The organism is Allobosea sp. UC22_33 (assembly GCF_042700715.1).
Taxonomy (GTDB): Bacteria; Pseudomonadota; Alphaproteobacteria; order Rhizobiales; family Beijerinckiaceae; genus Allobosea.
The window spans coordinates 1800965-1914511 of record NZ_CP170556.1 but is presented as its reverse complement, the minus strand read 5'-3'; the positions used below and the strand labels follow the sequence as shown (position 1 = coordinate 1914511).

The 113547-nt window shown below is 66.4% G+C and carries 107 protein-coding genes, 3 tRNA genes and 1 pseudogene (2 of these 111 only partly in view); 59 read left to right on the top strand and 52 right to left on the bottom strand.

What is annotated here, in order from left to right:
* The 6 genes from nuoE to ACFJGT_RS09060 all read right to left on the bottom strand — a co-directional run.
* Positions 1-1220, bottom strand: partial view of an NADH-quinone oxidoreductase subunit NuoE gene (nuoE, locus tag ACFJGT_RS09085; RefSeq protein ID WP_377848076.1) — the 5' portion only. 28 nt of this gene lie to the left of the window's left edge; 1220 of the gene's 1248 nt are visible here — the first part of the coding sequence; it begins with the start codon at positions 1218-1220; its stop codon lies beyond the left edge, outside the window.
* Positions 1220-2410, bottom strand: a complete 1191-nt coding sequence (locus ACFJGT_RS09080) for an NADH-quinone oxidoreductase subunit D (protein WP_199092713.1) — start codon at positions 2408-2410, stop codon at positions 1220-1222. The genes nuoE and ACFJGT_RS09080 overlap by 1 nt, the downstream gene beginning before the upstream one ends.
* Positions 2407-2850, bottom strand: a complete 444-nt coding sequence (locus ACFJGT_RS09075) for a GFA family protein (protein ID WP_377848072.1) — start codon at positions 2848-2850, stop codon at positions 2407-2409. Before ACFJGT_RS09075 ends, ACFJGT_RS09080 begins: the two co-directional genes overlap by 4 nt.
* Positions 2850-3455, bottom strand: a complete 606-nt coding sequence (locus ACFJGT_RS09070; protein WP_377848070.1) for an NADH-quinone oxidoreductase subunit C — start codon at positions 3453-3455, stop codon at positions 2850-2852. Before ACFJGT_RS09070 ends, ACFJGT_RS09075 begins: the two co-directional genes overlap by 1 nt.
* A gap of 41 nt (positions 3456-3496) precedes the next feature.
* Positions 3497-4081 (bottom strand): NADH-quinone oxidoreductase subunit B family protein, encoded by a 585-nt coding sequence (locus ACFJGT_RS09065; RefSeq protein ID WP_173046135.1) that lies wholly within the window; start codon positions 4079-4081, stop codon positions 3497-3499.
* A 66-nt stretch (positions 4082-4147) separates the two neighbouring features.
* Complete coding sequence (locus ACFJGT_RS09060; protein WP_210339989.1) at positions 4148-4528, bottom strand: NADH-quinone oxidoreductase subunit A; 381 nt, start codon at positions 4526-4528, stop codon at positions 4148-4150.
* A gap of 341 nt (positions 4529-4869) precedes the next feature.
* On the opposite strand from ACFJGT_RS09060, the gene ACFJGT_RS09055 reads away from it, so the two are divergent.
* The 9 genes from ACFJGT_RS09055 (at position 4870) to ACFJGT_RS09015 (ending at position 12757) form a co-directional block, all read left to right on the top strand.
* A complete protein-coding gene (locus tag ACFJGT_RS09055) occupies positions 4870-5562 on the top strand; it encodes a YcbK family protein (RefSeq protein WP_377848066.1) in 693 nt (230 codons plus the stop codon).
* A 320-nt stretch (positions 5563-5882) separates the two neighbouring features.
* Complete coding sequence (locus tag ACFJGT_RS09050) at positions 5883-6473, top strand: TetR/AcrR family transcriptional regulator (RefSeq protein ID WP_377848063.1); 591 nt, start codon at positions 5883-5885, stop codon at positions 6471-6473.
* Positions 6470-7234 carry an ABC transporter ATP-binding protein gene (locus ACFJGT_RS09045; RefSeq protein WP_377848061.1) on the top strand — a complete coding sequence of 255 codons (765 nt, stop codon included), beginning with the start codon at positions 6470-6472 and terminating at the stop codon, positions 7232-7234. The genes ACFJGT_RS09050 and ACFJGT_RS09045 overlap by 4 nt, the downstream gene beginning before the upstream one ends.
* Positions 7231-7953, top strand: coding sequence for an ABC transporter ATP-binding protein (locus tag ACFJGT_RS09040; RefSeq protein WP_377848059.1), 723 nt, complete (start codon positions 7231-7233; stop codon positions 7951-7953). The genes ACFJGT_RS09045 and ACFJGT_RS09040 overlap by 4 nt, the downstream gene beginning before the upstream one ends.
* Before the next feature lie 47 nt (positions 7954-8000).
* Positions 8001-9206 (top strand): ABC transporter substrate-binding protein, encoded by a 1206-nt coding sequence (locus tag ACFJGT_RS09035; RefSeq protein WP_377848057.1) that lies wholly within the window; start codon positions 8001-8003, stop codon positions 9204-9206.
* Positions 9203-10066 (top strand): branched-chain amino acid ABC transporter permease, encoded by an 864-nt coding sequence (locus ACFJGT_RS09030; RefSeq protein ID WP_377848055.1) that lies wholly within the window; start codon positions 9203-9205, stop codon positions 10064-10066. Before ACFJGT_RS09035 ends, ACFJGT_RS09030 begins: the two co-directional genes overlap by 4 nt.
* Positions 10066-10977: a branched-chain amino acid ABC transporter permease gene (locus ACFJGT_RS09025; RefSeq protein ID WP_377848054.1), complete on the top strand. Its 912-nt coding sequence runs from the start codon at positions 10066-10068 to the stop codon at positions 10975-10977. Before ACFJGT_RS09030 ends, ACFJGT_RS09025 begins: the two co-directional genes overlap by 1 nt.
* Before the next feature lie 15 nt (positions 10978-10992).
* Positions 10993-11481, top strand: coding sequence for a GAF domain-containing protein (locus ACFJGT_RS09020; RefSeq protein ID WP_377848052.1), 489 nt, complete (start codon positions 10993-10995; stop codon positions 11479-11481).
* 40 nt (positions 11482-11521) lie between these two features.
* Positions 11522-12757 carry an amidohydrolase family protein gene (locus ACFJGT_RS09015; protein WP_377848050.1) on the top strand — a complete coding sequence of 412 codons (1236 nt, stop codon included), beginning with the start codon at positions 11522-11524 and terminating at the stop codon, positions 12755-12757.
* Between the two features lie 34 nt (positions 12758-12791).
* On the opposite strand, the gene ACFJGT_RS09010 is transcribed toward ACFJGT_RS09015, so the two are convergent.
* Positions 12792-13700 carry a LysR substrate-binding domain-containing protein gene (locus ACFJGT_RS09010; protein WP_377848048.1) on the bottom strand — a complete coding sequence of 303 codons (909 nt, stop codon included), beginning with the start codon at positions 13698-13700 and terminating at the stop codon, positions 12792-12794.
* A 124-nt stretch (positions 13701-13824) separates the two neighbouring features.
* Between ACFJGT_RS09010 and ACFJGT_RS09005 the strand changes: the two genes are divergently transcribed.
* From ACFJGT_RS09005 to ACFJGT_RS08955, 11 genes are all read left to right on the top strand, one after another.
* Entirely contained in the window at positions 13825-14919 is a 1095-nt protein-coding gene (locus ACFJGT_RS09005; RefSeq protein WP_377848046.1) for an ABC transporter ATP-binding protein, read from the top strand.
* Positions 14916-15770, top strand: a complete 855-nt coding sequence (locus ACFJGT_RS09000) for an ABC transporter permease (protein WP_377848044.1) — start codon at positions 14916-14918, stop codon at positions 15768-15770. The genes ACFJGT_RS09005 and ACFJGT_RS09000 overlap by 4 nt, the downstream gene beginning before the upstream one ends.
* Before the next feature lie 2 nt (positions 15771-15772).
* On the top strand, positions 15773-16576 hold the full coding sequence (locus ACFJGT_RS08995) for an ABC transporter permease (RefSeq protein WP_377848042.1): 804 nt from the start codon (positions 15773-15775) through the stop codon (positions 16574-16576).
* Positions 16577-16595: 19 nt separating this feature from the next.
* Complete coding sequence (locus ACFJGT_RS08990) at positions 16596-17714, top strand: ABC transporter substrate-binding protein (protein WP_377848039.1); 1119 nt, start codon at positions 16596-16598, stop codon at positions 17712-17714.
* Between the two features lie 67 nt (positions 17715-17781).
* Positions 17782-18711: an arginase family protein gene (locus tag ACFJGT_RS08985; RefSeq protein WP_377848037.1), complete on the top strand. Its 930-nt coding sequence runs from the start codon at positions 17782-17784 to the stop codon at positions 18709-18711.
* Between the two features lie 110 nt (positions 18712-18821).
* Entirely contained in the window at positions 18822-19472 is a 651-nt protein-coding gene (locus ACFJGT_RS08980) for a hypothetical protein (RefSeq protein WP_377848034.1), read from the top strand.
* An 8-nt stretch (positions 19473-19480) separates the two neighbouring features.
* Complete coding sequence (locus ACFJGT_RS08975; protein WP_377848031.1) at positions 19481-20707, top strand: DUF4350 domain-containing protein; 1227 nt, start codon at positions 19481-19483, stop codon at positions 20705-20707.
* Entirely contained in the window at positions 20676-21632 is a 957-nt protein-coding gene (locus tag ACFJGT_RS08970) for an AAA family ATPase (protein ID WP_377848029.1), read from the top strand. The genes ACFJGT_RS08975 and ACFJGT_RS08970 overlap by 32 nt, the downstream gene beginning before the upstream one ends.
* Complete coding sequence (locus ACFJGT_RS08965; protein WP_377848027.1) at positions 21629-22942, top strand: DUF58 domain-containing protein; 1314 nt, start codon at positions 21629-21631, stop codon at positions 22940-22942. The genes ACFJGT_RS08970 and ACFJGT_RS08965 overlap by 4 nt, the downstream gene beginning before the upstream one ends.
* Before the next feature lie 20 nt (positions 22943-22962).
* Entirely contained in the window at positions 22963-23994 is a 1032-nt protein-coding gene (locus tag ACFJGT_RS08960; protein ID WP_377848956.1) for a stage II sporulation protein M, read from the top strand.
* Positions 23978-24883 carry an RDD family protein gene (locus tag ACFJGT_RS08955; protein ID WP_377848024.1) on the top strand — a complete coding sequence of 302 codons (906 nt, stop codon included), beginning with the start codon at positions 23978-23980 and terminating at the stop codon, positions 24881-24883. The genes ACFJGT_RS08960 and ACFJGT_RS08955 overlap by 17 nt, the downstream gene beginning before the upstream one ends.
* A gap of 24 nt (positions 24884-24907) precedes the next feature.
* Here ACFJGT_RS08955 and ACFJGT_RS08950 read toward each other — a convergent pair whose 3' ends face one another.
* Positions 24908-25660, bottom strand: a complete 753-nt coding sequence (locus ACFJGT_RS08950) for a hypothetical protein (protein WP_377848021.1) — start codon at positions 25658-25660, stop codon at positions 24908-24910.
* A 141-nt stretch (positions 25661-25801) separates the two neighbouring features.
* On the opposite strand from ACFJGT_RS08950, the gene ACFJGT_RS08945 reads away from it, so the two are divergent.
* The 6 genes from ACFJGT_RS08945 to ACFJGT_RS08920 all read left to right on the top strand — a co-directional run bounded on the left by ACFJGT_RS08945 (position 25802) and on the right by ACFJGT_RS08920 (position 34984).
* Positions 25802-27178: an ABC transporter substrate-binding protein gene (locus ACFJGT_RS08945; RefSeq protein ID WP_377848019.1), complete on the top strand. Its 1377-nt coding sequence runs from the start codon at positions 25802-25804 to the stop codon at positions 27176-27178.
* Positions 27175-29115 (top strand): ATP-binding protein, encoded by a 1941-nt coding sequence (locus tag ACFJGT_RS08940; protein ID WP_377848017.1) that lies wholly within the window; start codon positions 27175-27177, stop codon positions 29113-29115. Before ACFJGT_RS08945 ends, ACFJGT_RS08940 begins: the two co-directional genes overlap by 4 nt.
* Positions 29112-30467 (top strand): sigma-54-dependent transcriptional regulator, encoded by a 1356-nt coding sequence (locus tag ACFJGT_RS08935; RefSeq protein WP_377848014.1) that lies wholly within the window; start codon positions 29112-29114, stop codon positions 30465-30467. Before ACFJGT_RS08940 ends, ACFJGT_RS08935 begins: the two co-directional genes overlap by 4 nt.
* 193 nt (positions 30468-30660) lie before the next feature.
* The gene (locus ACFJGT_RS08930; protein WP_377848012.1) at positions 30661-31998 is read left to right on the top strand and encodes an ABC transporter substrate-binding protein; all 1338 of its coding nucleotides are present in this window, start codon (positions 30661-30663) and stop codon (positions 31996-31998) included.
* Positions 31999-32162: 164 nt separating this feature from the next.
* Entirely contained in the window at positions 32163-33884 is a 1722-nt protein-coding gene (locus ACFJGT_RS08925; protein WP_377848010.1) for an ABC transporter permease, read from the top strand.
* 2 nt (positions 33885-33886) lie between these two features.
* Complete coding sequence (locus tag ACFJGT_RS08920; protein ID WP_377848007.1) at positions 33887-34984, top strand: ABC transporter ATP-binding protein; 1098 nt, start codon at positions 33887-33889, stop codon at positions 34982-34984.
* A 221-nt stretch (positions 34985-35205) separates the two neighbouring features.
* Here ACFJGT_RS08920 and ACFJGT_RS08915 read toward each other — a convergent pair whose 3' ends face one another.
* Genes ACFJGT_RS08915 through ACFJGT_RS08900 form a run of 4 tightly spaced genes read right to left on the bottom strand, consistent with a single transcriptional unit; the run spans position 35206 to position 40745 of the window.
* Entirely contained in the window at positions 35206-36810 is a 1605-nt protein-coding gene (locus ACFJGT_RS08915; protein ID WP_377848005.1) for a hydantoinase B/oxoprolinase family protein, read from the bottom strand.
* A complete protein-coding gene (locus tag ACFJGT_RS08910; RefSeq protein ID WP_377848002.1) occupies positions 36810-38861 on the bottom strand; it encodes a hydantoinase/oxoprolinase family protein in 2052 nt (683 codons plus the stop codon). Before ACFJGT_RS08910 ends, ACFJGT_RS08915 begins: the two co-directional genes overlap by 1 nt.
* 15 nt (positions 38862-38876) lie before the next feature.
* The gene (locus ACFJGT_RS08905) at positions 38877-39713 is read right to left on the bottom strand and encodes a PfkB family carbohydrate kinase (RefSeq protein WP_377847999.1); all 837 of its coding nucleotides are present in this window, start codon (positions 39711-39713) and stop codon (positions 38877-38879) included.
* Between the two features lie 18 nt (positions 39714-39731).
* Positions 39732-40745, bottom strand: coding sequence for an SIS domain-containing protein (locus ACFJGT_RS08900; protein WP_377847997.1), 1014 nt, complete (start codon positions 40743-40745; stop codon positions 39732-39734).
* Positions 40746-40831: 86 nt separating this feature from the next.
* Between ACFJGT_RS08900 and ACFJGT_RS08895 the strand changes: the two genes are divergently transcribed.
* Together ACFJGT_RS08895 and ACFJGT_RS08890 are read left to right on the top strand one after the other, a co-directional pair.
* Complete coding sequence (locus ACFJGT_RS08895) at positions 40832-41707, top strand: GntR family transcriptional regulator (RefSeq protein ID WP_377847995.1); 876 nt, start codon at positions 40832-40834, stop codon at positions 41705-41707.
* Between the two features lie 55 nt (positions 41708-41762).
* The gene (locus ACFJGT_RS08890; RefSeq protein WP_377847992.1) at positions 41763-43088 is read left to right on the top strand and encodes an NAD(P)/FAD-dependent oxidoreductase; all 1326 of its coding nucleotides are present in this window, start codon (positions 41763-41765) and stop codon (positions 43086-43088) included.
* A 49-nt stretch (positions 43089-43137) separates the two neighbouring features.
* Here ACFJGT_RS08890 and ACFJGT_RS08885 read toward each other — a convergent pair whose 3' ends face one another.
* Positions 43138-44664: an ABC transporter substrate-binding protein gene (locus ACFJGT_RS08885; protein ID WP_377847990.1), complete on the bottom strand. Its 1527-nt coding sequence runs from the start codon at positions 44662-44664 to the stop codon at positions 43138-43140.
* Between the two features lie 400 nt (positions 44665-45064).
* On the opposite strand from ACFJGT_RS08885, the gene ACFJGT_RS08880 reads away from it, so the two are divergent.
* The 11 genes from ACFJGT_RS08880 to ACFJGT_RS08830 all read left to right on the top strand — a co-directional run bounded on the left by ACFJGT_RS08880 (position 45065) and on the right by ACFJGT_RS08830 (position 55441).
* Positions 45065-45937: a transporter substrate-binding domain-containing protein gene (locus ACFJGT_RS08880; RefSeq protein ID WP_377847988.1), complete on the top strand. Its 873-nt coding sequence runs from the start codon at positions 45065-45067 to the stop codon at positions 45935-45937.
* A 73-nt stretch (positions 45938-46010) separates the two neighbouring features.
* Positions 46011-46679 (top strand): amino acid ABC transporter permease, encoded by a 669-nt coding sequence (locus tag ACFJGT_RS08875; protein WP_377847985.1) that lies wholly within the window; start codon positions 46011-46013, stop codon positions 46677-46679.
* A gap of 9 nt (positions 46680-46688) precedes the next feature.
* Positions 46689-47318 (top strand): amino acid ABC transporter permease, encoded by a 630-nt coding sequence (locus tag ACFJGT_RS08870; RefSeq protein ID WP_377847982.1) that lies wholly within the window; start codon positions 46689-46691, stop codon positions 47316-47318.
* A 12-nt stretch (positions 47319-47330) separates the two neighbouring features.
* Positions 47331-48143 (top strand): amino acid ABC transporter ATP-binding protein, encoded by an 813-nt coding sequence (locus tag ACFJGT_RS08865; RefSeq protein WP_377847979.1) that lies wholly within the window; start codon positions 47331-47333, stop codon positions 48141-48143.
* Between the two features lie 7 nt (positions 48144-48150).
* Positions 48151-48639 (top strand): RidA family protein, encoded by a 489-nt coding sequence (locus tag ACFJGT_RS08860; protein WP_377847977.1) that lies wholly within the window; start codon positions 48151-48153, stop codon positions 48637-48639.
* Between the two features lie 39 nt (positions 48640-48678).
* Positions 48679-49878, top strand: coding sequence for an aminotransferase class V-fold PLP-dependent enzyme (locus ACFJGT_RS08855; RefSeq protein WP_377847975.1), 1200 nt, complete (start codon positions 48679-48681; stop codon positions 49876-49878).
* An 82-nt stretch (positions 49879-49960) separates the two neighbouring features.
* Positions 49961-51484, top strand: coding sequence for an ABC transporter substrate-binding protein (locus tag ACFJGT_RS08850; protein WP_377847973.1), 1524 nt, complete (start codon positions 49961-49963; stop codon positions 51482-51484).
* A 62-nt stretch (positions 51485-51546) separates the two neighbouring features.
* The gene (locus ACFJGT_RS08845; protein WP_377847970.1) at positions 51547-52488 is read left to right on the top strand and encodes an ABC transporter permease; all 942 of its coding nucleotides are present in this window, start codon (positions 51547-51549) and stop codon (positions 52486-52488) included.
* A complete protein-coding gene (locus ACFJGT_RS08840; protein ID WP_377847968.1) occupies positions 52488-53360 on the top strand; it encodes an ABC transporter permease in 873 nt (290 codons plus the stop codon). The genes ACFJGT_RS08845 and ACFJGT_RS08840 overlap by 1 nt, the downstream gene beginning before the upstream one ends.
* A 1-nt stretch (position 53361) precedes the next feature.
* Complete coding sequence (locus ACFJGT_RS08835; protein ID WP_377847966.1) at positions 53362-54567, top strand: amidohydrolase/deacetylase family metallohydrolase; 1206 nt, start codon at positions 53362-53364, stop codon at positions 54565-54567.
* A gap of 31 nt (positions 54568-54598) precedes the next feature.
* The gene (locus ACFJGT_RS08830; RefSeq protein WP_377847963.1) at positions 54599-55441 is read left to right on the top strand and encodes an IclR family transcriptional regulator; all 843 of its coding nucleotides are present in this window, start codon (positions 54599-54601) and stop codon (positions 55439-55441) included.
* A gap of 73 nt (positions 55442-55514) precedes the next feature.
* Here the strand turns inward: ACFJGT_RS08830 and ACFJGT_RS08825 are convergent, their stop codons facing one another.
* Both ACFJGT_RS08825 and ACFJGT_RS08820 read right to left on the bottom strand, forming a co-directional pair.
* Positions 55515-56822 (bottom strand): amidase family protein, encoded by a 1308-nt coding sequence (locus ACFJGT_RS08825; protein WP_377847960.1) that lies wholly within the window; start codon positions 56820-56822, stop codon positions 55515-55517.
* Between the two features lie 42 nt (positions 56823-56864).
* A complete protein-coding gene (locus ACFJGT_RS08820) occupies positions 56865-57275 on the bottom strand; it encodes a LysR substrate-binding domain-containing protein (protein ID WP_377848955.1) in 411 nt (136 codons plus the stop codon).
* A 318-nt stretch (positions 57276-57593) separates the two neighbouring features.
* Here ACFJGT_RS08820 and ACFJGT_RS08815 point away from each other — a divergent pair, with 318 nt between their 5' ends.
* The 4 genes from ACFJGT_RS08815 to purU all read left to right on the top strand — a co-directional run bounded on the left by ACFJGT_RS08815 (position 57594) and on the right by purU (position 63397).
* On the top strand, positions 57594-59057 hold the full coding sequence (locus tag ACFJGT_RS08815; RefSeq protein WP_377847957.1) for an NAD-dependent succinate-semialdehyde dehydrogenase: 1464 nt from the start codon (positions 57594-57596) through the stop codon (positions 59055-59057).
* Positions 59058-59213: 156 nt separating this feature from the next.
* Positions 59214-59984: a DeoR/GlpR family DNA-binding transcription regulator gene (locus ACFJGT_RS08810; RefSeq protein ID WP_377847954.1), complete on the top strand. Its 771-nt coding sequence runs from the start codon at positions 59214-59216 to the stop codon at positions 59982-59984.
* Between the two features lie 74 nt (positions 59985-60058).
* Positions 60059-62476, top strand: coding sequence for an FAD-dependent oxidoreductase (locus ACFJGT_RS08805; RefSeq protein WP_377847952.1), 2418 nt, complete (start codon positions 60059-60061; stop codon positions 62474-62476).
* Between the two features lie 51 nt (positions 62477-62527).
* A complete protein-coding gene (purU, locus tag ACFJGT_RS08800; protein WP_377848954.1) occupies positions 62528-63397 on the top strand; it encodes a formyltetrahydrofolate deformylase in 870 nt (289 codons plus the stop codon).
* A 1-nt stretch (position 63398) separates the two neighbouring features.
* On the opposite strand, the gene ACFJGT_RS08795 is transcribed toward purU, so the two are convergent.
* Positions 63399-64412, bottom strand: a complete 1014-nt coding sequence (locus ACFJGT_RS08795; protein WP_377847949.1) for a 2-hydroxyacid dehydrogenase — start codon at positions 64410-64412, stop codon at positions 63399-63401.
* A gap of 6 nt (positions 64413-64418) precedes the next feature.
* Positions 64419-65780, bottom strand: a complete 1362-nt coding sequence (locus ACFJGT_RS08790) for an aspartate aminotransferase family protein (RefSeq protein WP_377847946.1) — start codon at positions 65778-65780, stop codon at positions 64419-64421.
* A gap of 140 nt (positions 65781-65920) precedes the next feature.
* Here ACFJGT_RS08790 and ACFJGT_RS08785 point away from each other — a divergent pair, with 140 nt between their 5' ends.
* On the top strand, positions 65921-66790 hold the full coding sequence (locus ACFJGT_RS08785) for a LysR substrate-binding domain-containing protein (RefSeq protein ID WP_377847944.1): 870 nt from the start codon (positions 65921-65923) through the stop codon (positions 66788-66790).
* A 10-nt stretch (positions 66791-66800) separates the two neighbouring features.
* Here the strand turns inward: ACFJGT_RS08785 and ACFJGT_RS08780 are convergent, their stop codons facing one another.
* From ACFJGT_RS08780 to ACFJGT_RS08750, 7 genes are all read right to left on the bottom strand, one after another.
* A complete protein-coding gene (locus ACFJGT_RS08780) occupies positions 66801-67532 on the bottom strand; it encodes a metallophosphoesterase family protein (RefSeq protein ID WP_377847941.1) in 732 nt (243 codons plus the stop codon).
* A 10-nt stretch (positions 67533-67542) separates the two neighbouring features.
* On the bottom strand, positions 67543-69258 hold the full coding sequence (locus ACFJGT_RS08775) for a putative 2-aminoethylphosphonate ABC transporter permease subunit (protein ID WP_377847939.1): 1716 nt from the start codon (positions 69256-69258) through the stop codon (positions 67543-67545).
* The gene (locus ACFJGT_RS08770; protein WP_377847936.1) at positions 69255-70373 is read right to left on the bottom strand and encodes a putative 2-aminoethylphosphonate ABC transporter ATP-binding protein; all 1119 of its coding nucleotides are present in this window, start codon (positions 70371-70373) and stop codon (positions 69255-69257) included. Before ACFJGT_RS08770 ends, ACFJGT_RS08775 begins: the two co-directional genes overlap by 4 nt.
* 120 nt (positions 70374-70493) lie before the next feature.
* Positions 70494-71513 carry a putative 2-aminoethylphosphonate ABC transporter substrate-binding protein gene (locus ACFJGT_RS08765; protein WP_377847933.1) on the bottom strand — a complete coding sequence of 340 codons (1020 nt, stop codon included), beginning with the start codon at positions 71511-71513 and terminating at the stop codon, positions 70494-70496.
* Positions 71514-71621: 108 nt separating this feature from the next.
* Positions 71622-73073 carry a phosphonoacetaldehyde dehydrogenase gene (gene phnY / locus ACFJGT_RS08760; protein WP_377847931.1) on the bottom strand — a complete coding sequence of 484 codons (1452 nt, stop codon included), beginning with the start codon at positions 73071-73073 and terminating at the stop codon, positions 71622-71624.
* A gap of 1 nt (position 73074) precedes the next feature.
* Complete coding sequence (gene phnA / locus ACFJGT_RS08755) at positions 73075-74322, bottom strand: phosphonoacetate hydrolase (RefSeq protein ID WP_377848953.1); 1248 nt, start codon at positions 74320-74322, stop codon at positions 73075-73077.
* A gap of 17 nt (positions 74323-74339) precedes the next feature.
* Entirely contained in the window at positions 74340-75485 is a 1146-nt protein-coding gene (locus ACFJGT_RS08750) for a 2-aminoethylphosphonate--pyruvate transaminase (protein WP_377847928.1), read from the bottom strand.
* 107 nt (positions 75486-75592) lie between these two features.
* Between ACFJGT_RS08750 and ACFJGT_RS08745 the strand changes: the two genes are divergently transcribed.
* Positions 75593-76471 (top strand): LysR substrate-binding domain-containing protein, encoded by an 879-nt coding sequence (locus ACFJGT_RS08745; RefSeq protein ID WP_377847925.1) that lies wholly within the window; start codon positions 75593-75595, stop codon positions 76469-76471.
* Positions 76472-76626: 155 nt separating this feature from the next.
* Positions 76627-77580 (top strand): ring-cleaving dioxygenase, encoded by a 954-nt coding sequence (locus ACFJGT_RS08740; protein WP_377847922.1) that lies wholly within the window; start codon positions 76627-76629, stop codon positions 77578-77580.
* An 82-nt stretch (positions 77581-77662) separates the two neighbouring features.
* Here the strand turns inward: ACFJGT_RS08740 and ACFJGT_RS08735 are convergent, their stop codons facing one another.
* A complete protein-coding gene (locus ACFJGT_RS08735) occupies positions 77663-78760 on the bottom strand; it encodes a transglutaminase-like domain-containing protein (protein WP_377847919.1) in 1098 nt (365 codons plus the stop codon).
* Positions 78757-79467 carry a TlpA disulfide reductase family protein gene (locus ACFJGT_RS08730; RefSeq protein ID WP_377847917.1) on the bottom strand — a complete coding sequence of 237 codons (711 nt, stop codon included), beginning with the start codon at positions 79465-79467 and terminating at the stop codon, positions 78757-78759. The genes ACFJGT_RS08735 and ACFJGT_RS08730 overlap by 4 nt, the downstream gene beginning before the upstream one ends.
* 103 nt (positions 79468-79570) lie before the next feature.
* Between ACFJGT_RS08730 and ACFJGT_RS08725 the strand changes: the two genes are divergently transcribed.
* The gene (locus ACFJGT_RS08725) at positions 79571-81121 is read left to right on the top strand and encodes a VOC family protein (protein ID WP_377847915.1); all 1551 of its coding nucleotides are present in this window, start codon (positions 79571-79573) and stop codon (positions 81119-81121) included.
* An 11-nt stretch (positions 81122-81132) separates the two neighbouring features.
* Here ACFJGT_RS08725 and ACFJGT_RS08720 read toward each other — a convergent pair whose 3' ends face one another.
* Entirely contained in the window at positions 81133-81687 is a 555-nt protein-coding gene (locus ACFJGT_RS08720; RefSeq protein ID WP_377847913.1) for an NADPH-dependent FMN reductase, read from the bottom strand.
* A gap of 160 nt (positions 81688-81847) precedes the next feature.
* Between ACFJGT_RS08720 and nhaA the strand changes: the two genes are divergently transcribed.
* Positions 81848-83686, top strand: a complete 1839-nt coding sequence (gene nhaA / locus ACFJGT_RS08715; protein WP_377847910.1) for a Na+/H+ antiporter NhaA — start codon at positions 81848-81850, stop codon at positions 83684-83686.
* A 158-nt stretch (positions 83687-83844) separates the two neighbouring features.
* Here the strand turns inward: nhaA and ACFJGT_RS08710 are convergent, their stop codons facing one another.
* The 5 genes from ACFJGT_RS08710 to ACFJGT_RS08690 form a co-directional block, all read right to left on the bottom strand.
* Positions 83845-84798, bottom strand: coding sequence for an ABC transporter permease (locus tag ACFJGT_RS08710; RefSeq protein ID WP_377847908.1), 954 nt, complete (start codon positions 84796-84798; stop codon positions 83845-83847).
* Positions 84795-85748: an ABC transporter permease gene (locus ACFJGT_RS08705; protein ID WP_377847905.1), complete on the bottom strand. Its 954-nt coding sequence runs from the start codon at positions 85746-85748 to the stop codon at positions 84795-84797. Before ACFJGT_RS08705 ends, ACFJGT_RS08710 begins: the two co-directional genes overlap by 4 nt.
* Before the next feature lie 106 nt (positions 85749-85854).
* Complete coding sequence (locus tag ACFJGT_RS08700; RefSeq protein WP_377847903.1) at positions 85855-87528, bottom strand: peptide ABC transporter substrate-binding protein; 1674 nt, start codon at positions 87526-87528, stop codon at positions 85855-85857.
* Between the two features lie 257 nt (positions 87529-87785).
* The gene (locus tag ACFJGT_RS08695; RefSeq protein ID WP_377847901.1) at positions 87786-88853 is read right to left on the bottom strand and encodes an alpha/beta hydrolase family esterase; all 1068 of its coding nucleotides are present in this window, start codon (positions 88851-88853) and stop codon (positions 87786-87788) included.
* Positions 88854-88906: 53 nt separating this feature from the next.
* Complete coding sequence (locus tag ACFJGT_RS08690) at positions 88907-89299, bottom strand: CopG family transcriptional regulator (RefSeq protein WP_377847898.1); 393 nt, start codon at positions 89297-89299, stop codon at positions 88907-88909.
* A gap of 213 nt (positions 89300-89512) precedes the next feature.
* On the opposite strand from ACFJGT_RS08690, the gene ACFJGT_RS08685 reads away from it, so the two are divergent.
* Positions 89513-90451 carry a sensor histidine kinase gene (locus tag ACFJGT_RS08685; protein ID WP_377847896.1) on the top strand — a complete coding sequence of 313 codons (939 nt, stop codon included), beginning with the start codon at positions 89513-89515 and terminating at the stop codon, positions 90449-90451.
* Here the strand turns inward: ACFJGT_RS08685 and ACFJGT_RS08680 are convergent, their stop codons facing one another.
* Complete coding sequence (locus tag ACFJGT_RS08680) at positions 90452-90943, bottom strand: response regulator (protein ID WP_377847892.1); 492 nt, start codon at positions 90941-90943, stop codon at positions 90452-90454.
* A 585-nt stretch (positions 90944-91528) separates the two neighbouring features.
* Between ACFJGT_RS08680 and ACFJGT_RS08675 the strand changes: the two genes are divergently transcribed.
* The 4 genes from ACFJGT_RS08675 to ACFJGT_RS08660 all read left to right on the top strand — a co-directional run bounded on the left by ACFJGT_RS08675 (position 91529) and on the right by ACFJGT_RS08660 (position 93155).
* Positions 91529-91654 carry a hypothetical protein gene (locus ACFJGT_RS08675; RefSeq protein WP_377847889.1) on the top strand — a complete coding sequence of 42 codons (126 nt, stop codon included), beginning with the start codon at positions 91529-91531 and terminating at the stop codon, positions 91652-91654.
* Positions 91651-91950, top strand: coding sequence for a hypothetical protein (locus ACFJGT_RS08670; RefSeq protein WP_377847886.1), 300 nt, complete (start codon positions 91651-91653; stop codon positions 91948-91950). Before ACFJGT_RS08675 ends, ACFJGT_RS08670 begins: the two co-directional genes overlap by 4 nt.
* Positions 91947-92216 carry a DUF1488 family protein gene (locus ACFJGT_RS08665; protein WP_377847883.1) on the top strand — a complete coding sequence of 90 codons (270 nt, stop codon included), beginning with the start codon at positions 91947-91949 and terminating at the stop codon, positions 92214-92216. Before ACFJGT_RS08670 ends, ACFJGT_RS08665 begins: the two co-directional genes overlap by 4 nt.
* Positions 92217-92885: 669 nt before the next feature.
* Positions 92886-93155, top strand: a complete 270-nt coding sequence (locus ACFJGT_RS08660) for a hypothetical protein (protein ID WP_377847880.1) — start codon at positions 92886-92888, stop codon at positions 93153-93155.
* A gap of 104 nt (positions 93156-93259) precedes the next feature.
* Here ACFJGT_RS08660 and ACFJGT_RS08655 read toward each other — a convergent pair whose 3' ends face one another.
* The 3 genes from ACFJGT_RS08655 to ACFJGT_RS08645 form a co-directional block, all read right to left on the bottom strand.
* Positions 93260-94093: a transglutaminase family protein gene (locus tag ACFJGT_RS08655; RefSeq protein ID WP_377847877.1), complete on the bottom strand. Its 834-nt coding sequence runs from the start codon at positions 94091-94093 to the stop codon at positions 93260-93262.
* Between the two features lie 64 nt (positions 94094-94157).
* Positions 94158-94397, bottom strand: a complete 240-nt coding sequence (locus ACFJGT_RS08650) for a hypothetical protein (protein WP_377847875.1) — start codon at positions 94395-94397, stop codon at positions 94158-94160.
* Positions 94398-94599: 202 nt separating this feature from the next.
* Positions 94600-94809 (bottom strand): cold-shock protein, encoded by a 210-nt coding sequence (locus ACFJGT_RS08645; protein WP_047576572.1) that lies wholly within the window; start codon positions 94807-94809, stop codon positions 94600-94602.
* A 514-nt stretch (positions 94810-95323) separates the two neighbouring features.
* Here ACFJGT_RS08645 and ACFJGT_RS08640 point away from each other — a divergent pair.
* Positions 95324-95545, top strand: a complete 222-nt coding sequence (locus ACFJGT_RS08640) for a hypothetical protein (protein ID WP_377847872.1) — start codon at positions 95324-95326, stop codon at positions 95543-95545.
* A 132-nt stretch (positions 95546-95677) separates the two neighbouring features.
* Here the strand turns inward: ACFJGT_RS08640 and ACFJGT_RS08635 are convergent, their stop codons facing one another.
* Positions 95678-96340 (bottom strand): hemolysin III family protein, encoded by a 663-nt coding sequence (locus ACFJGT_RS08635; protein WP_377847871.1) that lies wholly within the window; start codon positions 96338-96340, stop codon positions 95678-95680.
* Between the two features lie 298 nt (positions 96341-96638).
* On the opposite strand from ACFJGT_RS08635, the gene blh reads away from it, so the two are divergent.
* Both blh and bigR read left to right on the top strand, forming a co-directional pair.
* Positions 96639-97934 carry a bifunctional sulfur transferase/dioxygenase Blh gene (gene blh, locus ACFJGT_RS08630; RefSeq protein WP_377848952.1) on the top strand — a complete coding sequence of 432 codons (1296 nt, stop codon included), beginning with the start codon at positions 96639-96641 and terminating at the stop codon, positions 97932-97934.
* A 59-nt stretch (positions 97935-97993) separates the two neighbouring features.
* A pseudogene (gene bigR, locus ACFJGT_RS08625) lies at positions 97994-98288 on the top strand (sulfite-sensing transcriptional repressor BigR).
* Between the two features lie 325 nt (positions 98289-98613).
* On the opposite strand, the gene ACFJGT_RS08620 reads toward bigR, so the two are convergent.
* From ACFJGT_RS08620 to ACFJGT_RS08590, 7 genes are all read right to left on the bottom strand, one after another.
* Positions 98614-99990, bottom strand: coding sequence for a glycoside hydrolase family 130 protein (locus ACFJGT_RS08620; protein WP_377847869.1), 1377 nt, complete (start codon positions 99988-99990; stop codon positions 98614-98616).
* Between the two features lie 37 nt (positions 99991-100027).
* Entirely contained in the window at positions 100028-102295 is a 2268-nt protein-coding gene (locus tag ACFJGT_RS08615; protein ID WP_377847867.1) for a glycosyltransferase family 4 protein, read from the bottom strand.
* A complete protein-coding gene (locus ACFJGT_RS08610; RefSeq protein WP_377847865.1) occupies positions 102292-103251 on the bottom strand; it encodes a class I mannose-6-phosphate isomerase in 960 nt (319 codons plus the stop codon). The genes ACFJGT_RS08615 and ACFJGT_RS08610 overlap by 4 nt, the downstream gene beginning before the upstream one ends.
* Before the next feature lie 304 nt (positions 103252-103555).
* On the bottom strand, positions 103556-103816 hold the full coding sequence (locus ACFJGT_RS08605) for a hypothetical protein (RefSeq protein WP_377847863.1): 261 nt from the start codon (positions 103814-103816) through the stop codon (positions 103556-103558).
* 1 nt (position 103817) lies between these two features.
* The gene (locus ACFJGT_RS08600) at positions 103818-103955 is read right to left on the bottom strand and encodes a hypothetical protein (RefSeq protein WP_377847861.1); all 138 of its coding nucleotides are present in this window, start codon (positions 103953-103955) and stop codon (positions 103818-103820) included.
* A 122-nt stretch (positions 103956-104077) separates the two neighbouring features.
* On the bottom strand, positions 104078-104431 hold the full coding sequence (locus tag ACFJGT_RS08595; RefSeq protein ID WP_377847859.1) for a hypothetical protein: 354 nt from the start codon (positions 104429-104431) through the stop codon (positions 104078-104080).
* Between the two features lie 122 nt (positions 104432-104553).
* Positions 104554-104838 (bottom strand): hypothetical protein, encoded by a 285-nt coding sequence (locus ACFJGT_RS08590; protein ID WP_377847857.1) that lies wholly within the window; start codon positions 104836-104838, stop codon positions 104554-104556.
* A 109-nt stretch (positions 104839-104947) separates the two neighbouring features.
* Here ACFJGT_RS08590 and ACFJGT_RS08585 point away from each other — a divergent pair, with 109 nt between their 5' ends.
* Complete coding sequence (locus ACFJGT_RS08585) at positions 104948-105247, top strand: hypothetical protein (protein ID WP_377847855.1); 300 nt, start codon at positions 104948-104950, stop codon at positions 105245-105247.
* 39 nt (positions 105248-105286) lie between these two features.
* Here ACFJGT_RS08585 and ACFJGT_RS08580 read toward each other — a convergent pair.
* A tRNA-Asp gene (locus ACFJGT_RS08580) sits at positions 105287-105363 on the bottom strand.
* 116 nt (positions 105364-105479) lie between these two features.
* Positions 105480-105932: a hypothetical protein gene (locus ACFJGT_RS08575; RefSeq protein WP_377847853.1), complete on the bottom strand. Its 453-nt coding sequence runs from the start codon at positions 105930-105932 to the stop codon at positions 105480-105482.
* Positions 105933-106063: 131 nt separating this feature from the next.
* On the opposite strand from ACFJGT_RS08575, the gene ACFJGT_RS08570 reads away from it, so the two are divergent.
* Positions 106064-106139 (top strand) — tRNA-Val (locus ACFJGT_RS08570).
* A 35-nt stretch (positions 106140-106174) separates the two neighbouring features.
* Here the strand turns inward: ACFJGT_RS08570 and ACFJGT_RS08565 are convergent.
* The 6 genes from ACFJGT_RS08565 to ACFJGT_RS08540 all read right to left on the bottom strand — a co-directional run bounded on the left by ACFJGT_RS08565 (position 106175) and on the right by ACFJGT_RS08540 (position 113331).
* On the bottom strand, positions 106175-106387 hold the full coding sequence (locus ACFJGT_RS08565) for a hypothetical protein (protein ID WP_377847851.1): 213 nt from the start codon (positions 106385-106387) through the stop codon (positions 106175-106177).
* A gap of 137 nt (positions 106388-106524) precedes the next feature.
* Positions 106525-108951, bottom strand: a complete 2427-nt coding sequence (gene lon / locus ACFJGT_RS08560; RefSeq protein WP_377847849.1) for an endopeptidase La — start codon at positions 108949-108951, stop codon at positions 106525-106527.
* Positions 108952-109297: 346 nt separating this feature from the next.
* Positions 109298-110569 (bottom strand): ATP-dependent Clp protease ATP-binding subunit ClpX, encoded by a 1272-nt coding sequence (clpX, locus tag ACFJGT_RS08555; protein WP_377847846.1) that lies wholly within the window; start codon positions 110567-110569, stop codon positions 109298-109300.
* 267 nt (positions 110570-110836) lie between these two features.
* A complete protein-coding gene (locus ACFJGT_RS08550; RefSeq protein ID WP_199092830.1) occupies positions 110837-111460 on the bottom strand; it encodes an ATP-dependent Clp protease proteolytic subunit in 624 nt (207 codons plus the stop codon).
* 162 nt (positions 111461-111622) lie between these two features.
* Positions 111623-113053: a trigger factor gene (gene tig / locus ACFJGT_RS08545; RefSeq protein ID WP_377847843.1), complete on the bottom strand. Its 1431-nt coding sequence runs from the start codon at positions 113051-113053 to the stop codon at positions 111623-111625.
* Between the two features lie 192 nt (positions 113054-113245).
* Positions 113246-113331: transfer RNA gene (locus ACFJGT_RS08540), tRNA-Leu, on the bottom strand.
* 188 nt (positions 113332-113519) lie between these two features.
* Between ACFJGT_RS08540 and ACFJGT_RS08535 the strand changes: the two genes are divergently transcribed.
* Positions 113520-113547: the start of a multicopper oxidase family protein gene (locus ACFJGT_RS08535; RefSeq protein WP_377847841.1), read on the top strand. Its footprint extends 1556 nt past the window's final position; 28 of the gene's 1584 nt are visible here — the first part of the coding sequence; it begins with the start codon at positions 113520-113522; the stop codon falls past the right edge of the window.

Below are 113547 nucleotides of genomic sequence, written 5' to 3'. Positions count from 1 at the left end.
GACTCCGGGCGCCAACCCGTCGCGAGCTTCTTCGACTGAGCAATCCAGTCGTCACGCAGCGCCCGGCCCTTGAAGCCGGTCAGCCGTGCATCGACCCAGGCAAGCTCCGCCGGTGTCCATTGGGCGATCTGATCGTAATGCCAGACCCCCATCTCGTTGAGCATCCTGGCCAGCTTCGGCCCGACGCCCCAGATCAGTTCGAGATCGTCGCCCTTGCCGCCGCGCGCGGCAGTGAGCAATTCGGGCTTGCTCTCGGCAGCGGCCGCCGGTGCCGGCGCTGTCGGCGTCCCGGCAGGCTTGTTGTCCGCTGCCGCGGGCTTGGCAGCTTCGGCGACATCCTTGTTCTCGACCTTGCCCTTGGCAGCCGGCGTGTCGTTCGCGGCGCTGGAGGGCTGGGCCGGCGACGAGGGCTGCGGGCGTGCGGCAGCGGCCGTCTCGGTCGCAGGCTTCTCGGCAACGGCGGCAGGCGTCGCTTCGGCCTTTTTGGCCTCGGCTTCGGCGGCCTTCTTGGCTTCCGCCTCTGCGGCTGCCTTGGCGACGGCGGCTTCGGCCGCGGCCTTGCGCTGCTCGGCGATGCGCTTCTGCCAGTCGCCGGCGCCGATCATCGAGCCGTCATAGAGGGCCTTGTCGGCCAGAGTCTGCGGGCCGCCTTCCGGCTCGGAGCCGGTGCGGCCGTTCTGCGGGCCGGGCTTGACGGCGCGGCCATTGCGGAGATCGTCGAGGAGCTGGCGGAAATTCGCCGGCGTCAGGTCCTCGTAATAATCGACATTGATCTGCGCCATCGGGGCATTGCAGCAGGCGCCCAGGCACTCGACTTCGAGCCAGGACAGCTTGCCGTCCGCCGTCACGGTCGATTGCGGGCCGATGACGTCCTCGCAGACCTTCTTCAGCGCTTCCGCGCCGCGCAGCGCGCAGGGCGTCGTGCCGCAGAGCTGGACGAAGAACTCGCCAACCGGCTGCAGGTTGAACATGGTGTAGAAGGTCGCGACCTCCAGCACGCGCATCGGCGCCATGCCGAGGCGCCGGGCGACGGTCTCGATCACGGCGCGCGAGACCCAGCCCTCCTGCTCCTGCGCCTTCCACAGCAGCGGAATGACGGCAGAAGCCTGGCGGCCTTCCGGATACTTGGCGATCTGCTGGTCGATCCAGTTCTCGTTCGCCGCGGTGAAGGCGAAGGAGGCTGGCTGGACGGGATCAGGTGCGAGACGACGGACGGACATTAGCGGTCCACCTCACCAAAGACGATATCGAGGGAGCCGAGGATCGCGGAGACGTCGGCGAGCATGTGCTTGCGGCACATGAAATCCATGGCCTGGAGATGGGCGAAGCCCGGGGCCTTGATCTTGCAGCGATAGGGCTTGTTGGTGCCGTCGGAGACCAGATAGACGCCGAACTCGCCCTTCGGCGCCTCGACGGCGGCATAGACCTCGCCAGCCGGCACCTTGTAGCCCTCGGTATAGAGCTTGAAATGGTGGATCAGCGCTTCCATCGAGCGCTTCATTTCGCCGCGCTTGGGCGGCACCATCTTGCCGTCGAGCGAGGAGACCGGGCCGCCGCCATCGGGCGCCAGCAGCTTGTCGCAGCACTGCTTCATGATGCGGACCGACTGGCGCATCTCTTCCATGCGGATGTGGTAGCGGTCGAAGCAGTCGCCGTTCTTGCCGACGGGTATGTCGAATTCCATCTCCTCGTAGCACTCGTAGGGCTGCGACTTGCGCAGATCCCAGGGCGCGCCGGAGCCGCGCACCATCACGCCCGAGAAGCCCCATTTCCAGCAGGTCTCGAGATCGACGACGCCGATATCGACGTTGCGCTGCTTGAAGATGCGGTTGTCGCTGAGCAGGCCTTCGAGGTCGTCGCAGACCTTGAGGAAGGGATCGCACCACTCGGCGATGTCGTGGATCAACGAGACCGGGATGTCCTGATGCACGCCGCCCGGACGGACATAGGCCGCGTGCATGCGCGCGCCGCAAGCCCGCTCGTAGAAGATCATCAGCTTCTCGCGCTCCTCGAAGCCCCAGAGCGGAGGCGTGAGGGCGCCGACGTCCATCGCCTGCGTGGTGACGTTGAGCAGATGCGAGAGGATGCGGCCGATCTCGGAATAGAGCACGCGGATGAGCTGGCCGCGGCGCGGCACGGTCACGCCGACGAGGCGCTCGACCGCGAGCGCATAGGCGTGCTCCTGGTTCATCGGCGCGACATAGTCGAGCCGGTCGAAATAGGGCACGGCCTGGAGATAGGTCTTGGCCTCGATCAACTTCTCGGTGCCGCGGTGCAGCAGGCCGATATGCGGATCGACGCGCTCGACGATCTCGCCGTCGAGCTCCAGCACAAGGCGCAGCACGCCGTGCGCGGCCGGGTGCTGCGGGCCGAAATTGATCGAGAAGTTGCGGATATTGTGCTCGGTCATGCCGTGCCGCCCTGCTTTGCCGCGACGCGGGCCAGGAACTCGTCCCCGGTCAGCCGTGGCCGATCGCCGGCGAACGCATAGAGCGCCGGCTTTTCATCGATGAATATCTCCGCGACGAAATCGAAGGACGATTGGTCGTCGAAGGCCTGGAAGGCGACCGCGACATGGCCGTCCGCACCTTCGCGCAGGCGCCAGAACAGGCTCGACCCGCAGGTCTTGCAGAAGACCCGCTCACCCCAGTCGGACGACGGATAGACACTGAGCGCCTGCTCGTCCGCCACCGACACGCCGGAGCACGGCACCGCCATGAAGACGCCGCCGCTCCATTTCCGGCACATGCCGCAATGGCAGACATCCATCTCCTGCTTCTCGGGCGTCGCGGTGAAGCGCACCGCGCCGCAGAGACAGCCGCCGGACAGGGTTTGGTGGCCGGACGCCATCACGCCCCCTTCGCCTTCTCGTCGCCCGGCAGCACATAGTCCGTGCCTTCCCAGGGCGAGAGGAAATCGAAGTTGCGGAATTCCTGGTTGAGCTTCACCGGCTCGTAGACGACGCGCTTCTGCTCGTCGTCGTAGCGAACCTCGACGAAGCCGGTCAGCGGGAAGTCCTTGCGCAGCGGATAACCCTCGAAGCCGTAATCGGTGAGGATGCGGCGCAGGTCCGGGTGGCCGGAGAACAGGATGCCGTAGAAGTCGTAGGCCTCGCGCTCGAACCAGTTCGCGGCCGGGAAGACCTCGATGACGGAGGGAACGGGCGTCGCCTCGTCGGTCTGGACCTTCACGCGAATGCGGCGGTTATGGTGCGGCGCCAGCAGATGGTAGACGACGTCGAAGCGCTTCTCGCGGCCGGGGTAGTCGGCGCCGGCGAGGTCGGTGAAGTTCACGAAGCGGAAGCGCGGGTCGCTGTAAAGCGTGCGCAGGACCTCGACGATCGAGGCCGCCTCGGCATGAACAGTGAGCTCCTCGAAGGCGACGACCGCCTCCGTCACCGCGCCGGGCAGCGCGGCCTTGATCTCTTCGCCGAGTTGTACGAGCGCTTCGCTCATCGTCTCACCTTCATCGCCTGCAGCATCGACCGACGGAGCGCTCAGCGCTCGATCGTGCCGGTGCGGCGGATCTTCTTCTGCAGCAGAAGGACGCCGTAAAGCAGCGCCTCGGCCGTCGGCGGGCAGCCCGGGACATAGATGTCGATCGGGACGATGCGGTCGCAGCCGCGCACCACCGAGTAGCTGTAGTGGTAGTAGCCGCCGCCATTGGCGCAGGAGCCCATCGAGATGACGTAGCGCGGCTCCGGCATCTGGTCGTAGACCTTGCGCAGAGCGGGAGCCATCTTGTTGGTCAGCGTGCCCGCGACGATCATCACGTCCGACTGGCGCGGTGAGGCGCGCGGCGCGAAGCCGAAGCGCTCGACATCGTAGCGCGGCATCGAGAGCTGCATCATCTCGACGGCGCAGCAGGCCAGGCCGAAGGTCATCCACATCAGCGAGCCGGTGCGGGCCCAGTTGATCAGGTCGTCCGTCGCGGTGACGAGGAAGCCCTTGTCGGCGAGCTCGTTGTTGATCTCGACGAAGAACGGATCACGCGCCCCCAGCGGCTTGCCGTCGGGACCGAGCAAACCCCTCGGCGCCTGCGCGACGAGCGGATCACCACGATCGATCGCTGTGACTGCCATAAGCTAATCCTCGTGAACTTTCAGACCGTTAGGTAGCAACCGGAAAACCGTTTCCCTACCCGACGCTCAGTCCCACTCCAGCGCGCCCTTGCGCCACTCGTAGATGAAACCCACGGTGAGCACGCCGAGAAAGATCATCATCGACCAGAAACCATACCAGCCGAGCCCGCCGAAGGCGACGGCCCAGGGGAACAGGAACGCGACCTCGAGATCGAAGATGATGAAGAGAATCGCGACCAGATAGAACCGGACGTCGAACTTCATGCGCGCATCGTCGAAGGCGTTGAAGCCGCACTCATAGGCCGAGAGCTTTTCCGCATCCGGCTTGGAATAGGCGATCGCGAAAGGCGCGATCAGCAGGGCCAGGCCGATCACCGCCGAGACGCCGATGAACAGCACCAGCGGCAGGTAGTCGCTCAGGATGGAAGGCACCGAGGCAGCTTGCATGGTCGAACTCATTTCAGGCGGCCGTGGCGCGGCTCGCTGTCCCAGTCGCTTAGACCCTCGATTAGAATGAAGCAAGACTCCGCCGCGCCGCACAATCGCCGTATCCGGGTTGAACCCAGCGCAGATTAGGGCAAAATCTGGCCATGTCCCGCCCTCGCCCTGCAGAGCAGCGGCGAAAATCCGACAAAATCGCCTGCTTTCGGCATGCGGCAGCGGCAATCATCCGTTCACCCTGCCGAATCGTTGCCGGCTGCGCGAGTGCTTCTTCCCGAAAGGCCTTCGATGTTTCGTGATCCCCGCCTCGCCCGTCAGCCCTTTTTCTGCGGACGCCCGACGGCGTGATGAGCCGGGCCGGCCTCCCGCGTGCGCTGACCATGTCGGCGCTCACCCTGCTGCTTTCGACAGCCGCGGTCTGCGCGCAGGAGGGCGAGCCGATGCGCGCCCCGCTGCCGCCGCAGCGCCCGTTCGATCTCGACCTGGAAGGCACGCCGAAGCTGCCACCGATCATCGTGCCGCCGCCGACGCCGCGGGCGTCTGCGCCCGATACGCCCGCGCCTGCCTCTTCCCAGGAGACGCCGCCCGCGACGCCGGCGCCGGAAACCCCGCCCGCCGCGGCCACCCCACCCCAGCCCGGCGAGCCGGATGACGACGAGGGCGTCGAGTGGCCGAAGCTGACGCCCGGCCAGAAGGCCGGCGCCGAGCCGGATTTCGATCCGAACGAGAAGGCGGAACGGCCGGGCATCTCGACCGACCCCGGCACCTCGATCGCCTGCCTGCCGCAGGAGCTGAAGCAGATTCTCGGCAAGATCGCCGACAGATATGGGGCGGTGAAGGTGACCTCGACCTGGCGGCCGCCCTGGCGCGCCCGGCGCGGCTCCTATCACAAGGGCTGCCAGGCGATGGATTTCCGCGTCCCCGGCGTCAGGCCGCGGCTGGTGCTGGAATGGGTGCGCGCCCTGCCCGAGGTTGGCGGCAACCATGTCTACTGGAACGGACTGATCCATATCGATACCGGGCCGCGGCGGCCCTGGTAGGCCTGGCTGGTACCGGGCCTTCGTCCCAGAGGTCATCGCCCTGTCGTGGAGCCACGACGTCATCCCGGGCTTGACCCGGGATCGATGCCGGAGCGCTCGCCGTCAGGGTTCAGGCATGGATCCCGGGTCAAGCCCGGGATGACTCGCGCCCTTCATGTCGCTTGCTTTCAAAGCTTCCTTCAAAGATTCAAAAACAGGCTTGACTGTTTGTAAGTTGCGCCGCACCGTTTCCCTATCGTCAGGGGAGCGAGCCACGTATGAGAGTTACCGGCAAACGGCGATCGCAGAAGGAACGCAGCGCGGAGACATCCGCGCGGCTGATGAACGCGACGATCGACCTGCTGCACGACCAGGGGCTCGCCCGCACCACCACCCCGGAAATCGCCCGGATGGCCGGGGTCTCCCGCGGGGCGCTGACCCATCATTTCGCCGGCCGCGAGGCGATCATCACCGCCTCGGTCGCCGACCTGCTCGGCAAGTCGACGCGCGACCTGCACCGCTTCGCCGAGGATTTCGTGGAACGCGGCGGCTCCAGCGACGAGATCGTCGACTACATCTGGCGGATGATGGACGATCGGCTGTTCTATGTGACGATGGAATACCTGCCGGAGGCCCGTCACAACCCGGCTTTCCGGGCCGATCTCATCCCGCTGGTCAAGGAATTCCACGCCGGGCTCGACGCGATCTGGACCGCGCTCGCGGCCCGCGCCGGCACCGATCCCGACCATACCCGCATCGTGATGAACGCGACGATGTGCCTGTTCCGGGGCATGATCAGCCAGACCGTGCTGCGCCCCAACGACCCCGCCTATTACGAAGGTATGCAGCGGTTCTGGAAGCAGCAGGTGCGGCAGCATTTCCCGATGAAACCGGCCGCCGCCCCCGGCGCGCGCAAGACGGCGACGGCATGACGGCAGCACTGACCATCCAGGGCCTGAAGCTCGGCTTCTACGGCGTGCAGGTGCTGCGCGGCGTCGATTTCGCGGTGCCGAAGGGCTCCTTCACGGGATTGATCGGGCCGAACGGCGCCGGCAAATCGACCCTGTTCAACGCGGTCTCCGGGCTCTACCGGCCGCAGGCCGGCTCGGTCCGGCTCGGCGCGACCGAGACGGCCGGGATGCCGCCGGAGAAGCTGGTCGCGGCGGGACTCGTCCGCTCCTTCCAGCTCGCGCGCGGCTTTCCCAAGCTCAGCGTCTTCCAGCATTTGATGCTCTATGGCGCCGACCAGCCGGGCGAGGGACTGCTCGCCGGGCTGATCGGCACGAGCGGGGCGAAACGGCGCGAGGCGGAATTGTCCGAGCGCGCCTTCGGCATCGCCCGCCGATTGAAGCTCGACCATGTGCTCGACAACCCTGTCACCGCGCTCTCCGGGGGCCAGAAGAAGCTGGTCGAGATCGGCCGGGCGCTGATGGCGGAGCCCAAGATCCTGCTGCTCGACGAGCCGATGGCCGGCGTCAATCCGAGCCTGACCGAGCAGATCGCCGAGCATCTCGTCGCGCTCAACCGCGATGGGCTGACGATCTGCCTGATCGAGCACGACATGGGGCTGATCAGGAAGCTCTGCGCGCCGGTCATCGTCATGGCCGAGGGCAAGACGCTGACACAGGGCACGTTCGACGAGGTCGCCGCCGACACCCGCGTGCAGGAAGCCTATCTCGGGAGGCGGCATTGAGCGCGGCACAGGGCGAACTCCTCGCCGTCGACGGCGTCGTCGCCGGCTATGGCGCGGCCGAGCAGATCCTGAAGGGCACTTCGCTCACAGTCGCGCCCGGCGAGATCGTCTCGATCATCGGCCCGAACGGCGCCGGCAAGTCGACGCTGCTCAAGACCATCGCCGGGCTGGTCCAGGCGCGCGACGGCACGATCAAGCTCAAGGGCGGCGACGTCACCCGCGAGAACGCGCTCGGCCGGGCCAAGGCCGGCATCGGCTTCGTACCGCAGGAGCGCAACGTCTTCGGCGCGATGACGGTCGCCGAGAATCTGGAGATCAGCGGCTTCCAGGAGCCGGGGAAGGTCGGGGAGCGTAGCGAAGAGATGTATGCGCGCTATCCGATGCTGGCGGAGAAGCGCAAGGCGCTGGCGCGCACGCTCTCGGGCGGCCAACGCCAGATCCTTGCCATGGCGATGGGGCTGATGAACGCCCCTGCCCTGCTCCTGCTCGACGAGCCGACGGCGGGGCTTTCGCCCAAGGCCGCCGACGAGTTGTTCGACGCGATCGTCGCGCTCAACAAGGGCGGCCTGCCGATCCTGATGGTCGAGCAGCACGCGCTCGAAGCGCTGCAGATCTCGACGCGCGGCTATGTGTTGGTCTCCGGCCGCAACAGCCGGGAGGGCGCGGGCCCCGCGCTTGCCACCGATCCCGAAATCCGCCGCCTCTTCCTCGGCGGCTAAGACGACACCGAAACGACAGCAAACCAACAAGACAACAGGGGAATAGCATGACCGAGTTCACGACCGACCGCCGCACCCTTCTGGCAGGCGTCGCTGCGCTTGCCGGCCTCTCCGCCCTGCCCGGCCGGGCGCTTGCCCAGGGCGCGCCGATCAGGATCGGCACGCTGACGCCGCTGACCGGCGCCGGCGGCCCCTATGGCCCGGTCATGGTCAAGGCGGTGAAGGCCGTCGTCGACGAGGTCAATGCCGCCGGCGGCGTGCTCGGCCGCAAGGTCGAGCTGATCTCGGAAGACGACCAGACCAACCCGGAAGCCGGCGTGCGCGCCGCCCGCAAGCTGATCGATGTCGACAAGGTCTCCGCCATCCTCGGCACCTGGGCTTCCTCGGTCACGACCGCCGTCGCGCCGCTGTGCTGGGAATCGAAGACTTTCCTCGCCACCGTCTCGGGTGCCGATTCGATCACCCAGCTGCCGCATCAGGGCTACCTGATCCGCACACAGCCGAACACGACGCTGCAGGGCCGCAAGTTCGGCGAGTTCTGCGTCGCCGAGAAGGCCAAGCGCGTCTTCTTCCTCTCGCCGCAGACGCCCTTCGCCAAGAGCCAGTTCGACAACATCACCGAGGCCGTGAAGAAGGCCGGCGGCGAGACCGGCTCGCTGATCTATGACGACAAGAAGCCGGCCTATCGCAGCGAGATCGACGAGGTGCTGCGCTTCAAGCCCGACGCGATCATCTTCGGCGGCTACACGCCGGACACCGCCGTCATGCTCAAGGACGCCTATCGCGCCGGCTATGGCGGGCTGAAGGTCGCCTTCGGCTATGCGGTCAACCAGAAGCTGGTCGAGAGCGTGCCGGCCGAGGTGGTCGACAAGACCTTCACCCTCGCGCCCTCGCCGGCCGAAGGCTCCAAGGCCTATGCGCGACTGGTCAAGATGATCGGCGGCGCCTCGCCCGATCCGTACACCACCCAGATCTACGACCAGATCAATCTCGTCCTGATGGCCATCGCGCTGGCCGGCGATGCATCGGGCACCGCGATCAAGGACGCCGTGCGCAAGGTCAGCCAGGGGCCCGGCGGCGCGAAGGTCGACAACGCCGTCGACGGGCTCAAGGCGATCGCTGCCAAGCAGGCGGTCGATTATGACGGCGCCAGCGGCCCCTGCGACTTCACCGAGACCGGCGACATCGCCGATTGCCAGTTCCGCTACGAGCAGGTGCAGGGCGGCAAGCTGACGCTGGTGAAGATCGCGTGAGCCAGTTGTCGCAGGCGCTCATCAACGGGGTGATGACCGGGACGCTGATCGCCGTCCCGGCCATCGGCTTCTCCGCCATCTTCGCGGTGCTGCGCTATCCGAACTTCGCGATCGCGGCCTATGCCACCATCGGCGCGTTCGCCGCCTGGTGGGCGAATGTCGCGATGGGGCTACCGATACCGGCCGCGCTCCTCGTCGCCTTCACGGTGACGGGCCTCATTGGCGTCGTCGCCGAGGAGACCTCGCTGAAGCGCCTGCGCAACAACGGCGCGCTGATCGTGGCCATCGCTTCGATCGCGCTCAATCTGGTGCTGGAAAACATCGTCCGCTTCATCTTCGGCAACGAGATGCGCGGCTACGACCTGCCGATCGCGCGCGACATGCGCTTCGGCGACCTGCGCATCGGCCCGCAGCAGCTCCAAAGTCTGCTGCTCGCCGTCTTGATCATGGCGGCGATGTTTCTGTTCCTGCGCTATACCCGCTTCGGCAAGGCGATGCGCGCCGTCGCCGACAATCCCGACCTCGCCCGGCTCAAGGGCATCGATCCCGCCAAGATCGCGATCGTCACGCTCTTTTTGGGCGCGGGGCTGACCGGCGTCGGCGGCGTGCTGATCGGATTGGACACCTCGATCGATCCGCTGACCGGCTACCGCGTGCTGCTCTCGGTCTTCGCCGCCGCCGTGCTCGGCGGGCTCGGCTCGATTCCCGGCGCGGTCGCCGGCGCGCTGATGCTGGGGATCGCCGAGGAGCTGGCATTGCTCGTCGTGCCCGCGACCTACCGCACCGGCGTCGGCTTCGTCGCGATCCTCTTGATGCTCACCTTCCGCCCACGCGGCCTCCTCGGGGAAAGGGCCGCCTGATGCTGTCCTATCTGATCTTCACCCTGACGCTCTGCGCCATCTACGGCCTGCTCGCGCTGAGCCTGAACCTGATCTGGGGCAGCGCCGGCCTCGTCAATCTCGGCCTGGCCGGCTTCTTCGCGGTCGGCGCCTATGCCTCGGCGCTGGCCACGGGGGCCGGCGCGCCCGTGCTGATCGGCTGGGGCGCGGCGCTTCTTGTCGGCGCGGCGGTCGGCCTCGTCGTCACCTTCGCGACCTTGCGCCTGCGCGACGACTATCTCGCCATCGTCACACTCGGCTTTGCGGAGGTCATCCGCCTCGTCGCGCTCAACGAGCGCTGGCTGACCAACGGCTCGGACGGCATTTCCGGCATCAAGGCGCCGCTCAAGGCCGAGCTCGGCACGCAGAATTTCGCCTATTTCTATCTCGGCCTCGCCACGCTGGTGCTTGTGATCGTCTGGGCGCTGCTGCGTCGGCTCGACGCCTCGCCCTATGGCCGCGCCTTGAAGGCGATCCGCGAGGACCAGCAGCTCGCCAGCTTCGCCGGTAAGCCGGTGCTGCGCTTCAAGCTGCAGGCCTTCGCGCTTTCGGCTGCGATCGCCGCGCTGGCGGGCGCGCTCTACGCCCATTTCCAGTCCTACATATCGCCGGACCATTTCCAGCCGCTGATCACGATCTACATCTTCCTCGCCGTCACGGCCGGCGGCGTTGGGCGGCCGAGCGGAGCCGTGCTCGGCGCCTATCTCGTCGTGATCTTCCTGGAGGCGACCCGCTTCGTCACCGAATGGGTGCCGGGCCTCCAGCCGGTCCAGCTCGCCGCGCTACGCGAAATGCTGATCGGCGTCGCCCTCATCCTCGTCCTGCATCTCAAGCCGCAGGGCATCCTGCCCGAGCGCATCCCGAAGGCGCCGGTTCCTCCGGCCGCTGCCTAAACCGAAGGCCTGCCCATGTCCGACGATCTCGCCACCCTCTCCGCCCTCATCAGGGAGCCCGGCCAGCCCGACACGGTGTTCAAGGCCTTCGAGGACATCACCCGCCGCCTCGTCGGCCATGAGCTGTTCACGTTGCTCTATGTCGACGGGCAGGAGGTCGCGCGCATCTATTCCAACCGGCCGGACGAGTATCCGATCTCCGGCCGCAAGACGATGGGCCCGACGCCCTGGGGCAAGCATGTGCTGGACGGCCGTCAGCCCTATCTCGGCAAGGACAAGGCCGGCATCCGCTGGGCCTTCTTCGACCATGAACTGATCGAGAGCATGGGGCTCGGCTCGGTCATCAACATCCCCGCGATCTATGACGGCAAGGTCGTCGGCACGATCAACCTGCTCGCGCCTGAGCACCACTATCGCGAAGAGCATGTCGCGCCGGTCGAGCGGCTGGCGCCGCTGCTGGTGCCCGCCTTCCTCGCTGCGCGCGCCGCCAACAAGGCCGCCTGATCCCGTTTCCCCGACGCATCCTGACCGAAGGAACATGCCCGTGGCTTCCACCCTCTTCACCAATGCCCGCATCGTCGACGGCTCGGCGCCGGAGGCCGGCGCACCCGTCAGCGTCCTCGTCGAAGGCGGCACCATCCGCGAGGTCGGCAAATCCGTGACCTCGGCCAAGGCCAAAGTCATTGATCTCAAGGGCAAGACCTTGATGCCCGGCCTGATCGACGCCCATGTCCATGTCGTCGCCGGCGTCGCCGATCTCGGCGCGAATTCCCGCCTGCCGGATTCGCTGGTCACCGCCCGCTCCTTCGGGATCATGCGGGCCATGCTGATGCGCGGCTTCACCACGGTGCGCGATGTCGGCGGCGCCGATTTCGGCCTGAAGCAGGCCACCGAGGAAGGCGATTTCCCGACGCCGCGCCTCGTTATCTCCGGCAAGGCGCTGAGCCAGACCGGCGGCCATGCCGATTTCCGCGGCCGCTATGACGACCGCCCGAGCGTGATCGAGCGCCATCGCCTGGGCGCACTCGGCCGCATCTGCGACGGCGTCGACCAGGTCCGCCGCGCCGCGCGCGAGGAGCTGAAGGGCGGGGCCGACTTCATCAAGATCATGGCCAATGGCGGCTGCGCCTCGCCGACCGACCCGATCCATTTCCTCGGCTTCTCGGTGAGCGAGCTGGAGGCCGTGGTCGAGGAAGCCCGGATGGCCGGCACCTATGTCTCGGCCCATGTCTATACCGACGATGCCATCCGCCGCTGCGTCGAGGCCGGCGTGCACTCGCTGGAGCATTGCAACCTGATCCAGGCCGAGACGGCGAAGCTCGCCGCCTCCAAGGGCGCGGTCGCGGTGCCGACGCTGGTTACCTATGACAAGCTGGTCTCGGACGGGCCGAAGCTCGGCTTCCCGCCGGATTCGGTCGCCAAGGTCGATGTCGTCCGCTCGGCCGGCATGGAATCGCTCGCCATCATGAAGAAGGCCGGCCTGACCATGGCCTATGGCAGCGACCTGCTCGGCGAGATGCACAAGTACCAGTCGGAAGAGTTCGTGATCCGTGGCCGCGCCCTGCCGGCGCATGAGGTCATCGCCTCCGCGACCCATGTCGCGGCGAAGCTCCTGAAGATGGAAGGCCTGATCGGCACGGTCTCGGCCGGCGCCCATGCCGACCTGATCGTCGTCGACGGCGACCCGCTGAAGGATCTCTCGTTGCTGACCCGCCAGGGCAAGCATATCCCTGTCATCATGAAGGGCGGCGCCTTCATGAAGCGCGCCAGCCTGAACTGACATTTCGGAGCCGGCGGGGACATCCTCGCCGGCTTCAATCCTTGTAGGGGCTGTGCTCGCGGATCAGCGCGGCATTGTGCTCGCGGAAGGCCTCCACGAATTCGCGGGCGATGCGCGAGAGCGGCCGCGGCGCCGGCTGGAACATCGCGTAGCGATAGGACAGGCGCGGCGTGAAGGGCCGCGCCACCAGCCCGACCTTCCGGAAATGCAGGCTGGTGACGACGTCGACGATCGTCACGCCGACGCCCTCCATCACCAGGGCGCAGGCCGTGCCGAAGAACTCGACATGCACGGCCATCCGCAGCCGCGCCGAATGCTCGGCGAAGGCGCGTTCGATCGCCTCATGCAGGAAGTGATCCGCATAGAGCGAGATGAAGGGCGCGTCGTCGAGATGGGCCGGCGTGATGACCGACTCGGCCGCCAGCGGATGGTCGGCCGGCAGCATGCAGACGCAGGGCACCTCGATCGTCTCGATGACCGAGGCCGGGCTTTCGATCGGATGCTCGGCGAAGCCGATATCGAAGGCCTCGATCCGGCCGAGATCGCGCACCGTCGGCGATGAGCGGGTGATGAAGCGCACCGTTCCATCCGGCCAGCGCTTCAGGAGCCGGGCGATGATCGGCGGCAAGGCATAGGTGGCGAGACCGGGCTGGCTCGCCAGCGAGAGCGTTCCGGAGCGCAAGCCCTTGAGGTCGCGCGCGACCTGCCGGGTGCGCTCGAGCACGCCGAGCGTGCGCCGCGCCTCCTCATAGAACAGCGTCGCCTCGGGCGTGACCTGCAGCCTGCCCTTCTTGCGCTCGAACAGGGAGACGCCGAGCTCGTCCTCCAGCCGCGTGATCAGGTTGCTGATCGCCGGCTGCGACTTCGCCAGCAGGGTCGCCGCAGCGCTCATCGAGCCGGTCTCGATGACGGCACGAAAGGCCTCCAGATGCCGCGTATCCAAGCTCTGTTCCGCTCAAAAGATATAACCCAGATTTATACCTTTTAGCTCATTTCGTTTTTGACGTAAGCGGCGAAAACGGGACCATGGACCCAAGCCTGAACGGCATGGGAACGGGACCGCATCGGTGAAGAACTCGCTTGTCCTCGACAAGGTCGAAAAGCGTTATGGCGATTTCGTCGCGCTCGAACCGACCGATCTGACGATCAAGGCCGGCGAGTTCATCACGCTGCTCGGCCCCTCCGGCTCGGGCAAGACGACGATCCTGATGAGCATCGCCGGCTTCGTCGCGCCCAGCAGCGGGCGCATGCTGCTTGACGGCCGCGATGTGACCGGGCTGCCGCCCGAGCGGCGCAATTTCGGCGTGGTCTTCCAGGGCTATGCGCTGTTCCCGCATCTCACCGTCTACGACAATGTCGCCTTCCCCCTGAGGGCGCGCGGCATCACCGGCGACGCCGCCCGGCCGAAGATCATGGCCGCGCTGGAAATGGCGAAGCTGCAGGCCTTCGCCCATCGCTATCCCCGCCAGCTATCGGGCGGACAGCAGCAGCGCGTCGCGCTTGCCCGTTCGCTCGTTTTTTCGCCGGAGCTGCTCCTGCTCGACGAGCCGCTGAGCGCGCTCGACAAGGCGCTGCGCAAGGAATTCCAGACCGAGTTCCGCTCGATCCACCGCGAGGTCGGCTCGACCTTCATCTATGTCACGCATGATCAGGAGGAGGCGCTGACGATGTCGGACCGCATCGTCATCCTCGATCGCGGCCGCATCCTCCAGATCGCCCCGCCGGCCGAGCTCTACGAGCGCCCGGCCACCGAGTTCGTCGCGGGCTTCCTCGGCAAGAGCAATTTCCTGCGCGGCAAGGTCGCCTCGGCCAGCGGCGGGCAGGTCGAGATCCATATGCCCGGCTTTGCCGCGACGGCGGCCGGGAACGGCATCGCAACGCGCACCGGCGACGCTGCCGTCGCGGCGCTCCGGCCGGAGAAGGTCAGGCTGGCCGCGCCAACGGCTGGCACCGAGGCTGCGCCTTGCGCGGTGCGCGGCAGGGTCGGCGACATCACCTATCTCGGCTCCTCCGTCGAGGTCGAGGTCCGGCTGGCTGATGGCGAGACGCTGCTGGCGACTGTTCCGGCCGGGCAGCGCGGCTTCGCGGAGGGCGAGGAAATCGTCGCCTCCTGGGCGCCTGATGCAGCCATCCTGGTGCGCGGCAACGAGGCCTCGCCGTGAGCGCGACGGCAGCCACCGGCACCGGCGGAAACGAGCGGCTCTACTGGCTGATGCTGCTGGCGCCTTGCCTCTTCCTGGCGCTGTTCTACCTCGTGCCGGTGCTCAACGTGCTGGTGCTGAGCTTCACCGTGCCCAAGCCCGGCCTCGCCAACTATGCCGAGCTCGCCCAAAACGGCGCCGTGCAGCGCGTGCTCTGGACGACCGTGCGCATCGGCGCGATCACCACGGTGCTGGCGCTGGGGATCGGCTATGTCGTCGCCTATGCCCTGCTGCAATGCGGGCCGCGCGAGCGCCAGATCCTGCTCGGAATCGTCGTCGCGAGCTTCTGGATCAGCGCCCTGATCCGCGCCTTCGCCTGGGTCGCGCTGCTGCAATCGAAGGGGGTGGTCAATTCGGTCCTGATCTCGACCGGGCTGATCGAGAGCCCGCTCAGCCTCGTGCGCAACGAACTCGGCGTGATCATCGGCATGACCCACTACATGCTGCCCTATGCGATCCTGCCGCTCTACACGAGCCTGCGCGGCATCGACGACCGGCTGGTGCCGGCGGCGCGCGCGCTCGGCGCGACGCCGGGGCAGGCCTTCCGCTGGGTCTTCCTGCCGCTGAGCCTGCCCGGCCTGATCGGCGCGGGCGTGATCGTGATGATCTTCTCGCTCGGCTTCTACATCACCCCGGCCATCCTCGGCGGCGGGCGCACGATCATGGTGGCCGAGTTCATCAGCGTGCAGATTTCCGAGACGCTGCGCTGGGGGCTGGCGGCGATGCTGGCGACCGTGCTGCTGAGCGCCGTGCTGCTCCTCGTGATGTGGCTCAGCCGCTTCATGGATGTCGAACAGGCGCTGAGGAAATAGCCATGGCAGCGCTCAGCGTCCCCTCGAACTCAAACGGGCTTTCGCTCAACCGGATCGTCGCATGGCTCGCGGCCTCGTTCCTGCTGCTGCCGATCCTCGTCATCATCCCGATCTCGCTGACGCCGGAGCGCTATCTCTCGCTGCCGACGACCTCGATCTCGTTTCGCCATTACAACAGCCTCGTGACCGACGGGCGCTGGACCAAGAGCATCGTCGACAGCCTCGTCGTCGGCATCGGCGCCACTGTGCTCGCGACCGTGCTCGGCGTCGCCTTCGCGGTCGGTGGCTGGCGACTGGGAACCCCGCTTGCCCGGCGCATGCGCCTGCTGCTGCTGGCGCCGATCATCGTGCCGCCGATCGTGCATGCGGTCGCCTTCTACCGGGCATGGGCGACGCTCGGCCTGCTCGACACCTATCTCGGGCTGATCCTGATCCACGCGATGAAGGGGCTTCCCTTCGTCGTGCTCACCGTCGCGGGTACGCTCGCCAATGTCGATCCGCGACTGGAGCAGGCGGCGCGCAGCCTCGGCGCCAATCCGCGGCAGGCGATGGGCTGGGTCGTGCTGCCGCAGATCAAGGCCGGCATCGTCGCCGGGGCCGCCTTCGCCTTCATCACCTCCTGGGACGAGACCATCGTCGCGCTCTTCGTCACCAGCCGGGCGGTCACCACCCTGCCGCGCCGGATCTGGGAGGGGCTCGCCGACAATATCGACCCGGCCATCGCCGCGCTCGGCACGGTGATGATCGTCCTGACCTTCGCTGCCGTCGCGATCTCGACACTGCGCGGCGGCGCCGCAAAAGCCTGACAACAAAGGGGAGACCAGCATGACCAGAGAGCATCAGGAGTTCCGTGACGACTGCCTCGCGATCCTGCGTGTGCAGACCGAGGGCAAGCGCGTGCATCGCCGTCGCTTCCTGCAGGCGCTGGCGATGCTGGGTGCGATCCCGGCCGGCCTGCGGCTGACGCCGGCCCATGCCCAGACCGGCGAGATCGTCGTCGTCAACTGGGGCGGCGATGCCGTGCCGGCCTATGACGCGATCTGGGTCCAGCCCTTCAACGCCGCCAATCCCGGCGCCAAGGCGCTGATCAACGGCTCGGGGCCGAGCTCCGGCAAGATCAAGGCGATGGTCGAGAGCGGCGCCGTGACCTGGGACGTCTGCGACCGCACGGTCCCGGCCTCGATCGAGCTCGGCCGCCAGAGCCTGCTGGAGAAGGTCGACTGGTCGATCGTGTCCCAGGACAAGGTGCGCGCCGCGCATCGCTCGGACTGGGGCGTCGGCGCCTATCTCTATTCCTTCGTGCTGACCTACGACGCCAAGGCCCTGAAGGGACCGGCGCCGAAGAACTGGAAGGATTTCTGGAACGTCAAGGAATTCCCGGGCAAGCGCACGCTGCGCAACAATATCGAGGGCATGCTGGAGGCGGCGCTGCTCGCCGACGGCGTCAGCCGCGACAAGATCTACCCGATCGATGTCGACCGGGCGCTCGCCAAGATCAAGGAGATCAAGCAGCACACGATCTTCTGGACCACCGGCGCGGAGAGCCAGCAGCTCTTCCGCAACCAGGAGGTCGTGATGGGCAATCTCTGGCACACGCGCTCGATGCTGCTCGCCAAGGAGGTCGGTGACCACATCAAGTTCACCTTCGAGGACGGCATCCTGTTCCCCGGCGCCTGGATCGTGCCGAAGGGCAACCCGGCCAAGGCCGGTGCCTGGAAGTTCATCGCGTCGGCGCAGGACCCGAAGAGCCAGGTCGAATTGTTCAAGCGCGTCGGCAACGGCCCGGTCAATCCAGCCGCCGCCGCGATGGTGCCGGCCGAGATGAAGGCGCTGGACTGCGGCTCGCCGGAGAATTTCGCGCGACAGGTCGCCGTCGACAACGAGTGGTACGCGCAGCACTACGCCACGATCCTCGCCCGCTACATGGACGCGATCGCGTCCTGAGCCCACCCCTGACGGGCGGCACTGCGCCGCCCGCCCCTGCCTCTCCGACCAAGACACAGGACTATCGATGACAACGGCGCCGTTTTCGCTCGCCCAGACCTTCATGGGCGTCCCGCACCGCACCGAGATCGGCGACGCCAAGGCGGTGGTCCTCGGCCTGCCCTTCGATTGCGGCACGCATCCGCAGCGTGTCGGCTCGCGGCTCGGGCCGTCCTCGATCCGCGAGCAGTCGCTGCTGCTGCGCGCCTTCGACTTCGTCAACGGCATCAACCCGCTGGAGGCGCTCGGCGTCGTCGATGTCGGCGATGCCAAGGTCAGCCCCGGCGATCTCGAAGCCTCCTATGTCGCGATCGAAGCCGCGGTCGGCGCCATCGCCGAGACGCGGGCCGTTGCGGTGACGCTCGGCGGCGACGGGGCGATCGCGCTGCCGGAAATGCGGGCGCTGCACCGGGTCTATCCCGATCTCGTCACCGTCCATATCGACGCCCATACCGACGCCTATCCGATCGAGGGCTACAATACCGCGACCGCCTTCGGCCGCGCCGCCGAGGAAGGACTGGTCGACGCGACCCGCTCCTACCAGGTCGGCATGCGCGGCACGACGATGCTGCCCGGCGTCGGCGAATACGGGCGCAGTCTCGGCTACAACGTGATCCCGCTCGCCGAATTGCTGGAGCGCGGCATCGCCAAGGTCTTCGCCGAGATTCGCGCCCATATCGGCGACCGGCCGGTCTATCTCTCCTACGACATGGATTTCTTCGACCCCTCGGTCGCGCCGGGCGTCTGCACGCCGACCTGGGGCGGGGCGACATCGCGCGAGGGCCTAGCGGTGCTGGAAGCCTGCGCCGGGCTCAATCTCGTCGGCGTCAACATCAACACGGTCAGCCCGCCGCATGACGTCGGCGGCATGTCGGCGTTGCTCGCGGCCCAGGTGACGCTGAACGCGCTCAACCTGATCGCGCGGCAGCATCAGTCGAAGGCCGCCGGCGCGGCATAAGGCGCCAGCGGCCCCGTTCGGGGCCGGCATGCCGCCCGCGCATTCTCCGGCTATGGCGCAGTCGATTTCTTCGCCATAGTGGCCTTCGGCCGCCTACGGATTCGAAGGTTGTGAAGCGACTGCCTGTCCTACTCGTTGCATTCTCCGCCGCCCTCGACGGCGTGGCGCAGGCTGCGACGGATGCGGGCGAGATCGTCAGGCAGGCCATTCGTCGCCACGACATCCAGACGCAGATGCCCACGCCTGAACCGAAGGCGGCAAGCTGGCTCGACTGGCTGAAATTCGACATCTCGGCCGATACCGGGCGCATCCTGCTCTGGGGCGCCGTCATTCTCGGCGTGGCCGTGACGATCTGGTCGCTGCGCGACAGCCTGCCGGCCTTCAGTCGCTCGCGCCGGATCAAGGCGGCGGATGTCCCTGCCGGCTTTTCCGACGCTTCCGCCCGGATGGAGGAAGCGCAGGTCGAGGCGGACGACCTCGCCAGCCGCGGACACTATGGCGAGGCCATGCATGTGCTGCTGCTCAAGAGCCTCGCCGAGATCCGCTTGCGGCTGGGCACCAGCTTCGCGGTCTCGCTGACCAGCCGCGAGATCCTGCGCAAGGTCTCCCTGCCGCAGGCGGGGACCGGCGCGCTCGGCGCCATCGTGCAATCGGTCGAGCAGACCTATTTCGGTGGGCGGCCGGCCGCGCGGGAAGACTATCTCGGCTGCCGGCAGGAGTTCGAGACGCTCAGGCGCTCGCTGGCGACGGGCGCGGCCTGATGGGCGGAATGACCTTCCAGCCGCGTGTCGTTGCAGCGCTCGCCGCGGCGCTCTGCGCGCTCTTTGCGGCATCGCTGCTGCTGACAGGAATGGGGGGACGCGAGGCGGCCGGGCTCGCCTTCGGCGCCAACAGCTATTCCAGCTCCGCCGTCGGCCATCTCGCCTTTCACGACCTGCTGCGTGGCCTCGACTACCGGACGCTGCGTGCCGAGGACCGGCCATTGGAGGCCGTCAGCGAGAACGGCGTTCTGATCCTGGCGGAACCGACGGGAAGCCTGGCGAGCGACGAGAACCGCAACAAGCTCTCGACCGCAGGCCGAATCCTGCTCGTCCTGCCGAAATGGACCGTGAAACCAGGGGAGCGGCGCAAGGACTGGATCGGCCAGGCGGAACTCGCCCCAGTGCTGCGCGTCCAGTCGGCGCTGGGCGCGGCGGTCAGCGGCGGCGATATCATCCGCACCAAGCCGCCGACCTCCTACCAGAAGACGATCGCAGCGCCAGACCCGACCGTGCAGGGCGAGCTGCAGCTGATCAAGGGCTCCAATCTCACGCCGCTGATCTCGACGCCGGACGGCATCCTGCTCGGCGAGTTGCGGCAGGGCAATCGCCGCACGCTCGTGCTGGCCGATCCCGACCCGATCGAGAACCACGGCCTCGGCAAGGGTGCGAACGCCGCCTTCGTACGCGACGTGGTCGCAGCGCTGGCAGACGGCAGGAACCGCACGCTGGTCTTCGACGAGACCATCCACGGCTTCAAAAGATCTCCGCCGAACCTGCTGAAATTCCTCAACGATTTCCCGCTCAACCTCGTGCTCATCCAGATCCTGGCTGCGGTCGCGCTGCTGCTCTGGGCGGCGATGGGGCGCTTTGGCGCGCCGCTGCCGGCACCGCGCCGGCTCGATGCCGGCCGGCATGCGCTGATCGGCAATGCCGCGGCGCTCATCGACTATGCAGGCCACCATGCTGCGATCCTGCAGCGCTATATCGCGATGACGCTCCAGGACGCAGGCCGGGCGTTGCGCGCTCCCGCCGGGCTCGAGGGGGCGGCGCTCACCGCATGGCTCGCGAAAGCTTCCGAAGCTCGCGGCATCGATCCGAAACCCCTCTCGGGGCTGGGCGACAGCCCCGCCGCCGACTCCCGCAATCTTGCCTCGCTGCTCGCCGCGGCGCAGGCCCTCCATCACTGGCGCAAGGACCTGCCGCATGGAACTCCGCGACGTCTCGACGATCACTGAAGGTCTCCGGGGCGAGATCCGCAAGGCCGTCGTCGGCCAGGACGAGGTCGTCGACCTGATGCTCGTCAGCCTGCTCTGCGGCGGGCATGTGCTGCTGGAAGGCGTGCCCGGCACGGCCAAGACGCTGCTGGCGCAATCCTTCGCGGCCGGGCTGTCGCTGCGCTTCGGGCGCATCCAGTTCACGCCGGACATGATGCCGGGCGATCTGCTCGGCACCAATCTCTTCGATTTCCGCACCAGCAGCTTCAACCTGACGCGCGGGCCGATCTTCACCGACATCCTGCTCGCCGACGAGATCAACCGCACGCCGCCGAAGACGCAGGCCGCGCTGCTGCAGGCGATGAACGAGCGCAACGTCACCATCGACGGCACGACCCATCCGCTGGGTGAGGCCTTCATGGTGGTGGCGACGCAGAACCCGATCGAGCAGCAGGGCACCTATCCGCTGCCCGAGGCGCAGCTCGACCGCTTCCTGTTCAAGATCAACCTCGCCTATCCCAGCCGCGAGGAGGAATTCGCCATCGTCGCGCGCCATGGGCATCGCGCCGCCATGCCGAAGCTCGCGGAATTCGGCCTCGCTTCCGTGGTGTCGGAGCAGGATCTGCTGGCGGCGCGCGCGCTGGTCGGCGGGATCGCTCTCGGCGAGCCGCTGGTCGGCTATATCGTCGACCTGATCCGCGCGACGCGCAGCCACTCCGCGATCGAGACCGGCGCCTCGCCGCGCGCCGCGACGATGCTGGCCTCGGCCAGCCGGGCGCGTGCGGCGACGCAAGGGCGCGACTTCGTCATCCCCGACGACGTCAAGGGCATCGCCCTGCCCCTGCTGCGCCACCGGATCGTGCTCGCGCCCAATGCCGAGATCGACGGGCTCCTCGCCGAAACGGTGATCCTCGAATTGATCGATCAGGTTGCCGTGCCGCGATGATCAGGCCGACCCCGCGCGCCGTCCTGCTCTTCGGGGCGACCGTGCCGGTCGCCATCGGCCTGCTGATCCATGACCAGACACTCTGGCCGATCGCGCTAGATCTCGGCCTGTTCGTGCTGGCCCTGATCGGGCTCGATGCCCTGCTCTGTGCCCGGCCGTCGCGGCTTTCGCTCACGGTCGATGCGCCACCGCGGTTATATGTCGGCAGCGAAGGGCACCTGACCGTGAGCGCCGCCATCGAAGGCGCCTCACGCGCGGTATCGATCCAGGTCCTGCCGGAGCAGAGCGGTGACGCCGCGCCGCCCGAGCCTGCCCGGCTCGATGTCCCGCCGGGAGCCGTGGGCTCGGTCACGCTGCCGATCCGGCCGCTGCGGCGCGGGCAGATCACGATCGAAGCGCTCTGGCTGCGCTGGCGCGGTCCGCTCGGCCTCGCCGGACGGAGCCAGCGACGGCCGCAGGCCCTGGCGATCGACGTCGTGCCGGATATCCGCGGCATCGCCTCGGCCGCCGTGCAGTTCTTCAGCCGCGATGCGGTCGAGGGCATCAAGGTCCAGCGCCAGAAGGGCGAGGGCACCGAATTCGAGTCGTTGCGCGACCATGTCCAGGGGCTCGACAACCGCTTCATCGACTGGAAGCACTCGGCCAAGCATCTCAAGCTGCTGTCGAAGGAATTCCGGATCGAGCGCAACCACCAGATCGTGCTCGCCTTCGACACCGGCTACCTGATGGCCGAGCCGATCGACGGCCTGCCGCGGCTCGACCATGCGATCCATGCCGGGCTGCTGCTGGGCTGGGTCGCGCTGCGCAGCGGCGACCATGTCGGCTCCTTCGGCTTCGATGCGCGCATCCGGCAATATGTCCCACCCTCGCCCGGCCGAAGCGCCTTCGCCCGGCTCCAGAACGCGTCGAGCCAGCTCGGCTACCGGGCCGAGGAGACCAATTTCACGCTCGGCCTCGCGGAGTTGAATGCACGATTGAAACGCCGGGCGCTGGTCGTGCTGTTCACCGAGTTCATCGACACGACGACGGCGGCGCTTCTGCTGGAAAGCCTGCAACGCATGGCCAATCGCCATGCCGTGATCTTCGTCACGCTGCGCGATCCGTTGCTGGCCGATATCGTCGATGCCGAGCCCGCAAGCTTCCGCCCGGTCGCCGAGGCGGTCGTCGCGCGCGACCTGCAGCGCGAGCGCGCCGTCGTGCTGGAGCGGCTGGCCCGGATGGGCGTGCATTGCCTGGAGATCCCACCGCGCGGCCTCGCCGTCGGCCTCGTCAACCGCTACCTCACGATCAAGCAGAGGGGGCTGCTATAGAACCGAACAGCTCCTTGGCCGTGCCCCCGGCCCCGGTCGCGACCGTCACGCTGCGCAGCGCCGAGTTCCGCCGCAACCGCGAGACTGCCTGGCGCGTGCTGGACGATCTCGTCTCGCGCGTCGAGAAGAAGGGCCTGTCGCGCCTCTCCGCCGGGGAGTTGCAGGACCTGCCCCTGCTCTACCGCACGGCCGCATCGTCGCTGTCCGTCGCCCGCTCGATCGCGCTCGACCGCAACCTCATCCTCTATCTCGAGGGCTTGGTGCTGCGCGCCTTCTTCGTCGTCTACGGCCCGCGCATCGGCGTTCTCGAAGCCCTCAGCGGCTTCCTGAAGCGCGGTTTTCCCGCCGCCGTCCGCGGGGCGGGCTGGCATATCCTGCTGGCGAGCCTCGCCATCGCCGCCGGCATCGCCATCGGCTACCTGATGGTGCTGCCGGACGAGGCCTGGTTCCGCATGCTCGTTCCCGAGGCCATGGCCGGCGGGCGGGGGCCGGCGAGCACGGCCGAGCAGCTGCGCCGGACCGAGATCTTCGCGCCATGGCCGGGCTTCGTCGATTCCTTCGTGGTCTTCGCCAATTTCCTGTTCCGCCACAACGCGACGATCGGGATCATGACCTTCGGGCTCGGCGTGTTCGGCGGCGTGCCGACGCTCCTGCTGCTCGGCTATCAGGGCGTCGTGCTCGGCGCCTTCCTGGCGCTGCACTACAATCGCGGCCTGCTCATCGATTTCATCGGCTGGATCTCGATCCATGGCGTGACCGAGATCGGCGCGCTGATCCTGTGCGGGGCGGGCGGGCTCGTGATCGCCGAGAAGATCCTGTTCCCCGGCCGCTACAGCCGCCTCGACAGCCTCGCCATGGCCGGCAAGGCAGCGGCCGGGCTCGCGGGCGGGGCCGTGCTGATGCTCTTCGTCGCCGGGATCATCGAGGGGGGCCTGCGCCAGCTCATCGCCTCGACGCCCTGGCGCTTCGCGATCGGCGGTGCCACCGGCGCTCTGTGGATGGCCTATTTCCTCTTGGCCGGGAAGCGCGGACGCCATGGCCCAGCGACTTGACCGCATCAACCGTCTGCTCGACGGCATCACCCGCAACCGGCGCGAGATCACCACGCCGGAAGGCGTGACGCTGGAGGTCGACATCGCCAACCATGGCGAGCGGCTCGTCGCCTTCCTGATCGATTTCCTGTTCTGGATGCTGGCGACCGTCCTGCTCTTCCTCGTGCTCGGCCTGACCCTGCTGCACGGGGTCACCGGCTCGGTGACGGTCACGGTCGTGCTGTTCCTGTCCTTCCTGCTCCGGAACCTCTACTTCATCCATTTCGAGCTGCAGAGCCAGGGTGCGACGCCCGGCAAGCGCATCGTCAATCTCAAGGTGATCGACCGCAGCGGCGGCCCGCTCCTGCCCGGCGCGATCGTCGCCCGCAACCTGACGCGCGAAGTCGAGATCTTCCTGCCGCTCGGGCTGTTCTTCGCCGTGCCCAAGATCGGCGCCGGCGCCGAGTTCTGGACGGCGGCGAGCTATTTCGGCTGGGCGGTGGCGCTCTCGGCCCTGCCCTTCTTCAACCGCGACCATCTGCGCGCCGGCGACCTGATCGCTGGGACCATGGTGATCTCGGTGCCGCGCCGGGCGCTGCTGGCCGAACTGGCGGAGGCGCAGAGCCGCTTCGTCTTCAGCCGCAAGCAGCTCGACGCCTATGGCGCCTTCGAATTGCAGGTTCTGGAGGAGTTGCTGCGCCGCCCGCCCTCACCCGACACGCATACGATGCAGCGGCAGGTCTGCGACAAGATCCGCCGCAAGATCGGCTGGGAGGAGGAGGTGCCGCCGGCCGAGACGCTCGATTTCCTCAAGGCCTTCTACACGGCCGAGCGGGCGCATCTCGAACGCGAGCAGCAGTTCGGGCGCTATCGCGCCGACAAGAACGAGCCTGCCGCCACCGGCCCGTGAAGGACCGGCGCGGCCGTGTCTCGATCAGTCGAAGACGTTCGCCAGCGTGTCGAGGTCGATGCCTTCCTTGGCCATGCGCAGGTCGTGATAGATCACGGCCGATTGCACGGCGGCGAAGGCGGTCGACACCACCTGCCAGCCGAAGGCCAGGATCTGCCCGATCAGGCCATTGCCTCCGATGAGGGTGAACGCGAACGCGCCCACCGCCGAGACGACGATGACGAGCAGGAAGAGTCCGAAGATCTGCCAGCGATAGCCCTTGGTCAGCGCGACGCTGCGGCTCATGCTCGCGGTCACGCCCAGCTTCTCGATGACGCAGGCGGGGATGGCGACATAGAGCATGCAGCCGAGGATGATCCCGGGCACGACGAGCAGCAGGAAGCCGAGCATCATCGCGAGGGCGATCAGGATGCCGACGCCGATGACGGGGACCGTACGGGCAAGCCCGATCCGCAGGGAATCGCCGATCGTGAAGGGCTTCTGCCGCATCTCCTGGAAGGCGCCGTAGAGGCTGGTCGCCTGCGCCAGAATCTGGAGCACGAAGGTCAGGAGCCCGAACAGAATCGCAGCAATGGCCGCGCCGAACGATGATGCCGAAGGCGGGCTCGATGTGAGCATCGCCAAGGTCACCAGCAGGACCGGCACCATCGGCAAGAGGGCCAGCAGGGCGAACTTGCCGAACCGGCGCCCCAGAATGGCGAAAGTCTTGTTCATCACCGAGCCGACGCGAAACTGTCCCGGTGCGGCGGCAAATCCGCCGGTCGATGTGCTGCTCATGAGGAACCCCTCGGCAAATGAGGCCGAACTGTGGCACGACCTGCCCAGGGGCACAATCGGCGACAGCGGGGTCGCCTCACCGTCTGCCATGAAGACCCGGCGAGCCTAGCCGGACCGGCGAGCCGGCTCTATGACGGTTTCATGGGGCGTTGCACCGTCAAGATCAGGCTTATCCTCCTCGCCGCGCTGACCTTCGGCTGGCCAGGCATCGGCATGGCCGAGGGGCGGCGCGTCCAGATCATCACGTCTTTCCCGCCGTCCTTCTTCGAACCGTTCCGCAGCGCCTTCCGCAACAGGCATCCCGACATCGCCGTGGAGGTCGTGCAGCGCAAGACCACGGCGGCCGTCGTCGATATCCGCGCGCAGAAGCGGCCGGAGGCCGACCTTTTCTGGGCCTCGGCGCCCGATGCCTTCGAATTGCTGAAGCGCGCGAACCTGCTGGCCCCCTTACAGCCGCGCAAGACCGGCGCGCCGGAGACCATCGCCGGCTACCCGGTCAACGATCCCGACCATCGCTATCTCGGCTTCGCCGTCTCGGGCTACGGGCTGGTCTACAATCCGTCCTATCTGGCGGCACGCGGCCTGCCGGTGCCGCGCAACTGGGCCGACCTCGCCGCACCCGTCTATGCCGGCCATATCGGCCTGACTTCGCCCGCCCGCTCCGGCACGACGCATCTGATGGTCGAGGCGCTCCTGCAATCGCTCGGCTGGGAACGCGGCTGGGCCTTGTGGTCCGCGATCGGCGGCAATCTCGCGACGATCACGGCGCGCAGCTTCGGCGTGACAGCCGGCGTCGCCCGCGGCCGCTTCGGCATCGGCATCTCCATCGATTTCCTGACGGAGGCCAGGACGGGCGAAGGCGAAGGAAACCGTTTCGTGCTGCCGGGCGAGACGCTGTTCGCGCCGGCCAGCATCGCAAGGCTCGCCACCTCGCCCAACCCCAAGGAGGCCGAGCTCTTCATCGATTTCGTGCTCTCACCGGCAGGGCAAAAGATGCTGCGCGAGCCGCGGATCGGGCGCCTAGCCGTCTCACCCTCGGCCTATGGGTCGGACGAGACGCCACCGTATCTCTCGGAGACCGAAGGCATCTTCAACCGGACGGGTTTCGATGCCGGGCTTTCGGCGGGGCGCTACGAGCTGGTCAACCTGATCTTCGACGAGTGGATCACCTTCCGCCGCGCCGAGCATGCACGCCTCTGGCGCAATCTGCAGGCGATGGAAGCGGCGCTGCTCGGCCGCCCGGATGAGCTGGCCGCCAGGCTGCTGACACAGGCGCGTGCGGCGCTGACGCAACCGCCGGTCTCCGCTGCGGAGCTTGGAGAGCCCGGGCGGTTCCAGAACCTCGTCCGCGTGCCCCGCGGCCTGCCCGTGCCCGAAGAACAGGCGCGAATCGAGGCCGATATCAGGAATGCGATCATCACCCGCGCGGCTGAAGCGAGCGACAACCTGCAACAGGCGGCCGAGCGGTTGGCAGCCTTGGGCTGGCGCGAGGACAATCCGAACGGGGTGCGGCCATGACGCCCGCCCTGCCCAGGCGCCGCTTCGGCATCGGCGGCCGATTGATCGCGGCCTTCCTCGGCGTCGGGCTCTTCGCGGTCGGCGCCGGCATCGTCGGCGTGATCTCCTATGAGCGATTGAGCAAGGAGCTGGCGGCGATCGCCCGCGAGCACCTGCCGGGCCTCGCCTCCGCCGCGCGGCTGGCCGAAGCCAGCGCCCGCGTCATCGCCGGCATGCCGGAACTCGCCAATGCCGAGCGGCGCGACACCTACGATCGCGGCCGGCGCGGGGTCGGAGAGCGCTTGAGCGAGCTCGACAAGGTTCTGTCCGAACGGGCCGGCAGCGGTTTCGACGCGCCGCAGCTGACAGCCGTTGCGGCCGAGATCCGCCGCAACCTCAACGCCATCGACGATGTCTCGGGGCGCCGCTTCACGCTGGCCGAGCGCATCCGCGGCGTCAGCGAGGAATTGCGCTGGCTCCAGGCCGATCTCATCGACGAGATCGAGCCGCTGACCGACGATGCTCGTTTCAACATCGACACGGCTCTCGGCCAGATCGGCAGCGAGGCTTCGTCGGGCAAGCCGAACACGATCCGCGAGGAGACCCGCAAGAGCGAAGCGCTGATGACGCTCAACGCCCAGGCCAACCTGATCGTCGGCCTGTTCGGGCGGCTCGGCACGGTCCAGACCCGCGAGGACATGGAGCAGACCGGCCACGTCATCGGCGAGGCGGTCGACCAGCTCGAGGTCGAGGCCAAAGCGCTGGCCGGCTGGCCCGACACGATCACGGTCCGGCAGATCACGCAGCGCCTGATCGGGCTCGCCGATACGGCGACCGGCCTGCCCAGCCTCAAGCGTTCCGAGCTTGCGGCACTGGCCGATGCGCAGCGACTGATCTCGGAGAGCCGCCGCCTCGTCACCGAACTCGGAGCGCTGGTTTCTCAGGAGGTGCAGCGCACGGAAGCCGTGGCGAAGGAGGCCGCCGAGCGCTCGGCCGAGGCGATCCGGCTCGGCCGCAACCTGCTGCTCGCCATCGCGGCGGCTTCGCTATTGGGGGCGCTGCTGATCGGCTGGTTCTATGTCCGGCGCCATCTGGTGGCGCGCCTGCGCATCCTGACCGAGGCCGCGACCAGCATTGCCAGCGGCCAGTCCTCGGCGTTGCTGCCGAAGGCGGGCAATGACGAGCTCGGCGACCTCACCCGCGCGCTCGCCGTCTTCCGGCAGACGCGCGACGACCTGATCCAGGCCGCCAAGCTCGCCGCGCTCGGGCAGATGGCGGCGGGCTTGAGCCACGAACTCAACCAGCCGCTCGCCGCGATCCGCTCCCATGCCCATAACGGCGCCTTGCTGCTGGAACGGGGGCGCCCCGAGGAGGCGCGGAAGGCGATCGGCCGCATCCAGGCACTGACGACACGCGCGGCCGACCTGATCGCGCATCTCAGGCGCTTCGCCCGCAAGCCCGGCGTGGTGCTGACCCCGGTCTCGGTCGGCGACACCATCGAAACCGCGCTTTCGCTGTTCGGGCCGCGTCTGGAGGCCGAGCGCGTGACGCTCAAGCAAGAGCTGCCGGCCGGGCGCATGCATGTCCATGCCGAGGAGATCCGGCTGGAGCAGGTGCTGGTCAATCTCATCGCCAATGCGCTCGATGCCGTCGCCGGCATGGAGGGTGCCGCAATCGCGGTCGGTGCGCGCCGGAGCGGCCACGAGGTCGAGATCTGGGTCGCCGATAGCGGCCCCGGCATCGACCGGGCGCATCTGGAGCGCATCTTCGACCCGTTCTTCACGACCAAGCCGGTCGGCTCCGGGCTCGGCCTCGGCCTCTCGCTGTCCTACAACATCATCAAGGATCTCGGCGGCACGCTTGCCGTTGCCGAGACCGGCCCCGCCGGCACCCGCTTCCTGATCACCCTCGAAGGGACGACAGCCCACGTCATGGCCCCGCTGGAAATCGACGCATGAGCGCTCCCAAGGTCGTCCTCGTCGATGACGATGCCGAGGTGCTCGAAGCCTGGCGGCTGACGCTGGAACTCGAAGGTTTCGCGGTCGTGGCCAAGCGCTCCGGAGATGCGGCGCTGGCCGAGCTCGGTCGCGATGCATCGGTCGTGCTGGTCAGCGATGTCCGCATGCCCGGCCGCGACGGCTTCGGCCTGCTTTCGGCCGTGACCGCGATCGATGCGGAAATCCCGGTCGTGCTGATCACCGGCCATGCCGATGTTCCCATGGCGGTGAAGGCGATCCGCGAAGGCGCCTGGGACTTCGTCGAAAAGCCGGCCGACCCCGTCCGCCTGATCGAGACGATCCGGCGCGCCAGCGAATACCGCCGGCTGATCATCGAGAACCGCTCGCTCAAGGCCGGCGCGCATTCCGAAGACCCGTGGGCGGCCCGCGTCGTCGGGCATTCGCCGGCCGTCCTGCGGCTGCGCAGCCGGCTCGCCCTGCTCGCCGATGCCGATACCGACGTGCTGCTCTTCGGCGAGACCGGGACCGGCAAGGAGGTCGCGGCGCGCGCGCTGCACGATCTCGGCAATCGCCGCACCGGGCGCTTCGTCGCAGTGAATTGCGGGGCGATCCCCGAGACGATGATCGAGAGCGAGTTGTTCGGCCACGAGGCCGGCGCCTTCACCGGGGCGCGCGAGCGGCGGATCGGCAAGATCGAGCATGCCAGCGGCGGCACGCTCTTCCTGGACGAGATCGAGTCGATGCCGATGGCGGCGCAGGTGCGCCTGCTGCGCGCGCTGCAGGAGCGGCGGATCGAGCGCCTCGGCTCCAACAAGGAGATCGCGGTCGATATCCGCATCGTCGCCGCGACCAAGACCGATCTCGCCGCGCTCGCCAAGGCCGGCGGCTTCCGCGAGGACCTGGTCTACCGGCTGAACGTCGTGACCCTGCGCCTGCCGCCCCTGCGCGACCGGCGCGAGGACATTCCATTGCTGTTCCAGCACTTCCTCGCGCTTGCCGCCGCGCGCGTCGGCCGCTCCGCTCCCCCGCTCGGGCGCGACCTGCTGCAAAGGCTGACGCGGCAGGACTGGCCGGGCAATGTCCGCGAATTGCGCAACGCGGCTGAGCGCAGCCTGCTCGGCATGGACGAGGATTTCGAGGATGCGGACGCGGGTGCCGCGGCAGCCGATGGTGCGGAGCGCACGCTGGAGGAGCTGGTCGCCATCGCCGAGGCGGAGGGGATCGGCGCCGCGCTGAAGCGCCATAACGGCCGCATCGGCGTCACCGCCGCAGCGCTCGGCATCACCCGCAAGACGCTCTATCTCAAGATGCGCCGCTATGGCCTGAGCGGTGCAGCGGCGCTCGCGGACTGAGCGGCGATGTTACCGCAATGACCCATCGGGGATATTGGCTGGTTACCGCCATGCCCCCGAAATTGGGTACGTGAAGACCCCTCCTCCCGAATTCCGCAAGGAAATCAACGCTTCCGCCACTTGGCATCGCCGTTGCTGAAGACGATGGCATCGACCTCGACGTCGACCACAAAATTCGCTTCGGGAGGAAGCCATGCTCAATCGTAGAACCGCGCTCGCGGCCAGCCTCGGCCTGTCGTTGAGCGCCTCGTTTATGACCATCGCGCTGGCGCAGGCGCCGGCCGGTAAGGTCACGGTGGTGACCTCCTTTTCCAAGGACGTCACCGATCCCATCAAGAAGGCCTTCGAGAAGGCGGTTCCGGGCGTCACGCTCGAAGTGCAGAACCGCAACACCAATGCCGGCGTGAAATATGTCGAAGAGACCAAGGCGAACAACCAGGTCGATCTGTTCTGGGCTTCGGCGCCCGACGCCTTCGAAGTGCTGAAGGGCAAGAAGCTGCTCACCGCCTACAAGCCCAAGGCGACCGGCATCCCAGAGAAGATCGGCTCCTATCCGATCAACGATCCGCAGGGCTTCTATTTCGGCTTCGCGGCCTCGGGCTACGGCATCATGTGGAACGACCGCTATGCCAAGGCCAACAAGCTGCCCGAGCCCAAGGAATGGCAGGACCTCGCCAAGCCGGTCTTCTACGACCATGTCGCGATCGCGGCGCCCTCGCGCTCGGGCACCACGCACCTGACGATCGAGACGATCCTGCAGGGCGAAGGCTGGGACAAGGGCTGGCGCACCATCAAGGAGATGGCCGGCAATTTCCGCTCGATCAACGAGCGCTCCTTCGGCGTGCCCGAGCAGGTCAATTCGGGCCAAGTGGGCGTCGGCATCGTCATCGACTTCTTCGCCTTCTCGGCCCAGGCCTCGGGCTTCCCGGTCAAGTTCGTCTATCCGAGCGTGACGACGGTGGTGCCGGCCAATGTCGGCATCATCGCCAACCCGCCGAACAAGGCCGCGGCCGAGGCCTTCATCGAGTTCCTGCTCTCGCCGACCGGCCAGGAAGTGCTGCTCGAGCCCGGCATCCGCCGCCTGCCGGTCAATCCGGCCGTCTATGCCAAGGCCGGCGCCGACTATCCGAACCCCTTCACCGATCCGCGCTTCCAGAAGATGATCGGCTTCGACGTCGACAAGTCGGAGCAGCGCACGGCGGTGGTCGACACGCTGTTCGACCAGCTGATCTCCTTCCAGCTCGACGCGCTGAAGGGCGTCAACAAGGTGCTGCACGAGGTCGATGCGGCGCTCGCCAAGAAGCCGAACGACAAGGCCAAGGCGCTGGCCGAGGAGGCCCGCGTGCTGCTCGCCGCCATGCCGGTGACGGAGGCGCAGGCCGCGAGCGCAGAGCTGCGCGGCGCCTTCACCGGCGGCAAGGAAAAGGGCGCCCGCCAGGCCGAGGTCGAGGCGCAATGGGCGAGCTTCGCCCGCGACAACTACGCCAAGGCCAAGGCGAAGGCCGAAGAGGCGCTGAAGGCTGCGAAGTAACGCGTCGAGAGCGTGTCATCCCGTGCGCGCTGCAGCGTGAAACGCTGCGGCGCAGACACGGGACCGCGTGACCAGCAGGCGCCTTTTCCTGAAAACGGTCCCGTGTCTGCGCAGCGGCATTTCCATGCCGCAGCGCGCACGGGATGACAGCCCGGCCGCATCTCATGACAGCCATTCCGACCACAACGGCCCCGCGCCGCCCCCGTCGCATCGCCGGCACGCCCGGACAGATCGCGCTGGCGCTGGCGATCGCCGCCTTCCTCCTGATGTTCCTGGTGCTGCCGGTAGCGACGGTGATCTATGTCGCCTTCACCGAGAAGGGCACCTCGACCTTCACGCTGGTCAATTTCTACGACTTCGTCCGCACCGAGCTGTTCATGCGCTCACTGTGGAACTCGTTCTATGTCTCTGCGATGTCGGTGGTCTGGGCCTCGGTCTTTGCTCTGCCGCTGGCCTATCTCACGACGCGCTTCGTCTTCCGCGGCGCGGCCATCGTCCAGACGCTGGGCTTCCTGCCATTGATCATGCCGCCCTTCGTCGGCGCGGTGGCGATGCAGCTGTTCTTCGGCCGCAACGGCTCGGTCAACCTGCTGCTCGACGACTGGTTCGGCTTCAAGATCGACTTCATGGAGGGGCTGAACGGCGTCATCTTCGTCCAGTCGGTCCATTATTTCCCGTTCATCCTGATCAATCTCTCGGCGGCGCTGCGCAATGTCGACCGCGCCATGGAAGAGGCCGCGCAGAATCTCGGCTCCTCCGGCTTCCGGCTGTTCCGGCGCATCGTCTTCCCGCTGGCGATGCCGGGCTATCTCGCCGGCGCCTCGCTCGTCTTCGTCAAGGTCTTCGACGACCTCGCGACGCCGCTCCTGCTCAACGTCAAGGACATGCTCGCGCCGCAGGCCTATCTGCGGGTGACCTCGATCGGCATCGCCGACCCGATGGGCTATGTCATCTCGGTCGTGCTGATCGTCGCCTCCGTCCTGGCGATGTGGCTCTCGGCAAGGGCCCTGAAGGGCCGTGACTACGCCACGACGCAGCGCGGCGGCGGCGGGCTCGCCAAGCGGGTGATGACGCCGATGGAGGCCGTGTTCGGCTACGGCATCGTCATCCTGATCCTGGCGCTGGTGCTGGCGCCGCATCTGGGGCTGCTGCTGCTCTCCTTCGCGACGATCTGGTCGTTCTCGCCCCTGCCCGACGCCTATACGATCGCGCATTACGGGCGCGTCTTCGGCGAGAGCTCGGTCTATATCAAGAACACGCTGATCTATGCCTCGATCGCCGGCGGCATCGACGTCGTGCTCGGCGTGGCCATCGCCTATCTCGTGCTGCGCACCCGGCTGATCGGCCGCGAGTGGCTCGACTGGATGGCGACCGCCGCGCTCGCCATCCCCGGCGTGGTGCTCGGCATCGGCTATCTCCGGACCTTCTACGGCATTACCCTGCCGGACGGGACACCGCTCGCCGCGCTCTGGATCACCATCGTGATGGCGCTGGCGATCCGGCGCCTGCCCTATGCCTTGCGCGCCTGCTACGCCGCGCTCCAGCAGATCTCGGTTTCGCTGGAGGAAGCGGCCGAGAACCTGGGGGCGACCAAGGCCCGCACGGTCCGACGCATCGTCGTGCCCTTGATGGCGGGCGGCATTCTGGCCGGCTTCGTCACCTCGTTCTCGACGGCCGCCGTCGAGCTCTCGGCAACGCTGATGCTGGTGCAGTCCAATTCCGACGCGCCACTGGCCTACGGGCTCTATGTCTTCATGCAATCGGCGGCGGGGCGCGGCCCCGGTGCGGCGCTCGGCGTCGTCGCGGTGATCCTCGTCGCGGCCTGCACCTTCCTCTCCCATCTCATCATCGAACGCAGCCAGAAGGCCAAGGGAATGGGCCACTGATCATGAACGCGACCGTCTCCCTGACCACGCCCGCCGTCGCCGTCGACATAGAAGGCGTCAACCTGTCCTACGGCACCAACCATGTGCTCAAGGACGTCAACCTGGCGATCGAGCCGGGCGAGTTCTTCGCCTTCCTCGGCCCCTCCGGCTGCGGCAAGACCACGCTTCTGCGCCTGATCGCCGGCTTCAATCATGCCGATACCGGCGAAGTCAGGATCGGCGGCAAGCCGATCACCGACCTGCCGCCCTGGAAGCGCGATGTCGGCATGGTGTTCCAGTCCTATGCGCTCTGGCCGCATATGACGGTGCGCCGCAACGTCGCCTTCGGGCTGGAAGAGCGCGGCGTGAAGCGCGCCGAGGTCGAGCGGCGCGTCGAGGCGGCTTTGGGCCTCGTCGGCCTCGCCCATCTCGCCGAGCGGCGGCCCTCGCAGCTCTCCGGCGGCCAGCAGCAGCGCGTCGCGGTGGCGCGCACCGTCGCGGTCGAGCCCAAGGTGCTGCTGCTCGACGAGCCGCTGTCCAATCTCGACGCCAAGATGCGGGTGCAGGTGCGCCGCGAACTGCGCGACCTGCAGCAGCGGCTCGGCCTGACCACGATCTTCGTCACTCACGACCAGGAGGAGGCGAACACGATCTGCGACCGCATCGCGGTCATGAACGACGGCATCGTCCAGCAGGTTGGGACGCCGATGGAGCTCTACGAGCGGCCGGCGAACCTCTTCGTCGCGGGCTTTCTTGGGACGGCCAATATCCTTGGGGGCAAGCTGACCGGCAGCGGCGGGACCCGAGTCTTCGAGATCGAGGGCGGGCCGCGGGTGCCGGTTCCGGCGGACGCGGTCGTACCGGAGGGCGCCAAGCTGGTCTTCCGGCCGCAGCATGCCAGCCTCGGTGATGCGGGCCCGGCAGGCGATGGGATGCTGGCCCTGCCCTGCACCGTCGCCAATCGCGAATTCCTCGGCGCGAGCGTGCGGTATGGGGTTCGCATCGGCACGACGGAGGTGGCGGTCGACGTGCCGTTCCAGTCCGGCAGCGGATTGTTCGAGGTCGGCAGCGGGGCGACGCTCAGGCTGTCGCCGCATGCGTTGTTGTGGCTGGCGGCGTAGAAATCCCCGATTGTGTGGAGAAACACGCCGTCATTCCCGGGCAGGCCGTAGGCCTGAGCCCGGAACCCAGAACCGATGTGTCTCGGTAACTGGGTTCGCGGTCTCGGCGCCTTTCCCATCAAGCTCATCGGTTCTGGGTTCCGGGCTCGAGCGCTGCGCGCTCGCCTCGGAATGACGGCGTGGTTCTTCCAGAACGGACAGGACCTTGGGAGCTCCCGACCTCACCCCCGCTGCTCGGCCTTGTCTCTGGCCCTCGCCTCGGCGCTACGCTCGGAGGCCGGACCGTAGCCGCCGGCGCCGGGGGTGATGATCTCGACGATCTGGCCCTTTTCGAGCGCGCCGTCGCCCTTGAAGAACGGCACGACACCCTCGCTGAAGGCGAAGGAACCGCCCTGCCCCTCGCCGCCGCCGGCGAGGCCCCAGGGGCGCGAAGTCAGGCGCGAATTGTCGACATTGAGCCGGCACGGCGCTTCCGCTCGGTAGACGCGGCGCAGGCCCATGCCGCCGCGCTGGCGGCCGTCACCGCCCGAACCGTCGACCAGTTCGTAGCGCAGCAGGGTCAGCGGGTATTCGAGCTCCAGCGCCTCGACCGGCAGGTTCGAGGTATTGGTCATGTGGACATGGACGCCGTGGAGCCCGTCCTTGTTGATGCGGGCGCCGGAACCGCCGCCGATCGTCTCCAGATAGACCCAGAGCTCGCCGCTGCCCGGCTGCTCCCCGGCGAAGGTCGCCGAGGCGACCGCGCCCGAGCATGCCGCGATCACCCGGTCCGGCACGGCCTGCGCCAGCGCGCCATGGATCAGGTCGACCACCCGCTGGCAGGCGGCGATGCGGCCGTTGACGGCGGCGGGATGCACGCAGTTCAGTACCGTGCCTTCGGTCGCGGTGACGGTGAGCGGCCGCGCGAGCCCCGCATTGGGCGGAATGGTCGGGTCGGCCACGGTCTTGACCGCGTAATACACGGTCGAGAGCAGCGCGGTGTAGACCATGTTGAACCCCGCCCGCATCTGCGGCGGCGAGTCGAAGGCCAGCGTCATCTCCTCGCCCGCGACGGTGATAGCGACCGAGAAGGTCAGCGGCTCGTCGATCTCGGGATTGTCGAAGGAATCCGAGAAGCGATAGACGCCGTCGGGGATCGAGGCGATGCCCGCGCGCATCTTGCGCTCGGCATAATCCTGCAAGGCCTTGCCGGCGGCGAGCACGGTGTCGCGGCCATATTTGTCGCAGAGCGCTCGCAGGCGCTCGACCCCGAGCCGGTTCGCCGCCATCTGGGCGCGCAGGTCGGAGAGGCGCTCGCGCGGGACCTGGCAGTTGAGCAGGATCAGTTCCTGCACGTCCTTCATCAGCACGCCGCCGTCATAGAGGCGGATCGGCGGGATGCGCAGACCCTCCTGATAGATATGGGCGTGGCCGCGATCGGCGAAATCGGAATGGTGCGCGGTGTTGACCGCCCAGGCGATCATCACGCCCTCGTGGAAGACCGGCTCGGCCAGCACGATATCGGGCAGATGCGTGCCGCCGCCCTCATAGGCGTCGTTGCCGATGAAGACGTCGCCCGGCTTCATCTCCGCGATCGGATGGCGCTTCAGGATATGCGGGATGATGCCGATGAAGGAGCCGAGATGCATCGGGATATGCTCGGCCTGGCAGAGCGTCTGGCCCTCGACGTCGAAAAGCGCGGTCGAGCAATCGCGGCGCTCCTTGATATTGGTCGAGTAGCTCGCCTTGACCAGGGCCTCGCCCATCTCCTCGGCGATGGAGGCGAAGGAGGAGCCGATGACCTCGACGGTGATCGGGTCGACGCTGACGGATGCGGTCACGGTCATCACGGCATCTCCAGGATCAGGTTGAGATAGGGCTCGACGGTGGCGGTCATGCCCGGCAGCAGCACGGTGGTCGAATCCATCTGCTCGACGATGGCCGGGCCGGTGAAGCGATTGCCGGATTTGAGCTTGTCGCGGTCGTAGATCGGGCAGGCGACGAAGCCGCCGGCCTCGGGGAACCAGACCTCGCGGCTGCCGATGACGGCGTGGGAGGCATCCGGGCCGGTATCGGGCTCCGGCCGGAAGGCGGCCTTGGGCACGAGCCCGACCGCCTCGACGCGATAGGTCACGAGCTGGACCGCCTCGCCTTCCGCGACGAAGCCATAGAGCCGCTTATGGGCGGCGGCGAAGCCTTCGGCCAGCGCCGCGATGGTCGCGGGCGTGATCGGCCCGTCCGGCACGTCGATGGCGAGCTCGTAGTTCTGGCCGTGATAGCGCAGATCGGCGGTGCGCTTCAGCCGGCGATCGGCCGAGACGACGCCCTCCTCCGCGAACCAGTGATCCGCCTGCTCCTGCAAGGCGACGAATATCTCCGCCATGTCGGGGACCAGCGCCTCGGATAGCGTCGCCAATCGCGTCGTCGCGAAATTGGCGCGCAGGTCAGTGAGCAGCAGGCCGAGCGCGCAGCCGATGCCGGGATTGCGGGGGACGACGATGCGCTTCATGTCGAGCTCGCGCGCGAGCCTCGCGGCATGCAGCGGCCCGGCCCCGCCGAAGGCGACCAGCGCGTAGTCGCGCGGGTCATGCCCGCGCTGGACGCTGATGACGCGGATGGCCTTCGCCATGTTGGCGGTGACGACCGAGATGATGCCTTGCGCCGTCGCCATCAGGTCGAGGCCGAGTTCATTCGCCAGCCGGCCGATCGCATGTTTCGACAGGCTCTGGTCGATCGGCATGCGTCCGCCGAGCAGATGCGTCGGGTTCAGGGTCTGGAGCACGACATTGGCGTCGGTGACGGCGGGTTCGGTCGCCCCGCGCCCATAGCAGACCGGGCCGGGATCGGCGCCGGCCGAGCGCGGCCCGACCTTGAGCAGTCCGCCCGAATCGATCGCCGCGAGCGAGCCGCCACCGGCGCCGACCGTGTGGATGTCGAGCATCGGCGCCTTGATCGGATAGCCGTGGACATTGGCCTCGGAAGCGAGCTTGGCCTCGCCGTTGCTGAGCAGGGCGACGTCCGAGGAGGTGCCGCCCATGTCGAAGGTGATGAGGCTGGGTATGCCGATCATCGCACCGATCGCCTGCGCCGCGACGACGCCGGTCGAGGGGCCGGAGAGCACCGTGCGTACCGGTAAACGCGCCGCCATGTCGAAGCCGATGACGCCGCCATTGGACTGCGTCAGATGCGGGACAGCCTTGAGGCCAAGTTCTTTCAGCCGGTCGGCAAGCCGGCGGATATAGCCCTGCATGACCGGGCCGAGATAGGCGTTCACGACGGCGGTCGAGATACGCTCGTACTCGCGGAACTCGGGCGCGACCTCATGCGAGGCGCAGATGAAGGCCTCGGGGAATTCCTCGGAGACGATGCGCTTGGCCGCTTCCTCATGCTCCGGCCGGACGAAGCCATAGAGGAAGCCGATGGCCACCGCCTTGACGCCCTCCGCCTTCAGCGCCCGCGCCGCCTGCCGCACGGCCTCCTCGTCGAGCGGCGTCTCGACCGTGCCGTCATGGCGGACGCGCTCGGGAACGCCGAAGCGCAGGTCGCGCGTGACCAGCGGCGGGGCCTTGTCGGCCTGGAGATCGTAGAGGTCCGGCCGCTTCTGCCGGCCGATCTCGATCAGATCGCGGAAACCTTCGGTGGTGATGAGGCCGGTCCTGACACCGCGATGCTGGATCAGGGCGTTGGTGCCGACCGTCGTGCCATGGCCGAAATAGGCGATGTCGGCGGGACTGGCGCCGACGCGCTCGACGCCTTCCTGCGTGCCGCGCGCGATGGCGCGGGAGGGATCGTCAGGCGTCGAGGGCACCTTCCAGACCGCGACCATGCCGGTCGCGTCGTCGAACAGGCAGACATCGGTGAATGTGCCCCCGGAATCGATCCCGATCCGCCACGCCATCTCTGTCGTCCTCCCTTATATCACCGTCGTCTCGGCGGGCGTCCACGCCACGCCATGGCCGAAACCGCCCTGATAGCCGCAGACAACAGCCGCATGCTCGGCTCCCGCCGCCAGCGCGGCGGCGATGCCGGCTCCGTCCAATATGGCGAGCAGGCAAGCGGCGATGAAACCGTCACCGGCGCCGAGCGTATCCACCACGGTTGCAGGGCTGGCCGGCTGTTCGTGAAAGCTGCCGGCCACGAGTGCCAGCGCGCCCTTCTCCCCGCGCGTCGCCACGACCATGCCCGCACCCCAGCCGATGCAGCGCTCCAGTAGGGCACGGCATTCCGCATCCGAAGCGGAAGGGTGCGACAGGAAGGCGATATCGACGGCCGCTAGCGTTGCGGCGAGGTTCTCGTCGGTCCAGCGCTCGGAAAAATCATAGGACAGGCGCCGGGCCGCGCTGCGGACGACCGGCAAGGCGTCGCCGAGCTCGCTGTAGATGCTGGAATGGACGTGATCGAAGCCGGCGATATAGGCGCGGTCCTCGGCGTCGAACGTTCCCCATTCGCCGCGCACGCCGGGCTCGGAACGCAGGAAGCGCCGGTCCTGCCCGTCATGGCCGATGAAGGCGCGGGCGTTCGGGCCAAGCCTGATCCGGCAGCGCGCGGTGTCGACGCCTTCCCGCCTCAGCGCGTCCCCCAGAAGCATGCCGGCGTCATCCGACCCGATGCAGCCGAGATAGCCCGTCTCGGCACCGAGCCGCCTTGCCTGCACCGCGACGTTCACGGCGTTGCCGCCGGGAAACTGGAGGCCGCGATCGACATAGGTGTCGACGGTGTTGTCGCCCAGTCCCAGAAGCCTCTGCGCCATCGCGGCAACTCCCCCGGATCAGTACGCCACCTTCCACATGTAGCGGCGGGTGGTCAGGGGCTGGTTGCGCAGCACGGAGAGATGGGCCGAGAAGCGCTTGAGCGCTGCCTGGAGGATATAGGGCGCCACGATCGGGCGGATCTCCGGGTCGATGCCCTTCATCGTGAAAGCGCGGGAATCGTAGTTCATCACGCGCCCGGCATAGGTGTCGCAGAACTTCACGACCCGCTCCATCAGGGGCCGGCTCGGATCCTCGCCGGTGATCAGGATCAGCGGCGTCTGCTTGTCGACGATCTCGAAGGGGCCGTGGAAGAACTCGGCCGCCTCGATCGGGTAGCTGTGCAGCCAGAGCATCTCCATGAGGATGCAGACGCCGAAGACATAGGCCGTGGTGAAGCCCGGCCCCGAGGCGACATGGTAGATGCGGTCATCGCCCGCATAGGTCGCGGCATCGGCTGCGGCGCGGGCCTCGTTCTGCTGCGCGGCGTCGCACATTGCCGCGGGAAGCGCGTCGAGCGAGCTCAGGAGCTTCTCGCCGAGCGGCCAGCCTTCCTTGGCCACCATCAGCCCGCCGATCAATGCCTGCATCAGCATGAACATCGCCGCGAAGGATTCGCTGGTGTCGCCGACGAGGAAATGCCATGGCACGGCCTGCGCCAGCGGCTTTTCGCCATATTGGCTGAAGGCGACGACCTGGCAGGGCCTGTCCTTGAGAAAATGCGCGGCGGCGACCGTCTCCGCCGTCGTGCCGGATTTCGAGGCGAGCAGGACCAGCGTCCGCTCGTCGAGCCGCGGCGGGTCGATCGCCATGAACTCGGCCGGGAAGTAGCGCCTGATCTCGATACCCGGCGAATAGCGCTCCAGCCAGTATTGGATGCCGAGCATCGCCCGGTTCGCCGAGCCGCAGGCGATCAGGTAGATGCGGTCGACTTTGGGAGCCAGCTCCTGCCCCAGCGCATAGGCCTTCGGCAGCGCGGCACGGGTCTGCTCCAGCCCGGACAGGACCGCGTCGCGGTCGAAGGCGATGGACATGGACGGGCTCCCGAGCGGGCTTTAAACTTGGCAGCGGAATTGGTATACACCAATTCCATATACCAATCACTGTCAAGCCTGTTGAGATGTCGTCCAAACGCCCCTCCCGCCCTGCCGCGCTACGCGACCGTTTCGCCCTCAAGACGAAGAAGGCGGCGCGCCTCGGATTCCGACCGGCGCGTGCGCCGAAAGGCTCAGGAGTCGAGGCGCCGGGCACGGCCAACCCGCTGAAGGGGGCCAAACCGATCTATGTCGAGGTGCAGGAATACCTGCTCGACCTGATCGGCGAACCGGATTACGGGCCCGGCGATCGCATCCCCTCGGAGCGGACGCTGGCCGACGCGCTCGGCATCAACCGGATGACGGTGCGCAAGGCGATCGACCGGCTGGTCGAGCGCAACGTGCTGGAACGCAACGGCACCAGCGGCACGCGCATCCCGCTGGTCCAGGTCTCACGTCCGATCGATGCGTCGGCTTCGCTGGGCATCACCCGCATCATCCGCAATGCCGGCGGCGAGCCCGGCAGCAAGCTGCTGCATTTCGGAGAGGAGGCTGCGAGCGAAAGCATCGCCCAGCGCCTCGAACTGGCGCCCGGCAGCGCGCTGATCATGGCACGGCGCCTGCGCAGCATGAACGATGAAGCCTTCTGCATCGAGACCAGCTATCTGCCGGCCGGCAGCGTGCCCGGCCTGTCGGCCGAGGACCTGGTTTCCGGCCAGTCGCTCTACGCGTTGCTGGGGCAACGCTACGGCATCGAGATCAGCATCCGCGACCGCGAGATCAGCGTCGGCACGGCGACGGAGCGGGAGGCGCAACTGCTCGCGCTGGCGCCGGGCTCGCCGACCCTGGTGCTGCGGATCGTGGCGCGCGACGGCGAAGGGCGGCCGGTCGAATACATGCGTTCGGTCAACCACCCCCATCACGTCGTCTTCCGCAGTTCCGCGCCCCCTGCCCGCTCCTGAGCGGCGCGGCCGGGCACCCATCTTCCCGCCTTGCCTTCCTGCCGCCGGAGCCATCGTGATGGGCATCACCATCGAGACCATCGAGCCGGACCCGTCCCTGCCCGCCTCCAGCGACGTCGTAGTCATCGGCGGCGGCATCATCGGCATCACCACCGCGCTCTTCCTGGCACGCGAGGGCATCTCGGTCACGGTCTGCGAGAAGGGAGAGGTCGGGCACGAACAATCCGGCCGCAACTGGGGCTGGGTCCGCGTCATGGGGCGCGATCCCGGCGAGATCCCGCTCGGGCTCGAAAGCATGCGGCTCTGGGAGGACATGGACCGGCTCGTCGGGGGCGATACCGGCTTCACCCGCTCCGGCATCGTCTATGTCGCCGACACCCCCGCGGGGCATGCCGAGCAGCAGGCCTGGCTCGAGCATGCCAGGACCTATCAGCTCGACACGCGCCTCCTGAGTTCGCGCGAGATCGACGCCGTCCTGCCCGGCGGCAAACGCGCCTATGCGGGCGCGATGTTCACGCCGAGCGATGCCCGCGCCGAGCCGCAGAAGGCCGTACCGGCGATGGCGCGGGCGCTGCGCCGCCATGGCGGCACCTTGCTGACGCGTTGCGCGGTGCGCGGCATCGAGACGACTGGGGGACGCGTCAGCGCCGTCGTCACCGAGCGCGGTCGCATAGCCTGCCAGCGCGTTGTGCTGGCGGGCGGCGCCTGGTCGCGCCTCTTCCTCGGCAATCTCGGCATCGACCTGCCGGCGCTCAAGGTGCTGGGTTCGGTGTTCCGGACCGAGCCACTCGACGGGCCGCCGACCCATGCCGTGGGCGCCTCGGACTTCGCCTTCCGCAAGCGCCAGGATGGCGGCTATACCATCGCGCATCGCGGGGCGAGCGTCGCCGAGATCGTGCCGGACAGTTTTCGGCTGCTCTTCGATTTCCTGCCATCTTTGGCCAAGCAGCGCCATGAATTGCGGCTGCGGCTCGGTGAGCGCTTCGTCGAGGAGGCTCGCCGGAGGACCAGCTGGTCGCTCGACGAGGAAACGCCTTTCGAGCAGACGCGCATCCTCGACCCCAAGCCCTCAGCGCCGATCCTGGAAGAGGCCAAGCGCAACCTGATCGCCGCCTTCCCGGCCTTCGCCGGCCTCAGGATCAAGGAAAGCTGGGGCGGGCTGATCGACGCGACGCCCGATGCCGTGCCTGTTATCGGCGAAGTGCCGCGCCTGCCGGGCTTTTTCCTCGCCACCGGCTTCTCGGGCCATGGCTTCGGCATCGGCCCCGGCGCCGGCCGCCTGATCGCCGATCTCGTCAGCGGGCGCACGCCGATGATCGATCCGAAGCCCTTCCGGCTGGAGCGGTTTTCACGGCTGGAGCGGACGACGCGCGCGCGATGAGGCGAGCGTTCCCTCTCCCCTTGAGGGAGAGGGAACGCTCTCGCGCCGCTCAGGCCAGCGCCGCCTCGTCCAGCGAATAGGCGGAGAAGAAGTTCGTTCCGCCCGGGTAGCATTTGAAGCCGCTCAGGCCGGTGACCATCGCATAGCCCTGCGACCGCCAGGCGAGGCCGACGAGCGGCGCCTGCTCCAGAGCGTTTTTCTCCAGATCGGCATAGATCGCCTTGCGCTTGGCCGCGTCGAACTCGGCGCGGCCCTTGGCGAAGAGCGCGTGGATCTCCGGCGTCGGGATCTGCCAGCTTCGGGCCATGTTGGGTGGCAGGTCGCCGTCGAGCAGCGGGGCTAGGCCATCGGGATCGTTATTATCCGCGGTCGTGCCCTGGATCATGAAGTCGTAGCGGCCCTTGCCGGCGAGATCGACGCGCGCGGCCCAGTCCGGCAGGTTCAGCGTCACCTGGATGCCGATCTCGGCGAGATTGGCCTGCACCACCTCCGCCGTGGACTTGTGCATGCCGTATTGCGCGGTCGAAAGCAGGGTGCATGGAAAGCCGTTGGGCACGCCGGCCTCGGCCATCAGCTTCTTCGCCCTGGTTGGATCATATTTCCAGAATTCGGAGCGTCCCTTGTCGAAATAGGGGCTGCTCGACGGGATCGGAATGCCCTCCAACTTGCTCCCCCGGCCGAAGAAGGCGGCCTGCACGATATCCTCGCGGCGGATGGCATGGGCCACAGCCTGACGCAGACGCACATCCTTGAACGGCCCAGCACCGCCATTGAAGTTCAGCCCCATGAAGGGACCATCGACCGCGACGAGCCGCAGGCGGGAATCCTTCTCGATCGTGCCCATGGACTGCCAGGGCACGTATTCGATCAGGTCGATATCACCAGCCTGGAGCGCCGCGACGCGCAGATTCTCGTCGGCATAGGCGACGAGCTTGATGCCATCGAGCTTGGGCAGGCCCGGCTTGTAGTACTTGTCGAATTTCGCGACCTCGATCGAAGCGCCGCGCTCCTGGCCCTTCAGCACGAAGGGGCCGGCACCGATTCCGAGCCCGGCCCGCCCCTCGATCGAATCCTTGGCGATGATCGGCATATGCGGGCTTGCCAGCCAGATCGGCAGCGTCACGGTCGGCTGCTTCATGACGATGCGGACGGTGCGGGCATCGGGCGTCTCGATGCGCTCGACGCCGCCGAACTCGGCCTTCATGAAGGCCGTCGAACTGGGCGCAGCGACCTGCTCCAGCGTCCATTTCACGTCCTCGGCCGTGACCGGCTTGCCGTTCTGGAAGGTGGCCTGGCGCAGCTTGAAGACCCAGGCTGTCTCGCCCTCGCGTTGCCAGGACTCCGCGAGTTCCGGCCGGACTTCGCCGTTCTCGTCGAAGCCGGTTAGGCCGCGGAAGATCAGCAGCTTGACGGTCAGCGCCGCCGTGCCGGTATGGAGCCAGGGCTGGAGGCTGGGCGGAAAGCTCGACAGGCCGAAGCGGAGTACCTTGCCGGCGGCTTGAGCCTGGGCCCGCAAGCCCAGGAGCGGCAGGGCTGCGCCGGCGGCGAGCACAGAGCGGCGAGAGATCGGCTGCATCGAATACCCCTCTCTATTTTATGGCGGCCTCGACGGCCGAGAGGGCAGAATGATTTGGTGTATACCAGATTGTCAATGCTCCGGCGCCCCGCGCCGGCGACTCAGCCCGGCGCCCCTGCGCGACGCCGTGGAAGCGCGCTTGGTCGCCAGGGCCTTCCTTTGCCGCAGCGCGAACGATTGCGTCGCGTCGTGCCAACCGCGCGCCCGATCAGCGACCGGGCCACCCGATGCCGCGCCGGCCTCATCCGGAAAATCGGGAAGCGCCGGTGGAGTAGACCAATCCTGTCCTCGGGCTTCGTGGCTGCGGCGCTTGACTTCCCGGCGAAAGCCTCACTAGCATCCCTTACTACAAGATATATTCTGCAATTATGGATTAATCTTGCAAAGAGGGGTATCGCCAATGAGCGGGACGGATGAAGGCAAAAGGCTTCTGCTGAAAGGTGGACTGGTCGGCGGTCTGGCACTGGCCGCAGCCGCAAGCACGGCCCGCGAGGCCGCGGCGCAATCGGCGCCGAACAGCCTGCTGCGGACAGTGCTGGATCGCGGCAAGCTGATCGTCGGCACGGGCTCCACCAATGCGCCCTGGCATTTCGAGGACGAGAAGGGCCAGCTCGTCGGCATGGACATCACCATGGGCCGGATCCTGGCCAAGGGGCTGTTCGACGATGCCAGCAAGGTCGAGTTCGTCCGGCAGGACGCGGCCCAGCGCATCCCCAACATCAATACCGGCAAGGTCGACATCGTCATCCAGTTCATGACCATGTCCCCGGCGCGTGCGCAGCTCATTGCGTTCTCGCGCCCGTATTATGTCGAGGGCATCGCCTTGCTGACCCGCCCGGACAGCGACAAGAAGAGCTTCGACGCGCTGCTCAAGGCCGGCTCCTCCGCCCGTGTCTCGATCCTGCAGAATGTCGATGCCGAGGCCTCGGTCAAGAAGGTGCTGCCGCAGGCGACGGTGATGCAGATCGACAGCCAGGCCAACGTCATCCTGGCGCTCGACTCCAAACGTGTCGACGCCGCCGCCGTCGACCTCTCCACCGTCGGCTGGCTCGCCAAGCGCCATCCCGACAAATACGTCGATGCCGGCAAGTCCTGGAACACGATGCTCTACGGGGCCGGCATGAAGCAGGGCGATCCGGACTGGGTCCGCTTCGTCAACACCACCTTCGACATCGCGATGTTCGGCCACCAGAACGAGCTCTACGACGCGGCAGCGAAGGATTATTTCGGCTCCGAACCGCCAGTACGCCAGCCCGGCCTGCCGCGCTTCTGAGCGCTCCAAGCTTCGCAGACGGAAGGGCGCGACTTGCGCCCTTCTTCCCCGACGCCGGATGATCCGCGGGACCATGGCGAACTATCACTTCAACTTCGCGATCGTCTGGCGTTATGCCGGCAAGCTGTTCGAGGGGCTGCTGCTCAGCCTCGAACTGGCGGCTGCGAGCATCGCGATCGGCATGGCGATCGGCCTCGTGCTGGCGCTGATCAGCCTGGACGGCCCGAAATGGGCGCGCCCTCTGATCGCGGCCTATGTCGAATTCGTCCGCAACGTGCCGCTGCTGCTGCTGGTCTATCTCGTCTTCTACGGCATCCCCAGCGCCATCGACCTGCAATATGACGCGGTGACCTCCTTCGTCGCGACGCTCGCGATCTATTCCGGCGCCTATCTCGTCGAGGTGATGCGCGCCGGGCTGGAGGCCGTGCCGCGCGGCTTGATCGAGGCCGGCAAGGCGATCGGGCTCACCCCGATGAAGGTGCTCTGGCATGTGCGCCTGCCGACCGCGATGCGCATCGCCCTGCCCTCGCTGTCGAACACCTATGTCTCGCTGTTCAAGGACACCTCGATCGCCTCGGCCATCGCGGTGCCCGAGCTTGCCTATGGCATGCGCTGGATCGAGACCCAGACCTTCCGCACCGTCGAGGTCTATCTCCTGGCGACGCCGATCTACCTGATCACCAGCTATGCCATCCTGCTGCTGCTCCGGCTTGCCGAGCGGCGCTACGCGATCGCGCGGTGACGGATGGCAATGCTGATCCAGACCCTGCCCTTCCTCGTCGACGGCCTGCTGATGACCCTGCTGGTCTCGGCCTGCGTGATCGTGCTGTCGCTGATCGTCGGCCTGCCGCTTGGCTGCGTGCTCGCTTTCGGGCCGCTCTGGGCACGCGTGCCGATCCGGCTCTATGCCGATTTCGTGCGCGGCGTGCCGATCCTCGTGCTGCTCTATTTCGTCTATTACGGCCTGCCGGCGATCAAGGTGAACCTGCCGAGCCTGCTCGCCGCGATCGTCGCGCTGACGGCGTTCAAGTCGGCGCAGATCATCGAGATCACGCGCGGCTCGTTCCAGTCGATCCCGATCGGCCAGACCGAAGCCGCCAAGGCGATCGGGCTCACCCTGTTCGACCGCTTCACGCATGTGCTTGCGCCGCAGGCCGTGCGCCGTTTCCTGCCGCCCTTCGTCAACAGCGTCGTCGACACCGTGAAGGGCTCCTCGCTGGTCTCGCTCCTCGGAATCGTCGACCTGATGCTGTCGCTGCAGCAGGTGATCGGCCGCACCCATGTGGCGCTGCCGCTCTATCTCATCGGCGCGCTGATGTATTTCGCCATCAACTTCCCGCTTTCGGCGCTCAGCCGCCGGCTCGAGAAGCGCTTCGTCTGAAAGGAGGCATCCATGGCCGAGACGGATGCCCGTGCTTCCGCCACGCAACCGGTGATCGCGATCGAGGGCCTGACCAAGGCCTTCGGCGCCAACCAGGTACTGAAGGGCGTCGATCTGACCGTCGGCAAGGGCGAGGTCGTCGCGATCATCGGCCCCTCCGGCAGCGGCAAGACCACGCTGCTGCGCTGCATCAACTTCCTCGAGGAGTATGACGGCGGCTCGATCCGGATCGACGGCACCGAGGTCGGCTATCGCGACGGCGCGGGAGCCCGCAGGCGTCGCAGCGACCGGGAGCTGGCTGCGATCCGCGTCGATGCGGCGATGGTCTTCCAGCAGTTCAACCTGTTCCCGCATCTCACCGCGGCGCAGAACATCATGCTCGGGCTGATGAAATCGCGCGGGCGCTCCAAGGCCGAGGCGCGCGCCATCGCCGAGAAATGGCTCGCCCGCGTCGGGCTTTCGGCGAAGGTCGATGCCATGCCCTCGCAGATGTCCGGTGGCCAGCAGCAGCGCGTCGGCATCGCGCGTGCCGTGGCGATGGAGCCGAAGGTGCTGCTGCTCGACGAGATTACCTCCGCGCTCGATCCCGAGCTCGTCGGCGAGGTGCTCGCCGTGGTGCAGGAACTCGCTACTGAGGGCCGCACCATGATCCTCGTCACCCATGAGATGGCCTTCGCGCGCGACGTGGCGAACCGCGTCGTCTTCACCGACCAGGGCCGGATCGTCATCGACGCGCCGCCTGCAAAGGTCTTCGGAGAGCAGCCGCATGAACGGCTGCGCGCCTTCCTGTCACGTTTCGCCGGGTTCCGTCCCGATCCGGCCTGAGGAACCCATGAACGCAGTCCTGTCCACCCTCCCCGACACCGCACCCTATCAGCGGCTGGCCAAGCTCGGCCTGACGCTGCCCGAACTACCGCGGCCGATCGGCAATTTCGCCACCCATGTCCAGGAAGGCGGCCTGATCTATCTCTCCGGCCAGGGGCCGACGCATGAGGACGGCCGGCTCCATACCGGCAAGGTCGGCCGCGACGTCAGCGTCGCCGAGGCCTATGAGCATGCCCGCCTGACCGGGCTCAACCTGCTCGCCGTGCTGCATGAAGCGCTCGGCGACCTCGGCCGTGTCAGGCGCGTCGTCAAGCTGCTCGGCATGGTCAATGCCACCCCGGATTTCAGCGACCACCCCGCCGTCATCAATGGCTGCTCCGACCTGTTCGTCGCCGTGTTCGGCGAGGCCGGGAAGCACGCCCGTTCGGCGGTCGGCTTCGGCTCGCTGCCCCGTCAGATCACCGTCGAGATCGAAGCGATCGTCGCCGTGTCGTAATCGGGGCAGACGCCCCGCCCCCGTTTCCAGGAGAATCCCATGTCTGCTTCCGATATCCGCCCGTCGCTGGGCCTGCGCCCCGTCATCAACGTTTCCGGGACGATGACCTCGCTCGGCGCCTCGATCGTCGTTCCCGAGGCGATCGCGGCGATGACGGCGATCCTGCCGCAATTCGTCGAGATCGACGATCTCCAGCGCAAGGCCAGCGCCATCATCGCGCGGCTCTGCGGCAGCGAGTCCGGCTTCGTCACCGCCTCCTGCTCGGCCGGGATCACGCTCGCGATCGCAGGCGCCATGACGGGCGACGATCTCTTCGCGGTCGAGCAATTGCCGGATGCCAGCGGCCTCCAGGACGAGGTCGTGATCATGATGGGTCACATGGTCGGCTATGGCGCGCCGGTCGACCAGGCGATCCGGCTCGCCGGCGCAACGCCGATCGTCGTCGGGCAGGCCACCAGCGCGCGCGCCTACCAGCTCGCCGGGGCGATCTCGGAGCATACGGCGGCGGCGCTCTATGTCGTCTCGCACCATACGGTGCAGTACGGGCTGATGCCGCTCGACGAGTTCGCGGCGGTCTGCCACGAGCATGGCGTTCCGGTCATCGTCGACGCGGCCTCGGAATACGACCTGCGCGGCTTCCTCGAAGCCGGGGCCGATATCGTGCTCTATTCCTCGCACAAGTTCCTGGGCGGGCCGACCGGCGGCATCGTCGCCGGCCGCAAGGATCTCGTCCGGGCCGCCTATATCCAGAATGGCGGCATCGGCCGCGGCATGAAGATCGGCAAGGAAAGCGTGCTCGGCACGATGGCGGCGCTGGAAGCCTGGGAAAAGCGCGACCATGCCGGCATCCGGGCGCGCGAGCAGCGCGCGCTCGATCTCTGGCTTGCCCGCTTCACCGAGCGGCCCGGCGTCATCGCCGTGATCGAGCCCGATCCGACGCATAACCCGCTCGACCGGATGAAGCTCTTCATCGATCCCGAGCAGGCGCATATCACCGCCTGGGACCTCGCCGACGCGCTGGCACGCGGCCCGCAGCCGGTGATCGTCAGGGATCACGAGGTCGAGCACGGCTATTTCTACCTCGATCCCTGCAACCTGCATCCCGGCCAGGAGGAGATCGTCGCCGAGCGCATCGTCTCCGAGCTGGAGACGGCGCGGCGCAGCAACACGATCATCGCAAGCTCCCTGCTCGAACGCCGCAACCGGCGCGCGGCATCGCTGGCGAAATGGCCTGACTGAGCGTCAGCCGCGTTAACATTGGCAGCGCGGTTATATTCTGTTATACGGCACTCTATTACATAATAAAAGAATGAGAGGGATTATGAAACGTCTGTTTGGATGCCTGCTCGCCTGCAGCCTGCTCACCGCGCCGTCCCTCGCCTTCGCGCAGGAGACGGGCGGCGTCGCCACGATCGCGACCGTCGGCGAGCCGCCGACCATGGACCCGATGGTCTCGACCGCCGACCTGGTCGGGACGATCACCCAGCATGTCTTCGAGACGCTCTACACCTTCGACAAGAGCTGGAAGGTCACGCCGCTGCTTGCGGACGCCCTGCCCGCGATCAGCGCCGACGGCAAGCAGTACACGATCGCGCTGCGACAGGGTGTCAAGTTCCATGACGGCTCGGACCTCACCGCCGAGGACGCCGTTGCCTCGCTGAAGCGCTGGATGAAGCTCGCCTCTCGCGGCAAGCAGGCGGCGGGCTTCATCGAGAGCGTCGAGGCGGCCGGGCCAAGCTCGCTCAAGATCACGCTGAAGGAGCCCTACGCGCCGCTTATGTCGCTGCTCGCCTTCAACAACTCCGCGGCGATCATCATCTCCGCGAAGAAGCAGGACGAGCCGATGAAGGAGTTCATCGGGACCGGCCCCTATATGCTCAAGGAGCGCAAGGCCGACCAGTATATCCAGCTCGTCCGCTTCGCCGGCTACAAGCCGCGCGAGGGTGCCGGCGACGGCTATGGCGGCGCGCGGAAGCCGCTGCTCGACGAGGTCCGCTTCGTGCCGGTTCCGGATGCGAACACCCGCATCGAGGCGGCGGTCTCCGGCCAGTATTCCTATGTCGACTCGCTTCCCGTCGAATCCTTCGACCGGCTGAAGGGCGCGGCCTCGCAGCCCGTCGTGCTGAAGCCCTTCGGCTATCCCGTCTTCGTCATGAACACCGCCGAGGGCGCGGCCAAGAACCTTGCCGTCCGCAAGGCGATCCGCACGGCGCTGAACATGGAGGATATGCTGGCGGCCGCGTTCGGAACCAAGGAGTTCTACGCGCTCGACGGCAATATCTATCCGTCCGAGTATGTCTGGCACACGGATGCCGGCGTCGCCGGGAACTACAATCTCGGCGATGCCGACAAGGCGAAGGCCGCGGCGAAGGCTGCCGGCTACAAGGGCGAGCCGATCCGCATCCTGACCAGCCGCCAGTACGAGTTCCACTACAAGATGGCGCAGGTCGCGGCCGAGTATCTCAAGCTCGCCGGCTTCACGGTCGACCTGCAGGTGGTCGACTGGGCGACGCTGACCCAGCGGCGCACCGACAAGGCGCTCTGGGAGATCTACATCACCCATAGCCCGTTCCTGCCGGAACCGGCGTTGATCGGTTCGCTCTCGACCAGCTCCCCCGGCTGGTGGGATACGCCCGCCCGCAAGGCCGCGGTCGACGCCTTCACCTCGGAAGCCGATCCTGCCAAGCGCGCCGCGCAGTGGGCGAACGTGCAGAAGGTGATCTACGACGAGGTGCCCTTCATCAAGATCGGCGATTTCAATGCACTCTCGGCGAAATCCGCCAAGCTCGACGGCATCGTGCCGGCGCCCTGGCCGTATTTCTGGAACGTCACCCTGAAGAAGTGATCCCCCCTCGCCATCCGGCCGCCTGATCGCGGCCGGATGGCGGGCAACGAGACGGTCAGTTCATGCTCGGCTACATCCTTCAACGCCTCTCCGGCATGATCGCGGTCATGCTGCTCGTCGTCACGATCGTCTTCGTGATCGTGCGCGTCACGCCCGGCGACCCCGCCGCCGTGATGCTCGGCCCCGAAGCGACGGCCCAGGACGTCGCCGATCTGCGAACCCGGCTCGGCCTCGACCGCTCGATCCTCTCGCAATACGTGATCTATGTCGGGCAATTGCTGCGCGGCGATCTCGGCCAGTCGATCTTCCTCAACATGCCGGTGACGGCGGCCCTGATGGACCGGGCCGAGCCGACCTTCTTCCTGACGCTGCTGTCGCTGGCGATCGCGAGCACCATCGCGCTGCCGGTCGGGATCTATGCCGCCTATCGGCGCGGCTCCTTCATCGACCAGGCCGCGACGACGCTCGCCATGCTCGGGGCCAGCATTCCCGGCTTCTGGCTCGGCCTGATCCTGATGCAGGTCTTCGCGGTCCGCCTGGGGCTGCTTCCGGTATCCGGCTATGGCGGCCCCGATACCAGCCTGCTCGAGCGCATCAGGCACCTGATCCTGCCGGCGGTCGCGCTCGGACTCGTCTCCTCGGCGCTGATCATGCGCTTCACCCGCGCCTCGATGCTAGACGTGCTCGGCGACGACTATGTCCGCACGGCCCGCGCCAAGGGTCTGGGCGAGCAGGCCGTCATCCTCCGACATGCGCTGAAGAACGCGCTGATCCCGATCCTGACCGTGCTGGGGCTGACCGCCGCCGTGCTGGTCTCCGGCGCGGTGGTGACCGAGACGGTGTTCGGCCTGCCCGGCGTCGGCAATCTCGTGGTCTCGGCCGTGCTGCGGCGCGACTATCCCGTGATCCAGGGCGCACTGCTCGTCATCGCCGGCCTCTACGTGCTGATCAATTTCGCGATCGACATGCTCTACCTGCTGGTCGATCCAAGGGTGCGCTACTGATGACCGATCTCGCTCCCGACGCACCGGCGCCCAACCGCGGCCGGATCTTCCTGCGCGATCTGCTGAAGCGCCGCATGGTGGCGATCGGCCTCGCGATCCTCATCGTCTTCGTGCTGCTGGCGGCGCTGGCGCCGCTGCTCGCCCCCTATGCGCCGGGCCGGCTCTCGGTCGTCAACCGGCTGAAGCCGCCCTCAGGGGTCTACTGGTTCGGCACGGACGAGTTCGGCCGGGACATCTTCTCGCGCATGCTCTATGCGGGCCGGCTGTCACTCTCGGTCGGCGCTGCCGTCGTCGTGCTGTCCTCGCTGATCGGCGTGACGCTCGGTCTGCTCGCCGGCTTCTTCAAGCGACTGGACACGCCGATCGCGCGCCTGATCGACGCGATGATGGCCTTCCCCGACATCCTGCTCGCGATCGCGCTGGTCGCGGCGCTCGGCCCCTCGCTGATGACGGTGATCATCGCGCTCTCGATCGTCTATGCGCCCCGCCTCGCGCGCATCGTGCGGGCCGCGACGCTGGTGATCCGCGAACTGCCCTATGTCGAGGCCGCCCGCGCCTTCGGCAATTCGACCGCCCGGATCATGTTCCGGCATGTCCTGCCCAACATCGTCTCGCCGATCACGGTGCAGGCCACCTTCATCTTCGCCAGCGCCATGCTGGCGGAGGCCGGCCTCTCCTTCCTCGGCCTCGGCGTCAGCCCGGACATCCCGACCTGGGGCACGATGATCTCGTCCGGCCGGCAGTATATCGGCCAGGCCGACTGGATGACCTATTTCCCCGGCCTCGCCATCGTGCTTGCCGTGCTCTCCCTGCAGATGGTGGGCGACGGCCTGCGCGACCTGCTCGATCCGCGCCTGCGGAAGGATCTCTGACATGACTACTGCCACGCGGCAGCCGCTCCTGATCGCCAATGTGAAGCCGGTCGCCTTCGGGCCGGCGATCCCCGCGACGTCCACCGACATCCTCGTCGGCGGCGACGGCAAGATCGCCGCGATCGGCGCAGGCCTGGCGGCGCCGGCCGATGCGGAGCGGGTGGACGGCAAGGGCGCCTTCGTCTCGCCGGGCTGGGTCGATCTGCATGTCCATGTCTGGCATGGCGGCACCGACATCTCGCTCAGGCCGAGCGATTGCGGGGCCGAGCGCGGCGTCACCACCATGGTCGATGCGGGGTCGGCCGGCGAAGCCAATTTCCACGGCTTCCGCGAATATGTCATCGAGCCGGCGCGCGAGCGGATCAAGGCCTTCCTCAATCTCGGCTCGATCGGGCTCGTCGCCTGCAACCGCGTGCCGGAGCTGCGCGACATCAAGGATATCGACCTCGACCGCATCATCGAATGCTACGAGGAGAACAGCGAGCATATCGTCGGCCTCAAGGTGCGCGCGAGCCATGTCATCACCGGCTCCTGGGGCGTGACTCCGGTCAAGCTCGGCAAGAAGATCGCCAAGATCCTGAAGCTGCCGATGATGGTCCATGTCGGCGAGCCGCCGGCGCTCTACGACGAGGTGCTGGAGATCCTCGGCCCCGGCGACGTCGTCACCCATTGCTTCAACGGCAAGGCGGGATCGAGCATCCTGGAAGACGAGGACCTGTTCAAGCTGGCCGAGCGCTGCGCGGCCGAAGGCGTGCGCCTCGATATCGGCCATGGCGGCGCCTCCTTCTCCTTCAAGGTAGCGGAGGCCGCGATCCAGCGCGGGCTGATGCCGTTCTCGATCTCGACCGACCTGCACAACCGCTGCATGAACTTCCCGGTCTGGGATCTGGCGACGACGATGTCGAAGCTGCTTTCGGTGGGCATGCCCTTCGACGCGATCCTCCAGGCGGTGACCCATGCGCCGGCCTCGGTGATCAAGCTCGACATGACCGACCGGCTGACCGTCGGCGAGCGCGCCGATTTCACGATCTTCGACCTGATCGACGGCGATCTCGAAGCGACCGATTCCAATGGCGACGTCTCGCGATTGACCCGGCTGTTCGAGCCGCGCCATGCCGTGATCGGCGCTGATGCGATCGCCTCCAGTCGCTATGTGCCGCGGCCGCGCCGGCTCGTCCGGCACAGCCACGGCCTATCCTGGCGTTGACTTAGCGAGCGAGAGGTATGAAAGCGCAGTGATGAGCAAGGCCCCGACGACGCAGGACGGCGAAGGCGCACCGGAGCCCACCGGGCAGCGGCGCTCGCGCGTCAGCGGCATCGACCGCGCCGTGCAGATTCTCGACCATCTCCAGCAGGAGGGCCGGGCCCAGACCGCCTATGAGGTCGCCCGCGCGATCGGCGCGCCGCTCTCCACGGTCTACGCCATCGTCGAGGACCTGCTCGACAAGAGCCTGCTGGCGCGCACCGGCGACGGCGGCGTCTGGCTCGGGCCGCGGCTCTATCATTACGGCCTCGCCTATGCCCGCGATCTCCAGGTCATCAATGTCGCGACCCATGAGATGCATGTGCTGGCGCGCGAGGTCGGCGAGACCGTGCAGATCTGCGGCCGCGACGGCGGCATGATGGTGGTCGAGGCGATGGCCGAAGGTCCCGGCCATTTCGTGATCACCTCGCGCGTCGGCACGCGCGTGCCCCTGAACTGGACGGCGTCGGGCCGGCTGCTCGTCGCCGGACTGGACGAAACGGAGCGGGCCGCCCTCTTCCGCAAGAGCGCCAAGGCCTCGCCGACGGGACGCGCCGTCACCGACCTCACCACGTTGCTCGCTCAGGCGCGCGACGCGCTCGCGGCGGGCGTCTCGATCCAGGCCGGAGAATCCGACTACGCGGTCGCCTGCATCGCCGCGCCGGTGCTGGACGAGTCCGGCGCCTGCCCGATCACCGTCTCGATCGTGCTGCCGGAGTTCCGCGTGAACGAGGAGCATGCCAATTTCGTCGAGGCGGTGAAGGACGCGGCCCGGCGGATCGAGGACAAGCTCGGCTGGCGCGTCGGGCATTTCAGCGCCGGCCGCAAGTACGGCTGAGGCTCCGGCAGCTCACGTCCAAGCTAAAGCCGCAGGTTCGGGAGGCCGCATCCGCGACCTCCCGATGTTCGCGTCAGGCGCCGAGCGCCGCCTCGACACTCGCCGCCATCGCCAGCAGCGGACGATCGGCGCCGCGCCGGCCGATCAGCATCAGCCCGACCGGCAGGGCGCCGGCCGGGACGGGCAAAGGCAGCGAGAGCGAGGGCGTGTCGAGCAGGTTGCCGACGCGGGGATTGCGCAGCACGAGGCCGTTGGCGTGGTGGAAACCGGCGTCATCCGCGACGGAGGCGAGAAGCGGCGCGCGGATCGGCGTGGTCGGCAGGAGATAGACCGTATCGTCGGTCATTGCCGCGGCGAAGCCCGCAACGGCCGCCGCGCGCCGGCGCTGCATGCGGACATAGTCGACACCGAGGATGCCTGCCCCCAGCTCGATGCGCGCGCGCGTCTTGGGATCGACCTCGTCGAGGCTGTCGACACCAAGATCGCGCAGGGTCGCGCCAAGCTCGATCGAGGGGAAGCCGCCGATCTTGTCGAGCGCGGCCAGGGCATCGAGGCTCGGGTCGAGCGTTCCTTCCTCGACGTTCAGGCCTGCGCGGCGCAACCGCTCCAGCCCGGCCTCGAATGCCTCGGCCACTTCGCCCTCCATCGCATCGAACAGGCGCCCGCGCGCGACCACAAAGCGGGCTTGCGGCCGCGGCGCCAATGGCGTCGACGCCTCTCCAGCGAGAACGGCGTCGGTGACCGCGCAATCGGCGACGCTCAGGGCGATCGGGCCGACCGTATCGAGCGTGCTGGAGAGCGAGAAGGCTCCGCTCGTCGGGATGCGGCCGGAGGTCGGCTTGAAGCCAACCGCGCCAGTCAGGGCCGAGGGGATGCGGATCGAACCGCCGGTATCGCTGCCGATCGCGATCTCGGCCATGCCGTCCACGACCGAGACCACGGCGCCGGAGGACGAGCCGCCGGGCGCGCGGCTGCGGTCATGGGGATTGCCGGCGACCGGATCATGGGCATTGGTGCCGAGCGCCGAGAAGGCGAATTCGGTCATCTGCGTCTTGCCGACGATGACGGCACCCGCTGCGCGCAGGCGCTGGACGATGGGGGCATCGCCGGCGGCTGGCGGCTGGCGATGCAGGACCGCGGCGCCGGCGCGCGTGGTCTCGCCCGCCACGTCGAACAGGTCCTTGATCGAGACGATCCGGCCGTCGAGAGGCCCCAGCGGCTTGCCGGCCGCGATCCGGGCATCGGAGGCTTCGGCCTCGCGCCGCGCCGAGGCTTCATAGAGGGCCGTGAAGACCTTCGCGCCTTCGAGCCTGGGATCGCGAATCCGGCCGAGCGATTGGTCGAGGCGCGCGGCGGCGGACGGACGGGAGCTTTCGGTCATCGGAACACCTTCTTGAGGAACCAGGTCAGCCGCCGAAACGGCTCATTCGAGCGGACGCGCGAGACCGGCGCCGACAGCGGAAGCAAAGCGCATCGCCTCCTCGGCAATGAGTGTTGCCACGCCTTCGGCAGCATCGCTTGTCGGATCCTCGCGATAGCTGACCACGAGCCGCATCGGCCCGAGATCGACCTCGGAGGGAATCGTTGCCAGCGTACCGGCTGCAAGCTCGCCGTAAATGGTCGCCAGCGGCAGGGTGGCAATGCCGAAACCGCCGCGGATCAAGCGCACGATCGCCGCGATCGAGCCGACGCAGTGCACGGTCGTCGGGGTCGCGCCAGCGCGCCGGCAAGCTTCCAGCAAGGTGCGATGCGGCGATTGCTGATGCCCTCGTGCAGCACCGGATCGGTCTGCACGGCGATGTCGATCAGGCCGCGGCGCATGTCGGGCGCTCAGCTGGCGAACGGAATATTTTGATCGCTAGCGACAAGTTTTTCTTCGCGGAGCGCCTGATGGAGGCCCCGCCGCTCAGGGCCGGCTTGTCTGCGCGATGCCGGCCGCCGACACGAGCCACCCCGCATGATCCGGATCGTGAAATTGCTCCAGCGCCTTGTTTTATCGCATTTTCTTGACGCGAACCGGTGTCCACTTCGGGCGAAAATGGTCTAGAAAGAACCCGTGACATCTCGTCCGCAGTTCCCCGTCGTCACGGCTCTGCCTCACGCAGGCGACGACACGCGGCTGTGCCTCCCCGCATTTCCGAAAGGCTGAATCATGTCCCAGTGGAGCGATTTCAAGCGCGACGCGATCTTCGTCGGCGGGCGCTGGCTGGACAAGGCATCGGGCGGAACGATCGACGTGACCGATCCGGCAACGGGCCGATCCATCGGCATGGTTCCGTCGGCCGGCGTCGACGAGACGCGCGCCGCGATCGAGGCTGCGCACGCCGCCTTCCCGGCCTGGGCCGCCAAGACCGCGCAGGAGCGCGCGGTGCTGCTGCGCAAGCTCGCCGACGAGATCATGAAGCATCAGGACGCGCTGGCCGAGCTCCTGACTCGCGAGCAGGGCAAGCCGCTGGCCGAGGCCAAGGGCGAGGTCGGCATGAGCGCGGCCTATGTGCTGTGGTTCGCCGAGGAGGCGCGGCGCGTCTATGGCGACGTCATCCCCTCGCCCTGGGCCGACCGGCGCATCATCGTGACCAAGCAGCCGCTCGGCGTGGTCGGCGCGATCACGCCCTGGAACTTTCCCTCCTCGATGCTGGCCCGCAAGATCGGCCCGGCGCTGGCGGCGGGCTGCACCATCGTCGCCAAGCCGGCCTCGCAGACACCTTATTCGGCGCTGGCCTGGGGCATTCTCGCCGAGAAGGCCGGCATCCCGGCCGGCGTCGTCAATGTCGTGACGGGCGATGCCCGCACCGTCGGCGGCGAGCTCACCGGCAATCCACTGGTGCGCAAGATCACCTTCACCGGCTCGACCCCGGTCGGAAAGGTGCTGCTGAAGCAGGCGGCCGAGACCGTGAAGAAGGTCTCGATGGAGCTCGGCGGCAACGCGCCCTTCATCGTGTTCGACGATGCCGATCTCGACCGGGCGGTCGAAGGAGCGATCGCCGCAAAATTCCGCAATTCCGGGCAGACCTGCGTCTGCACCAACCGCTTCTATGCGCAGGCCGGAATCTACGACGCCTTCGTCGAGAAACTGACCGCTGCCGTGAAGAAGCTCAAGGTCGGCTCCGGGCTTGAGACCGGCGTGACGCAAGGCCCGCTGATCGACGACAAGGCGGTCGCCAAGGTCGAGGAGATGGTGGCCGACGCCACCGCCAAGGGCGGCACCGTCGCGACCGGCGGCAAGCGCTCGGAACTGGGCCTGAGCTTCTACGAGCCGACCGTAATCGCGGGCGCGACCAGCACCATGCAGTTCGCGCGCGAGGAGATCTTCGGGCCGGTCGCTCCGGTCTTCCGCTTCGAGACCGAGGACGAGGCGCTCCGGCTCGCCAACGACACCGAATACGGGCTCGCCTGCTATTTCTACACGCGCGATCTCGGCCGCACCTTCCGCGTCTCGGAAGCGCTGCAATACGGCATCGTCGGCGTGAACGAGGGGCTGGTCACCACCGAGGTCGCGCCCTTCGGCGGCGTCAAGGAATCCGGCCTCGGCTCGGAAGGCTCGAAATACGGCCTGCAGGACTATCTCGACGTCAAATACACCTGCATCGGCGGGCTCGGCGCTGCGGCGCGCTAAGCTTCCCTAAAAGGGCGCGGCTTCGACGAGCCGCGCCCTTTTTCGATTCCGGGCAGAAATGCAGCAGCACCGCCGTTTCGATTGCCAAGCCCGGATCAACTTCCTATCCCTGCCCTGCCGGCCCTGAAGCCGGCGAGCAGGGTTGGTCCCGTTTCCATGACACGCGACATCGCAGCGCGACGGCACAACGCGATCCTGGCGAAGCTCGACGAGACCGGCTCGGTCACCGTCGAGGAGCTGGCGCAGGCGCTCGACGTCTCGCGCGAGACGGTCAGGCGCGATCTCAAGGCGCTGTCGGCCGGCAGCCTGCTCGCGATCGTCCATGGCGGCGCGATCCGCAACGAGCGCTCGGAAGCCTCCTTCGCCAGCCGCCGCACCGTGAACCGCGCCGGCAAGGAGGCTATCGCCGATCTCGCGGTCTCGCTGATCGGCGACGGCATGACCATCCTGCTCGATTCCGGCACGACGACCGAATCGCTGGCGCGCGCACTGGCACGCTCCGACCGCAAGCGCCTGATCGTGCACACGACCTCGCTGGAGAATGCCCGGCTCGCCAGCCGCCTCGCTGACGCCCGCGTCTTCCTGATCGGCGGCGAATTCGACCGCAACGAGGATGCGACCACCGGCCCGGAGACCTTGCGGGCGATCGCGCGGCTTTCAGCCGATTTCGCCTTCGTCAGCGTCGGCGGCGTCGATCCGGGCGGATATCTCACCGACTATACCCGCGCTGGCGCCGCGACCCGGACCGCCCTGCTGAACGCCGCCGAGCAAGGCTTTCTGATGGCTGACCACAGCAAGTTCGGGCTCGTCCTGCCCAGCCGCATCAATGGCGACAAGCCTTGCGCCGGACTGCTGGTCGACCAGGCACCGCCCGCTACCCTAGCGGCGAAACTGACCGAGCACGGGATCCAAATCCACGTCGGATGATTTGCCCGTTTTTGTTGTTTTTTGTTGTTTTATGAATCTGACCGGCTAAGCTGCCTTCCATCGCGGAGGCGCTCATGTCCATTCCCACCCAATCCCGTGTCGTCATCATCGGCGGCGGCATCATCGGCTGCTCGGTCGCCTATCACCTGACCAAGCTCGGCTGGCGCGACGTGCTGCTGCTCGAACAGGGGCGCCTCTCCTCCGGCACGACCTGGCATGCGGCCGGACTCGTCGGACAGCTCCGCAGCCAGTCCAGCATGACGCGCCTGATCCGCTATTCGACCGAGCTCTACGCCTCGCTGGAGGACGAGACCGGGCTCGCCACCGGCTGGAAACGCTGCGGCTCGGTCTCGGTCGCCCGCACGCAGGAGCGGATGACGCAACTGCGCCGGACGATCTCGGCGGCCCGCGCACAAGGCGTCGAGATCGAGGAATTGAGCCCGCAGGAGGCCGGCGAGAAATGGCCGGTGATGCGCACCGAAGATCTCGTCGGCGGCGTCTGGCTGCCGGGCGACGGCAAGGCCAACCCCTCCGACATCACGCAGGCGCTGGCACGCGGCGCCCGAAGCGGCGGCGCGACGGTGCGCGAAGGCGTCCGCGTCACCGGCATCGAGACCGAGAAGGGCCGGCTCAGGGCGGTGCAGACCGACCAGGGCCGGGTGGAATGCGAGGTACTGGTGATCTGCGCCGGGCAATGGTCGCGCACGATCGGCCAGATGTGCGGCGTCTCGGTGCCGCTCCATTCGGCCGAGCACATGTACATCGTCACCGGCAAGATCGCGGGCGTGACGCCCGACCTCCCGGTGATGCGCGATCCCGACGGCTATATCTACTTCAAGGAGGAGGTCGGCGGGCTCGTGATGGGCGGTTTCGAGCCCGACGCCAAGCCCTGGGGCATGGACGGCATCCCCCACCCGTTCGAATTCCAGCTCCTGCCCGACGACTGGGACCAGTTCGGCATCCTGATGGAGAATGCGCTGGAGCGCGTGCCGGCGCTGGAGACGGCCGAGATCAAGACCTTCCTCAACGGCCCCGAGAGCTTCACGCCGGACAACAACTTTCTGCTCGGCGAAGCGCCGGAGGTGGCGGGCGTCTATGTCGGCGCCGGCTTCAACTCGATGGGTATCGCCTCCGCCGGCGGCGCCGGGCGCGCGCTCGCGGAATGGATCGTCGAGGGCGAGGCGACGAGCGACCTCTGGCCGGTCGATATCCGCCGCTTCGCCGATTTCAACAACAACCCGGCCTGGCTGAAGGACCGCATCAAGGAGACGCTCGGCCTGCACTACGCCATGCCCTGGCCGAACCGCGAGCTCGACACCGCCCGCCCCTTCCGGCGCTCGCCGCTCTATGACCGGCTGGCGGCCAAGGGCGCCGTCTTCGGCTCGAAGATGGGCTGGGAACGCGCCAACTATTTCGCCCGCACCGAGGACGAGCGCACGATCGGCTATTCCTTCGGGCCGCAGAACTGGTTCGAGACGGTCGCAGCCGAGCATCGCGCCTGCCGCGAGGCCGCCGGGCTCGTCGACATGTCGAGCTTCGCAAAATTCCTGCTGCAGGGGCCGCAGGCCGAGGCTGCCTTGCAGCGCCTCGCCGCCAATGATGTCGCCGTGCCGGTCGGCACCTCCGTCTATACCGCGCTGCTCAATGCCCGCGGCACGTTCGAGAGCGATCTGACCGCCGCCCGCATCGCGCCCGACACCTATCTGCTGCTCACCGGCACCGCCCAGGCGACGCGTGACGCCCACTGGATCAGGCGCCAGTTGCCCGAAGGCGTGACGCTGACGGACGTCACCGCTTCCTATGCCGTGCTCTCGCTCGCCGGGCCCAAGGTCCCCGCGCTTCTGGCCCGCCTCTCGCCGACCTCGTTCGACCTTGCGGATTTCCCGGCCAATGCCATCCGCAAGATCACGATCGGCTATGCCACGACCTGGGCCTGCCGCCGCTCCTATCTCGGCGACGGGTTCGAGCTCTATGCGCCCGTCGAGTTCACCGCCGCGATCTACGATGCGCTGCACGAGGCCGGGGCTGATCTCGGGCTCAAGGATGCCGGCTATTACGCCGTCGATTCACTGCGCATCGAGAAGGGCTTCCGCGCCTGGGGCCGCGAATTGACGCCGGACGTCAACCCTTACGAGGCCGGGCTCGGCTTCGCGGTGAAGCTCGGCAAGGGCGATTTCCTCGGCCGCGAGGCGCTGGTCGCCGCCAAGGCCGCGCAGCGCACCAAACGCCTGATCGCGCTTGTCGGGCCGCGCCCGGACGGGCAGATGGCCTGGGGCGGCGAAGCGATCCTCGCGGATGGCAGGCCGGTCGGCGAGATCACCTCGGCGGCCTTCGGCGCGAGCCTCGATGGCATCGTGGCGCTGGGCTGGGCTTCAAGCGACCAGCCGATCGACCAGGCCTGGCTCGATGCGCGGAGCTGGTCTATCGACCTCGCCGGCACCACAGTTCCGGTCAGCGCCAGCCTCGCGGCGCCGCTCGACCGCAAGGCATAGCAGAGATACGAGACCATGACCGAGGCCCACTCCGCGCATGCGCCTGCCCTCATGGGGGATTTCAAGGTGCAGAAGCCCGACCGCATCCTGACGCTGTCCTGCGAGGATCGGCCGGGCATCGTCCACGCCGTCAGCGGCGTGCTCTATCGCCACGGCTGCAATATCCTGGAGAGCGCGCAGTTCAGCGATCCGCGCGACGGCCGCTTCTTCATGCGTGTCGCCTTCGCAACTGGTGAGCGCTTCGACGAAGGCGCATTCAAGCGCGAATTCGATGGCATCGCGGGCACCTTCCGCATGGATTGGGACGCGATCGATGCCGCCGCCCCGGCGCGGATCCTGCTGATGGTCTCGCGCTTCGGCCATTGCCTGAACGACCTGCTGTTCCGGCAGGCGACCGGCAATCTCAACATCGAAATCCCGGCGATCGTCTCCAACCACCGGGATTTCGAGGCGCTGGCCAAGAGCTACGGCATCCCCTTCCACTACCTGCCGGTCACGCCCGCGACCAAGGCGGAGCAGGAGGCGCGCCTGCTCGAGATCGTCGCCGAGACGAACTCCTCGCTGGTGGTGCTCGCCCGCTACATGCAGGTTTTGTCCAACGATCTCTGCCGGGCGCTGGACGGGCGGGCGATCAATATCCACCACTCCTTCCTGCCGAGTTTCAAGGGCGCCAAGCCCTATCATCAGGCCTATGATCGCGGCGTAAAGCTGATCGGCGCGACCGCGCATTACGTCACGCCGGATCTCGACGAAGGCCCGATCATCGACCAGGACGTCGGCCGCGCCGACCATTCGCTGGCGCCGGACGATCTGGTCAGCGTCGGCCGCGATATCGAGGCGGTCGTGCTGGCGCGGGCACTCAAGCTCCACATCGAGCGCCGCGTGATGCTCGCCGGCCGCCGCACGGTGATCTTCCGCTAAATCAGGCGAAGGCGACGTTGTGCGTCTGCGCCCGCAGGCGCGGGTCGTGCGAGCGGATCTGGACCGGCCTGCCGTCCAGGATCTCGAAGCAGCGCGCCAGCGTGTCGTCCGAAAGCCGCCGCATCGCCTCGACCGTGAAGAAGGTCAAGTGCGGAAACAGGATCACGTCGTCGCGCCCGAACAAGGGGCTGAGCGGATGGCCGGAACGGGCGAGCGGCTCCTGGCTGTAGACATCGAGCCCGACGCCGCCGAGCCTCCCGGCCAGCACCGCCTCGACCAGAGCCGCCTCGTCGATCAGCGCGCCGCGCGAGACGTTCACGAGGATCGCATCCGGCCTGAGGCAAGCAAGCTCCGCCCGGCCGATGATGTGGCGGGTCGCGTCGTTCAGGACGCTGTGCAGCGAGACCAGATCGCATTGCCGGAGCATGTCGTGGAGGTCGTCGATCTTCTCGATTCCCGCCGCGGCCATGGTCGCGGCATCGACATGCGGATCGTAGCCGAGGACGCGCGCGCGGAACCCCTGCCCCGCCATCCGCGCCATGCTGCGCCCGATCTTGCCGGTGCCGACGAGGCCCAGCGTCGCGCCGGCGATGTCCCGGCCGAGCCAGCGCTGAGCCGGCCAGACCCAACCCTCGCTTTGGACGGCGCGGCCCATCTCCGGCAGCCGCTTCGCCAGCGCGATCATCAGGGCGAAGGCGCCCTCCGCGACCGTCTCCTCGGCGTATTCGGGCACGTTGACCACGGGGATGCCACGTGCGATCGCAGCGGGGATGTCGATTGCGTCGATGCCGACGCCGTATTTGACGATGCCCTTCAGCTTGGGCGCTGCCGCGATCACCCGCGCGGTGACCGGCGTGTAGCACATCAATAGCAAGTCGGCGTCGGCGACCTCCCGCATCAGCGCCTCCTCGGAGATCCCGTCCGGCAAGGTGACGAGTTCGACGCCGCGGGCCAGAAGCCCCGCGTCGATCTCCGGGCATTCCAGTTCCCGGTCGGTACGGACAGCCTTCATCATCGTCCCTCAGCCCGCCAGGATCGCCCGCTCGACGATGCCGAGCGCGCGTTCGAGATCGGCCCGCGCGATCACCATCGGCGGCGACAGGGTCAGCACATTGCCCTGGCTGATCTTGAAGCTCAGGCCCGCCTCGAGGCAGCGGTAATAGACCCGCTCGGCCAGCGCATTGTCCGGCGTCCAGGCGTCGCGGTCCGCGACGAGCTCGATCCCGAAGAGCAGGCCGCGGCCGCGCACGTCGCCCACAGCCGGGCAACTCGCGCCGAAGTGCCGTAGCCGCTCCATTGCATAGGCGCCGAGCTCGGCGGCGCGCTCCGTCAGACCCTCCTCGCGGATGATGTTGATCGTGGTCAGCGCCGCACGGGTCGTGACCGGGTTCTTCTCGTGGGTGTAATGGCCGATCGCATAGCCGCCGGCGACGTCGAGATCGCGCCGCGCGATCACGGCGGCGATCGGCAGGATGCCGCCACCGAGCGCCTTGCCGAGCACGACCATGTCGGGCTGCACCTCGTCGTGCTCGTGGGCGAAGAAACGCCCGGTCTTGCCGAGCCCGGTCGGGATCTCGTCGAAGATCAGGAGCGTGCCGTGCCGGTCGCAGGCCTCGCGCACGCTCTTCCAGAAGCCAGGCGCCGGCGGATAAGGCGTCGCCCGCATCGGCTCGGCGACGACCGCCGCGACATCCCCTTCCCGCGCCAGCACATAGGAGATCATCCGGGCGCAGGCGCGCGCGGAATCTTCCAGATTGTCATGGCCATAGGCGCAGTTGCGCGTGCCCCAGGGCGCGACATGCTCGGCGCCCGGCAGAAGCGGCCCGGCGATGCCGGAGCGGAAGGTCGCCTCACCGCCGACGCTGGAGGCGCCGAAGCCGGCACCATGGAAGGCGTCCCAGAAGGACAGGGTCTTGAAGCGGCCGGTCGCGGCGCGGGCCAGCCTGAGCGCCACCTCGATCGCATCCGATCCGCCGGTGGTGAAGAGCACCTTGCCGAGATTGCCCGGCGCCAGCTTTCCGAGCGTCTCGGCCAGTTCGACCGCGGGCTCGCAGGTGAAGCGGCGCGGCGCGAAGCAGAGATCGTCGATCTGCGCCTTGATCGCCTCCTTCAGGCGCGGGTGGCCATAGCCGATGTGGTGGACGCTGTTGCCATGGAAATCCATGTAGCGGCGCCCCATCGTGTCCTCGATCCAGATGCCCTCCGCCCTGGCGATGGCGGTGAGGCATGGGCTGGACAGGCTCTGGTGCAGGAAGGCGGCGGAATCGCGCGCCAGCAATGCGCGGGTTCCGGCATCGCCGATGCCGGCGGACCAGTCGCCGCGCGCCGCGGAGGTGTTGGATTCGCCCTCGGTATGGACGATGGCGGCGGTTTCGGCACGCATGGGAGAGCCTCGGTTCGCGCCTGTCGGGCGCTGTCGAGCATCAGAATGCCCTCTCCTTACCGATCTGAAAAATCGCTATTTCATATCCAAGTATAAATTTTGACGATACCATATCGCATCGGCTTTCGAGGCTCCCTGCCATGCGCCATGTCCAGCTCCGCGCCTTCCATCAGGTTGCCCTTTCCGGCGGATTCTCGAAGGCCGCCCTCGCGCTGAATCTCACCCAGCCGGCGATCTCGGATCAGGTCCGGAAGCTGGAGGAGGAATACGATGTCGCGCTGTTCAGCCGCCGCCATCGCCAGGTCGTCCTGACTCCCGCGGGGCACAAGCTGCTCGCCGTCACGCATCGCCTGTTCGGGGCCGAGGGTGAGGCTTTGGAGCTGCTGCAGGAGGAGCGCTCGCTGCGCGCCGGCGCGCTTCGGATCGTCGCCGATTCCGTCCATCATGTGATCCACGTGCTCGCCGCCTTCCGCGAGCGCCATCCCGGCATCCAGGTCTCGATCGCGCAGGGCAATACCGGCAGCATCGTCGAGACACTGATCGGCTACGACGCCGAGATCGGCGTCCTGGGTGAGCTCGGCGACGAGCGTCCGTTCGAAGTGCTGCCGCTGAACGTCTCGCCGATCATCGCATTCACCGCGAAGGGGCATCCGGCGGCGGCGCGGCCAGCGCTTTCATTGCAGGAGCTGGCGAGTTGGCCGCTCGTCATGCGCGAGCGCGGCTCGCGCACGCGGCAATTGCTGGAGCAGCGAGCGGCGGACCAGGGCGTCACGCTCGCCTATGCGGTCGAGGCCGAGGGCCGCGAGGCGGTGCGGGCGATCGTGGCAGCGGGCGGCGGCATCGGCTTCGTCTCGGCGGCCGAGTTCGGCGAGGACGACCCGCGACTGGTCCGCATCCCGCTCGACGGCCAGCCTCTTCTGATGCACGAGAAGCTGATCTGCCTGCACGAGCGCCGCAACAGCAAGGCGATCCAGGCCTTCTTCGCGATGGCGCGGTCCCTGCACGGGTGAGCGCGCCGCGCTACGGAAGCGCTGTCCCGGTCCGCAAGGCATACGCCCAGTCGGCGCGTCGATTCACCTCGGCACGCCGGGCCGAGCGCTCCCAGTCGTAGACGACGAGGTGATGCTCGATCGCGATCTCCACGCCGAGCGTGACGATGGCGAAGCGGGCATGAGGCATGCCGCTTTCGGAGACATGCGCCGGTTTCGTGTCGCGATAGGCCGGATTGCCGACGCTGCCGGGATTGAGGACGATCGTGCCGGAGTTCAGCCGCGCCGCGCGCGTTTGATGGCTGTGCCCGCAGAGCATCAGGGGCGCCGTCCGCCCGGCGAGGCGCTGCTCGATCGTCGCGATCGGCGACGGCACGAGATAGCCGTTCTGGACCTCTTCCATCAGATAGGTCGAGTCGTTGCCGGGGCAGGCATGGAAGCAGAGCGCGCCTTCCACCGTGATCTCGACCGGCAGGCCGGCGAGCCAGGCGCGAGCCTCGGGATCGAGCGCCTGCCATGCATAGCTGTCCGAGGCGCCCAGCCCATCGAGCGAGACTGCGCCCATCGCCCGGTCGTGATTGCCCCGGACATGGCTCATCGTGCGTGACCTCAGGAGCGCGACCGTCTCGACCGGCCAGAGTGGGCTTGAGGCGCAATCGCCGAGATTGACGATGAGGTCCGGCGCGAGCGCATCGAACTTCGCCAGCACCGCTTCGAGCGCGAGCAGGTTGCCATGGATATCGGCGATCACGCCCAGACGCATGCTCGGCATCCTAGCGCTGGCGCCATTGCTGCAGGCGGCCGAAGACCAGATGGTCGAGGCCGACATGGGCGAGCTTCACGGCGATGGCGGTTGCCATGATGACGCTCGCCATGCCGGCAGCCGAGGCCATGGCGCCCGCCTCGTCCATGTGAACGATCGCGATCGAGGCGAGCTTGGTGTCGGCCCCGTAGAGGAAGATCACGGCGGAGACCGTGGTCAGCGCGTTGACGAAGACATAGACCGCGATGTCGAGGATCGCCGGCAGGCAGATCGGCGCGGTCACGCGGCGGAAGGTCGACCAGAATGGCACCTTGAGCGAGGCCGAGACCGACTCGAATTCGCCGTCGAGCTGCTTCAGGCTGGTCAGCGCCGTGATGTGCCCGACCGTATAGAAATGCGCGACGGTGTTGATCACCAGGATCGCCAGCGTGCCATAGAGGAAGCCGAGCGGGTTCCAGCCGGCATTGTAGAAGAAGACGTAGCCGAGGCCGAGCACGAGGCCGGGCACCGCCATCGGCAGCATCGCCAGGAACTGGGCAAAGGCGCGCAGACGCGGGAACAGCTTCACCTTCTCGATCAGATAGGCACCGGTGAAGATCAGCGCCGTGCCGATCACCGCCGTCAGCGAAGCCAGCAGCAGCGAGTTGCGATACGGCCCCCAGCCATCAGGCTCGACCGCAGCGAAATCGTAATTGCCCAGCGTCAGCGAGAGATTATAGGGCCAGTATTTGACGAAGGAGCCCCAGAAGGCGACCGCATAGGGGCCGACGATGGCGAGCGCGATCAGGCCGACGAAGCCGAGCAGCGCGAGGTCGCGGCGCCGGTCCGGCTTGGGGACATAAGGCACGGCGCGGGCCGAGAGCATGGCGCTCTGGCGCCGCTGCACGACGCGGTCGACGAAGAAGGCGAGCACGGCCGGCACCAGCAGGATGATGCCGACGACGGCGCCCATCGGGAAATTCTGCTGGCCGACGACCTGCCGGTAGGCATCCGTCGCCAGCACGCTGAACTGGCCGCCGATGACCTTGGGAATGCCGAAATCGGTGATGACCAGCGTGAAGACGACGAAGGTCGCGCTGATCACGCCATAGCGCGCACCCGGCAGGGTGATCGTGTGGAAGATGCGCCAGCGCGAGGTGCCCATCGCGTCCGCGGCCTCGCGCAGACGCCCGTCGGAGAGCGCCAGCGCCGTGACAAGGATCAGCATCGCGTGCGGGAAGCAGTAGAGCACTTCGGCCGCGATGATGCCGATGGGTCCATAGAGCGAGGCGCCCATCATCAGGGATTTCAGGATGCCCTGGTTGCCGAAGAGGTAGATCAGCGCGAGGCCGGACAGCAGCGAGGGCGCGAAGACCGGGACCATCGCGGCGGCGTAGAACGCGCCCTTGGCCGGGATGCAGCTCCGGCGCAAGGCATAGGCGTAGAGGAAGGCGAGCGGCACCACGATCACGGTGGTCACGCCGGCGACGAGCAGGCTGTTCAGCAGCGAATAGAACAGCGAGGGCGTCGTCGCATAGCTGACGAAATTGGCGAGGCCGACGAACCTGCCATCCGTATTCTCAAGGCTCTTGGACAGCAGCGCCCAGAGCGGCAGCGCGATGATCAGGACCAGCACGGCGCAGAGCGCCAGGATGAGCGCGCCAGCGACATGGCGCTCGCTGATCCGTAGCGGCGCGACTTTCACGGGCGTATCGGTCATCGGCAGGGGCTGTGCCAGATCGCTCATCGTCCGTCCCCGGCAAAGACGTGCAGCGCCTCCGGCGGAAAGGCGACGGCGCGCACCTGCCCCGGAACGATGCCGAGATCGCGCATCGCATTGGTCGAGAAATCGGCGGCGATGCTGGTCGCGCGCGAGCTGGTCGGCTGGAGATGCGCCCGGCAATAGGAGCCGAGGAAGGCAAGGTCCCCGATCGTCGCCTCGAAGCTGTTCGGCGTGTCCGCGCCGATGCTGCGGGTGCGGACCTCCTCGGGGCGCATCGCCAGACGCACCGGCGTACCCACGGCGAAGGGCGCGGCATTGGCGACAACGAGATCGAGCTCGTCGACACGGACCCTGCCCGGTCCGGTGACGATCGCGTCCATGAAGGTCATGTGCCCGACGAAATCGGCGACGAAGGGCGTCGCCGGGCGACGGTAGATCTCCTCCGGCGAGCCGACCTGCTCGACGGCCCCGTCCCGCATCACGACGATGCGGTCGGCCATGGCGAGCGCTTCTTCCTGGTCATGCGTCACCATGATCGTGGTCACGCCGAGCCGCTGCTGCAGCGAGCGCATCTCGTCGCGCAGGCGCACCCGCACCTTGGCGTCGAGCGCCGAGAGCGGCTCGTCGAGCAGCAGCAGTTCCGGCGAGGTGGCGAGCGCACGCGCCAGCGCCACGCGCTGCTGCTGGCCGCCCGAGAGCTGGACGGGATATTTCCGGCCCTGTTCCGGCAGGCCGACGAGGGCGAGAAGCTCGTTGACCCGCTTGGCGATCTCGTCGCGGGAACGGCGCCGGTTGACCAGCCCGTAGCCGACATTGTCGATGACAGTGAGATTGGGGAAGAGCGCGTAGGACTGGAAGACGATGCCGAAATCGCGCTCGGAGGGGCTGGCATGCGAGACGTCGCGTCCGCCCATATGGATGGTGCCGCTATCCTGCAGGTCGAGCCCGGCGACTGCGCGCAGCAGCGTGGTCTTGCCGCAACCGGAGGGACCGAGGAAGCAGACGAACTCGCCGCGATGGATGTCCAGGTTGATGTCACGCAGCGCCTTGAACGCGCCGAAATTCTTGGCGACCTGGCGGATCGAGAGGAATGGGTTCGTCGCGGAGATCGCGGTCTTGGACATCGCAGTCTTGGACATCGTGCCGGCCTTCATTTGAACGGGCAGAGATCCGCCCCGCAGGCAATGGCGGGACTTCTCTTGGCGTCTTGCACAGACCATGCCGCCGGCCGCCCAGGCGGGCGGCGGCATGGCAGAGGCTCAGTTCTTCGGCGCGGCCTTCGACTCGTAGCGCTTCGACCATTCGGCGAGCACGCGGTCGCGGTTATCGGCCATCCAGCCGAGATCGTTCTTGATCATGCCGGCTTCGGCATTGGCGGGGTAGTTCGCCGGCTTGGTTCCGACCCCCGGCGCGGCAACGATCGCGTAGGTCTTCGAGTAGAGCTCGTTGGCGTCCTTCGTGGTCGACCAGTCGGCGATCTTCTTGGCGAGTGCGAGGTTCTTGGAGCCCTTGACGATGGCGCTCGCCTCCATCTCCCAGCCCACGCCCTCTTTCGGGATCACGACCTCGATCGGCGCGCCCTTGCTCTTCTCGGAAGCGCCGCGCATGTCGAGCGCGAGACCGATCGTGCGCTCGCCGCGCGCTGCCTGGACGCAAGGCGCCGAGCCGGAATGGAGATAGGCGCCGATATTCTCGTGCAGCCCGTCCATGAACTTCCAGCCCTCGGCCTCGCCCATGCTCTGCAGCCAGCCGGCGACCATCAGATAGCCGGTGCCCGAGGAAGCCGGGTGCGGCATCACGATCTTGCCCTTGAAGGCCGGGTTGAGCAGATCTTTCCAGGAGCCGGGCACCGGTACGCCCTTGGCCTCGGCGGTGTTGTAGCAGACGACGCCGAGATAGGCGTCCATGCCGGTCCAGGTGTAGGGCTCGTTGCTATCGCGGAAGACGGGCTTCAGCGCATCGGCACCGGCGGGCTTGTAGGTTTCGAGCAGGTTCGCCTTCTCGAACATCAGGAGGCTCGACGCCGCCAGCCCCATCACCATGTCGGCGCGGGGATTGTCCTTCTCGGCGAGGAAACGGGCGGTGATGACGCCGGTGGAGTCGCGGACCCAGACGACCTCGGCCTCCGGTACGGCCTTCTCGATCGAGGCCTTGAAGGGCCCGAGCTGATCGTTCTCCAGAGCGGTGTAGACGGTGACCTTGGTCTTCTGCGCCTGGGCGACGCCCGGAAGCGCCAGCGCGAAGGCGCCGATGACGCAGGAAGCAAGCCAGTTCTTCATATTCTCATCCCCTGTTTTTCAATTGGTTGGAACGCTCTTGCGACGTTTTCTTCCCCTGACAGACGAAAACGCAGGCGGATCGCTCCGCCTGCGCTGGCTTTTCTTGTTTCACGCGGTCCAGGGCATCGACCACGTCTTGACGTTGGTGAAGGATTTCATGGCCTCGACGACACCCTCCTTGTAGCCGAGGCCGGAATCCTTGATGCCGCCGAAGGGGGACATCTCGATCCGGTAGCCCGGGACTTCCCAGAGATTGACCGTGCCGACCTCGAGATCGGCAATGAGCCGCTGGATGTAATCGTAGCGGTTGGTGCAGATGCCGGAAGAGAGACCATAGGCGGTGGAGTTCGAGATCCGGATCACCTCGGCGATGTCGTCGGGCACGCGGATGATCGGGATCACCGGGCCGAAGGTCTCCTCATGCACCAGCTCGCAGGTGTAGGGGATCTTGTCGACCACGGTCGGGTGGAACAGCGCACCCTCCACCCGCTTGCCGTAGAGAACCTCGGCGCCCTTGGTCACGGCGTCATCGACGCGGGCCTGGAAGAGCGCAGCCGAGCGGGCGTTGATGACGCAGCCGACATCGGTATTCGGATCCATCGGATCGCCGCATTTCAGCTTCTTGGCCTTCTCGACGACGAGCTTGGCGAAGGCATCGGCGACGCTCTCGACCACCAGGATGCGTTTCACCGCCGTGCAGCGCTGGCCCGAGTTCTTGGTCGCGCCGGTGACGGCAAGCTCCGCCGCCTTGTCGAGATCGGCATCTTCCATGACGATCAGCGGATCGTTGCCGCCGAGTTCCAGCACGATGCGCTTGTAGCCCGCCGTATTGGCGATGTGCTTGCCGACGCGGACCGAGCCGGTGAAGGTCACCAGATCCGCGTCGGGATCGGTGATCATGGCATCGCCCATGGTCGAGGGATTGCCGGTGACGACCGAGAGCATCTCCGGCGGCAGGCCGGCCTCGTAGAGCACGTCGGCGAGCGCCAGCGCGGTCAATGGCGTCAGTTCGGTCGGCTTCAGGACGAGGCGGTTATTGGTCGCGATCGCCGGGGCCAGCTTGTGGCTGACCATGTTGAGCGGGTGGTTGAACGGGGTGATCGCCGAGATCACGCCCAGCAGCGGCTGGCGCGTCGTGAAGATCTTGCGCGCCTTGCCGTTCGGCGAGATGTCGCAGGAGAACATCTCGCCATCGTCCTTGATGGTAAGCTGCGCCGCGAAGGACCAGACATCATAGGCGCGGCTGGCCTCGTAGAGCGAGTCCTTCCAGCACAGGCCCGCTTCCGCCGTGATCAGCTTGGCGAAGAGCTCCTTGCGGTCGCGCAGCAGCTCGGCCGTCTTCTGCAGGATCTGCTGGCGCTCGTAGCGCGAGAGCGTCGGCTTGAAGGCCTTGGCCTTGGCGAAGGCCTCGCGGACATGCTCGGGCCGGGCGGCCGGGATCAGGCCGACGACGCTGTCGTCATAGGGGTTCCTGACCTCGACCATGTCGTCGGTCGTGACCAGCTTGCCGGCGATGCGCATCGCCTCGCGCCGCACCGGCGGCTTCACCGTCGCGTTCATCTCAGTTCACCAGGTTCAGGGCGACGTCGAAGACGTCGAAATTGCGGAGGGTGCGGCCCTGCGGCACGGTGATCGGCCGGTTGGCGATCATCGGCACGCGCTGCTCGGTTATGCCGCCATGCGAGCGCAAGGGCTCGGTCAGGCCGGAGAGATCGTGCCGGTCCGGCGAGGTGCCGATCACCTTCTGGCGGGTCGAGACGACCACGACATCGCCGATCCGGTCGGCCGGCAGTTCGAAGCGCTCGCAGGCTTCCGCCGAGGTCACCGCTAGCGCGATGCCGTCGAGGCCGGAAATGCGGGCAGCGACCTCTTCCTGACTGGCGCCATCCGGCAGATAGACCGTGGCAAAGGAGCCGAGCGCGCCGTGGTGGACGACATAGGGGTCGGTGATCGGCAGGATCACGCGCATCGTGCCCTTGCCGTACCACTCGTCCATCAGGCTTTGGAGATAGACGACATCGGGCTCGCCATTGGCGAGATGCTTGTCGTTCATGCCGTGGTCGGCGGTGATGACCAGCGTGCAGCCGAGTGCGTCGAGCTTGCCGACGTAACCGTCGAACATGGCGTAGAACGAGTCCGCCATCTCCGAGCCGGGCGCCGCCTTGTGCTGCACATAGTCGGTGGTCGAGAGATACATCAGGTCGGGCTTGAAGCTCTCCAGCAGCTTGACGCCGGCGGCGAAGACGAACTCCGAGAGATCGGCCGAGTAGACCGACGGCACCGGCATGCCGACGAAATCGAGCACGTTCTCGATGCCGTTCTCGGCCTTGTTGGCCTTGTCGGCCTTCTCCGAGGAGAAGGCGATTGCCGAGCCGGAGGCGAAATCCAGGCCCTTGCCGAGCAGCGTGCGCAGCTTGTCCTTGGCCGTGACCATCGCGACCTTGAAGCCGGCCTTCTGGAACTCGGCCAGGATGGTCGGTGCCCGCAGGAAGCGGGCATCGTTCATCATCACCTCTTCCTTGGCCTCGCGGTCGTAGAAGAAGTTGCCGGCGATACCGTGCCAGACCGGTGGGCGGCCGGTGATGATCGAGAGGTTGTTCGGGTTGGTGAAGCTCGGGATCACCGAATAGGCATGGGTGCTGGCGCCGGTCTTCATGATCCGGTCGAGGTTCGGCGTCAGGCCCTTGGCGCTGGCGGCCTCGATATAAGCCGGCTCCGAGCCGTCCATGCAGATCACCACTGTCGGGCGCTGCGGGCGGGCATATTCGCGGCCGTTCGCAACGACATCCGCGCCGATCTTCGTGTGCATTGTCATCTCAGGGCTCCTTACGCGGCCGACTTCAGGCCGACGCCCATCTCATCAAGGACATCCGACACTGTGGCGACGAAGGCGCGCATGTCTTGCGAACCAAGGGCGCCGATGCAGCCGATGCGGAAGCTGTCCGCGACCGTCAGCTTGCCGGGATAGATGACGTAGCCGGCATCCTTCAGCGCGTCGTAGAAGCGCTGGAAGACGAAGTTCTTGTCCTCCGGCATGTGGAAGGTGACGATGATCGGCGCCTGCTTGGCCGCCGGCAGCAAGGTGCGGAAGCCCAGCCCTTCCATGCCCTCGATCAGGATGCGGGCGTTCTCGGCGTAGCGCTCGCCGCGCCCGGCGACGCCGCCCTCGGCCCAGAATTCCTGCAGGGCCGCGTGGAAGGCGACGATGACATGGATCGGCGGGGTGAAGCGGTACTGGCCGGTGCGCTCGAAGCCGGCATTCTGGTCATGGAGATCGAGCACCAGCGTCGTGGCATTGCCCTTGGTCTCGGCGAGCGCGCTCTTGCGGGCGATGACGAAGCCGAGGCCGGGAACGCCCTGGATGCACTTGTTCGAGGAGGCGGCGACCGCGTCGAAATAGACCTCGCGGCTGTCGAGCGGCAGGGCGCCGAAGGCGCTCATCGAGTCAACCAGCAGGCGGCGGCCATGGCGCTTGGCGAGCGCGGCGATCGCTTCGACCGGGTTGCGGATGCCGCTGGTCGTCTCGCAATGGACGGTGAAGATATGGGTGATGGCGGTGTCCGCCACCAGCATGCGATCGACCTCGGCGAGATCCGGCGGGGTGTCCTCGGCGGTCTCGTGCACCGCGACGGCGCGGCCGGCGATCTCGACGATGCGCTTGGCGCGCTGGCCATAGGCACCGTTGATCAGGATCAGGATCTTGCCGTCGCGCGGCACGAAGGTGGTCAGCATCGCCTCGACGGCGAAGGTGCCGGAGCCCTGCATCGGCACGGTGACGAAATCCTCGCCGCCATGGATGATCTTCGGCAATTCCTCCAGAACCGCCTTGTTGATGCCGACGAAGGTCGCGTCGCGCGAGCCCCAGTCATGCACCATCGCTTCCTTGATGGCCTTGCTGGTGGTCAGCGGGCCGGGGGTCAGGAGGAGCGGATCACCGGTTTCGGAAGAGGCAGGGCGGCGGGCCTGGGCCATGATGGTCTCGCGATGTGTTGCGGCGGATGATCGCGAAGCTAGAAGGGCCGTTGACATAGGTCCAATACATCGTTTCCATATCTATTATAGATAGGATCTATGGAAAGATGGCGATCAGCTATTCCGGCCTTGCGGCCTTCCATGCCGTCGCAGAGGCGCAGAGCTTCACCGGCGCCGCGAAGACGCGCCATGTCAGCCAGCCCACCCTCTCCGCCCAGGTGCGAGGGCTTGAGGACGCCTATGGCGTCAGGCTGTTCGATCGCGCCGGGCGGCAGGTCAAGTTAACCCCGCTCGGGCAGAGCCTGTTCGTGGTCACCGCGAGACTGTTCGCGGCCGAGGATGAAGCGGAATCGCTGCTCGCCGGCAGCCGAACGCTGCAGCGCGGCCATCTGCGGATCGCGGCCGACAGCGCCACTCATGTCATGCCGGCGCTGGCACGGATGCGCGAGCGCTATCCGGGCCTGACCTTCTCCCTCAGCATCGGCAATTCCTCGGAAGTCGTCGACCGGATCATGGATTTCGCCGCCGACGTCGCGATCACCGCGCGCGCCAATTCCGATCCGCGCATCCATAGCGTCCGGCTGCGCTCGGACGATCTCGTGGCCTTCGTCGCGGACCAGCACGAGCTCGCCCGGCACGACCATATCCCGATCGAGGCCTTCGCCGGCCAGGATATCGTGTTGCGCGAGCGTGGCTCGATCACGCGCGAGGTCTTCGAGAGCCGGTTGTCCACGGCCGGCATCAAGCCGGCGAACCTGCTGGAGGTGCAATCGCGCGAGGCCGTCCGCGAAGCCGTCGCCTTCGGCTTCGGGATCGGCGTGGTCTTCGCCGCCGAGTTCAAGCCGGAGGCCGGCCTGAAGCGCATCATCATCACCGGCGCCGATTTCGATGTCGGCGAATACATCGTCTGCCGGGCCGAGCGCCAGCGCCTGCCCCTCGTGCGCAGCTTCTTCGAGACGGTTCAGGACGTGATCGACGCGCGCTGAGACCCGGGCGGCGCGCCCTTCCCGTCCCTGCAGGATTACCGGAAGCCGCGCCGACTGTTCGACAAACGGGAACAATCCGTTCTCGCAGCGTCACCTACCAAGTCGCGGAAGCGTCTCGATATCACGCCGGAGAGAACAACGGAGAGACAAAAGCCATGACCCTTCACCTCACCGGCATCCATCACCTCACGGCAATCACCGCCGATGCACCCGGCAACAAGCGCTTCTACACCGAAGATCTTGGCCTGCGCCTGGTCAAGAAGACCGTCAACCAGGACGATACCTCGGCCTATCACCTGTTCTATGCCGACGGACAGGCGAGCCCCGGCTCGGACATCACCTTCTTCGACTGGCCAACTGCACCCGAGCGGCGCGGTACGCATTCGATCTCGCGCACGGCGCTGCGCGTCGCCGGAGAAAATGGCTTGAACTGGTGGCACGAGCGGCTCTCGGTCAGCGGCCATGCCAAGACACCCGTGGCGCTGCTGGACGGGCGGGCCTCCTTCGACGCCGAAGATCCGGAAGGCCAGCGCCTGCGCTTCATCGACGATGGCGGCACCGGCAGCGCCCATGCCTGGTCGGGCAGCCCGGTTCCGGCAGAGCACCAGATCCGGGGTCTCGGCCCGATCACGATCAGCGTGCCCGATCTCGGCCCGACGGAAGCCGTGCTGACGCAGGTCATGAACATGCGCCGCGAACGCAGCTACGCCTCGCCCGATGGCAAAGGAGACGTCCATGTCTTCGCGATGGGCGAAGGCGGCCCGGCAGCGGAACTGCACGTTGCGGTCCAGCCCGGCCTGCCCATCGCGCGGCAGGGTGCCGGCGGTGTCCACCACGTCGCCTTCCGGACCCCGGATCTCGAAGGCATGACGGACTGGACGCGTCGTCTGAGGGAGAACCGGATTCCCTCCAGCGGCGAAGTCGAGCGCTATTACTTCCGCTCGCTCTATTTCCGCGAGCCGGGCGGCAATCTGTTCGAGATCGCCACCGATGGCCCCGGCTTCGCGGTCGACGAGCCGCTGGCGACGCTCGGCGAGCGGCTGTCCCTGCCGCCCTTCCTGGAGGCGCAGCGTGCGCAGATCGAGGCCGGTCTCAAGCCGCTTGCCTAAGACCGCCGTCGGCGGCTGGGTCGCTACACGGGAAAGCCCGGCAGGCACGGGGCGAAGGTCTTGCCTTCGCCCCGCAACGCATTCAGGCCGTCAGCTCGGTCGACTTGATCATGTACTTGAACGTATCGGGGTCGAGGCAGTCGAGCAGCGCGCCCGCAACCTCCGCCTGCGGATACATCAGGAAGCCGACCTTGTGACTTGAGCCGGGCAGGACAAGGTCGTGCGCGGCATTGTAACCGAGCCAGTTGCCTTCCCAGGCGCCGAACAGCGCCTGCCGCGCCGCAACGACCTTCGGATCGTCGACCGTGTTGTTCCCCGGGGGCTCCTCAAGCACGACCTTGCGGACATCGGCAGGATCGGCAGCGACCCAGCCATAGCCGTCGAGCCAGATCTCCGCCCGGCAATGCTGGGCCTTGGTGATGACGTCCGAACCCGTCCCGAGGCTCTTGTAGCCGAATTTCGAGGGTGCGACGCGGATGCCGTAGATGTCTCGGGCCGGTATGCCGACGCTGCGGACCAGGGCGACATAGAGCGCGTTCAGATCGCCGCATTTGCCGCTCAGGTTGCCGGTCCGCAGCATCGAGGCGACATCGCCGGTGCCGCAGCCCCGGGTCCTGGCATCGCGAAAGGTGTTCGCCACGACCCATTCATAGATCGCCCTCGCCCTGTCGAGATCGCCCGTCTTGCCGGCGGCCGCCTTCTCCGCGGTCTCCCGGACGATGCCATCGGTCGGCATCAGCTCCGTCGCTTCGAGATAGAGCTTGCGATCGGCCTCTCCCAGCGCCGGAACAGTGGATTTGGTCGCGAGGTTCTCGGCCCGGTCGCGCAGAGAGAAGCCGCTGCGGAGCTCGACGCGCGGTGCGGCCTCGCCGTCCTTGAAGACGAGGTGCAGAAGCTCGGAACCGTATTTCGGGTCCCGGACGACTTCGGCGGACAGCGCATTGGTCTCCCAACTGCTCTTGCCGGGCTTGATCCACGCGTCCTCCCGCATCGAAGGCAGGGGAATCCAGGCCTGAGCCTTGCCATTCGAGGGCAGCTCGAGACGCGTCGCCACCTCGAAATCCCGCCAGGCCCCGGGCTTCGGCGCGAAGGCCACCGCCTGCGCGGCGGCAGCACGAGGGAGCGCCAAAGCGGCGGCAGCGCAAGCACCGGTCTTCAACATGTCGCGACGGCTGATCATGGCGGCGTCTCCTTTTCCCCTCGGTTGTTTTTCGGCAGTGTGGACGGCAAACTCGCGAGCGCCGCCGCGACCGACGCGCTCGTCCAGTCGAGCGGCTCGTCGGCCTTGAGCGCAGGCCTGAGATCGCGATCGAGCACGAAGCTCGTCGGCAGGCCCTCGACCCGCCAGGTCTTCATCGCGCCGCGGTCGCGATCCAGCAGGATCGGAAAGGCGGCGGGACGATCGCGGAAGAAGTTGCGCACGCGCGCATCGACCTCGCCGACACTGATGGCGAGGATGGCGGGATTGCCCTTCCCCGCGGCGGCAAGCGCGTTCAGCGACGCCATTTCCTCGATGCAGGGCGCGCACCAGGTCGCAAAGAAATGAGCGATGACAGGCTTGCCGCGAAATTCCGCGAGATCGATGCCGGGGCCGTCAAGCTGGCTGAGCACGAGCGCCGGCGCCGTCTCGGCGGGCCATCTGCGGAGTTCGTCGGCCGCGCCGGACGCGCTGACGACCATGAGCGAGACAGCGGCCAGCAGAAATCGCCGGAACGGTTCCAGCCTGCAACCCGGTCGATGAGCGCCCCGAAACTCGGGAGCCTTGACGGCAGCCACGTCGCATCTTGCGGGCAAGGTTCGGGACACGTCAATTTCTACTTTTGACAAGGCGAGCGAGGCGAAGCGACATCCGTGTAGCCGGCAGGCCTTGTTGCGAGACCAGCCCATGGCAAACGCCGGCGTCGAATGGCTACATTGGCATTTCCACCCGCGCGGCGACCGCCGCCGACTGAGCGGCCGTCCGCGGGGCGCCGATAGAGGAAGAGATTTCGTGACCAGCGGCCTGCATCACGTCACCCTGATCACCCGCAAGGTGCAGGCCAATGTCGATTTCTATGTCGGCTTCCTCGGCCTGCGCCTGGTCAAGCGCACCGGCGGCTATGAGGATGCCCGCCAGCTCCATCTCTTTTACGGCGACGCGCAAGGCTCGCCCGGCTCGCTCGTGACTTTCCTGGTCTGGGAGGACGGTTCGCCCGGACGAGCCGGGCATGGCCAGGTCAGCGAGATCGCCTTTGCCATAGCACCGGCCGCGATCGGGTTCTGGCTGGAACGCGCCTTGCGTTTCGGGGTCGCCACCGAGGGCCCGTTGCAGGAATTCGGCGAAACCGTCCTGCGCCTGCGCGATCCCGACGGATTCGTGGTGAAGCTGGTCGGCAGCACGCTGTCCGGCGAAGGCTGGACCTCCGCCGACATCCCTCCGGAGCAGCGCATCCACCGCCTGCGCGGCGTCACGGTTCTCTCGGCGACGACCGAGGAAACCGTGCATTTTCTGACCACGCATGCCGGTTTTGCCCGTCAGGCCCGCCAAGGCGGCATCGAGCGCCTGCGCTCGGAATCGGGCGACAGCCTCGATATCCGCGATGCCGGCGGCTTCTGGCCGGGCATTCCCGGCACCGGAACGGCGGACCATGTGGCCGTACGGGTTCCCGACGCTGCCCGACTTTCGGGCATCGAACGGGATCTCTCGAAGCTGAACTCCAGCCCGACCACGCTGCATGACCGCCAGTATTTCACCTCGCTCTATGTCCGCGAGCCCGGCGGGACGCTGATCGAATTCGCCACGGACGGCCCCGGCTTCAGCATCGACGAACCCGTCGAGACGCTGGGCACACAGCTCTTCGTCCCGCCCGATGCTCAGGCCGAAGCCGACGACATTCGGGCCGTTCTGCCGCAATTCGCCCTGCCCGGCGAAGAGCGCGTGATCTATCGCGACCTGCCCTTCGTGCATCGCTTCCATCAGCCGGCCGAGCCCGACGGCAGCGTGGTCGTGCTGCTGCATGGCAGCGGCGGCAACGAAACCGATCTGATGCCGCTGGCACAGCGGATCGCGCCACGGGCGACGCTGCTCGGCCTGCGCGGCCGCAGCACGGAGGAAGGGACCGCCCGCTGGTTCCGACGCCACGCCGAACGCGCCTTCGACCAAGACGATATCCGCTTCGAGGCCGGCGCCCTCGCCGCTTTCGTGGAAGAGGCGCGGACGGCCTACGGCCTGGTGCCCGAGCGCCTCGTCTTCCTCGGCTATTCGAACGGCGCCAATCTGCTCGCGGCTGCGATGCTGCTGCATCCCGAGTTGGCGCGGCGTGCCATCCTCCTGCGCCCTGCCGCGGTGCTGGAGGAGCCGCCGACCGCAACGCTCGTCGGCGTCTCGCTGCTGATGCTGACCGGCACCGAGGATCCGTATCGCGACCTGGCCGGGCCTCTCCAGGCGGCACTGAGCGCGGCTGGCGCCGCGATCGAAGCGCATGCCATCCCGGCCGGTCACGCGCTCACGGAGCAGGATGGCGCGCTCGCGGCGGATCGGCTCGCGCGCCATTCACCCTGAGCCGGCGACGCTCAGCGCCCGGCAGTGAAGGCGGCGAAGCCTGCGATGAACTGCGCCAGGCGCTGGCGCGTGGTCTCGTCGGTCAGGTTGCCCTCGGCATCGAAGACGCTCTGCGCCCGCGACACCATCAGGCGCCCCTCGAACCAGGGCCGCGTGCCGAGGGTGCGCAGCACCGGCAGCCAGGCGTCCTGCGCCAGGATCGTCCCGAAACCGCCGGGAGAGGCGCCGAGCACGGCGACCGGCTTGCCGCCGAACAGCGGCCCGATATCGGAGGCCGGCCGCGTCAGCCAATCGATCGCGTTCTTGAACACACCCGGCAGGGAGTTGTTGTATTCAGGCGTGAACAGCAGCAGGCCATCCGCCGCCGCCAGCTGCTGCTTCAGGGCCTGTACCGCCGGCGGTATGCCCTGCTCCCGCTCGTCGTCGCCGTTATAGAGCGGAATTCCCGCGATACTGCCGGCCAGTAGCGTCGCGCCGTCCGGGGCCAGATCGACCGCAGCCCGCAGCAGGCCCGTATTGAACGACGCCTTTCGCAGGCTGCCGGAGATTCCCAGAAGGCGTGTCATAGCTGCTCCCTATTGCCTGTTGGCCGACGGCGTGCGGCGCGGTCAGGCCCGATGCTGACGCATCTCCCCGGTTGTGGCTACCATGGGCGTGACTGGCTTATCCGGATGGCCGAACCTGCATGGTGCGCGCCGCTGGCGTCGATGGAGAGGAAAGACAGGGATGTCGCAGGCCGCGATCGCCAACCATCTCGACCGCTCCGTCGACGATACCGCCGATCACGTTCTCGGCTCCGGCCGCGCGCAGATCACGCTGGTCGAATATGGCAGCTATGCCTGCCCCTATTGCCGTGCCGCCAATGAACGAATCGCCGAAGTCCGCGACCAGCTCGGCGAGCGCCTGCGCTACGTCTTCCGCCATCGCCCCTTGACCGGCAGCGACATCGCGCTGCGCGCCGCCGCCCTCGTCGAACGTGCAGCGACCGCCGAGCAGTTCTGGGACGCGCATGTCAAGCTGATGACGCGCTCCCAGGTACTGACCGAGGAGGATCTCGAGGCGGTCGCGCGCGATCTCGGCCTCGCCACCATCGCACCCGAGCGAGACGCAACAGAGGCGCAACGGGCCGCGGCGCGCGTCGAAGCCGACATCGCCAGCTCCCATGCCAGCGGCGTGCGCTTCACGCCGACCTTCTTCATCAACGATCGGCGCTATGACGGTCCCTGGGACGAGAGCTCCTTCCTCGATGCGATGCTGGGGACGCTCGGCCACCGCTTCCGGGCGGCCGCCCTCGATTTCGCCAGTTGGGGGCCCTCGGCCGGCATCCTGCTCCTGCTCGCGACGATCCTCGCCATCGCGCTGACGAATTCGCCGCTGGGGCCGGGCTTCGATGCCTTCTGGCATCGCGAGCTGGCGCTGTCCTTCGGCGAAGCCCGCTTTGGCATGTCGCTCCAACACTGGGTCAATGACGGCCTGCTGACGATCTTCTTCCTGGTCGTCGGACTGGAGATCAAGCGCGAGTTCACCGTCGGCCATCTCGCCGGCCGGCGCTCCGCGGCGCTGCCGATTGCCGGCGCGATCGGCGGCATGGTCGTACCGGCGGCGCTCTACATGCTCGTCCTTCCGGGCGGCCCCTGGTCGCATGGCTGGGGCGTGCCGATGGCGACCGACACCGCCTTCGCCATCGCGATCATCGTCATGATGGGCTCGCGGGTGCCGATCGAGCTGCGCATCTTCCTCACCGCCGCGGCCATCGTCGACGATATCGGGGCGATCATCGTGGTGGCGCTGTTCTATTCGGGCAAGCTCCAGCTCGGCTATCTGCTGGCCGCGCTGGTCCTGACCGGTGGACTTGCGGCGCTCAACCGCGCGCATATCTATCGCGTCGCTCCCTATGCGCTGATCGGCATCGCGCTGTGGGTCTGCGTCCATGCCGGCGGGCTGCACGCGACGCTGGCGGGCGTCGTCCTGGCGCTGTTCATCCCGACCCGCCCGCCCGCCAATCTCGCCGCGCTCACCGCCCAGGCCAATTCGATCATGCTTGCGGAAGCGGCCCATGGCGCCGAGGTCCTGCGGCATGGCCCCTCGACCCCGGCGCTGCGCGCGCTCGACGCGATCCATGACCGCCTCGAATCGCCGGCCGATCGCCTGCTCCGGCATGCCGGCGCCCGCTCGAGCTATCTGGTTCTGCCACTCTTCGCGCTCGCCAATGCCGGCGTCGTCATCGCGCCCGATGTCCTCGAAGGCCGCGGGATGCTGCTGCTCGCGATCGTGGCGGGGCTCGTGCTCGGCAAGCCGCTCGGCATGCTGGGCTTGACCGCGCTGGCCGTCCGCCTCGGCATCGCGGTCAAGCCAGCGGAGTATTCCTGGCTGCAGCTCGCCGGCGCGAGCGCGCTCGCCGGTATCGGCTTCACGATGTCGCTCTTCATCGCCGGCCAGGCCTTTGCCGATCCCGGCGACTTCGCCGCCGCCAAGATCGCGGTCTTTGCCGCCTCGATCGGTGCCGCCCTGCTAGGAGCCGCCATGCTCTGGAGCGCGGCGAAGGCCCCCGGCACCGATCGTTAGGCCGGCCCGCGGACGGATTCCGGGAGCGAGATCGAGCTTCCTGCGCGTCCATTTGCGGACAGGGCTTCCGTCGAGGGAGCGGCGTATCGAGACCGGGGCCGGGCCGGCCAATCACCCCGGCAAGGGCAGCGGATCGGCCGGCCGTGAGATCGCCCGGGCTATTTCTCCGAACGCGGATCGAAGGCGTGCTGCATGGCGTCGCCGAGGAAATTGACCGCGATCACCGTGATGAAGATCAGGAGCCCCGGATAGATCGCCAACGCCGGCGCAGTCGTCACCAGCTCCTGGGCATTGTTGAGCATGTTGCCCCAGCTCGGCGTCGGCGGCACGATGCCGAAGCCGAGAAAGCTCAGCACCGACTCGAACAGGATGACGCGCCCAACGGTCAGCGTGAAGGCCACGATGATCGGCGTGATCGTGTTGGGCAGGATGTGCCGCGCCATGATGTAGAGCGCGTTCGCGCCGCTGCCGCGCGACGCGCTGACATAGTCGCGCTCCTTGACCGAGAGGGTGGCGGCCCGGACGATCCGGGCGATCGCCGTCCAGTCGACCAGGGCGATGATCAGGATGATCCGCCAGAAGGCGACCGATTGCGAATGGGCGGACTCGGTGGAAAAGCCGAGCTTGGTCAGATCGACCGCGCCGAGCACGATCAGCAGCGGCAGCAGCGGCAGGGCGATCATGCCGTCGGTCAGCCGCATCAGGGCATTGTCGAGACGGCCGCCGTAATAGCCTGCGAGCAGGCCGAGCGAGACCCCGAAGACGCCACCGATGAGGGTGGCCAGCAGCCCGACCAGGAGCGAAACCTGGCCGCCATACATCAGCCTTGCCAGCACGTCGCGCCCGGCATCGTCGGTCCCCAGCCAATGCTCGGCCGAGATCGGCTGGTAGCGCTTGAACAGGTCGGTCTGCGTCGCGTCGATGCCGCGCCAGGCTTCCAGCGGCCCCGCCATCAGGCAGAACGCGACCAGCAAGGCGAGCACGACGAGGCTCGCGACGCCGGTGCGGTGCCCGCGGAAGCGGCGCCAGCGCAGCGCCCAGATCGATTGCGTATCGGCCACACGCGGCTGGTCGTGTCCGCCTTGCGCCACGGGCGTGTCCAGAGTGCTCATTCCAGTCGAATCCGCGGGTCGAGGGCGACATAGGCCAGATCGGCCAGGAGATTGGCCATCAGCGTCGTGAACGTCGCGAACAGCAATCCGATCAGAGCGAGATTGAAGTCGTTGGACAGGATGGAGTCGTAGATCATCTTGCCCATGCCCATCTGCGCGAACATCGTCTCGGTGACCAGGGCACCGGAGAACAGCGATCCGAAGCTCAGAGCCATGATCGTCACGAACGGCACCATGGCGTTGCGCAGCGCGTGAATCAGGATGATGCGCCAGCTGCCGACCCCTTTCGCGCGTGCCGTCCGCACGAAATCCATCTGCAGCGTCTCGATCATCGCAGCGCGGACATAGCGGGTGAACTGGCCGGTATTGGCCAGCGTCAGCGCCAGGACCGGCAGCGTGAGATGCCGCACCTGATCCCAGAAGCCGAAATTGCCGACCTGCCCCATGCCGCTCGCCGGCAGCCATTGCAGCCCGACCGCGAAGGTCAGGATCAGCACCAGGGCGAGCCAGAAGATCGGCACCGAGATCCCGGCGAAGGCGAACAGGCTGACGAAGCCGTCGACCCAGCCGCCGGGCTTCAGCGCCGAGGCGATGCCCAGGATCAAGGACAGGATCACACTGAGCGTGAAGCTCGCCAGCATGAGCTTGCAGGTTTGCAGCAGGGCCGGAGTCAGGACCTCCAGCACGGGCCGCGCATGCGTGCGCGAAAAGCCGAAATCGCCGCTCAGCACCGCCATCAGCCAACGCGCATAGCGAACCATGAGCGGCTGATCGAGCCCATAGATCGCCCGGAGATTGGCCATGACCTCCGGCGTCATGCCGGGCTGGCTCGCCGCCATGATGTCGACGGGGTCGCCGGGCATCAGGCCCATCAGCCCGTAGACCACGAACGACATCACCAGCAGCACGACGAAGGTCTGCAGCAGCCGGCGGGTGATGAAGGACGCCATCAACCCAACTCCCTATGGCGGCGCGCTCCCGCGCGCCGCAGCGTGAGGCCTTGCCCGTTCAGCGGCCGCATCGTCGCGGCCGAGCCCGGGCTCGCAACGGGTCCGATCACTCGGAACGCCAGTTCTCGCTGAACATCGAGACGTAATGACCGTGCCCGGTCGGCTCGTAACCCTTCAGCCATTTCGGGTAGACATGCGCCTCCGAGCGGAAGAACAGCGGGATGACCGGCAGTTCCTGGGCATAGATCTTCTGCATCTCGGCCCAGAGCGCCTTGCTCTCCTCCGGATCGAGCGCCGATTCGGACTTGGTGATGAGCTCGTCCATGCGCGGATTGGAGAAGTTGATGTAGTTGGCGCCGCCCCAGGCATTGGCCTCGGTCGGGATGTTGTCGCTCGCCAGCGTCCGGCGCGGCGATTCCGTCACGCTGCTCGACCAGGCGTACATCGCCAGCCCGCCGTAGCTGCGCTTCTTCATGGTCTCGCCGAAGAAGGTCCGGGCCGGCTCGTTCTTGATGCGGACCTCGATGCAGGCGGCCTTCCAGTTGTTCTGCAGCACGGCCTGCTGCAATTCGCGCAGGCGATTGCCCGCGGTCGTGCCGAACTCAATCGACAGGCGCGTTCCGGCGGCGTCGCGGCAGATGCCGTCCGGCCCGGGCTTCCAGCCGGCTTCCGCCAGGATCGCCTTGGCCTTGGCCAGATCATAGGGGTAGTGCAGCGTGTCCTTGGTGAAATTCGCATTGAGCGGATTGACCCAGGTGTCGGCCACCGGCTGCAGGCCCTGGAACAGGCGGTCGGTCAGCGTCTTGCGATCGGCCGAGTAGATCAGGGCCTGCCGCACCCGCACATCCTTGAGAAGCGGATTGCCGTTCTGCAGGTCGATATGCTCGTAGTTCAGGCTCGGCTTGAACAGGTACTCGAAGCGATCGGGATGCTGCTTGCGCAGCTCCAGGACCTGATCGATCGAGAGCCCGACGCCCTCGCCGCCGATCATGTCGACATCGCCCGACAGGAGATTGGCCTGCAGGGCCGCGGTGTTCTCGATCAGCTTGAGGACGATACGCTTGAAGCCGGGCTTGGTGCCGGCCCAATAGGGATTGGGCTCGAGCACGACCTGCGATCCGGAAGTGTAACCGGTGACCATATAAGGGCCGTTATACAGGCCCGGCGTGGTCGGGTTGCGCGCATAGGTCGTCTGCTTGATGTAGTCGCCCGCCTCCTTGGCCTTCTCGTAGACCGGCCCCTCGATATGCTCCGGCAGAATCTGGTCCCACTCGCTATAGGACGACAAGACCTTGTCGAGGGTGAGCACAGCCGTGGTCGCGTCGATCACGTCGAGCTTGACGGCCCGCGTCCAGGGCTGGGGATTGGAGAAGCCGGTTTTGGGATCGCGCCCGATGCGCCAGGTGAATTCCAGGTCCTTGGTCGTGACCGGCTTGCCGTCGGCCCATTTCAGATCGGGCTTCAGCTTGATCGTGACCTCCATGCCCTTGCCGCCATTGGGCAGGTCGATGATCTTGGCCGTGCCGTTCTTCACGCTGGGAAGCTCGACGCAGCTCAGGCAGGTGTTCTTCCAGTCCTTGTCGAAGGCCGTGATGTTGCGGATGACGAAGCCCAGCGTATAGGCCTTGATCACTTCGGCATCGATGTTGGGGTGGAGCGTCGAGGGGAATTGCGCGACGCCGATGGTCAACTGATCCTTGGCCGCCTGCGCCTGCGCCGGCGCGGCCGTCATCATCAAGCCCGCAACGCCCAGTGCGGCCAATGTCGTCCTGAAAATCATGAAATCACCTCCGGCGTCATTCGAGGGTTCACCATGTCGCCGAGCAGCGACACTGGACCTCACCTGCCGGCTTTGCGAGACCGGCTGCTGACGCGAGACTATTGCGATCGCTTCACCCAGCGCAATCGTCGATCGGAACGCAATCCAACGCCAGCCTCTCTATCGACAGCAGATTGGCATGCGCCGTCGACAGAGCTGGAGCGGGACGCAGCGCAAGGCTTTCTGCGCGCGCACTTTCCGAATCGCGCAAGACCCTCTCAGGCCTCGAGGAAAAAGCGGACCATCTCGCGCGAGGCATCGGGGCCCGTCGCATCGGTATAGCTTCCGCCGCGGTCACCTCCCGACCAGGCATGGCTGCCGCCATGGATCAGCCAGTGCTCGGCGCGTGCAGGAGCATCGCCATGCCCGATCAGCGACCGGGTTACGCGTTTGCCGTTGATCACCGCATCGGTCTGAAACTCTGCAGGCTTCCCTTGCGCGGATCCCGCGAGATCGAAAACGGCCCTGCCGTTCGATGGGTGAACCGTGGCATCGGCGGTCCCGTGGAAAATGATCTTCCTGACGGGCGAACGGCCTTGTGCCGTCACTTTCGCATTTCCCTTCATCGCGGCGAATGCGGACATGACGTCCCGAGCCGCGCCATGAGGCAGGCCGGAATGGATGCCGGCCGCGGAGAAGACGTCGGGATAGGCCGAGGCCAGGACATCGGCCATCGCTCCGCCCGCCGACAGGCCGGCGACGAAGACCCGCTTGCGGTCGATCTTGAATTCCGAAGCCAGTTCCTGGGCGAGCCCGGCCAGAACGGCCGGTTCGCCAGCGCCACGCTGCTGATGGCGAGGGTCGAACCAGTTCCAGCAACCCTGCGCGTTGGCCGATTTCGGCTGCGAAGGGTAAGCGACGATCAGCCCGAACTCGTCGGCCAATGCGTTCATCCGGGTGCCGCGTGCGAAATCATCCGGGTTTTGCGTGCAGCCATGGAGCATCATCACCAGCGCGAGTTCACGGCCGGCATGATCGGACGGCACGTAGAGCTTGTAGGCCACCGAGCCTGCGGCCGATTGGAACCGGTGTGCCCGGACGTTTTCACCGTCCCGCGCATCGTCCGTGACGGTGTCGCCATGGCCCGGCGCGTGGACGAAGCTCGCCTGCTCCTGCCGAAGCTTTTGCAGGATCGCCCGGAGACCGCGCGCCGGCGGTGCTTCGGGATTGTCACCGCTTCGTGCGCCGCCGTCCGGGGCAGCCGAGGGCATGGACCCGCGTCCGGCGAGAGCCTGCTGTATCGCCGCCGTTGCGCCCGTGATGTCGGATGTTCGCAGGCGGTTCATGGCTTCGCCGATGGCGGCGTGAAAACGCGGATTCATGGCGAAGGTCCTTTGGGTCATGTCAATCGATCGGCCAGGGCGGCCTTGATCTCGGGGGATGCGTGCAGCGCCCCGAGGATGGTGAGGGAGGCGATGGCCTGCCGCGCCAGGTCCGGGGAGACGTCGCCATCGATCACGGCCAGGCCGAGGACTCGGATCTCGAGCTGCTCCCCGGCTGCGACCACGGCTTCGAGATCCCGCCGCGTGAAGGTCCGCAATCCCAGTTCGAGCGCCAGGCGCGTCGTCGCCTTCGCGGCGACATCGGAATGGGTCGCAAGCTGGCTGCGGATCGCGGTACGGATGAAGTCCGAGCGGTTGGAATAAAAGCCGTCGCGGACCAGCAGGTCGATGCGGCCGAGATCCACGAAACCGAGGTTGAGCGTCAGTTTCTCGCTGTCAGGCGTTTTCATGGCAGATCTATATACCATCCATCTGGATGGTATATGGATGTTTCAACATGGATATCAAGGGCTGCTCCCCGGCGCCTGACCGGGCTGGGGCATCAAAAGACAGAGACAGGCGCCTGGCCGTGTGGCAGCACATGACATAACCAGGAACATTCCCTGGACGGGAACGAAATCGGGGACATTTTGCCCACGCCGGAACTTCGCGATTCCCGCTTCATGCGCAGCCTGCTGGCGGCGTCGGACGATTGCATCAAGGTCATCGACCTCGACGGCAAGCTGTCCTTCATGAGCGAAGGCGGCCAGCGCATCATGGAAGTCAGCGACTTCAACGCCATCAAGGGCTGTCCCTGGCCGGATTTCTGGGCTGACCAGGGCAACGCCGAAGCCAAATTCGCGATCGAGGAAGCGCGGGCCGGCCGCAGCTACCGCTTCCAGGGCGCGGCCGATACGGCCGCCGGCAATCCGCGGTTCTGGGACGTCCAGGTCGGCCCGATCCTGGGCCCGGACGGCAAGCCCGAGGCGATCCTGTCCGTGTCGCGCGATATCACGGCGATCAAGGAGGCCGAACAGCGCCATCGTCTGCTCGCGCTTGAACTCAAGCACCGGATGAAGAACACCGTCGCCATGATTCAGGCGATCGCCAATCAGACGATCCGTGGCGGCCCCGAGATCGACGCAATCAAGGAAGCCTTCACGGCCAGGTTGGGTACGATGGCCTCGGCGCAGGACATCCTGACCCAGACAGTCTGGGCCAGGGCAAACCTGGCTTACCTCGTCCAGGAGTCGTTGAAGGGGCAAAGCGACCTGTCGCGTTTCCGGATCAATGGTCCCGCAGTCGAGCTGTCGTCGAAGACCGCGCTGGCAATGGCGCTTGCGCTGCATGAACTGGCGACCAACGCTGCAAAATATGGCGCGCTCAGCCGAGATGGCGGGCGCATCGACATAACCTGGTCCGTTGTCGAGGGGCAGTTCGCATTCGAGTGGCGCGAGAGCGGCGGCCCACTTGTCGAGCCCCCTACCCGTCGCGGCTTCGGATCGCGCATGATCGAGCGCGCCTTGGCGGGATATTTCAGCGGCGCCGCCACCGTGGACTATCAGCCGGCCGGCGTGGTCTTTTCGCTTCGCGGCCCCATCGACGCACTCATTGCCGACTGATCAGTCCTTCGGCCGGAACGCTGCGATGACTTCGGCTGGCCGGTATGGCTTCCTGATGTAACGAACATTCTCGGGCAGGTCGCCTTCGCGAGGCATCACGCGCCCGCTCGCGACCACGAGGAGGATGGGCGGCCAGCCCAATCGCACAGCGTGCGCCAGCTTCATGCCATCCATGGAGCCCGGCATTTCGATGTCGGTGAACACGATCGCAATGTCGTTGCGGGCTCTGAGGATGTCGATGGCTTCGTCGGCATGGGCCGCCTCGACAACCTCGAAGCCGGCATCCTCGATGAAGCCTGCAGCGTCCATCCGGAGCAGCGGCTCGTCTTCGACGATCAGGACGACCAGCTTCGACATGATATGCTTTCGACAGTGACCCTCAGCCAACTGCTGACGCCAACTCTTGTTGCATCGGATTGTGAAGAATTGCGCAACTTGCTCTCGGCGCGGGTTACGTTTGGAATCTGGACCCTGCCCCGGCAGGTCGAGCACCGTGCTTTTCAGCGGATCTCGGCTTCGTCCGTCTCGAATTCCCTGACGAAATACGCATTGGATCCTGAGAGCACCAACCAGGATCGCGGCCCGAAGGCGGCCGGCTGAAGGCAAAGCGGCTCCGTGAGGAAGCCGATGGGCGCGCGGGCGCCGCGCAATTCCGCCGACATATCGACGGTGAAGCCGCTTCCGCTCGTTGCGCGGCAGCGTCACATCGGAACCATGCCATGCGCTTGGGTGGCGTTGGCCAGAAGCGGAGTCCAGCGCCCTCCCGTGAGCGGGGCATACGCATTCCGGGACGGCGTCTTCAGCCGGTGCCTATCCCGCCCGCGTCGGCGGTCCTCGACCTCGATCATCGGATAAATTGAGGTAAAAAGTGAGGGATGCTTCGATCATTCAATCGATCAATTGTTCTGGAATTTCAGCGTTAGACGCTAGGGCTGAAATAATATCAAAATAAACCACTTCCTTGTCTTGCAAGATAATACCTAGCCTATTACATTAGAGGGACTTCGAAATGAATCGATATTTTACTTTGCAACATTTGCGCGAAGCGCCCCGATCTGGGCTAAACGGAGCCCGGCCATGACAAGCATTTCCAGCAACTGGTTCATTTATCGCGTTTGGGCGGCCGATCGCTATCTGGCTTGGTTCGCGCATGGCTGCCTCATCGCCGCATTCGCGCTGGCCTTCGCACTCGTCTGGAAATGATGTCTCCCATTGATCCCCATCTGGAAAAGGCTCGGCTTGCAGCAGCGGGCTATGCTCCGGCGCCAGAGGCATCTGCACTGATCTATGGATTGATCGGCATGGCGCTCTTCAGTGTCGGCATGTGGGGAGCAGGTCTGTTTTATGATTTGCCTTTGATGCCTCACGTGTCGGTGGTCGTTGCGGGCTCGCTGATCGCGTTTCCGGTCGGGATTTGGCTGCGGAAGACGCGGAAGAGGCGCCATGTCGATGCCTGTCAGGTTGAGCTGGCGCGTCTTGGCGGAGGGCGCAGATCATGAGTATCGACTTTCCCAACACGATCCGGCGTTACGAACCTGTCCGCGGTTGCGTGAGCTTCTGGGGTTCCGAGGCATCACTGGAAGTCATGTTCCAGATCGAGCTTGATGTTCTGCGGAATTTAAGCCCCGCTATCATCGATGGAAGCGAGAGTTCGTTCCTCGTCGCATTCGACCTCAATCGACCAGCGATATTGGGGGCCGCTCGCGCTGCCTATTCAAAGAAGCGCGGGAGCTATCATCGGCTGTCGACCCGCGACTTCAACTAACAATGGCCGAAGGCTACCGGCTGCATGTGGAGGACTGGTGCTGGTGACGGGGACGTTTCGCCCTGCCTCACGTGGCGACATCGCTTCGTGCAGCCGTCGTCAATCGCGGGAGCGCGAAAACATCATGAGCGAACGGCGAGAACTCTATCGCAGTCCCGCGGGCGACTGCTGGTTTCTGGGGCGGGAGCCGACGAGCGGCGCAGCCTTCGTGATCCATCAACCGAACGGCCCGGGAGGCGGCCAGCTGTCGCATATGGAGCTGGGGGCCTTCCTCGTCTCCGGAAAGGCGGATCGTCCCGAGCAACGGGCCTTGCTCCGTCTAATCGGGACGCTCGTGGACGTACCTCCATATGCAGATCGGGAATGACGTCGGGATACGGGCTCAGCAGGTCGAGATCCATTAGCCGGCCCGGTCCGACGGACGCCCCCTTGAGCTTGCCCATAACGATGATCACTGGACCCTATGGCTCGCTGAATTTGCGACCGATGAAGCGGCCCTGGCCGAGTTCACCGCTCAGATGGCCAAATCCGGGCTACGCAGCGCGATTGCGGGCACAGCTCTCCGTATTCCGACCATCAATTGACGGGCGGAGGTTCCGCATATGGGCGTGGCCGAAGGATTTTAAGCTCGCTCTCGGCTCCAGAGGGCATCAAATCAAGGAGCGAGATATGTCGCATCACTTCAAGGTCGGGGACCGAGTCAGCCTCGCATTCGGCTTTCACGACCAGATGGCCACTGGCACCTATGCCGTGACCCGGCTTTTGCCCACACGCATGGACGGCGAACCTCAGTATCGCGTGAAGGGAAGCGATGACCGCGAACGAGTCATAGGAGAAGGGCAGATCGTGCTGCCTGGAAAAACCAGCACGTTCGGGCGCAGGAAAAGCGCCCACAATCCGATCACCGACGCCTTGAATCACATAACCAGCAAGACGTGAGAAATACCGCTAACGGATGCGCGGCGGTTTTCAGCCGCCTCCGATCAGCGACGATCTATGAGCCGTGACGTGGCCATGCACCTTCGAAACGTCGATCCGTAGCCCTAGGTGACCTTTGGGGCGACCTCTTCGGTTATCACCTCGAAGCGGTTCAGCAGGTGCGGGCCGAAGGTATGGACCATCGGGATGTCGGCCGCGTCGCGCCCGCGCGCCACGAGGATGCGACCGATGCGCGGCACGTTGTGGCGCGCATCGAAAGTCCACCAGGTTCCGCCGAGATAAGCCTCGAACCAGGCGTTGTAATCCATGGGCGCCGGATCGGGAGGAACCCCGATGTCGCCGAGGAAGCCGTTGCAGTAGCGCGCCGGAATGTTCATCGCCCGGCACAATGCGATGGCCAGATGCGTGAAGTCGCGGCAGACGCCGACCCGCTCGCTCATAGCCTGAGCGGCGGTTCTCGTGTTGCGCGCGCACTGATAGTCGAAACGAATCTGCGCGTTCACGTAGTTGCAGATCTGCTGGACCCTGTTCCAGCCCGGCGCGAAACCGCCGAACAGAGCCCAGGCCGTGGCCGACAATTCGTCGACCTCGCAATATCGGCTCGGCAGCATGTATTCGATCATGCCGGGCGGCAGATCGGCGGGCCAGGTCTCCGCGGCCGCATGGTCGAACTGATCGGGCAGACCGGAATCCCGCACCACCATGTCGTTGGTGAAGATCGCGCCGCCAGCCGGAATGACGAGCCTGCGGCAGAGATTGCCGAAGCCGTCCGTATACTCCTCCACGGGCAACTCGCCTCCGTCCGCGATCGAGACGGCCCGCGGGTTTGGGGCACTCACGAAATCCGCCTGTCGGCTCCGATGCGGGTCGAGGAGCAGGATGCCCGGAACAGCCTGGATTGTACCGATCTCGATCCGGTAGCCGATGCGAATGTCCATGGATGCCTTCTCACCTGAATGGGTGAGACCGCAACACGCAGCCGCCAAGCCGGGTTCCGGCGGACTATGCCGAGATTTTAGACACCTTCGGGCGCTTCGCTTTGAGCGGCGGCGATGCGAGAGCCAGGGCCTGGTCTTGCGCCTCCTTGGCGAGCCGAAGACCGCGCAGGCGGGCCGTGTTCTCAGCGCGCTGCTGGATAATGTTCTCCATCTCCGAGTTCATTCGCCCTTTCGACAGCGACTTGGTCTGAAGATTGAGAAACTGATTGTCGGCAGTCATCCGCTGCTTGGATTGTTGAAGCATGTCGTTCTCCCTTGAGTTGTGTTCGAGCACTGGCGCGAGCGGATGCTATGTGCATCCTGCCGGCCGTTTCGTGTCGGCCCGGTCGGGGCCGCTGATCGCGGGCGATCTCAAAAGCAAAAAAGGCCGAGCATGGGCCCGGCCTTTCCTATGGCTATGGTCAAGGCGCCAGTACATCCGTGGTCGCCGATGACACATGGCCTGATTACGCAGCCTGGAGCTGCTCCGCGGCCATCTTGCCGGACTTGTTGTCGCGAGCGACCTCAAACCCGATCTTCTGGCCCTCGCGGAGATCCCGCATGCCGGCTCGCTCGACGGCGGAGACGTGGACGAACACGTCCTGACCGCCATCGTCGGGCTGGATGAAGCCGAAGCCCTTGGTGGAATTAAACCATTTCACGGTGCCGGTGGTCATGGAAAACCCTCCTTCTGGCAAACACTGTCGCTCCCCGACAGGATGTCGGGCGAGTTCAGAACGATTTTGAGAGGGGGGATCAACGATGCCGCGCCCAGGGCGCGGTAAAACAAAAACCAACCAAGCAATCTCGATGCGCTTATATCTAGATGATGACTTTCAAAAACGCAAGAAAATTCTTTCGAGCTTATTGGAAATTACGAAATCACTGCTGTTTTATTTTCCAGACGGCGTTCCACGCAGGACCTGGCTGATGCAAAGGCTGATCGCAGACGACGCATGCAACGCCACAAGCTTTCGACATCGATCCCGGTTGAAAACCCCGCCGCCACTCCGGCGAGACCGGAAACCCGCTCGGGCAGCGCAGGCTCGTCCCAGGCCCTCTACAGCTTGGACAGTCGCGTGGGTGAGCGCCGGACCGCTCTCGGAACAGAACCGCCTTAAGTTTTGATATTGCCGGCGGGTTCCCGCTTCGTAACATTTCCGACGAACGAAACCCCTTGGAGGAAGGAGCATGCCGTTCTCGTCGTTGCGTGATCCCGTTGACCTCGCCCGGGCGCAGGCGGCCCTGGAGGCCGCGTGGAACGAAGTCAGATCGACCATTCCCGATACGGTTTATGAGCGGGAGAGAGCCAGGCTGGCCTACATCGTGGCTGCGCTGGTGGCGATCGCCGAAGATGAAGATGACCTGGCTCGACGAGCCGTCGCACGATACCGACAATCGGCTGTTACATGAAGACGACGGAGCCGCTCGCGCAGCCTCGCCCATGGGAGGCCTGAGCCTCGCGGCCTTACGCGCGAAAAGCTTCGCAGGATCGTCGAAGGAAGCCTTGCGGGAAGCCGACCGGCCGCCCCTGGCGGCTACGGCTTATGCCGCCGGTGCCATCGCATAGGCCCGGAACACGGCGCCATAAAAGCAGCTGGACGCCATCAGCACGAAGCCGTGCCAGATCGCATTCTGGAACGGCAGGCTTTCCCAGACGTGGAAGATGACGCCGACCGAATAGAGAACGCCGCCGGCGACGATCAACCAGAGGGTCGTCGCCGGCAGGAGGCTGACGCTCTCCCAGATCAGGAGGCCGCTCCATCCGATCGCGAGATAGAGCGCAATCGACAGGCGGTCGAACCGGCCGGGCATTGCCACCTTGATCACGATGCCCGTAGCCGCCGCGAGCCACACCACAACAAGCAGAGCCTGAGCGAAAATGCTTCCACCCAGCTTCATCAGGAACGGCGTGTAGGTGCCGGCGATGAGCACATAGATCGCCGAATGGTCGAAGCGCCTGATGAACCATTTGCGCGGCGAGACCGGCCACATGTTGTAGGTGGCGGAGACGATGAGGACGGCCAGGAGCGCAGCGCCGTAGATCGAAACCGGGATCAGGTCGAAAAGCGGCGCGCTGTTCGCGACCTGGACGACCAGCGCCGCCACGGCCCCCAGCCCCAGGGCGACGCCGAGGACATGGATGACGCCGTCAGCCCAGAGCTCGGCGCGCCTGAAGACGAAGCGTCCTACGACGGGAACGTTCACGGCAACTCCTGATCCACGAGCATCTCGAGACGGTTTGGCACGTAGCGGGAGCCTGTGTCATCTCCATGTCGGCCTGCATCGGCCAGCGCAGGCCGAGATGGATCGCGACGATGACGAGAACCCGGTAGGCCGCCACGCATGTGAGGGCGATGCCCTCAAGCGATCACCGAAGCTCCAATAGCGCTCGGCTTTGTGCCCGACGTCCAAGCCAAGTCCGCTCTCCAACAGTGAAGGCGCTTGCTCCCAGTCAATATACATTATATTAAATCGTATATTGAAACTCGACCTGGTCCGTGAGATGAGCACCGTGAAGATCAGCGACCGGCTGACGGTCGCAGCCCAGCCCGACCTTTCGTCATTGTCTTCGCTCGCCGCCCAGGGTTTCGCCGCGGTGGTGAACAACCGACCCGACGGCGAGGAAACCGGACAACCCGGCCACGCCGCGGAGAAGGCTGCCAGCCAGGGAGCGGGCCTTTCCTACAGCTTCATCCCCGTCACGGGAGCGACGATCGCCGCAGCCGATATCGATGCCTTCCGAAAGGCGGTGTCGGAAGCAAAGGGGCCGGTCTACGCTCATTGCCGCAGCGGCACGCGCTCGCTTACGCTGCATGTCCTGGCCGAGACACTCGACGGCCGGATGAAGCCCGAGGAGATCGAACCCTTCGGCCAGGCGCATGGCTTTGACCTCTCCGGCGCGGTCAGGTGGCTTGCCCGGCATGCTGCACAGACGCCACAGGTGACCGGCTTCTACGAGCCGCGGACCGGCAGTATCCAGTATGTCGTCGCCGATCCCAAGACGAAGCGCTGCGCGATCATCGACCCCGTCTACGCGTTCGACGAGAAGTCCGGATCCACCGCCACGGATCCGGCCGACGACATCCTCGCCTTCGTGGCGCGCGAGGGGCTTGCGGTTGACTGGATCCTCGATACGCATCCGCATGCCGATCATTTCTCGGCTGCTCACTACCTCAAGCGGAAGACCGGTGCGCCAACCGCCATCGGCGCGCATATCACGGCCGTCCAGAAGCTCTGGCAAGCGATCTACAACTGGCCTGAACTGAAGACCGACGGCTCGCAATGGGACCGGCTCTTCGCCGAAGGCGACAGGTTCAAGCTGGGCGACCTCGATTGCCGCGTGATGTTCTCGCCCGGCCATACGCTGGCATCCGTGACCTATGTCATCGGCGATGCAGCCTTCGTCCACGATACCGTCTTTATGCCGGATTCCGGCACGGCACGGGCCGATTTTCCCGGTGGCAGCGCCAAGGCGCTCTGGGCCTCGATCCAGGCGATTCTCGCCCTGCCCGACGAAACCCGCCTGTTCGTCGGCCATGACTACGAACCCGGCGGCCGCGCCGCGAAATGGGAAAGCACGGTCGCCGAGCAGAAGCGCTCCAATCCGCACCTTGCCGGTATGACGGAGGAGAGCTTCGTCGCATTGCGCGAGGCGCGCGACCGCACGCTGCCCATGCCGAAGCTGATCCTGCATGCCCTCCAGGTGAATATCCAGGGCGGGCGCCTGCCGGAGCCCGAGGCGAACGGGCGGCGCTATCTCAGGTTCCCGCTCGATGCGCTGGAAGCGACGCGATGGTGACGGATCTCGAGCGCCCTGCCCTGGCGGCGCCGTTACCTGCGGCCCTCTCGCCCGCGGATATGGCAACCCGGGCCGACGAGGTCGCCGGCCTCCTCAAGACTTCTCGCGCACCCTGCCCGGTTGATGCTCGCCTGCAAGCTTGCCGAGGGCGAATACGGCGTCGGCGAACTCGAGACGATGCTCGGCATCCGCCAGCCGACATTGTCGCAGCAGCTCGGCGTCCTGCGTGACGCCGGGATCGTGGCCACGCGCCGCGAGGCCAAGCAGATTTTCTATCGCCTCAGCGAGGAGAAGGCCGCGCGATTGATCGCGGCGCTGTACGCGATCTATTGCGGCCCGGAGGCGCAGCGATGAGCGCTTATTGGCTCCGCTGCTGAGAGGCGATCTCTCTGAGCCGAGCGCCATTGCGGCCGGGCGACATGCCGGTATCCAACTTCTGGGGCTGTCAGCGCTTCATGCCAGGGGCGACGCAGAAGCGGGCGTCCTGATGGGTTTCGCCGCTTATACGCCCATAGAGATCGAGATCGCCGTCAGGAAGCTGGCCAGTGCTTTCCGGACGGTCGCTCGTTGCTCTCCCGCGCCCGCATCACGCGGATGATCTCGCAATCGCCCTCTCCAAAGCGATCGGCGAAGCCGAACGATGGGCGCATGGTGTCGCCAACCTTGATGGGAGGTTCGGTTATGGCTTGGCACTTTCGAGAGTGGGCTGTCCGGCGGGACGCCGGTTATCTTCGCCGGGCGCATTTGTGACTGCGCAGCCCGGTTCCATCGCAGCCAACAGCGCCGCGACCTTCACCGTGGCGAAATGGCAGAAGGTGTCCGAGACCGCATAGGGCAGGACGATCATGTCGCCGTGGCGCATCGCGCCGCAGGTGTAGACGACGTTCGGCACGTAGCCTTCCCGCTCCGAAGGCTCGGGCTGGACGAAAGGCTGGCGCAGCCGTCCCAACACTTTCGATGGGTCCGCCTTGTCGAGCAGAACCGCCCCGATCGTGTATTTTCGCACTGCTCCCACGCCGTGGATCAGGAGCAGCCAGCCTTCGTCGAGCTCGATCGGCGAGCCGCAGGTGCCGATCTGCACGAACTCCCACGGGTATTGCGGCTTCAGGAGCGCGATGCCGCCGTCCCAGGTCAGGAGATCATCCGAATAGATCAGGTGGAGGTTCTCATTGTCCTGACGGGAGATCATCGCATAGCGGCCGCCGAGCTTGCGCGGGAACAGCGCCATGCCCTTGTTCACGGCAGCCGACCCTCGCAGCGGCGACAGCCGGAACGACAGAAAGTCCCGGGTCTCGATCAGCTCCGAGCGGATCGATCGGCCGTCATAGGCCGTATAGGTGGCGCGATAGACGATGCCGTCATCCTCCTCGAAGGCGACGAAGCGCGCATCCTCGATCCCGTTCGACTGGGATGCGGTCACGGGAAAGATCACCCGCTCGCTGATGTCGCTATCGGCTGCGAAGACGACCTCGACATCCTCGCCGTCGAGCCGCGCCATCCGGTTGTGCAGGGTGGCGATCGTCGCCAGGCGCGAGGTCGGGTCGACGCTGACCTCGCCATCGGCCGCGATCGATCCGGACCGGAACGTCAGGGACGAGATATGCCCCTCTCCAACCGCGCGAACGCTGAGGATGAAGCGAAGCCCGCCGGCTGGAGCATCGGACTGGTCGGGATGCAGGACGATGCTCGGGTTGAAGAGCGCTGCCGCCTCGAACGAATATTCGTGCAGGAAATAGGCCCCGACCAGTTGGCGCTGGACCTTGGTGAAGGCGCCGTGAGCGGCGAAGGCATCCTCCATCTCGTCGGCGCGCGTCTCGAACCGCTCCAGCAGGTTGCGATGCCGGCCGTTGAAATTCTCCAGCACCTCGGCGAGCAGGTTCGCCGCTGCCTCGGTATCGAGCGACATAACCCGGTCGACGATATGGTTCGCCTTGGCCTTCTCGGCAGGATTGAAATCGCGTGGCTCGGCTGCAGGGCCGAACCGACGCACGACGACCCGTGACGGGTCGGGATGCAGGTACAGTGTCTGCCGGTTAAGGAAGCTGGGCTGGGACAAGATGTCCGCCGATCTGTTTTGCAAGGTCGCCGAAGGCTCAGGCATGCAAGGCCCGAAGCGGCGCCAGTTTCGGGCGATCCCCGCTGACGCGGGCAAGCTGGCGAATCTCGGCGAGGCTGAGCAGGTAGGATACCACGGATTCGCCACCGCGGTTCTCATTCGGTCGATCGCGATGCAGGCCGTCACGGCAGGCGCCGGTGTCCAGATCGACCAGCGGCGTGGAAAGATCGTTGTCGCCCAGGAACCAGGCGAAAGCGCGCGCGGCTTCGTTGCGCCATTGCGGATCGCCCTCGGCGCGCCAGGCCGCGAGGCAGGCCGAAATCGCGGCTGTCGCTTCCAGCGGCTGCTGGTCAAAGGCTTTCGGTACGCTACGCCGGTCGCCGAAGCTCTCCGAGCCGACCGGCCTGAACAGACCTGCCCGCGTCGTCTGGAGATGCGTGAGCCAACGCAGCGAGCGCAGGCCGGCCTCGACATAGGCCGGCACCTTCGCCGCAAGTCCCGTCACGATCAGAGCCTGGGGCAGGCGCGCGTTGTCGTAGGAGAGCCCCTCTTCGAACCAGACCCAGTCCGGCGTTTCGACCGCCGTGATGAGGCCGAGCAAACGGTCGGCGAGAAGCGTGCGCACGGACGCGGCCACCGCAGTGGTGCAATGAGCATCGAGGCCTAGCAAGGCAAAAGCCCAGGCGCGCGGGGAACTGAAACGCTCGATGATGGGCAAGGCCTCGGCGAACAGCGCGGCAGCCCATTGCCGCCGCGAAACGCTCGCGTCGTCACGCGCACAGACGCCGAGCGCCCAGAGCGTGCGCCCATGACTGTCTTCCGACCCGGCTTCCTCGAGCCAGCGCCGATCGAAGCTCATGAAATTGCGGAAACGCCGCCGATCGGGATTCCAGGCGTGCTGCACGAAGGAGGCGAAGCGTGCGGTGAGCGCGTCCGGCAGGCGCGACTCGCCGGTGCCGTTCAAAGCATTGGCGAGGAGCAGCGCACGGGCATTGTCATCGACGCAATAGCCATGCGAGCGGTCCGGCACGGAATGAACGGCGTGCTGGAACAGCCCCGTATCGTCGCACATGGACAAGAGGTGGCCGGTCTGCATCTCCGGCGACGGCGCCATAGCCGGCAGGATCCTGGGTTGGCTGGAACCCGCAACGGCGCTCAGGACACGGCCTCGGCGGGCGGTCTCGAAGGCGGCGAGATAACGCTTCGCGGTTCGCTCCCAGGTCATCGGGCGGCTGCTGGCATAGGCGCGCACCCGCATGGCCTGGCGCCGCGGAGCATCGGTGAGCAAACCTGCGATCTCGTTGCCGATGGCGACGACATCGCCGAAGGGCACGAGGATGCCCCGCCCGTCGGCCAAGAGTTCCCTTGCATGCCAGTAGGGTGTCGAAACCACGGCCTTGCCCAGTCCGAAACTGTAGGACAGGGTGCCCGACGTCATCTGCGCCTCGTTGAGGTAAGGCGTGACATAGACATCGCACATCGAGATGAAGCCGAGCAGCGTCGCCTGATCGACGAACTGGTCGAGGAATACGACGTGATCCTCGACGCCGAGCTCTCGCACACGCGCCATCAGTGTTTCGCGATAGGCCTCGCCATGCTCGCGGACGAGATGGGGATGCGTCGCGCCCAGGACGACATAGATCGCGTCAGGGCGGCGCCTCAGGATCGAGGGCATCGCGTCGATCATCACCTCGATGCCCTTGTTAGGCGACAGCAGGCCGAAGGTCAGGATGACGGAGCGACCGCCGAAGCCCAGCCGTTCCTTGGCTTCATCGGGCTCGACAAAGGCGAACTCGGGAATGCCGTGCGCGATCACCTCGATCTTGTCGGGCGGCAATCGATAGACGGTCCGCAACAGGTCGCGCCCCTTCTCCGCCATGACGACCACGCGAGCCGAGGCATCGACGATCCGTTCCATCACATCGCGCTGCGCCGCATTCGGTTCGGCCAGGACAGTATGCAGCGTCGTGACGACGGGCATGGTCAGGCGCGACAGCAGCGCCATGATATGGCTCCCGCCCTCGCCACCGAAGATGCCGAATTCGTGCTGGAGGGAGACGACGTCGAAGCGGCCCTCGTTCAGGAAATGAGCCGCACGCGCATAGTCTTCGAGCCGCTGTTCGGAGATCTGGCAGTGCACGGAGAACGGATAGTCATAGCCGCCGGCATCATCGTTCATGGCGACGATGGAGGTGTCCATATCGGAGGATGCGATCGCCTGCTGCAGATCCGTGGTGAAGGTCGCGATCCCGCAGCGGCGGGGCAGCGAATTGCCGATGAAGGCGATGCGTTTGGTCGGGCTCATGATCGTGCCTCCGTGGACGGAACTGGCGAACTCGCAACGGCCTGTGGCGGCCCGGTCGGAGGAGAAACCGTCTCGCGGAACAGGGGCATGCCGTCCCCGTCGACACGGCGCAGGAGATCTCGGCTGGGTGCCGCGGCGTCATAGGCCACGAGGCAAGACAGGCCGGCTTCGCCCGGCACGATGCGCACGCCCTGCGCCTCGACGAAGCAGCCCTGACCGACGCCGATTTGGAGCGCGCCGATGGCGGCAGCGCCGGCGATGGCGACCAGCCAGGTCTCGCATCGCGCATCGAGCTCCCAGATCGATCCGGCAGGCAGGTCGACCCGCTCGAAGACGAAGTAGGGGTTTGCGACGAGCAGGGTCCGGACGTCGCTCAGGCGCCGCGGCGGCACAGCTCGTTTGATGGGGTCTGCATGAGCGACCGCAACGCCTTGCTCGATGTGCAGTTCGCGGGCACGGCCGTGGTCGAAAAGCCGGAACGTCGTGTCGCTGCGCTGCTGTATCTCGGCGAGCACGAGACCTGCGCCGATCGCGTGGATCGTCCCCGCCGGGACGGCGATGATCTCGCCTGCGGCCGGCTTGTGCCAGGCGATGAGCTGGGCGATCGATCCATCGGCAATGGCGGTCCGCAATTGCTCCCGGGTGACGACCGCATTGAGGCCGACTCCGACCGTGGCGTCAGACGCAGCGGACAGGATGTACCAGGCTTCCGTCTTACCGCGCGGCAGGCCCATCCTATGGGCTGCGGCATCGTCCGGATGCACCTGGATCGACAGGGGCTCCTGCGTAAACAGGAGTTTGAGCAGCAAGGCTGGCTCCGGCCCATGCTTGTCGCAACGCTGGAACCAGAGTTCGCCGACGGGAACGCTGGAATGCCCGGTTCCACTCCAAGGAAGGAGGTCGGTCGACCCCCAGGGCTTGGGGATCAGCTCCATACAGGCTTGTTCGAGCGCCATTATAGGGCTCCTGGTTCATGCGGCCGGACATCGACGACGGATTGTCGCGCGCGGGCCTTGGGTAGCGGCGGTTCGCAGGGTGCCGGCGCAAGCAATCGCGTATCGCGAGATGCGTCGGCTGTTGGCGCGCGTCAGAAGGGCGCCAGCCGCACTCCCGGTTTTGAAGCAATCTTTCGGACGATCGAGCCGTTCGACGCGGCATCGCGGCGCGCGATGGCCGAGATGAGGCGTCAAATACGCAAGCGGCGCGGCAGCATGCTGGATCAGCGGAGGCCAGCGCGTGGGCCCCCTCGCCGGTGTCGTTCTAATAGGCGCTGAGGTCAGCTTCCAACGCGCTGGCCAGTTCGCCCGGGCTCACCGTGAACACCTGGGAGCTGCCAGATGAAGACAACGACGGCGTGTGCAACATGGTCGCGATCTGGCGATAGGCCAGGAACGAGGCGGCCGGAATCTCCTCCTCGTCGACAACCACACGGTAGGTGCCGGCAGGCTGCAGATAGTCTATCGCGCTCAGCCTGAACGGCTTCCTGAACGTGACAGTGGTTTCCCGGCTGCGAATGTTCACGTCAGCTCTTCTTCTTCGGCTTTCCTGCAAGTTCGAGCGTCACCGGAAGGCCCTTTGCCGATACGGGCACGACCGCTGCTTCCTTTTTCTTCTTCGGCTTCTTGGCTTCTCGATTGCCGCGCGTCTGTCCCTTGGCCATACAAATCTCCTCTTGCTGAGCAGGGAGGCGTCAGGAACGCCACCATCTCCGCGCTGCTCACGCGGAATGGCTCATGATCGCCGAGCGATGCCGCTGCGCCGGCTGTCGCCGTTGCGATCACCTCAGGTCTTGGACATGCCGAGCGTTTCGGCGCAGGCCTTGGCGACGGCCGAATCCGGTGACGTGCTGCCGATCATCGTGGCCCAACCGCCCTTGGCGATGAAATCACCCTGGCTCCACGAACTGATCTTCTTCAGCTCGACAAGGGCGGCATCCGCGTTGGGCTGCTTTTGAAAGTTGCTCACGCAGATCGGGGACAAGGCCGCGACAACCGCATTCTCAGCCCTGAGCTTCGCCACGCGTTCGCTCGACGAGGCAGTCGACCACCCACCCCAGGTGAAGCCGAGAACGGCAAGGGCAACAGCACCGCCAACGGCGCCCCAGATGGCAGGTTTGGTTTGAGAGGGGATTTTCATTGAAAACCCTTCCTATTTGCGGAAGAAAAACCTCCCGTAAAATAATATATCACAGAATTATAAAATGATCATTTTTATTTCTTTCACGAGATCGAGGCCGAATATTATTTCCATACCACGATTTACGTATTTTGCTGATGCTGGAAATACCGTTTCAGCTGCAAGAAAGCCGGATCATAAGGTTCCAAGCCTTGCTCATTCGAGATGATGCGCTCGACGCCTGTCGCGCCCGCTGTCTCCGCGAACTGAAGGCACAGCCGGCAGATGCCTCGAAGAGACGTTTCCACGTCGGCGGCGAGCAAGCGGCCTTTGATATCCGCCAACGGACTGGAAACTTGCGAGAGTTCAACGAGGACGAGGATCGCCATCGGCAGCCGGCGGCGCAGGCGCCGGAGCGCATGCTTCATGCGAGCGGCATCGTGTGGGCCGATGTAACACAGGCAGATCAGAGCCGGACCATGCGCCGACGCAAAAGGAGGCCGCCGTCGCGCTCCTGCGGCTTGCACCAAGAATCAGTTGGGCAAGAACTTCCGCGAATTCCGCTCCGTCGCGTTCGACCAGGAGGAAAGCTGCAGGCTGATGGACATGCGCAGAACCGGCTCGGTCGAGGCCAATACCGGTGGCGCACCCGTCGAAGCCATCTCGGCCAAACTGAGCAACAGCATCGACAGAACAAGACTCTGCAGAGGTCTACATGCCGGTCAATCTGTCGGCCGTCAGAGCCGCAGATCAATCCCGAAAAGTCGCGAGCCGCGAACTGGCGACGGCACAAAACGAGGTCAAAAGAAAAATGAAAAACACGGCAGGGAAAGTTGAAACCCATGAAGGGAATAACTTCTAACCCTTTGATTTTAATGGCGCGGGCGACGGGGCTCGAACCCGCGACCTCCGGCGTGACAGGCCGGCACTCTAACCAACTGAGCTACGCCCGCGCTGGGCGGCTGAGGCATTCGCCGTCAGCGACGTGGTGAGTATTGCCCCCGGCCGGAAGTGTCAAGCGAGTGTCGCCGGCAAAATCGCATCTGGGGAAAATTATCCTCGGACTCTCCTATTGCTCGCCTGCGCCCGCCCCGCTTTCCGGCGACGCGAGGCAGGGATCGAGCAGGACATGACGCTCGTCCTGGCGGTTATATCCGCCGCGCAGGACCGCTTTGTCGCCAGGCTTCAGGTCGCCGGCACCGTAGGTCACGCACAGAACCCGTACGCCCGGCTCGGCACAGACCGCGACATACCAGAGCGCGCCATCCGTCCGGACAAGGCTCACCGTGCCGGCGATCGCCATGTCGATGCGCGAATCGGCGGGAATCGAATCGGGAAGCTGTGCCGCGATGGATTCGCAGCTTGCCGGCTTGCCGGGCTGCTCCGGCTGCGAGAAGGCCGGGCGGTCGATGAAGAAGGAATCAGGCAGGAGCGATTGCGCCTCGGCCTGGGCCGCAGCGAGGACAAGGCCCAGGCAGATGACGGCCAGGGTGCGGTTCGAGGCGGAACAGGAATGGGGCAAACGGCAGATCTCCACGAACCCGGCAGGGTGACGATGAAGATGGCGGAATTCGGCCGCAGGCGAGCCGTTGCAGCTGACAGACCCGACAACCCTTGCGATGCGGCTGCCGAGGCCTTAAACGCGACCGCGTGGGGCGGTTAGCTCAGTTGGTAGAGCGTCTCCTTTACACGGAGAGGGTCGGCGGTTCGAGCCCGTCACCGCCCACCAGATCCAACCGACAGTCGCGACGGGCCGGATCGCCGCTAGCCGATCTGCTCCGCACGCCGTCTGGCTGCGGCATCGAGCCGCGCGATCCGGCGGATCGCTTCATCCGCACCTGTCGAATCCACCAGCTTGAGCGGATCCAGGGGATAGGCGGCCTGCGCCAGCGCGCGCCGGACAAACGCCGGGAGGCCATCGAATGCCGCCCACGGATCAGGTTTCGGTTTGAGCTTGGAGAGGCGCCGCAGCTTCAAGACCCCTGATTGGATTGCCTGCGCAGATGCAGGCCCAAGATGATCATGGGCGGGGCTTGAGGCAATACCCTGCGTTGCGCCCAAACGAAAACCGCCGGCGCTTGCGCGCCGGCGGTTGGTTGTTTCGAGACCTGGAGTCAGTGGGCGACAAGGCCCGCGGCCTCGTCGTCCGCGCCCTTGGGCGGCGTGGCCTTGAGGTCTTCTTCCCAGACGATCGGAACCGGCTGGCGGGTCAGCGCGTGCTGGAGCACCTGCTCCATGCGCGCGACCGGGATGATCTCCATGCCGTCCTTCACCGACTTCGGCAGGTCGATCAGGTCCTTGGCGTTCTCCTCGGGGATCAGCACCTTCTTGATGCCGCCGCGCAGAGCCGCCAGGAGCTTCTCCTTCAGACCGCCGATCGGCAGCACCCTGCCCCGCAGCGTGACCTCGCCGGTCATGGCGACGTCGCGGTTGGTCGGGATGCCGGTCAGGATCGAGACGATGGTGGTCGCCATCGCGATACCGGCCGACGGGCCGTCCTTCGGGGTCGCCCCCTCGGGAACGTGGACGTGGATGTCACGCCGATCGAAGAGCGGCGGCTCGATGCCGAAATCGACGGCCCGCGAGCGGACATAGGATGCCGCCGCCGAGATCGATTCCTTCATCACGTCGCGCAGGTTGCCGGTGACGGTCATGCGGCCCTTGCCGGGCACCATGACGCCCTCGATCGTCAGCAATTCGCCGCCGACCTCGGTCCAGGCCAGGCCGGTGACGACACCGACCTGATTCTCCGTCTCCGCCATGCCGTAGCGATAGCGCGGCGGGCCGAGATATTCCTCGAGCAGCGGCTCGTCGACGACGACCTTGGCCTTCTTGCCGAGCACGATATCCTTCACGCCCTTGCGGACCGTGTTGGAGATCTCGCGCTCCAGGTTACGGACGCCGGCCTCGCGGGTGTAACGCCGCACCAGGGTCTGCAGGGCATTGTCGGTGATCGACCACTCCTTGCCGTCGAGCCCGTGCTTCTTGATCGCATTCGCGATCAGGTGCTTGCGGGCGATCTCGGTCTTCTCTTCCTCGGTGTAGCCGGCGATGCGGATCACCTCCATGCGGTCCAGCAGGGCCGGCGGAATGTTCAGCGTGTTCGCCGTCGTCACGAACATCACGTTCGACAGGTCGTAATCGACCTCGAGGTAATGGTCGTTGAAGGTCGCGTTCTGCTCGGGGTCGAGCACCTCCAGCAGGGCTGCCGAGGGATCGCCACGGAAGTCCTGTCCCATCTTGTCGATCTCGTCGAGCAGGATGAGCGGGTTGGAGGTCTTGGCCTTCTTCATCGACTGGATGATCTTGCCGGGCATCGAGCCGATATAGGTGCGGCGGTGACCGCGGATCTCGGCCTCGTCACGCACGCCGCCGAGCGACATGCGCACGAACTCGCGGCCGGTCGCTTTGGCGATCGACTTGCCGAGCGAGGTCTTGCCGACGCCCGGAGGGCCGACGAGACACAGGATCGGACCGGCGAGCTTGTTGGCGCGCTGCTGCACGGCGAGATATTCGACGATGCGGTCCTTGACCTTGTCGAGGCCGAAGTGATCGTCGTCGAGCACCAGCTGGGCGGCGGTGAGGTCCTTCTTGATCTTGGACTTCTTGTTCCAGGGGATACCGAGCATCCAGTCGAGATAGTTGCGCACCACGGTCGCTTCCGCGGACATCGGCGACATCTGGCGCAGCTTCTTCAGCTCGGCCGTCGCCTTGTCGCGGGCTTCCTTGGTCAGCTTGGTCTGGGCGATGCGCTCTTCCAGCTCGGCCAGCTCGTCGCGGCCTTCCTCGCCGTCGCCCAGCTCCTTCTGGATCGCCTTCATCTGCTCGTTGAGATAGTACTCGCGCTGGGTCTTCTCCATCTGGCGCTTGACGCGCGAGCGGATGCGCTTCTCGACCTGCAGGACGGACATCTCGCTCTCCATGAGCGACAGGACCTTCTCCAGGCGATGGGCGACGTTGGTGATCTCCAGCACGCCCTGGCGATCCGCGATCTTGACCGCGAGATGCGAGGCGACGGTGTCGGCGAGCTTGGTCGGCTCGTCGATCTGCGTGACCGCAGCGACGATCTCGCCCGAGATCTTCTTGTTGAGCTTCACATAGCTCTCAAACTCGCTGACGACCGAACGGGCGAGCGCCTCGACCTCGACCTTCTTGCCCTCTTCCTCGGCAAGGCCAGTGGCCTCGGCCTCGTAGAAGGACTCGGACGCGGAATAAGACGAGGCCTTGGCGCGGCCGACGCCCTCGACCAGCACCTTCACGGTGGAGTCGGGCAGCTTCAGCAGCTGCAGCACGCGGGCGAGCGTGCCGATCTCGTAGATCTCGTTGGGCTGCGGGTCATCGTCGCCGGCGTTCTTCTGGGTCGCCAGGAGGATCAGCCCGTCCGTCTTCACCACTTCCTCAAGCGCGCGGATGGATTTCTCGCGGCCGACGAAGAGCGGGACGATCATATGGGGGAAAACGACGATGTCGCGCAAAGGCAGGACCGGGTAGGTGCCGGTCTCGCCTGTGACGAAAGGAGCGCGGGGCGTCGAGCCAGTCATGGCAGTTCCTTTGCAGTTGCGCCCGGCGGACCCCCGAGATGGGCGGAGCGATCGGACGTGTGCGGCCAAGGCGACCATTCGCCTCTCCGCCCTCGCGCATCGCACCCTATTAGGCATGCGACTCTCGCAAGTGCACCTAAAGTGGAGACTTCCTCGCCGGCTTTCAAGCGAGGTATCCGGCTCATGCACCGCTGACCTGCGGCAGACGAAGGACGGATGCCGCGACGTCGGGCGGTTCAATCTCCCGCAGGGCTGTCGCGATCCGAAACCGCCGCCAGCCCATGCCCTCTCAAACGCAAAACGCGCGCCAAGGGGCGCGCGTCCTGTTGTCGCAATCAGCGAGAGATCAGGAGGCCGAGGCCGTCTTGGTCTCGTCCTCGCGCTCGGCATAGATGAAGAGCGGGCGGGCCTTGTTCTCGACGGCCTCCGGGCCGATCACGACCTGCTCGACGCCTTCAAGGCCGGGCAGTTCGTACATGGTCTCGAGCAGGATGCCTTCCATGATCGAACGCAGGCCGCGCGCGCCTGTCTTCCGCTCGATCGCCTTGCGGGCGATCAGGCTGACAGCCTCGTCGGTGAAGGTGAGCTGGGTATCCTCCATCTCGAACAGGCGCTGATACTGCTTGACCAGCGCGTTCTTCGGCTCGGTCAGGATGGTCTTCAGCGCCGGCTCGTCGAGATCCTCCAGCGTCGCCAGGACCGGCAGGCGGCCGACGAATTCGGGGATGAGGCCGAACTTCAGCAAATCCTCGGGCTCGACCTGACGGAAGATCTGGCCGATGCGCCGTTCGTCCGGAGCTTCGACCTTGGCGCCGAAGCCGATCGAGGTGCCCTGGCCGCGGCTCGAGATGATCTTGTCGAGGCCGGCGAAGGCGCCGCCGCAGATGAAGAGGATGTTGGTGGTGTCGACCTGCAGGAATTCCTGCTGCGGATGCTTGCGCCCGCCCTGCGGCGGCACGGAGGCGACGGTGCCTTCCATGATCTTGAGCAGCGCCTGCTGGACGCCCTCGCCCGAGACGTCGCGGGTGATCGAGGGATTGTCCGACTTGCGGCTGATCTTGTCGATCTCGTCGATATAGACGATGCCGCGCTGCGCCCGCTCGACATTGTAGTCGGAGGCCTGGAGCAGCTTGAGGATGATGTTCTCGACGTCCTCACCGACATAGCCGGCCTCGGTCAGCGTCGTCGCATCCGCCATGGTGAAGGGCACGTCGAGGATGCGGGCGAGCGTCTGCGCGAGCAGCGTCTTGCCCGAGCCGGTCGGCCCGATCAGCAGGATGTTCGATTTCGCGAGCTCGACGTCGTTCTGCTTCGTCGCGTGCGAGAGGCGCTTGTAATGGTTGTGCACCGCCACGGAGAGCACCTTCTTGGCGTGCTCCTGGCCGATGACGTAGTCGTCGAGAACCTTGCGGATCTCCTTGGGGGTCGGCACGCCGTCCTTCGACTTCACCAGCGCGGATTTCGATTCCTCGCGGATGATGTCCATGCAGAGCTCGACGCATTCATCGCAGATGAACACGGTCGGGCCCGCGATGAGCTTGCGCACCTCATGTTGGCTCTTGCCGCAGAAAGAGCAGTAAAGCGTGCTCTTCGAGTCGCCGCCGGGCTTGTTAGCCATCCGTTCATCTCCAGTTCGGGAGCCGTGAGCCGCATCGCGCGTGGCGGGTGCAGCCGTCGTCTCTCCGTCATATCTAAGCGCTCAGATCACGATGATTAGGTTAACGGCCCGTTCCGGTACATTCGGATACGCAGGGCCGGCCCAAGCCGGATCAGAATGGAGCGCTCGTCCGCTCACCCCCGACCCCATGCAAACACGGGGCCGTATCTCATTCAATATGGGGGCTCCGATCAGCCGGGCCAACCCACAGGATCGCGAGCGCCGCGATCAGGCCTCGGCCTCCGGCCGACGCTCCATGACCTTGTCGATCAGGCCGAATTCCTTGGCCTGCTCGGCGGTCATGAAATTATCGCGCTCCAGCGCCGCGTGGATATCTTCGTAGGAGCGCCCGGTGTGCTTCACGTAGATTTCGTTCAGGCGCTTCTTCAGGCTCTCGACCTCCTTGGCATGGATCAGGATGTCGGTGACCTGGCCCTGGAAACCGCCGGAGGGCTGGTGAACCATGATGCGCGCGTTCGGCAGGGCGAAGCGCATGTCCTTGGCGCCGGCCGTCAGCAGGAGCGAGCCCATCGAGGCGGCCTGGCCGATGCAAACCGTCGTCACCGGGCAGCGGATGAGCTGCATGGTGTCGTAGATCGAGAGGCCGGAGGTGACCACGCCGCCGGGCGAGTTGATGTAGAAGGAGATTTCCTTCTTCGGGTTCTCGGCTTCGAGGAACAGGAGCTGCGCCACGATCAGCGAGGCCGAGTAATCCTCGACCGGGCCGGTCAGGAAGATGATGCGCTCGCGCAGCAGGCGCGAGTAGATGTCGAAGGCGCGCTCGCCGCGGCTCGACTGCTCGACCACCATCGGGACGAGATTGTTGTAGGTCTCGAGCGGATCGCGAAGCATGGATCTGTCCTTGAGGTGGTGCGCTGGGAACCCAGCGAGATGTCGAATCAGCGGCGTCTAGGAAGACACTCACTTAAGCACGGCAATCGCGGCTGAAAAGGGAAGCGCCGCCGGTCGCGAAGGCCGGCGGCGCGAATGCTGTCGTTAAGGTTGCCGTCAGGCTCAGGCGGAGGCGTCGTCGGCCTTGGCTTCGGCCTTCTTCGTCTTCTTGGCGGCGGCCTTCTTCGGCTTGGCCTCGGTGGCTTCCTCGGCGTCCTCGTCGGCGTAGAGCGCCTCGCGCGAAACCGTCTGGTCCTCAACCTTCACCTGGCCGAGGAGGTGGTCGACGACCTTCTCCTCGAAGATCGGGGCGCGGATTTCGGCCAGAGCCTGCGGGTTGTTGCGATAGAAGTCCCAGACCTGCTTCTCCTGGCCGGGGAACTGGCGGGCGCGCTCGATCAGGGCCTGGGTGACCTCGTCATCCGAGATCTGGACCTTGGCCTGCTCGCCGATCTCGGCCAGCACGAGGCCCAGGCGCACGCGGCGCTCGGCGATCTTGCGATAGTCGGCGCGGGCGGCGTCCTCGGTGGTGTCCTCGTCGGCGAAGGTCTTGTTGGCCTGCTTCATGTCGGCCTCGACCTGGCTCCAGACGCTGGCGAACTCCTGCTCGACCAGGGTCGGCGGCAGCTCGAAGCTGTACTTGCCGTCGAGCGCGTCGAGCAGGCCCTTCTTCAGCTTGCGGCGCGACTGGGCGACGAAGTCACGGCCGATCTGCTCGCTCACGGCTTCCTTGAGCTTGTCGAGCGACTCCATGCCGAAGCCCTTGGCGAGCTCGTCGTCGATCTTGATGGCGTCGGGCGCCTGGACGTCGGTCACGGTGACCTCGAACTCGGCCGGCTTGCCGGCGAGGTTCTCGGCCGCATAGTTCTCCGGGAAGGTGACCTTGACGGTGCGGGTCTCGCCGGTCTTGGCGCCTTCGAGCTGCTCTTCGAAGCCCGGAATGAACTGGCCGGCGCCGAGATCGAGCGGGATGCCCTCGCCCGTGCCGCCGTCGAACTTCTCACCATCGAGCGTGCCGACGAAGGAGATGATCAGGCGATCGCCCTTCTCGGCCTTGGCCTTCTCGCCCTTGGTGGCGTAGCTGCGGTTGCCGGAAGCCATGCGCAGCAGCGCGGCATCGACATCGGCGTCCGGAACCTCGGCGACCGGCTTCACGAGCGAGACGTCCGAGAGGTCGGCGAGCTCGATCTTCGGGAGAACCTCGAGCGCGACGGTGAAGGCGAGATCGCCCTTGGCCTCCATCGCGGCCTCGATCTCTTCCTTGTTCTCGGGGAAGCGGATCTGCGGCTCGAAGGCGAGCTTCAGGTTGTTGTCGGCGACGATCTTCTGGTTCGCTTCGTTGACGGCGTTCTGCAGCACGTCGGACATGACCGAGCGGCCGTAGAGACGGCGCAGATGCGCGACCGGCACCTTGCCCGGGCGGAAGCCGTTGATCTTGGCCTTGCCCTGGAGGTCCTGGAGGCTGCCATCGAGCCTGGTCTTCAGGTCGGCGGCGTTCAGCACCACCTGGAATTCGCGCTTGAGGCCCTGGGACAGGGTTTCGGTCACGTTCATTTTTGTACCGCCAACAGCTCGTTTACGTCTCAATGTCCAAAGCGCGACGCCGGTTCCGACCGCCGCCGCGCTCGCGAAAAACTCTCGCATCGGACCGAAAAGTGGGTGCCACTTTTCGGATGAATCCGAAGCGATAACAAACCATCGATCATCGCTTCGCACCCTGGCGGGCACGCGATGATCTTAGACCGATGGTGCGGGCGGAGGGACTTCGAACCCCCACGACTTTCGCCGCTGGTACCTAAAACCAGTGCGTCTACCAATTCCGCCACGCCCGCCGGCCGATAGCGCTGCGCGCGAGCAAACGCAGCGCGGCCATCGTCAAGCCGCAGGCCTATACGCATTTCGGCCGGGCCATGCAGCAAAAAAATGACGGTTCTGCAAAACAGGCCGCCTGCAGCGCTTTTCCTGGCCGAGGCACGGCCGGCTCTCGCCAGAACCGGCCGGCCGGATTATGCGATAGGCCATGACGAAGCCGCCCGCCGCCGCCCGCC

Coding starts and splice junctions, on each gene's coding strand:
- ACFJGT_RS08655 (WP_377847877.1), bottom strand. CDS start 94,093: ATGGACATTCGCATCGGCTACCGGATCGAGATCGGTACAATCCAGGCT.
- ACFJGT_RS08615 (WP_377847867.1), bottom strand. CDS start 102,295: ATGAGCCCGACCAAACGCATCGCCTTCATCGGCAATTCGCTGCCCCGC.
- ACFJGT_RS08645 (WP_047576572.1), bottom strand. CDS start 94,809: ATGACCACCGGCACCGTGAAATGGTTTAATTCCACCAAGGGCTTCGGC.
- ACFJGT_RS08695 (WP_377847901.1), bottom strand. CDS start 88,853: ATGAACCGCCTGCGAACATCCGACATCACGGGCGCAACGGCGGCGATA.
- ACFJGT_RS08700 (WP_377847903.1), bottom strand. CDS start 87,528: ATGATTTTCAGGACGACATTGGCCGCACTGGGCGTTGCGGGCTTGATG.
- ACFJGT_RS08975 (WP_377848031.1), top strand. CDS start 19,481: ATGACCTTCCAGCCGCGTGTCGTTGCAGCGCTCGCCGCGGCGCTCTGC.
- ACFJGT_RS08740 (WP_377847922.1), top strand. CDS start 76,627: ATGACCCTTCACCTCACCGGCATCCATCACCTCACGGCAATCACCGCC.
- ACFJGT_RS08790 (WP_377847946.1), bottom strand. CDS start 65,780: ATGCGTGCCGAAACCGCCGCCATCGTCCATACCGAGGGCGAATCCAAC.
- ACFJGT_RS08825 (WP_377847960.1), bottom strand. CDS start 56,822: ATGACCGAAAGCTCCCGTCCGTCCGCCGCCGCGCGCCTCGACCAATCG.
- ACFJGT_RS08915 (WP_377848005.1), bottom strand. CDS start 36,810: ATGACCGTGACCGCATCCGTCAGCGTCGACCCGATCACCGTCGAGGTC.
- ACFJGT_RS08685 (WP_377847896.1), top strand. CDS start 89,513: ATGCGCAGCCTGCTGGCGGCGTCGGACGATTGCATCAAGGTCATCGAC.
- ACFJGT_RS08970 (WP_377848029.1), top strand. CDS start 20,676: ATGGAACTCCGCGACGTCTCGACGATCACTGAAGGTCTCCGGGGCGAG.
- ACFJGT_RS08590 (WP_377847857.1), bottom strand. CDS start 104,838: ATGAAGCATGCGCTCCGGCGCCTGCGCCGCCGGCTGCCGATGGCGATC.
- ACFJGT_RS09035 (WP_377848057.1), top strand. CDS start 8,001: ATGACCGAGTTCACGACCGACCGCCGCACCCTTCTGGCAGGCGTCGCT.
- ACFJGT_RS09045 (WP_377848061.1), top strand. CDS start 6,470: ATGACGGCAGCACTGACCATCCAGGGCCTGAAGCTCGGCTTCTACGGC.
- ACFJGT_RS08865 (WP_377847979.1), top strand. CDS start 47,331: ATGGCCGAGACGGATGCCCGTGCTTCCGCCACGCAACCGGTGATCGCG.
- ACFJGT_RS08845 (WP_377847970.1), top strand. CDS start 51,547: ATGCTCGGCTACATCCTTCAACGCCTCTCCGGCATGATCGCGGTCATG.
- ACFJGT_RS08855 (WP_377847975.1), top strand. CDS start 48,679: ATGTCTGCTTCCGATATCCGCCCGTCGCTGGGCCTGCGCCCCGTCATC.
- ACFJGT_RS08775 (WP_377847939.1), bottom strand. CDS start 69,258: ATGAGCGATCTGGCACAGCCCCTGCCGATGACCGATACGCCCGTGAAA.
- ACFJGT_RS08690 (WP_377847898.1), bottom strand. CDS start 89,299: ATGAAAACGCCTGACAGCGAGAAACTGACGCTCAACCTCGGTTTCGTG.
- ACFJGT_RS08850 (WP_377847973.1), top strand. CDS start 49,961: ATGAAACGTCTGTTTGGATGCCTGCTCGCCTGCAGCCTGCTCACCGCG.
- ACFJGT_RS08905 (WP_377847999.1), bottom strand. CDS start 39,713: ATGGCGCAGAGGCTTCTGGGACTGGGCGACAACACCGTCGACACCTAT.
- ACFJGT_RS08900 (WP_377847997.1), bottom strand. CDS start 40,745: ATGTCCATCGCCTTCGACCGCGACGCGGTCCTGTCCGGGCTGGAGCAG.
- ACFJGT_RS08705 (WP_377847905.1), bottom strand. CDS start 85,748: ATGGCGTCCTTCATCACCCGCCGGCTGCTGCAGACCTTCGTCGTGCTG.
- ACFJGT_RS08950 (WP_377848021.1), bottom strand. CDS start 25,660: ATGAGCAGCACATCGACCGGCGGATTTGCCGCCGCACCGGGACAGTTT.
- ACFJGT_RS09050 (WP_377848063.1), top strand. CDS start 5,883: ATGAACGCGACGATCGACCTGCTGCACGACCAGGGGCTCGCCCGCACC.
- ACFJGT_RS08785 (WP_377847944.1), top strand. CDS start 65,921: ATGCGCCATGTCCAGCTCCGCGCCTTCCATCAGGTTGCCCTTTCCGGC.
- ACFJGT_RS08770 (WP_377847936.1), bottom strand. CDS start 70,373: ATGTCCAAGACTGCGATGTCCAAGACCGCGATCTCCGCGACGAACCCA.
- ACFJGT_RS08735 (WP_377847919.1), bottom strand. CDS start 78,760: ATGATCAGCCGTCGCGACATGTTGAAGACCGGTGCTTGCGCTGCCGCC.
- phnY (WP_377847931.1), bottom strand. CDS start 73,073: ATGAACGCGACGGTGAAGCCGCCGGTGCGGCGCGAGGCGATGCGCATC.
- ACFJGT_RS08665 (WP_377847883.1), top strand. CDS start 91,947: ATGAGTATCGACTTTCCCAACACGATCCGGCGTTACGAACCTGTCCGC.
- ACFJGT_RS08550 (WP_199092830.1), bottom strand. CDS start 111,460: ATGCTTCGCGATCCGCTCGAGACCTACAACAATCTCGTCCCGATGGTG.
- ACFJGT_RS08835 (WP_377847966.1), top strand. CDS start 53,362: ATGACTACTGCCACGCGGCAGCCGCTCCTGATCGCCAATGTGAAGCCG.
- nhaA (WP_377847910.1), top strand. CDS start 81,848: ATGTCGCAGGCCGCGATCGCCAACCATCTCGACCGCTCCGTCGACGAT.
- ACFJGT_RS08650 (WP_377847875.1), bottom strand. CDS start 94,397: ATGCTTCAACAATCCAAGCAGCGGATGACTGCCGACAATCAGTTTCTC.
- ACFJGT_RS08955 (WP_377848024.1), top strand. CDS start 23,978: ATGGCCCAGCGACTTGACCGCATCAACCGTCTGCTCGACGGCATCACC.
- ACFJGT_RS08610 (WP_377847865.1), bottom strand. CDS start 103,251: ATGGCGCTCGAACAAGCCTGTATGGAGCTGATCCCCAAGCCCTGGGGG.
- ACFJGT_RS08840 (WP_377847968.1), top strand. CDS start 52,488: ATGACCGATCTCGCTCCCGACGCACCGGCGCCCAACCGCGGCCGGATC.
- ACFJGT_RS08670 (WP_377847886.1), top strand. CDS start 91,651: ATGATGTCTCCCATTGATCCCCATCTGGAAAAGGCTCGGCTTGCAGCA.
- ACFJGT_RS09060 (WP_210339989.1), bottom strand. CDS start 4,528: ATGCAAGCTGCCTCGGTGCCTTCCATCCTGAGCGACTACCTGCCGCTG.
- ACFJGT_RS08600 (WP_377847861.1), bottom strand. CDS start 103,955: ATGGCCAAGGGACAGACGCGCGGCAATCGAGAAGCCAAGAAGCCGAAG.
- ACFJGT_RS08910 (WP_377848002.1), bottom strand. CDS start 38,861: ATGGCGTGGCGGATCGGGATCGATTCCGGGGGCACATTCACCGATGTC.
- ACFJGT_RS09075 (WP_377848072.1), bottom strand. CDS start 2,850: ATGGCGTCCGGCCACCAAACCCTGTCCGGCGGCTGTCTCTGCGGCGCG.
- ACFJGT_RS08895 (WP_377847995.1), top strand. CDS start 40,832: ATGTCGTCCAAACGCCCCTCCCGCCCTGCCGCGCTACGCGACCGTTTC.
- ACFJGT_RS08860 (WP_377847977.1), top strand. CDS start 48,151: ATGAACGCAGTCCTGTCCACCCTCCCCGACACCGCACCCTATCAGCGG.
- ACFJGT_RS08930 (WP_377848012.1), top strand. CDS start 30,661: ATGCTCAATCGTAGAACCGCGCTCGCGGCCAGCCTCGGCCTGTCGTTG.
- ACFJGT_RS08880 (WP_377847988.1), top strand. CDS start 45,065: ATGAGCGGGACGGATGAAGGCAAAAGGCTTCTGCTGAAAGGTGGACTG.
- ACFJGT_RS08730 (WP_377847917.1), bottom strand. CDS start 79,467: ATGGGCTGGTCTCGCAACAAGGCCTGCCGGCTACACGGATGTCGCTTC.
- clpX (WP_377847846.1), bottom strand. CDS start 110,569: ATGGCTAACAAGCCCGGCGGCGACTCGAAGAGCACGCTTTACTGCTCT.
- ACFJGT_RS08765 (WP_377847933.1), bottom strand. CDS start 71,513: ATGAAGAACTGGCTTGCTTCCTGCGTCATCGGCGCCTTCGCGCTGGCG.
- ACFJGT_RS08720 (WP_377847913.1), bottom strand. CDS start 81,687: ATGACACGCCTTCTGGGAATCTCCGGCAGCCTGCGAAAGGCGTCGTTC.
- ACFJGT_RS08795 (WP_377847949.1), bottom strand. CDS start 64,412: ATGATGAAGGCTGTCCGTACCGACCGGGAACTGGAATGCCCGGAGATC.
- ACFJGT_RS08925 (WP_377848010.1), top strand. CDS start 32,163: ATGACAGCCATTCCGACCACAACGGCCCCGCGCCGCCCCCGTCGCATC.
- ACFJGT_RS08935 (WP_377848014.1), top strand. CDS start 29,112: ATGAGCGCTCCCAAGGTCGTCCTCGTCGATGACGATGCCGAGGTGCTC.
- ACFJGT_RS08660 (WP_377847880.1), top strand. CDS start 92,886: ATGTCGCATCACTTCAAGGTCGGGGACCGAGTCAGCCTCGCATTCGGC.
- ACFJGT_RS08875 (WP_377847985.1), top strand. CDS start 46,011: ATGGCGAACTATCACTTCAACTTCGCGATCGTCTGGCGTTATGCCGGC.
- ACFJGT_RS08940 (WP_377848017.1), top strand. CDS start 27,175: ATGACGCCCGCCCTGCCCAGGCGCCGCTTCGGCATCGGCGGCCGATTG.
- ACFJGT_RS08805 (WP_377847952.1), top strand. CDS start 60,059: ATGTCCATTCCCACCCAATCCCGTGTCGTCATCATCGGCGGCGGCATC.
- ACFJGT_RS08595 (WP_377847859.1), bottom strand. CDS start 104,431: ATGAAAATCCCCTCTCAAACCAAACCTGCCATCTGGGGCGCCGTTGGC.
- purU (WP_377848954.1), top strand. CDS start 62,528: ATGGGGGATTTCAAGGTGCAGAAGCCCGACCGCATCCTGACGCTGTCC.
- ACFJGT_RS09080 (WP_199092713.1), bottom strand. CDS start 2,410: ATGACCGAGCACAATATCCGCAACTTCTCGATCAATTTCGGCCCGCAG.
- ACFJGT_RS08830 (WP_377847963.1), top strand. CDS start 54,599: ATGAGCAAGGCCCCGACGACGCAGGACGGCGAAGGCGCACCGGAGCCC.
- ACFJGT_RS09055 (WP_377848066.1), top strand. CDS start 4,870: ATGAGCCGGGCCGGCCTCCCGCGTGCGCTGACCATGTCGGCGCTCACC.
- ACFJGT_RS08995 (WP_377848042.1), top strand. CDS start 15,773: ATGGCAGCGCTCAGCGTCCCCTCGAACTCAAACGGGCTTTCGCTCAAC.
- ACFJGT_RS09070 (WP_377848070.1), bottom strand. CDS start 3,455: ATGAGCGAAGCGCTCGTACAACTCGGCGAAGAGATCAAGGCCGCGCTG.
- ACFJGT_RS08780 (WP_377847941.1), bottom strand. CDS start 67,532: ATGCGTCTGGGCGTGATCGCCGATATCCATGGCAACCTGCTCGCGCTC.
- ACFJGT_RS08710 (WP_377847908.1), bottom strand. CDS start 84,798: ATGAGCACTCTGGACACGCCCGTGGCGCAAGGCGGACACGACCAGCCG.
- ACFJGT_RS08990 (WP_377848039.1), top strand. CDS start 16,596: ATGACCAGAGAGCATCAGGAGTTCCGTGACGACTGCCTCGCGATCCTG.
- ACFJGT_RS08885 (WP_377847990.1), bottom strand. CDS start 44,664: ATGCAGCCGATCTCTCGCCGCTCTGTGCTCGCCGCCGGCGCAGCCCTG.
- ACFJGT_RS08640 (WP_377847872.1), top strand. CDS start 95,324: ATGCCGTTCTCGTCGTTGCGTGATCCCGTTGACCTCGCCCGGGCGCAG.
- ACFJGT_RS08920 (WP_377848007.1), top strand. CDS start 33,887: ATGAACGCGACCGTCTCCCTGACCACGCCCGCCGTCGCCGTCGACATA.
- tig (WP_377847843.1), bottom strand. CDS start 113,053: ATGAACGTGACCGAAACCCTGTCCCAGGGCCTCAAGCGCGAATTCCAG.
- ACFJGT_RS09025 (WP_377848054.1), top strand. CDS start 10,066: ATGCTGTCCTATCTGATCTTCACCCTGACGCTCTGCGCCATCTACGGC.
- ACFJGT_RS08985 (WP_377848037.1), top strand. CDS start 17,782: ATGACAACGGCGCCGTTTTCGCTCGCCCAGACCTTCATGGGCGTCCCG.
- ACFJGT_RS08965 (WP_377848027.1), top strand. CDS start 21,629: ATGATCAGGCCGACCCCGCGCGCCGTCCTGCTCTTCGGGGCGACCGTG.
- ACFJGT_RS09020 (WP_377848052.1), top strand. CDS start 10,993: ATGTCCGACGATCTCGCCACCCTCTCCGCCCTCATCAGGGAGCCCGGC.
- ACFJGT_RS08810 (WP_377847954.1), top strand. CDS start 59,214: ATGACACGCGACATCGCAGCGCGACGGCACAACGCGATCCTGGCGAAG.
- ACFJGT_RS08815 (WP_377847957.1), top strand. CDS start 57,594: ATGTCCCAGTGGAGCGATTTCAAGCGCGACGCGATCTTCGTCGGCGGG.
- ACFJGT_RS09065 (WP_173046135.1), bottom strand. CDS start 4,081: ATGGCAGTCACAGCGATCGATCGTGGTGATCCGCTCGTCGCGCAGGCG.
- phnA (WP_377848953.1), bottom strand. CDS start 74,322: ATGCACACGAAGATCGGCGCGGATGTCGTTGCGAACGGCCGCGAATAT.
- lon (WP_377847849.1), bottom strand. CDS start 108,951: ATGACTGGCTCGACGCCCCGCGCTCCTTTCGTCACAGGCGAGACCGGC.
- ACFJGT_RS08870 (WP_377847982.1), top strand. CDS start 46,689: ATGCTGATCCAGACCCTGCCCTTCCTCGTCGACGGCCTGCTGATGACC.
- blh (WP_377848952.1), top strand. CDS start 96,639: ATGAGCACCGTGAAGATCAGCGACCGGCTGACGGTCGCAGCCCAGCCC.
- ACFJGT_RS08750 (WP_377847928.1), bottom strand. CDS start 75,485: ATGGCCCAGGCCCGCCGCCCTGCCTCTTCCGAAACCGGTGATCCGCTC.
- ACFJGT_RS08675 (WP_377847889.1), top strand. CDS start 91,529: ATGACAAGCATTTCCAGCAACTGGTTCATTTATCGCGTTTGGGCGGCC.
- ACFJGT_RS08945 (WP_377848019.1), top strand. CDS start 25,802: ATGGGGCGTTGCACCGTCAAGATCAGGCTTATCCTCCTCGCCGCGCTG.
- ACFJGT_RS08745 (WP_377847925.1), top strand. CDS start 75,593: ATGGCGATCAGCTATTCCGGCCTTGCGGCCTTCCATGCCGTCGCAGAG.